General features: G+C 38.0%; 125 protein-coding genes, 2 pseudogenes and 2 other annotated features. Of the genes and pseudogenes, 103 read left to right on the top strand and 24 right to left on the bottom strand.

Features of this window, described 5'->3' with window-relative positions:
* Positions 1-98: 98 nt before the first annotated feature.
* Positions 99-1,304 (top strand): MFS transporter, encoded by a 1,206-nt coding sequence (locus JNUCC52_RS14140; RefSeq protein ID WP_337982222.1) that lies wholly within the window; start codon positions 99-101, stop codon positions 1,302-1,304.
* Between the two features lie 83 nt (positions 1,305-1,387).
* Here the strand turns inward: JNUCC52_RS14140 and JNUCC52_RS14145 are convergent, their stop codons facing one another.
* The 8 genes from JNUCC52_RS14145 to JNUCC52_RS14180 form a co-directional block, all read right to left on the bottom strand.
* Positions 1,388-1,660, bottom strand: coding sequence for a hypothetical protein (locus tag JNUCC52_RS14145; protein ID WP_337980191.1), 273 nt, complete (start codon positions 1,658-1,660; stop codon positions 1,388-1,390).
* Positions 1,657-2,325: a hypothetical protein gene (locus JNUCC52_RS14150; protein ID WP_337980192.1), complete on the bottom strand. Its 669-nt coding sequence runs from the start codon at positions 2,323-2,325 to the stop codon at positions 1,657-1,659. The genes JNUCC52_RS14145 and JNUCC52_RS14150 overlap by 4 nt, the downstream gene beginning before the upstream one ends.
* Positions 2,326-2,583: 258 nt before the next feature.
* Entirely contained in the window at positions 2,584-2,997 is a 414-nt protein-coding gene (locus JNUCC52_RS14155) for a MarR family winged helix-turn-helix transcriptional regulator (protein ID WP_228134207.1), read from the bottom strand.
* A gap of 74 nt (positions 2,998-3,071) precedes the next feature.
* Complete coding sequence (locus tag JNUCC52_RS14160; protein ID WP_337980193.1) at positions 3,072-4,556, bottom strand: serine hydrolase domain-containing protein; 1,485 nt, start codon at positions 4,554-4,556, stop codon at positions 3,072-3,074.
* 70 nt (positions 4,557-4,626) lie between these two features.
* Positions 4,627-5,274 (bottom strand): hypothetical protein, encoded by a 648-nt coding sequence (locus tag JNUCC52_RS14165; RefSeq protein ID WP_337980194.1) that lies wholly within the window; start codon positions 5,272-5,274, stop codon positions 4,627-4,629.
* Position 5,275: 1 nt separating this feature from the next.
* Positions 5,276-5,683, bottom strand: a complete 408-nt coding sequence (locus tag JNUCC52_RS14170) for a permease prefix domain 1-containing protein (RefSeq protein ID WP_173479205.1) — start codon at positions 5,681-5,683, stop codon at positions 5,276-5,278.
* Entirely contained in the window at positions 5,680-6,009 is a 330-nt protein-coding gene (locus JNUCC52_RS14175; protein WP_173479206.1) for a PadR family transcriptional regulator, read from the bottom strand. The genes JNUCC52_RS14170 and JNUCC52_RS14175 overlap by 4 nt, the downstream gene beginning before the upstream one ends.
* 178 nt (positions 6,010-6,187) lie before the next feature.
* Positions 6,188-7,378, bottom strand: a complete 1,191-nt coding sequence (locus JNUCC52_RS14180) for a M14 family metallopeptidase (RefSeq protein WP_337980195.1) — start codon at positions 7,376-7,378, stop codon at positions 6,188-6,190.
* Between the two features lie 286 nt (positions 7,379-7,664).
* Here JNUCC52_RS14180 and JNUCC52_RS14185 point away from each other — a divergent pair, with 286 nt between their 5' ends.
* Positions 7,665-10,415 (top strand): ATP-binding protein, encoded by a 2,751-nt coding sequence (locus JNUCC52_RS14185; RefSeq protein ID WP_337980196.1) that lies wholly within the window; start codon positions 7,665-7,667, stop codon positions 10,413-10,415.
* 6 nt (positions 10,416-10,421) lie between these two features.
* Positions 10,422-11,279, top strand: coding sequence for a CheR family methyltransferase (locus tag JNUCC52_RS14190; RefSeq protein WP_173479209.1), 858 nt, complete (start codon positions 10,422-10,424; stop codon positions 11,277-11,279).
* A gap of 98 nt (positions 11,280-11,377) precedes the next feature.
* Here the strand turns inward: JNUCC52_RS14190 and JNUCC52_RS14195 are convergent, their stop codons facing one another.
* From JNUCC52_RS14195 to psiE, 3 genes are all read right to left on the bottom strand, one after another.
* A complete protein-coding gene (locus tag JNUCC52_RS14195; protein ID WP_173479210.1) occupies positions 11,378-12,523 on the bottom strand; it encodes a SpoIIE family protein phosphatase in 1,146 nt (381 codons plus the stop codon).
* Positions 12,524-12,778: 255 nt separating this feature from the next.
* Positions 12,779-13,816 (bottom strand): hypothetical protein, encoded by a 1,038-nt coding sequence (locus tag JNUCC52_RS14200; protein ID WP_337980197.1) that lies wholly within the window; start codon positions 13,814-13,816, stop codon positions 12,779-12,781.
* A 572-nt stretch (positions 13,817-14,388) separates the two neighbouring features.
* On the bottom strand, positions 14,389-14,838 hold the full coding sequence (gene psiE, locus JNUCC52_RS14205; RefSeq protein ID WP_173479211.1) for a phosphate-starvation-inducible protein PsiE: 450 nt from the start codon (positions 14,836-14,838) through the stop codon (positions 14,389-14,391).
* A gap of 263 nt (positions 14,839-15,101) precedes the next feature.
* Between psiE and JNUCC52_RS14210 the strand changes: the two genes are divergently transcribed.
* Positions 15,102-15,326 (top strand): phosphate-starvation-inducible protein PsiE, encoded by a 225-nt coding sequence (locus JNUCC52_RS14210; RefSeq protein ID WP_173479212.1) that lies wholly within the window; start codon positions 15,102-15,104, stop codon positions 15,324-15,326.
* Between the two features lie 174 nt (positions 15,327-15,500).
* Here the strand turns inward: JNUCC52_RS14210 and guaC are convergent, their stop codons facing one another.
* A complete protein-coding gene (guaC, locus tag JNUCC52_RS14215) occupies positions 15,501-16,484 on the bottom strand; it encodes a GMP reductase (protein WP_337980198.1) in 984 nt (327 codons plus the stop codon).
* 291 nt (positions 16,485-16,775) lie between these two features.
* Between guaC and JNUCC52_RS14220 the strand changes: the two genes are divergently transcribed.
* Positions 16,776-17,201, top strand: coding sequence for a VOC family protein (locus JNUCC52_RS14220; RefSeq protein ID WP_139860512.1), 426 nt, complete (start codon positions 16,776-16,778; stop codon positions 17,199-17,201).
* A gap of 50 nt (positions 17,202-17,251) precedes the next feature.
* Here the strand turns inward: JNUCC52_RS14220 and JNUCC52_RS14225 are convergent, their stop codons facing one another.
* A complete protein-coding gene (locus JNUCC52_RS14225; RefSeq protein ID WP_139860514.1) occupies positions 17,252-19,201 on the bottom strand; it encodes a methyl-accepting chemotaxis protein in 1,950 nt (649 codons plus the stop codon).
* A 227-nt stretch (positions 19,202-19,428) separates the two neighbouring features.
* On the opposite strand from JNUCC52_RS14225, the gene JNUCC52_RS14230 reads away from it, so the two are divergent.
* The gene (locus JNUCC52_RS14230) at positions 19,429-19,803 is read left to right on the top strand and encodes a VOC family protein (RefSeq protein WP_173479214.1); all 375 of its coding nucleotides are present in this window, start codon (positions 19,429-19,431) and stop codon (positions 19,801-19,803) included.
* A 159-nt stretch (positions 19,804-19,962) separates the two neighbouring features.
* Here JNUCC52_RS14230 and JNUCC52_RS14235 read toward each other — a convergent pair whose 3' ends face one another.
* Entirely contained in the window at positions 19,963-20,709 is a 747-nt protein-coding gene (locus tag JNUCC52_RS14235) for a YybI family spore inner coat protein (RefSeq protein WP_173479215.1), read from the bottom strand.
* Between the two features lie 278 nt (positions 20,710-20,987).
* On the opposite strand from JNUCC52_RS14235, the gene JNUCC52_RS14240 reads away from it, so the two are divergent.
* The 8 genes from JNUCC52_RS14240 to JNUCC52_RS14275 all read left to right on the top strand — a co-directional run bounded on the left by JNUCC52_RS14240 (position 20,988) and on the right by JNUCC52_RS14275 (position 29,467).
* Entirely contained in the window at positions 20,988-22,154 is a 1,167-nt protein-coding gene (locus JNUCC52_RS14240; protein WP_173479216.1) for an acyl-CoA dehydrogenase family protein, read from the top strand.
* Positions 22,155-22,186: 32 nt separating this feature from the next.
* Positions 22,187-23,056 carry a transporter substrate-binding domain-containing protein gene (locus JNUCC52_RS14245; RefSeq protein WP_173479217.1) on the top strand — a complete coding sequence of 290 codons (870 nt, stop codon included), beginning with the start codon at positions 22,187-22,189 and terminating at the stop codon, positions 23,054-23,056.
* Between the two features lie 86 nt (positions 23,057-23,142).
* Positions 23,143-23,880 (top strand): amino acid ABC transporter permease, encoded by a 738-nt coding sequence (locus JNUCC52_RS14250; protein WP_228134205.1) that lies wholly within the window; start codon positions 23,143-23,145, stop codon positions 23,878-23,880.
* Positions 23,881-23,892: 12 nt separating this feature from the next.
* Positions 23,893-24,594: an amino acid ABC transporter permease gene (locus JNUCC52_RS14255; protein WP_139859594.1), complete on the top strand. Its 702-nt coding sequence runs from the start codon at positions 23,893-23,895 to the stop codon at positions 24,592-24,594.
* 12 nt (positions 24,595-24,606) lie between these two features.
* Positions 24,607-25,362, top strand: coding sequence for an amino acid ABC transporter ATP-binding protein (locus JNUCC52_RS14260; protein WP_337980199.1), 756 nt, complete (start codon positions 24,607-24,609; stop codon positions 25,360-25,362).
* A gap of 197 nt (positions 25,363-25,559) precedes the next feature.
* A complete protein-coding gene (locus JNUCC52_RS14265) occupies positions 25,560-26,384 on the top strand; it encodes a DUF4184 family protein (RefSeq protein WP_228134204.1) in 825 nt (274 codons plus the stop codon).
* A gap of 475 nt (positions 26,385-26,859) precedes the next feature.
* Positions 26,860-28,272 carry a YfcC family protein gene (locus JNUCC52_RS14270; protein ID WP_337980200.1) on the top strand — a complete coding sequence of 471 codons (1,413 nt, stop codon included), beginning with the start codon at positions 26,860-26,862 and terminating at the stop codon, positions 28,270-28,272.
* Positions 28,273-28,300: 28 nt separating this feature from the next.
* Positions 28,301-29,467 (top strand): M20 metallopeptidase family protein, encoded by a 1,167-nt coding sequence (locus JNUCC52_RS14275; protein WP_337980201.1) that lies wholly within the window; start codon positions 28,301-28,303, stop codon positions 29,465-29,467.
* Between the two features lie 251 nt (positions 29,468-29,718).
* Here JNUCC52_RS14275 and JNUCC52_RS14280 read toward each other — a convergent pair whose 3' ends face one another.
* The gene (locus JNUCC52_RS14280) at positions 29,719-30,909 is read right to left on the bottom strand and encodes a coenzyme F420-0:L-glutamate ligase (protein ID WP_173479219.1); all 1,191 of its coding nucleotides are present in this window, start codon (positions 30,907-30,909) and stop codon (positions 29,719-29,721) included.
* 134 nt (positions 30,910-31,043) lie between these two features.
* Between JNUCC52_RS14280 and JNUCC52_RS14285 the strand changes: the two genes are divergently transcribed.
* Entirely contained in the window at positions 31,044-31,964 is a 921-nt protein-coding gene (locus JNUCC52_RS14285; protein ID WP_337980202.1) for a LysR family transcriptional regulator, read from the top strand.
* Positions 31,965-31,999: 35 nt separating this feature from the next.
* Here JNUCC52_RS14285 and JNUCC52_RS14290 read toward each other — a convergent pair whose 3' ends face one another.
* Complete coding sequence (locus tag JNUCC52_RS14290) at positions 32,000-32,887, bottom strand: LysR substrate-binding domain-containing protein (protein ID WP_139860283.1); 888 nt, start codon at positions 32,885-32,887, stop codon at positions 32,000-32,002.
* 115 nt (positions 32,888-33,002) lie between these two features.
* Between JNUCC52_RS14290 and JNUCC52_RS14295 the strand changes: the two genes are divergently transcribed.
* The gene (locus JNUCC52_RS14295; RefSeq protein ID WP_337980203.1) at positions 33,003-34,019 is read left to right on the top strand and encodes a YeiH family protein; all 1,017 of its coding nucleotides are present in this window, start codon (positions 33,003-33,005) and stop codon (positions 34,017-34,019) included.
* A 161-nt stretch (positions 34,020-34,180) separates the two neighbouring features.
* Here the strand turns inward: JNUCC52_RS14295 and JNUCC52_RS14300 are convergent, their stop codons facing one another.
* Positions 34,181-34,516, bottom strand: coding sequence for a heme oxygenase (locus JNUCC52_RS14300; protein ID WP_173479220.1), 336 nt, complete (start codon positions 34,514-34,516; stop codon positions 34,181-34,183).
* A 304-nt stretch (positions 34,517-34,820) separates the two neighbouring features.
* Between JNUCC52_RS14300 and JNUCC52_RS14305 the strand changes: the two genes are divergently transcribed.
* From JNUCC52_RS14305 to JNUCC52_RS14335, 7 genes are all read left to right on the top strand, one after another.
* Positions 34,821-35,507 (top strand): response regulator transcription factor, encoded by a 687-nt coding sequence (locus tag JNUCC52_RS14305; protein WP_173479221.1) that lies wholly within the window; start codon positions 34,821-34,823, stop codon positions 35,505-35,507.
* Positions 35,491-36,918 carry a sensor histidine kinase gene (locus JNUCC52_RS14310; protein WP_337980204.1) on the top strand — a complete coding sequence of 476 codons (1,428 nt, stop codon included), beginning with the start codon at positions 35,491-35,493 and terminating at the stop codon, positions 36,916-36,918. Before JNUCC52_RS14305 ends, JNUCC52_RS14310 begins: the two co-directional genes overlap by 17 nt.
* Positions 36,919-37,104: 186 nt before the next feature.
* Positions 37,105-37,968 carry a peptidyl-prolyl cis-trans isomerase gene (locus tag JNUCC52_RS14315; RefSeq protein ID WP_173479223.1) on the top strand — a complete coding sequence of 288 codons (864 nt, stop codon included), beginning with the start codon at positions 37,105-37,107 and terminating at the stop codon, positions 37,966-37,968.
* A gap of 18 nt (positions 37,969-37,986) precedes the next feature.
* On the top strand, positions 37,987-38,688 hold the full coding sequence (locus JNUCC52_RS14320; RefSeq protein ID WP_337980205.1) for a polyphosphate polymerase domain-containing protein: 702 nt from the start codon (positions 37,987-37,989) through the stop codon (positions 38,686-38,688).
* Between the two features lie 16 nt (positions 38,689-38,704).
* Positions 38,705-39,388 carry a DUF4956 domain-containing protein gene (locus JNUCC52_RS14325; RefSeq protein ID WP_173479225.1) on the top strand — a complete coding sequence of 228 codons (684 nt, stop codon included), beginning with the start codon at positions 38,705-38,707 and terminating at the stop codon, positions 39,386-39,388.
* Positions 39,389-39,436: 48 nt separating this feature from the next.
* Entirely contained in the window at positions 39,437-41,380 is a 1,944-nt protein-coding gene (locus JNUCC52_RS14330; RefSeq protein WP_337980206.1) for a CotH kinase family protein, read from the top strand.
* 214 nt (positions 41,381-41,594) lie between these two features.
* Positions 41,595-42,197 carry a class I SAM-dependent methyltransferase gene (locus tag JNUCC52_RS14335; protein WP_173479227.1) on the top strand — a complete coding sequence of 201 codons (603 nt, stop codon included), beginning with the start codon at positions 41,595-41,597 and terminating at the stop codon, positions 42,195-42,197.
* Between the two features lie 180 nt (positions 42,198-42,377).
* Here the strand turns inward: JNUCC52_RS14335 and JNUCC52_RS14340 are convergent, their stop codons facing one another.
* Positions 42,378-43,805, bottom strand: a complete 1,428-nt coding sequence (locus JNUCC52_RS14340) for a cryptochrome/photolyase family protein (protein WP_337980207.1) — start codon at positions 43,803-43,805, stop codon at positions 42,378-42,380.
* A gap of 50 nt (positions 43,806-43,855) precedes the next feature.
* Between JNUCC52_RS14340 and JNUCC52_RS14345 the strand changes: the two genes are divergently transcribed.
* From JNUCC52_RS14345 to JNUCC52_RS14375, 7 genes are all read left to right on the top strand, one after another.
* Positions 43,856-44,299, top strand: a complete 444-nt coding sequence (locus JNUCC52_RS14345) for a hypothetical protein (protein WP_337980208.1) — start codon at positions 43,856-43,858, stop codon at positions 44,297-44,299.
* A 295-nt stretch (positions 44,300-44,594) separates the two neighbouring features.
* Positions 44,595-45,815, top strand: a complete 1,221-nt coding sequence (locus JNUCC52_RS14350; RefSeq protein ID WP_173479230.1) for an ABC transporter substrate-binding protein — start codon at positions 44,595-44,597, stop codon at positions 45,813-45,815.
* A 214-nt stretch (positions 45,816-46,029) separates the two neighbouring features.
* Entirely contained in the window at positions 46,030-46,905 is an 876-nt protein-coding gene (locus tag JNUCC52_RS14355) for a branched-chain amino acid ABC transporter permease (protein WP_173479231.1), read from the top strand.
* 13 nt (positions 46,906-46,918) lie between these two features.
* On the top strand, positions 46,919-47,854 hold the full coding sequence (locus JNUCC52_RS14360; RefSeq protein WP_337982223.1) for a branched-chain amino acid ABC transporter permease: 936 nt from the start codon (positions 46,919-46,921) through the stop codon (positions 47,852-47,854).
* Entirely contained in the window at positions 47,854-48,633 is a 780-nt protein-coding gene (locus JNUCC52_RS14365) for an ABC transporter ATP-binding protein (protein WP_139859967.1), read from the top strand. The genes JNUCC52_RS14360 and JNUCC52_RS14365 overlap by 1 nt, the downstream gene beginning before the upstream one ends.
* Positions 48,633-49,340 (top strand): ABC transporter ATP-binding protein, encoded by a 708-nt coding sequence (locus tag JNUCC52_RS14370; protein ID WP_139859965.1) that lies wholly within the window; start codon positions 48,633-48,635, stop codon positions 49,338-49,340. Before JNUCC52_RS14365 ends, JNUCC52_RS14370 begins: the two co-directional genes overlap by 1 nt.
* A 122-nt stretch (positions 49,341-49,462) precedes the next feature.
* Positions 49,463-49,960 carry a cupin domain-containing protein gene (locus tag JNUCC52_RS14375; RefSeq protein WP_337980209.1) on the top strand — a complete coding sequence of 166 codons (498 nt, stop codon included), beginning with the start codon at positions 49,463-49,465 and terminating at the stop codon, positions 49,958-49,960.
* 290 nt (positions 49,961-50,250) lie between these two features.
* On the opposite strand, the gene JNUCC52_RS14380 is transcribed toward JNUCC52_RS14375, so the two are convergent.
* Together JNUCC52_RS14380 and rluF are read right to left on the bottom strand one after the other, a co-directional pair.
* Entirely contained in the window at positions 50,251-50,970 is a 720-nt protein-coding gene (locus tag JNUCC52_RS14380; RefSeq protein ID WP_173479232.1) for a DUF6904 family protein, read from the bottom strand.
* A 22-nt stretch (positions 50,971-50,992) separates the two neighbouring features.
* Positions 50,993-51,694: a 23S rRNA pseudouridine(2604) synthase RluF gene (gene rluF, locus JNUCC52_RS14385; RefSeq protein ID WP_337980210.1), complete on the bottom strand. Its 702-nt coding sequence runs from the start codon at positions 51,692-51,694 to the stop codon at positions 50,993-50,995.
* Positions 51,695-51,936: 242 nt separating this feature from the next.
* Between rluF and adh the strand changes: the two genes are divergently transcribed.
* The 6 genes from adh (at position 51,937) to JNUCC52_RS14415 (ending at position 57,016) form a co-directional block, all read left to right on the top strand.
* Positions 51,937-53,457, top strand: coding sequence for an aldehyde dehydrogenase (gene adh / locus JNUCC52_RS14390; RefSeq protein ID WP_337980211.1), 1,521 nt, complete (start codon positions 51,937-51,939; stop codon positions 53,455-53,457).
* Positions 53,458-53,478: 21 nt separating this feature from the next.
* Positions 53,479-53,841, top strand: a complete 363-nt coding sequence (locus tag JNUCC52_RS14395) for a DUF779 domain-containing protein (RefSeq protein WP_173479235.1) — start codon at positions 53,479-53,481, stop codon at positions 53,839-53,841.
* A gap of 440 nt (positions 53,842-54,281) precedes the next feature.
* Positions 54,282-54,626, top strand: a complete 345-nt coding sequence (locus tag JNUCC52_RS14400; protein ID WP_173479236.1) for a DUF3969 family protein — start codon at positions 54,282-54,284, stop codon at positions 54,624-54,626.
* Between the two features lie 120 nt (positions 54,627-54,746).
* Positions 54,747-54,938, top strand: a complete 192-nt coding sequence (locus tag JNUCC52_RS14405) for a DUF4003 domain-containing protein (RefSeq protein WP_228134203.1) — start codon at positions 54,747-54,749, stop codon at positions 54,936-54,938.
* Between the two features lie 101 nt (positions 54,939-55,039).
* Positions 55,040-56,467, top strand: coding sequence for an aldehyde dehydrogenase family protein (locus tag JNUCC52_RS14410; RefSeq protein WP_173479237.1), 1,428 nt, complete (start codon positions 55,040-55,042; stop codon positions 56,465-56,467).
* Between the two features lie 69 nt (positions 56,468-56,536).
* Positions 56,537-57,016 (top strand): acyl-CoA thioesterase, encoded by a 480-nt coding sequence (locus JNUCC52_RS14415; protein ID WP_173479238.1) that lies wholly within the window; start codon positions 56,537-56,539, stop codon positions 57,014-57,016.
* A gap of 55 nt (positions 57,017-57,071) precedes the next feature.
* On the opposite strand, the gene JNUCC52_RS23200 is transcribed toward JNUCC52_RS14415, so the two are convergent.
* Together JNUCC52_RS23200 and JNUCC52_RS23205 are read right to left on the bottom strand one after the other, a co-directional pair.
* The gene (locus JNUCC52_RS23200; RefSeq protein WP_443136924.1) at positions 57,072-57,812 is read right to left on the bottom strand and encodes a methyl-accepting chemotaxis protein; all 741 of its coding nucleotides are present in this window, start codon (positions 57,810-57,812) and stop codon (positions 57,072-57,074) included.
* 72 nt (positions 57,813-57,884) lie between these two features.
* Positions 57,885-58,382 (bottom strand): annotated as a pseudogene (locus tag JNUCC52_RS23205) (protoglobin family protein); the annotation flags it as partial.
* 334 nt (positions 58,383-58,716) lie between these two features.
* Between JNUCC52_RS23205 and JNUCC52_RS14425 the strand changes: the two are divergent.
* Positions 58,717-58,926 (top strand): hypothetical protein, encoded by a 210-nt coding sequence (locus JNUCC52_RS14425; protein ID WP_139860492.1) that lies wholly within the window; start codon positions 58,717-58,719, stop codon positions 58,924-58,926.
* 181 nt (positions 58,927-59,107) lie between these two features.
* Here JNUCC52_RS14425 and corA read toward each other — a convergent pair whose 3' ends face one another.
* On the bottom strand, positions 59,108-60,070 hold the full coding sequence (gene corA, locus JNUCC52_RS14430) for a magnesium/cobalt transporter CorA (protein ID WP_139860491.1): 963 nt from the start codon (positions 60,068-60,070) through the stop codon (positions 59,108-59,110).
* Between the two features lie 115 nt (positions 60,071-60,185).
* Positions 60,186-60,863, bottom strand: a complete 678-nt coding sequence (locus tag JNUCC52_RS14435) for a class I SAM-dependent methyltransferase (RefSeq protein WP_337980212.1) — start codon at positions 60,861-60,863, stop codon at positions 60,186-60,188.
* 124 nt (positions 60,864-60,987) lie between these two features.
* Here JNUCC52_RS14435 and JNUCC52_RS14440 point away from each other — a divergent pair, with 124 nt between their 5' ends.
* The 66 genes and pseudogenes from JNUCC52_RS14440 to rplQ all read left to right on the top strand — a co-directional run bounded on the left by JNUCC52_RS14440 (position 60,988) and on the right by rplQ (position 115,094).
* Entirely contained in the window at positions 60,988-61,293 is a 306-nt protein-coding gene (locus JNUCC52_RS14440; RefSeq protein ID WP_139860488.1) for a DUF4870 domain-containing protein, read from the top strand.
* A 301-nt stretch (positions 61,294-61,594) separates the two neighbouring features.
* The gene (locus JNUCC52_RS14445; protein ID WP_337980213.1) at positions 61,595-62,065 is read left to right on the top strand and encodes a CtsR family transcriptional regulator; all 471 of its coding nucleotides are present in this window, start codon (positions 61,595-61,597) and stop codon (positions 62,063-62,065) included.
* Positions 62,066-62,078: 13 nt separating this feature from the next.
* Complete coding sequence (locus JNUCC52_RS14450) at positions 62,079-62,621, top strand: UvrB/UvrC motif-containing protein (protein WP_173479274.1); 543 nt, start codon at positions 62,079-62,081, stop codon at positions 62,619-62,621.
* Positions 62,618-63,727, top strand: coding sequence for a protein-arginine kinase McsB (mcsB, locus tag JNUCC52_RS14455; RefSeq protein ID WP_173479241.1), 1,110 nt, complete (start codon positions 62,618-62,620; stop codon positions 63,725-63,727). The genes JNUCC52_RS14450 and mcsB overlap by 4 nt, the downstream gene beginning before the upstream one ends.
* Entirely contained in the window at positions 63,717-66,161 is a 2,445-nt protein-coding gene (locus JNUCC52_RS14460) for an ATP-dependent Clp protease ATP-binding subunit (protein WP_173479242.1), read from the top strand. Before mcsB ends, JNUCC52_RS14460 begins: the two co-directional genes overlap by 11 nt.
* Positions 66,162-66,252: 91 nt before the next feature.
* Positions 66,253-67,629, top strand: coding sequence for a DNA repair protein RadA (gene radA, locus JNUCC52_RS14465; protein WP_173479243.1), 1,377 nt, complete (start codon positions 66,253-66,255; stop codon positions 67,627-67,629).
* A gap of 347 nt (positions 67,630-67,976) precedes the next feature.
* Complete coding sequence (locus JNUCC52_RS14470) at positions 67,977-69,062, top strand: PIN/TRAM domain-containing protein (protein WP_337980214.1); 1,086 nt, start codon at positions 67,977-67,979, stop codon at positions 69,060-69,062.
* Positions 69,063-69,074: 12 nt separating this feature from the next.
* Complete coding sequence (gene ispD, locus JNUCC52_RS14475) at positions 69,075-69,767, top strand: 2-C-methyl-D-erythritol 4-phosphate cytidylyltransferase (RefSeq protein WP_337980215.1); 693 nt, start codon at positions 69,075-69,077, stop codon at positions 69,765-69,767.
* Between the two features lie 221 nt (positions 69,768-69,988).
* Positions 69,989-70,465: a 2-C-methyl-D-erythritol 2,4-cyclodiphosphate synthase gene (gene ispF / locus JNUCC52_RS14480; RefSeq protein WP_024364393.1), complete on the top strand. Its 477-nt coding sequence runs from the start codon at positions 69,989-69,991 to the stop codon at positions 70,463-70,465.
* Positions 70,466-70,589: 124 nt separating this feature from the next.
* Positions 70,590-72,050 (top strand): glutamate--tRNA ligase, encoded by a 1,461-nt coding sequence (gene gltX / locus JNUCC52_RS14485; RefSeq protein WP_217270327.1) that lies wholly within the window; start codon positions 70,590-70,592, stop codon positions 72,048-72,050.
* Between the two features lie 49 nt (positions 72,051-72,099).
* Positions 72,100-72,317, top strand: a binding site (T-box leader).
* A 189-nt stretch (positions 72,318-72,506) separates the two neighbouring features.
* Complete coding sequence (gene epsC / locus JNUCC52_RS14490) at positions 72,507-73,157, top strand: serine O-acetyltransferase EpsC (RefSeq protein WP_139859448.1); 651 nt, start codon at positions 72,507-72,509, stop codon at positions 73,155-73,157.
* Positions 73,154-74,554 (top strand): cysteine--tRNA ligase, encoded by a 1,401-nt coding sequence (gene cysS / locus JNUCC52_RS14495; RefSeq protein ID WP_173479246.1) that lies wholly within the window; start codon positions 73,154-73,156, stop codon positions 74,552-74,554. Before epsC ends, cysS begins: the two co-directional genes overlap by 4 nt.
* Positions 74,555-74,559: 5 nt before the next feature.
* Complete coding sequence (locus tag JNUCC52_RS14500) at positions 74,560-74,979, top strand: Mini-ribonuclease 3 (protein WP_139859444.1); 420 nt, start codon at positions 74,560-74,562, stop codon at positions 74,977-74,979.
* Positions 74,979-75,731 (top strand): 23S rRNA (guanosine(2251)-2'-O)-methyltransferase RlmB, encoded by a 753-nt coding sequence (gene rlmB / locus JNUCC52_RS14505; protein ID WP_139859443.1) that lies wholly within the window; start codon positions 74,979-74,981, stop codon positions 75,729-75,731. The genes JNUCC52_RS14500 and rlmB overlap by 1 nt, the downstream gene beginning before the upstream one ends.
* 2 nt (positions 75,732-75,733) lie before the next feature.
* Positions 75,734-76,246 (top strand): NYN domain-containing protein, encoded by a 513-nt coding sequence (locus JNUCC52_RS14510; protein ID WP_139859441.1) that lies wholly within the window; start codon positions 75,734-75,736, stop codon positions 76,244-76,246.
* A 68-nt stretch (positions 76,247-76,314) separates the two neighbouring features.
* On the top strand, positions 76,315-76,962 hold the full coding sequence (gene sigH / locus JNUCC52_RS14515; RefSeq protein ID WP_139859439.1) for an RNA polymerase sporulation sigma factor SigH: 648 nt from the start codon (positions 76,315-76,317) through the stop codon (positions 76,960-76,962).
* A 76-nt stretch (positions 76,963-77,038) separates the two neighbouring features.
* Positions 77,039-77,185: a 50S ribosomal protein L33 gene (rpmG, locus tag JNUCC52_RS14520; RefSeq protein ID WP_139859437.1), complete on the top strand. Its 147-nt coding sequence runs from the start codon at positions 77,039-77,041 to the stop codon at positions 77,183-77,185.
* Positions 77,186-77,233: 48 nt separating this feature from the next.
* A complete protein-coding gene (gene secE, locus JNUCC52_RS14525) occupies positions 77,234-77,419 on the top strand; it encodes a preprotein translocase subunit SecE (protein ID WP_004233589.1) in 186 nt (61 codons plus the stop codon).
* A gap of 313 nt (positions 77,420-77,732) precedes the next feature.
* Positions 77,733-78,266 carry a transcription termination/antitermination protein NusG gene (gene nusG / locus JNUCC52_RS14530; protein WP_139859436.1) on the top strand — a complete coding sequence of 178 codons (534 nt, stop codon included), beginning with the start codon at positions 77,733-77,735 and terminating at the stop codon, positions 78,264-78,266.
* A gap of 231 nt (positions 78,267-78,497) precedes the next feature.
* On the top strand, positions 78,498-78,923 hold the full coding sequence (rplK, locus tag JNUCC52_RS14535) for a 50S ribosomal protein L11 (RefSeq protein WP_004233593.1): 426 nt from the start codon (positions 78,498-78,500) through the stop codon (positions 78,921-78,923).
* 116 nt (positions 78,924-79,039) lie between these two features.
* The gene (rplA, locus tag JNUCC52_RS14540; protein WP_173479248.1) at positions 79,040-79,738 is read left to right on the top strand and encodes a 50S ribosomal protein L1; all 699 of its coding nucleotides are present in this window, start codon (positions 79,040-79,042) and stop codon (positions 79,736-79,738) included.
* A 54-nt stretch (positions 79,739-79,792) separates the two neighbouring features.
* Positions 79,793-79,939, top strand: a sequence feature (ribosomal protein L10 leader region).
* A 32-nt stretch (positions 79,940-79,971) separates the two neighbouring features.
* On the top strand, positions 79,972-80,472 hold the full coding sequence (rplJ, locus tag JNUCC52_RS14545; RefSeq protein WP_173479249.1) for a 50S ribosomal protein L10: 501 nt from the start codon (positions 79,972-79,974) through the stop codon (positions 80,470-80,472).
* A gap of 73 nt (positions 80,473-80,545) precedes the next feature.
* On the top strand, positions 80,546-80,905 hold the full coding sequence (gene rplL, locus JNUCC52_RS14550) for a 50S ribosomal protein L7/L12 (RefSeq protein WP_010860618.1): 360 nt from the start codon (positions 80,546-80,548) through the stop codon (positions 80,903-80,905).
* A gap of 74 nt (positions 80,906-80,979) precedes the next feature.
* Positions 80,980-81,582 carry a class I SAM-dependent methyltransferase gene (locus JNUCC52_RS14555; protein ID WP_173479250.1) on the top strand — a complete coding sequence of 201 codons (603 nt, stop codon included), beginning with the start codon at positions 80,980-80,982 and terminating at the stop codon, positions 81,580-81,582.
* Between the two features lie 241 nt (positions 81,583-81,823).
* Positions 81,824-85,399: a DNA-directed RNA polymerase subunit beta gene (gene rpoB / locus JNUCC52_RS14560; protein WP_228134202.1), complete on the top strand. Its 3,576-nt coding sequence runs from the start codon at positions 81,824-81,826 to the stop codon at positions 85,397-85,399.
* Between the two features lie 205 nt (positions 85,400-85,604).
* Positions 85,605-89,291, top strand: a complete 3,687-nt coding sequence (gene rpoC / locus JNUCC52_RS14565) for a DNA-directed RNA polymerase subunit beta' (protein WP_173479252.1) — start codon at positions 85,605-85,607, stop codon at positions 89,289-89,291.
* Positions 89,292-89,429: 138 nt separating this feature from the next.
* Positions 89,430-89,678 (top strand): ribosomal L7Ae/L30e/S12e/Gadd45 family protein, encoded by a 249-nt coding sequence (locus JNUCC52_RS14570; protein WP_024364379.1) that lies wholly within the window; start codon positions 89,430-89,432, stop codon positions 89,676-89,678.
* Between the two features lie 98 nt (positions 89,679-89,776).
* Complete coding sequence (gene rpsL / locus JNUCC52_RS14575; protein ID WP_010860613.1) at positions 89,777-90,196, top strand: 30S ribosomal protein S12; 420 nt, start codon at positions 89,777-89,779, stop codon at positions 90,194-90,196.
* A 149-nt stretch (positions 90,197-90,345) separates the two neighbouring features.
* Positions 90,346-90,816 (top strand): 30S ribosomal protein S7, encoded by a 471-nt coding sequence (rpsG, locus tag JNUCC52_RS14580; RefSeq protein ID WP_024364378.1) that lies wholly within the window; start codon positions 90,346-90,348, stop codon positions 90,814-90,816.
* A gap of 42 nt (positions 90,817-90,858) precedes the next feature.
* Positions 90,859-92,937, top strand: a complete 2,079-nt coding sequence (gene fusA / locus JNUCC52_RS14585; protein WP_139860379.1) for an elongation factor G — start codon at positions 90,859-90,861, stop codon at positions 92,935-92,937.
* Between the two features lie 136 nt (positions 92,938-93,073).
* Positions 93,074-94,261 carry an elongation factor Tu gene (gene tuf, locus JNUCC52_RS14590; RefSeq protein ID WP_173479253.1) on the top strand — a complete coding sequence of 396 codons (1,188 nt, stop codon included), beginning with the start codon at positions 93,074-93,076 and terminating at the stop codon, positions 94,259-94,261.
* Between the two features lie 101 nt (positions 94,262-94,362).
* Positions 94,363-95,046, top strand: coding sequence for a response regulator transcription factor (locus tag JNUCC52_RS14595; protein ID WP_173479276.1), 684 nt, complete (start codon positions 94,363-94,365; stop codon positions 95,044-95,046).
* Positions 95,047-96,069, top strand: a complete 1,023-nt coding sequence (locus tag JNUCC52_RS14600) for a sensor histidine kinase (protein ID WP_337980216.1) — start codon at positions 95,047-95,049, stop codon at positions 96,067-96,069. It begins immediately after the preceding gene.
* Positions 96,070-96,165: 96 nt separating this feature from the next.
* Positions 96,166-96,927 carry an ABC transporter ATP-binding protein gene (locus tag JNUCC52_RS14605; RefSeq protein WP_173479254.1) on the top strand — a complete coding sequence of 254 codons (762 nt, stop codon included), beginning with the start codon at positions 96,166-96,168 and terminating at the stop codon, positions 96,925-96,927.
* A complete protein-coding gene (locus JNUCC52_RS14610; RefSeq protein WP_337980217.1) occupies positions 96,917-98,896 on the top strand; it encodes an FtsX-like permease family protein in 1,980 nt (659 codons plus the stop codon). The genes JNUCC52_RS14605 and JNUCC52_RS14610 overlap by 11 nt, the downstream gene beginning before the upstream one ends.
* 199 nt (positions 98,897-99,095) lie before the next feature.
* Positions 99,096-100,412: a Na+/H+ antiporter family protein gene (locus tag JNUCC52_RS14615; RefSeq protein WP_139859735.1), complete on the top strand. Its 1,317-nt coding sequence runs from the start codon at positions 99,096-99,098 to the stop codon at positions 100,410-100,412.
* Between the two features lie 367 nt (positions 100,413-100,779).
* Positions 100,780-101,088 carry a 30S ribosomal protein S10 gene (rpsJ, locus tag JNUCC52_RS14620; protein ID WP_004233624.1) on the top strand — a complete coding sequence of 103 codons (309 nt, stop codon included), beginning with the start codon at positions 100,780-100,782 and terminating at the stop codon, positions 101,086-101,088.
* Positions 101,089-101,134: 46 nt separating this feature from the next.
* Positions 101,135-101,764, top strand: a complete 630-nt coding sequence (gene rplC / locus JNUCC52_RS14625) for a 50S ribosomal protein L3 (protein ID WP_139859733.1) — start codon at positions 101,135-101,137, stop codon at positions 101,762-101,764.
* 26 nt (positions 101,765-101,790) lie between these two features.
* Positions 101,791-102,414, top strand: a complete 624-nt coding sequence (gene rplD / locus JNUCC52_RS14630) for a 50S ribosomal protein L4 (protein ID WP_139859731.1) — start codon at positions 101,791-101,793, stop codon at positions 102,412-102,414.
* Positions 102,414-102,698: a 50S ribosomal protein L23 gene (rplW, locus tag JNUCC52_RS14635; protein WP_036205532.1), complete on the top strand. Its 285-nt coding sequence runs from the start codon at positions 102,414-102,416 to the stop codon at positions 102,696-102,698. Before rplD ends, rplW begins: the two co-directional genes overlap by 1 nt.
* 47 nt (positions 102,699-102,745) lie before the next feature.
* Positions 102,746-103,576: a 50S ribosomal protein L2 gene (gene rplB, locus JNUCC52_RS14640; protein WP_173479256.1), complete on the top strand. Its 831-nt coding sequence runs from the start codon at positions 102,746-102,748 to the stop codon at positions 103,574-103,576.
* A 60-nt stretch (positions 103,577-103,636) separates the two neighbouring features.
* A complete protein-coding gene (gene rpsS / locus JNUCC52_RS14645; RefSeq protein WP_004233637.1) occupies positions 103,637-103,915 on the top strand; it encodes a 30S ribosomal protein S19 in 279 nt (92 codons plus the stop codon).
* Positions 103,916-103,937: 22 nt separating this feature from the next.
* A complete protein-coding gene (rplV, locus tag JNUCC52_RS14650) occupies positions 103,938-104,282 on the top strand; it encodes a 50S ribosomal protein L22 (protein WP_004233639.1) in 345 nt (114 codons plus the stop codon).
* Positions 104,283-104,285: 3 nt separating this feature from the next.
* Positions 104,286-104,939, top strand: coding sequence for a 30S ribosomal protein S3 (gene rpsC, locus JNUCC52_RS14655; protein ID WP_069514333.1), 654 nt, complete (start codon positions 104,286-104,288; stop codon positions 104,937-104,939).
* Position 104,940: 1 nt separating this feature from the next.
* Positions 104,941-105,375 carry a 50S ribosomal protein L16 gene (gene rplP / locus JNUCC52_RS14660; RefSeq protein ID WP_010860599.1) on the top strand — a complete coding sequence of 145 codons (435 nt, stop codon included), beginning with the start codon at positions 104,941-104,943 and terminating at the stop codon, positions 105,373-105,375.
* Positions 105,365-105,565 carry a 50S ribosomal protein L29 gene (gene rpmC, locus JNUCC52_RS14665; protein WP_004233646.1) on the top strand — a complete coding sequence of 67 codons (201 nt, stop codon included), beginning with the start codon at positions 105,365-105,367 and terminating at the stop codon, positions 105,563-105,565. The genes rplP and rpmC overlap by 11 nt, the downstream gene beginning before the upstream one ends.
* Before the next feature lie 18 nt (positions 105,566-105,583).
* Complete coding sequence (rpsQ, locus tag JNUCC52_RS14670; RefSeq protein ID WP_008181723.1) at positions 105,584-105,847, top strand: 30S ribosomal protein S17; 264 nt, start codon at positions 105,584-105,586, stop codon at positions 105,845-105,847.
* 43 nt (positions 105,848-105,890) lie between these two features.
* Positions 105,891-106,259: a 50S ribosomal protein L14 gene (rplN, locus tag JNUCC52_RS14675; protein ID WP_004233650.1), complete on the top strand. Its 369-nt coding sequence runs from the start codon at positions 105,891-105,893 to the stop codon at positions 106,257-106,259.
* Between the two features lie 35 nt (positions 106,260-106,294).
* On the top strand, positions 106,295-106,603 hold the full coding sequence (gene rplX / locus JNUCC52_RS14680) for a 50S ribosomal protein L24 (protein WP_004233652.1): 309 nt from the start codon (positions 106,295-106,297) through the stop codon (positions 106,601-106,603).
* Positions 106,604-106,632: 29 nt separating this feature from the next.
* On the top strand, positions 106,633-107,172 hold the full coding sequence (rplE, locus tag JNUCC52_RS14685) for a 50S ribosomal protein L5 (RefSeq protein ID WP_024364365.1): 540 nt from the start codon (positions 106,633-106,635) through the stop codon (positions 107,170-107,172).
* A gap of 21 nt (positions 107,173-107,193) precedes the next feature.
* A complete protein-coding gene (locus JNUCC52_RS14690) occupies positions 107,194-107,379 on the top strand; it encodes a type Z 30S ribosomal protein S14 (protein WP_004233656.1) in 186 nt (61 codons plus the stop codon).
* A gap of 29 nt (positions 107,380-107,408) precedes the next feature.
* Entirely contained in the window at positions 107,409-107,807 is a 399-nt protein-coding gene (gene rpsH / locus JNUCC52_RS14695) for a 30S ribosomal protein S8 (RefSeq protein WP_008181717.1), read from the top strand.
* Positions 107,808-107,837: 30 nt separating this feature from the next.
* Positions 107,838-108,377, top strand: coding sequence for a 50S ribosomal protein L6 (gene rplF, locus JNUCC52_RS14700; protein ID WP_079562361.1), 540 nt, complete (start codon positions 107,838-107,840; stop codon positions 108,375-108,377).
* A 32-nt stretch (positions 108,378-108,409) separates the two neighbouring features.
* Complete coding sequence (gene rplR / locus JNUCC52_RS14705; RefSeq protein WP_173479257.1) at positions 108,410-108,769, top strand: 50S ribosomal protein L18; 360 nt, start codon at positions 108,410-108,412, stop codon at positions 108,767-108,769.
* A 21-nt stretch (positions 108,770-108,790) separates the two neighbouring features.
* A complete protein-coding gene (rpsE, locus tag JNUCC52_RS14710) occupies positions 108,791-109,294 on the top strand; it encodes a 30S ribosomal protein S5 (RefSeq protein ID WP_024364362.1) in 504 nt (167 codons plus the stop codon).
* Between the two features lie 13 nt (positions 109,295-109,307).
* The gene (rpmD, locus tag JNUCC52_RS14715) at positions 109,308-109,490 is read left to right on the top strand and encodes a 50S ribosomal protein L30 (protein ID WP_024364361.1); all 183 of its coding nucleotides are present in this window, start codon (positions 109,308-109,310) and stop codon (positions 109,488-109,490) included.
* Between the two features lie 34 nt (positions 109,491-109,524).
* Positions 109,525-109,965 carry a 50S ribosomal protein L15 gene (gene rplO, locus JNUCC52_RS14720; RefSeq protein ID WP_173479258.1) on the top strand — a complete coding sequence of 147 codons (441 nt, stop codon included), beginning with the start codon at positions 109,525-109,527 and terminating at the stop codon, positions 109,963-109,965.
* The gene (gene secY, locus JNUCC52_RS14725; RefSeq protein WP_173479259.1) at positions 109,965-111,260 is read left to right on the top strand and encodes a preprotein translocase subunit SecY; all 1,296 of its coding nucleotides are present in this window, start codon (positions 109,965-109,967) and stop codon (positions 111,258-111,260) included. Before rplO ends, secY begins: the two co-directional genes overlap by 1 nt.
* A 69-nt stretch (positions 111,261-111,329) precedes the next feature.
* Positions 111,330-111,983, top strand: a complete 654-nt coding sequence (locus JNUCC52_RS14730; RefSeq protein ID WP_173479260.1) for an adenylate kinase — start codon at positions 111,330-111,332, stop codon at positions 111,981-111,983.
* Positions 111,984-112,232: 249 nt separating this feature from the next.
* Positions 112,233-112,310 (top strand): annotated as a pseudogene (locus JNUCC52_RS14735) (type I methionyl aminopeptidase); the annotation flags it as partial.
* 88 nt (positions 112,311-112,398) lie between these two features.
* Complete coding sequence (infA, locus tag JNUCC52_RS14740; protein WP_004233690.1) at positions 112,399-112,617, top strand: translation initiation factor IF-1; 219 nt, start codon at positions 112,399-112,401, stop codon at positions 112,615-112,617.
* A 37-nt stretch (positions 112,618-112,654) separates the two neighbouring features.
* A complete protein-coding gene (gene rpmJ, locus JNUCC52_RS14745; RefSeq protein WP_000868344.1) occupies positions 112,655-112,768 on the top strand; it encodes a 50S ribosomal protein L36 in 114 nt (37 codons plus the stop codon).
* 24 nt (positions 112,769-112,792) lie between these two features.
* Positions 112,793-113,158 carry a 30S ribosomal protein S13 gene (gene rpsM, locus JNUCC52_RS14750; RefSeq protein WP_024364357.1) on the top strand — a complete coding sequence of 122 codons (366 nt, stop codon included), beginning with the start codon at positions 112,793-112,795 and terminating at the stop codon, positions 113,156-113,158.
* A 25-nt stretch (positions 113,159-113,183) separates the two neighbouring features.
* On the top strand, positions 113,184-113,573 hold the full coding sequence (rpsK, locus tag JNUCC52_RS14755; RefSeq protein ID WP_004233731.1) for a 30S ribosomal protein S11: 390 nt from the start codon (positions 113,184-113,186) through the stop codon (positions 113,571-113,573).
* Positions 113,574-113,712: 139 nt separating this feature from the next.
* Positions 113,713-114,657, top strand: coding sequence for a DNA-directed RNA polymerase subunit alpha (locus tag JNUCC52_RS14760; protein ID WP_004233733.1), 945 nt, complete (start codon positions 113,713-113,715; stop codon positions 114,655-114,657).
* A 56-nt stretch (positions 114,658-114,713) separates the two neighbouring features.
* Entirely contained in the window at positions 114,714-115,094 is a 381-nt protein-coding gene (rplQ, locus tag JNUCC52_RS14765; protein ID WP_010860588.1) for a 50S ribosomal protein L17, read from the top strand.
* Positions 115,095-115,343 lie beyond the last annotated feature (249 nt).

Here is a 115,343-nt window from a genome sequence, read left to right on the forward strand (position 1 = left end):
AGAGAGTTTGCAAGGATGAGTAAAAAATTCGAATGGCTTTATTCCATAATATTTAGAAGTAAATGGTAAAATATTAAAAAGGAGGGATCGCGGTGGGGATGATTCGGAAATATGGAATGTTATTAGGGGGATTTGGCTTTTCTTATCTTGGAAATTGGATTTATCTCGTTGCATTAAATTTAATGGTTTGGCATTTAACATATTCTGCAACAGCAGTTGCAGGTATCTTTATTGTTGGCCCGATTGCACGCATATTGACCAATTTTGTGGCAGGCTCAATCATTGATCGGTCGAATAAGAGAAATATTATGATAGCAATGGATATTATACGTGGGATCATCGTTTTCCTTATGCCATTTATGACGTCTATTTGGCTTATTTATAGCTTGTTATTTTTAGCGAATATTGCAAGTAGTTTTTTCGGGCCAAGTAGTACATATTATATTGCAAAATACGTAAGCGATGAGGATAAGCAACGTTTTAATGCATTGTTAGGCACATTAAATTCTGGTTCTTTTATGTTAGGTCCTGCAATCGCAGGTGTCCTTATTGCTGTTTTTAATATAAGTATCGCTATATGGATTAACAGTGTGACCTTTTTTGTTTGTGCGTGGGTTATTGCACGTTTGCCGAATATAGAAGAGGAAGTAAAAGAGAAGCGTGTAGTGCTAACACTCAACGTGATTATAGCTGATTTTAAAGTAGTTTGGGCTTTTATATTGCAGCAACGGAATTTCCTGAAATTTTTTATGTCCTATCAAATTGCGCTAATGGTTGCTTTTGCATTAGATTCTCAGGAAATGACTTTTATAAAGAAAGTTTTATCTGCTTCGGATAGTCTTTACGGTGTATTAGTGAGTATTGCGGGGGTTGGTGCTATTGTTGGTGGCTTATTGGCGATGGTTTTAGTACATAAATTTTCGATCGCTACCTATGTAGGGGTAGGACTTACTTGCACGATGTTATCCTATACGGGCTTCTATGCTTCAAGCAATATTTGGGTTGCTACGTGTTGCTTTATCACGTTAGGCATTTTTATGGCATTCAGCAATACTGGGTACGATACGGTCTATCAAAAAAATATCCCGCCCAATTTAATGGGGCGATTCGGCAGTTCTGTTAGCCTTGTTCAAAGTGTTATACAAATTGTGCTGACCTTTAGTTTAGGTATATTAGCAGACTGGTTTTCTTTACAGCTAGTTGCAGTTATTTTTGGTGTAGTCGGACTTGTATTTGCACTCTTTATGTCTTTCCATATAGTAACAAATAAGCAAGCATTGCAAATCAGGGGAAATAAAAATTAGGAATTAGTTATAAAGGAAAAAAAGTGATAGAAGAGGTTCGAACAATAGGGTGTTAAATTTGAACCTCTTTATCATTTATAGCTCTAGATTTTTAGCATTGAGAAACAAAATGTTATGGAACGTTTTACATAAAGCGAACAATAAAACAGTAAGACCGACACAGCAAGTGCTAAAGGGATACTGAAAATGACTGGGACCTCAACGCCAGGCCAAATACTCATATTTATTTGATCCACACCTACAGTCCGTAAAATGCCAGCAAGTATTGCTATTAAAGCACTGACAACTAGCCCTACGTAGAGCACAGCGAGAACCAAAAGTGCTAACGAGCAAAAAAATCCACGTATTATTATCATCGTTGCTCCCTCCGAATAACCTGCTGCACTTTCGCATTAGGGGAAATAGAATAACTTTTTGTGTAATAAAGCGTTTGTATTGTACAATGACTGCCCACTACAACAACATCTCCTTCCACGACCTCCGCATTTGTATAGGTAAGACGCAAATGTTTTCCTGTTATCGAGTGACAATGAAGTTTTTTTCTAAGGATTGAAATTGAAAAGGTATCCTTCTCTATCGTTAGTTCATCTGCAATTAAGCGGTCAATCTCGCTTGCTCCTGATAACTTTAAATGAAAATGTGCTGCATGTATTTCTTGTGCTTTAATAAAGCCAATTGCTTGAAACTGTTGCACTTGTAGCTGTTGCTCAATTGTTAGTTTTCCTGAGCTATTAATAGTCGAAAATTGACCATTACGTATTTTTAAATTCCCTGCATTTGTGACCTCAGCAATTTCACAATAATCCTTCATCACACAAGAGCCTGTATTTTTTAAAACATGCGCAATTACACTCGAATGGAATGAGCTGTGCCCATGGGTAGAGATTGTTTTTAATCGAATTTCTTGATGAAAAGAAACAGCTCCGCGAATCTTTAAATGTTGACAAGTAGGTGCTAAATCATTAATAGTGCCGCTCGTAATCGTCATACTATGTTGCTTTTGTATAGGTTCCTTAGACATAGTAATCACCTCTTTGGTTTAATTAATATATATTTTAATTATTAAAACATATATTAATTAAAATATATGTCGCTTTAATTTGTCAAGAACAAAAAATGTTTATGGTGAATGAAGGAAAAAAGGATTTTCATTTTTTTAACTTCTATGGGAATGTGGACATAGGTTCAAGAAAGGGGATTTTAGAAATGAAAAAGACTGTAGACAAGATTCGAAGCTTTTCGAATTTGTTTACAGTCTGTAGTTAATTTGCTTGAAATCTTAAAAAATCTTTTGCATTAATTGATTCACTTCAATTAACACTTTTGCTATATCGGCTAATTTTTCTTGTGGGAATTTCAAAAATATATCATGGACTTTTGTTTCTCCATCAGTTGTTAATACCATGTTTACGACACGTCTATCCTCATTTTCTCGAACTCGTTGTAATAAATTTAATTTTTCTAGTTTATCGCACATAGACGTAACAGCACCAGGAGTTACGCTAAAGAAATCTGCAATTTCCGTTGCTTTCATACCACCGTTAATTTTTAGCTGAAGGAGTAGGATTAGCTGATTTTGCGATAATGATTCACCTTCTGATAGCAGATTAACAAACATCATCGACTTTTGTTGTATTTCAAGCATTTCTCGCATTATCACTTCTACATTTTGCATTGGATTATTTTTTAACAATTGATCACAGCCTATTAAAATATTTACTAATTAAATTATATAGTAAGTATATGAAGTATGTTAAGTGAATAACATCAAGGCAACGCATTTACATCTGCGTTAGGTTTCTTTAACAGTAGTTTTCCGAATAAGATGACACCCACCATTAAAAGAAGTATAGGTATTATAAATAATAAATGTCCTATTCCAGGCGCAAATAATGTTACCGTAGATAGTGGACCAAATAATTGGGGGAATCCAATTAAGATAAATAAAGGAATTAGAAAGTTAAATACAATGAGAGAGAACCAATTAACAACTGTTCGGAAAATTGATGTTTTATGATTGTTATGTTTAAAAATTATATAAATAGAATGTGTAATTAATACAATGATAAGTACAAAAATTAAATCAAAAATTATATATTTCATAAAAGGGTTACTTTTGGTGTTAGAAGGTTGTTCATGATGGACAAGTTTGTTAAGGCCACTAACTATGGCATCATATTCATTTAAATTAAAATAATCCATAGCATTGATTTGAAGACTAATACCGTAATCCCCATCTAACAACACTTTTGAATAAGTGTTTTCTGTCCATCCATTGTGGGAGATGGCATCATTCGTTACTTCCCAGCCCATAGCATAATAGGTATCATGCGCAACGAGTGAGGAAGGTTGATGCAGAGCATTCATGGCATTTGCTGATAAAATATTTTTTCCATTAAAGTGACCTTCATTCAATTGTGCCACCATGTAATTAGCCATATCTTCTGCGCTAGAAATAATGTAACCAGAAGGAACGGTGCCGTCATGGATTAATTGCTCTGTTGGTACCTTAATGCCGAATACGGTTTGATAGCCGTGTGCGATCGTATTGTTAATATCATCTTTTGGATCAGCATAGCTATTGTTCATTTCGAGCGGCTTGAAAATAAATTCATTCATATACTCTTTATAGGGTGTATTTGTTACTTGCTCTATGACTGCACCTAAAATGCTGTAATTTAAATTCGAATATTCGTAGTGTTCGCCTACAGGTGATGTCACATTGATATTTTCTAAGCTTTGTACATGTTCTTTTAATGTTTTATCTCCGTGCGATATCGCTACTTGACCATCATATGTAGAAAGACCGCTCGTTTGGTTTAGTAAGTGTTGAATCGTTATTTTGTTAGATTGCTCTTTATTTGCAAGTTGAAATCCTGGTAGCACGATGTATACTAAATCGTCTAAATGAATTTTCCCTTGCTCTACAAGCTGCATAATGGCAAGTGCTGTAAATGACTTACTTACTGATCCTATAACAATAGGTGTTTGCGGTGTCATTTGTGTGCCATCTGGGCTAGAGACGCCATATCCTTGCAAATATGCAACTTGGTCTTTCTTAACGATAGCAAGCGAAGCACCTGGGATGTTCAATCTCTCGATTTCTTTTGCCATAAATGCATCGATAGCAGAAATATCAAGAGCTTTATCTGTAACATCCTCACTGTTTGCAAAAACAACGTCGTTACAGGTTGTGAATAGCATCAACAAGGTCATGGCGAAAATTTTTAGAATGGCTAACTGTTTATACATAACGTACATTCCCTTTAATCGTATTTTGTTAAATAGGGACAGGCTACTACGAGAGTGGTTGCATAATGCCTTACATTGTAGAGCTTTTATAAAGCCTTCTTTTATAAACATAAAAATACATACTTAGTGGCCACCACAGAACTAGGAAGATTGGATAGATAGCCCAAATGACGCCTGGTGAGGAAACGATGTTGACGATAATAAAAAAGATACTGATGTGTATGCTAGCGTAAACTGAGAATGCAACAAATGACTTTTTCTTAGCGTGATATAGAGATAAAGGCCACCATATAATTAAAAAGGCAGGGTAGATTGCCCAAGGATATTGAGGGGACATAATGAAATTAGTTATTGAATAATAAATGATTGTGCTTGCACAGCCAATAAGTGCAATGTTCATAGATTTAGCTTTTTCCTCTAAAAACATAAGAATAGGCCACCATATGATCGGGTAAATGGCGTATATGAACCATAAATGCTGCGGTGTATATAAAAGATTTTCAATAATAAGGAAGGCAATGACCATGGCACTGCAAATGACAGCATACTGTTTATATAGTTTTTTTGACATGAAATATAGAGTGATAGGCCATAGTAATAACAATAAGCAAGGGTAAATAAACCATATTGTGTTAGGCGTTGTTGAATAATTGACAATTCCTAAAAACAGCATAGTCATCAAGCTACCGACAACTGAAAAGCTAATGTAATGCTTCATTTTACTCACTCCATTTCTTACGGGACCATACGAAATACATTGAAAGCGGCCACCATAATATTGCGAAAATCGGATAGATTGCCCAGATTGTATTTGGTGTGTAATATAGATTGATAAAAATAAAGAACGCTGATATTAAGCCACTTCCCCATAAGGAAAATTCTAAGTTTAACTTCGCCATACTTTTCTTTGCTGGTGCTTTAACGCCTAATTCCTTTTTTAAATCGTCAATATCTCCAAATTCAACGATTGCTTTATTAATGGCATCCTCTTCATCTTTTCCTTGCTCCATTAAATAAAATACTTTTTCCTCTAGATTTTCGATGATTTCTTGTTTTACCATTTCGGTTTCATTATTGCGTGGCATGTCTTTAAATAGCTCATCAATATGATGTTTGATTTTTTTCATTCTAAGCCCTCCATAAATAAGTCAATAATTTCCTTCACTTCCGTCCACTCTTTAACAAGCTCGCTTAAATAAGCTTTGCCTAATGTGGTAATGCGATAATATTTCCGTTTGCCTCCATGAGAGACATCGCCGTAATAGGCTTCAATTACTTCTTTTTTTTCTAAACGTTGAAACACTGCGTATAAAGTTGCTTCTTTAATTTGAAAACGATTATTTGTACGGACGCTTATTTCTTGGGAAATTTCATACCCATAACGATCCTTCTCTAAAATTAGCCGTAAAATAATGGAGTCCAAATGTCCACGAATAATGTCACTTCGAACCATAAGTCACCTACTTAACTTTTATTGCTCTATCTGATGGAGTAATATTAGCAAATATTACTCTGTCTGTCAAAGTAATATTTGTTTGCTTTTTAGAAAAATTTTTACAAAATACAAAAGCCGAAAATGAAGGACAAGTATCCCGCATGATCGGCTTTTGATGTTTAGAAGTATTTGATTGTCACAAATACAGGCCAGCTAGGAAAATCCCTAAAGCTTCCTCGTAAATCTCATCTAACTGACTGATTGGGAGCGGGTTCGTGCCGCTACCTAGTTCCACGGTAAACCCAGGTCTGCGCCAATCCTGTATGAACCAATCTTTATAGCCAGCGTAGCTATTGGCTGATTTAACAGGCTCATAGCCACTTACACGACTAAATTCCTCCACCATCGTTTGTGATTCAGGTGGTTCGAGATTTTCAAAACCCCAATAGATGACTTTACCTTGTGTATGGAAAGCTAAAACCCAAGCAAAATTGCTTTTCCTCGTTAAATCGGCCATGGCGATAGCTTCAGGCTGGGTTAACGGTGCTTCTCCTCCATAGTCTCGTGGTCCAGGTGATTGAGGATTACGGGCACTTTCTAGCTCCCATTTTGCAGGGAATTGGTCGTTTAAATCGACACCATTAATATTCGCCTTCCATCCAGAAAAATCTGTACTGTCATTGTTCCAAGTAATAAGTTTATTTTTAATTGCTTCATTATCTGGTGGGCCATTGAGAACTAAATTAACTCCATCGGGATTAACCATCGGTACGATAGAAAGTGTTGTTTGCTCGTAAAGGGGCCATGTGGAGAGCCCTCGAATGGTCGTTTGATTTGTTAGTGAGAGTAGATAATCGTTTAGGAATGTCATAATAATCGGTGTAGTAATCCATTCATTGGCATGAAATGAACCGTTGTAATGTATGCGCTTTGAGCCTTTACCAATAAGAATCTCGGGTATTGGACGCTCTAAAACGGAGTTGCCAATGGAGGCATTTTGAAGAAATGGGTAGGCAGCTAGTAGCTTTTCAATATCATTTATCATAATGTTGTAGTCGTAGTTTTGTTTACCGTTAACGAGCCGCCAAGTAAGCCTTTGAGGGACTTGGATTGTTTGGCCAATTTGCAGTCGATTTGGATGAACATCAGGATTTGCAAGCAAAATGGCATCGAGCTGCAGATTTTGACTTTGGGCAATTTGCCACAAAGAGTCTCCTTGTTTAATTGTATAGCCAGTTGTAACAAAACCAGGAATTCGAACGCGTTGTCCAACTTGAAGTCGTTGTGGGTTGATGTTTTGGTTGGAGTCTATAATTAGTTGAAGTGGTATCTTGTATAACTCGCTGAAATACCACAGTGAATCACCAGGCCTTACAAATATGTCCACAGTTATTCTCCCCTTATATTAAAATCGTGCGCTATAAGAGTATATGAAATATATAAAAATAAATAAGTGACAGGCACGGAAACAATTATGAAAATAAACGCACTGCGCGCGTAGGGAAATTTCGATTAATTAGATTAGCTGAAACTTCCTCTCTGTGGGGTTTTATGTATGGTTGTTCTAGGGAAAACAACTAGAGTTGGACTAAGTAAATTTAATCTGTTAATTTCAATTCCACCATTATACTGTTAATATAACAATATGACAGTAAAAAAAGTAGGGGGATTAAATGTATAAAAAGATAAAAATCGGTATACGTACCAAGATTATCCTCGGTTATGTAGTTATTATTCTTTGTTTACTTGCATCTGTGATTATATTAAATAATCAAATTACTTCCCTACAACAGGAAAGAAATCACATTATTAAATATGATTCACAAGTACAAACACTTACTAATCGTATTGAAAAATATATTTTAGATATGGAATCGAGCCAACGAGGCTATATGATTACCGGTGATTCGAGCTACTTAGAACCTTACAATAATGCCGAGGAAAATTGGAAGCTTGATTTTAATGAACTATATCAGCTATTAGAAGATAGGGGGAACCAACAGGAGAAGTTAGATGCTATTAAAGTAACGATTGAGCATTGGATTGCAACTTCTGGGGAACCGACAATAAGACTGAAAAAAGAAAATAATACGGAAGCATTAAATGAATTTTTCAAAGTAGACGTTGGTCGTAAAGATATGGAAACGATGCGCAATCAGTTTGATTCTTTCCGTTTAGACGAGAATACGTTAACACAAAGTAAGGCCAAGCAGCTGGATAAGAAAAATAGTAATTTAACATCTGGCTTGTTCGGCATACTAGTACTTGTATCTCTTATCTCAATCGTCATTGCTAGTGGGATTTCACGGTCAATTGTTAAAACAATGAAGGAAGTCACACAAACAATTAAAGTAATGGCGGCTTCTAAGGGAGACTATAAAACTAGAATTTATGTGAAAACTAACGATGAAATCAGTGATCTTGCAGACGCTACAAATGAGTTGCTGGATACATTTGAACGAAGAGAATGGTTGCAAGCCAATCTTGCTGAAATTGTGACTAAATATCAAGGTATTTCAGCTATTACGAAATTGGCGGAAACTTTCCTTTCCGAAATGTCGCACAAGACAGGGTCTTCATTTGGAGCATTTTATGTTAGGGAAATGCATAATGGCGATGTCCATTTTGTAAAGAAAGCAGCCTTTGCAGATGCTGGAGATAATGTTGGGATAGAGAAATTTAAAATTGGACAAGGTTTAATTGGCCAATGTGCACAGGAAAAACGAGTTTTCATAAACAGTGATATTTCTCAGGATTATCGTTTAATAGGCACAGGCTTAGGAGAAGCGCCACCGAAGAGCATTTTTGTCTTCCCGATTATATTCGAGGATGAAGTGATAGCTGTCGTAGAATTAGCGACAATGACTAGCTACACAGCGCTACAGAAAGAATTAGTAAATCAAGTAATTGAAACATTTGGTCTAACGGTTAATAGCATTTTAGGCCGCATGGAAATTGTACGTTTACTAAATGAATCGAGAGCTATGACAGAGGAGTTACAAGTTCAATCTGAAGAGCTACAAACGCAATCGGAAGAATTACAAATGCAAACAGAAGAACTAACAATGATTAATGAACAGCTAGAGGAAAGAACAAAAGATGCTGAAATTAAAACACAAGAGTTAGAAAAAGCTAAAAAAGAATTAGAAGATAGTTCTGAGCAACTTGTATTACATTCTAATTATAAATCTCAATTTTTAGCTAATATGTCTCACGAATTACGAACACCATTGAATAGCATTTTAATATTATCTGAAATGTTATCTGAGAATGGTAATAATAATTTAACAGAAGAAGAAATGGAATTTGCGAGAGTTATTCATTCATCTGGTGAGGATTTACTCGTATTAATTAATGATATTTTAGATATATCAAAAGTCGAGGCTGGGAAAATTGAAATTATTTTCGACGAAGTGAACATGAGTGAAATGCCGACACAAATAGAGCAAATCTTTGCTCCAGTAGCAAAGAAAAAAAATCTAGATTTGCAAATATCGAAGGCAGCAAATGTTTCTGACATTTTCTATACAGATGAAAAGAGATTCCAGCAAGTTGTAAAAAATTTATTATCAAATGCATTAAAATTTACAGAACAAGGCTATGTGCATGTAGATATCAAGCAACTTGACCTTGAACAGTTATCAACGAATATGCAAGATGTAAGCTCGGAATGGCTTGAAATTACAGTAACTGACACAGGAATAGGTATTCCAAAGGACAAACATCAGTTAATCTTTGAATCATTCCAGCAAGCAGATGGTGCTACTGTAAGAAAATATGGTGGAACAGGGCTAGGTTTATCCATTTGTAGAGAGTTTGCAAAATTACTAGGTGGTTGGGTTTCATTACAAAGTGAAGAAGGAAAGGGCAGTAGCTTCTCGCTTACTATTCCAAGTTTACCGAATGGCTTAAATAATACGCCGACGATTGATTCTGCTATTGTCGAAGTAGTGGCTACTCTAGAAGCTCCTGAAGTAGTAGAAGAGCTACAGGAGCAAGAGGGTGAAAACGATCTTGTCTCTACACAGGAAGTTGATGTGTTCCAAGGGAAAAATATATTAATTGTAGATGATGATTATCGAAATATTTATGCTTTGAAAGCAGCTCTTGAAAAGAGGGGCATGAATATTCTCGTTGCAAAAGATGGATTAGAATGTTTAGAGATTATGGAAACGAATAATAAAATAGATCTTATTCTCATGGATATCATGATGCCAAATATGGATGGATATGAAACGATGTCTATCATTCGAACAAAAATGAAGCTTACAGATTTACCTATTGTCGCTTTGACGGCGAAAGCAATGAAAACGGATCGTGATAAATCTTTAGAGGCGGGAGCTTCTGATTATATTAGTAAGCCATTAAATTTAGATCAATTAGAATCGGTATTACGCGTATGGCTAGTTTCTAAAGGGAGTTAGAACAGTATGGATAATCAATTCCAAAATTTTGAGCTAAAGCAGCAAATGAATAAGCATGCGAATATGGAAATTGAGTTACTACTCGAAGCAGTCTATCGTTTATCAGGTTTTGACTTTCGACAATATAATCAATCTTCTATTTCTCGTAGAATATACAATCGAATGAGGGTTAGTAATATTCCAACGATTTCTCGTGTACTGGAAAAGGTTATACACGAAGAAGATTTTTTGGAGCAGCTATTAAATGATTTTTCAATTAACGTTACGGAAATGTTTCGAAACCCTAGCTTCTTTAAAGCTTTCCGTAAAGAAGTTGTTCCTTATTTAAAGCAGTACCCAGAAATCCGAATATGGCATGCGGGATGTGCAACAGGTGAGGAAGTCTATTCAATGGCGATTTTACTTCAGGAAGAGGGACTAATAGATAGAGCGGTGATTTACGCAACAGATATGAATGAGCATGTGCTTGAGAAGGCAAAGAGGGGCGCATTCTCCATTAAGAAAATGCAAGCATATACAACAAATTATATGCTTGCAGGCGGGAGCCATGCTTTTTCAGAATACTATAAGACGGATTATCAATATGCCTATTTCCATCCTGAACTATTAAAAAACATTATTTTTGCACAACACAATTTAGTGACGGATCAATCATTTAATGAATTCCATGTAATTATATGTCGCAATGTATTAATTTACTTTTCTCCTGTATTACAAAGCCAAGTACATCATTTGTTTTACGAGAGCCTAAGTCCAAATGGCTTTTTATGCTTAGGAGATAAGGAGACGCTTCGCTGTGAAGCCATTATTTCGAACTATAAAGAGACTGTAGCCATTGAGAAAATTTATCAAAAGTTAGATTAATAAGTGAAAATAAAAAATCCGCTATACTTTCTACTTTGACATTGCTTTAATGCATGTCATTGGCAGAAGTGTATGCGGATTTTTGTATTTGTCGCTATCTAATTTAACGCCTGTGCTTGAATCATTAATACACACATATCGTCTGGTTGGTTTGTTTGTTTTTCTTTCGGAAGCAGGTTATCAATAAGACATTGCGTATAATTCCATTTACTGGATGTTAGCGTTTGCAAATGTTTTTCAGACTCTATTTCGCAAGGACCCATCGCCTCTAAAACACCATCAGTATATAAAACAATTTGTACATCTTTTTGATATTGGATAAATTGCTTTTCTACCTTAATTTCCTCAAAGAAACCGACAGCACAGCTTCCTTGATTTAAAGGAACTAATGTTTTTTCATCAACAAGAGCGTAGCCAGAAGGATGACCCGCATTTACGTATTCAATCATTTTTTGTTCAGTGTCAATCACTATGTAAATAGCTGTGAAGTAATGAATATTTTCTTCCTTAGCATTCTGTAACAGTGTCATATAACGGTTTAGTTCCTTTATAACCAGCTCAGGCTCCACGAGCTGTTTAACAGCTTCTCGTAGGACGGATGAAATAAACATACAAACAAGTGCAGCTGATATACCGTGACCCATCATATCAAGCAAAATGATGGCGTAGCGGTGATCATTAATTTTATACCAATAATACATATCGCCTGCTAAATTAGAGGATGGTAGATAGGAAACCTCTATTTGAATGTTATCTTCATGTAAAGGTGCACTTAACAAACTGCGTTGTACATGTGTAGCTAAATCTAATTCATATTTGATTTTTGCTTCTTGTTTTGTATGCCAATCTAATTCAGCCTTCAATCGTAGGGCAACGCGAATTCTTGCAAGAAGTTCCGTCTTATTGATGGGTTTTGTAATATAATCGACCCCTCCGATATCGAGTGCTTCAGCCAGCTTGGTTTTATCTTCTAATGCTGTAACGAAAATAATTTGAATGTCTTTTAATTTTTCATTTTGTTTAATTCGTTTACAAGCTTCAATACCATCCACTTCAGGCATCATAATATCTAAAAGTATTAACTCTACTGAACTACCTGCTGGATTTTTAGCATCTAATTGAAGATAGTCAAAAAGTTCATAAGCTGATGAAAGAGAAACACAGTTTTCATAGCCTGCATTCTTTAAAATTTTTTCAATTACGAATAGATTGACTTGATTGTCATCTACAAGAAGAATTGTCATAGTTTATTTCCCCTTATTCTGCTTGAACGTTGATGAAGTGCAGATTATAAATTGTATTAAAAATACTCTTAATATCATTATTATACAAAACATTAGATAATAACGGTATTTTAATGAAATTAAGGTATATATTACTAGGTATTAAGTTTGCGTTATTATGTTATAGAGGGGACTATGTTTTTCATAGGTGAAAGTCGTCAATGGAAGAGAAATAATAACAACTAAACTTATACCCTATTTCATCGATTCTCTAACCTATTTTTTAAAAAAAGTTTCATTTTTATTTGATTTAGCCCTCTTAAAACCACTATAAATATCAAAAGCACTTGCTAGAATGGTAATAACAATACAAACGAACAGTATACGGTCTAATGTTACCATAATCTTTGTAGATGTGGTTTCCATAATAGCTGCCATATATGGTATAGCTGCACTATGAATAAGGTCAGGCTGGTTTGCCATGACTATAAAAACAATGGTGCCGAAACATTGAAGAAGTGCACTTGTGACGGCAATTGGCATGGTCCATTGCCGAATCTTCCATCTATATAGAGTTAAGGCAAAACTTAATACAATCCAACATAAAATAATGGGTTTAAAGGACAAAAGGGTATCTTGATTAAAAATGGGCATGACAAATTTTAAGCCAATTCTGTCATCAGATGAGTAAATTCCGATAAGACGAGAAGCGTTAAAATATATGAAAGAAAAAAAGGCTATACCTAAAAAGCTAAATATAATATCACTTAGGGGTATGTTATTGCTTTTGGAGCTTACGATAACTTTGTTTAAATCTTCAGGTGTCCATTCTTTGCTCCCTGTAATAAATGGAATTTGAATATTAGTGGCACTATAGCGCTCGGCTATAATAAATGTAATCGTAACCCAAAAAAGTACGTGTAACACTACGCCAATAACGCTGACAATTGTTGTAGTAAATGCTTTGATAATTGTAGTCAAAAATATTCCTTGTTCTGGAAATGAAAAAACACTACTTACAAGGTGAACAATTAATGTAATAAGGATTGCCCAGGGAATAATCAATTTCATTGTCTGAATGTAAGTATTGTATAATTCAGGGCCAATTAAATATTTTGGGCCATGTTGATAGTTCACAGCAAGTTTTGCAGGGTCTCCAAGCTTCATTAGCACTTCTTTAACTTCTAATTCTGAATAATGATCTGGTAACATATCCTCAATTGTCGATTTTAGCTCAAGCTCAATCGCATTTCGCTTATTTTTCGCAATCCTTCTCGTCACTTCATAAATATAGGCATCAATCAGATTCAGCATTTTCATCCTCCTCAAGTAATGTATATAGCTCTTACAACATCGTTAGAAGTTAAATAAAGACAGAGCTATACATACTGTTACATAATCTTTTGGGGCAAACTTCGATACTGTGCTTGTTTTACAGCGTAATGTATAGAGAGTGATAATTTGTCGTTAAAGAATGCATGCAGCTTGAGAGGCAAGCGCATTATTTATGGTACTTTCCTTTTATCATACAGTATTAAAAGTCCTGTGGTAATATATGTTATTAATAGATGCGTAAAATAATGTAAAAGCAAAGGGACTAAACCAAAATTATTTTGGAAAACAGGAGGGGGTAAATGCGAATGGTAACGAAATTACTTCAGGAAGATGACATTTTAAAGGATGTAAATATGTGATGGGCACCTATCCAGGGCGAGAGAAAGCGTCCCAGAACGATTAATATCAGCAATGAGCTGCTATTGACTACTATGGTCTACGGGATCATTAGGTGGTGTAGGCAAGTTGCCGTTGACTTATTACATAGCCGTTGCACAACCGTATTTTGTCGCTGATAATTGACAGCCTTTTAATAATAGGAGAGGAACTTTCTACTCCTTTTTAAAAAGAATCGATGATCGAACAGGTCTTTCTAATGGAGTAATATTGATAATGAAATAGCTAATAATTAAAATTAAAATAATAAGCGAATAGATTAAAGTATTAATAGGATGATCATGCTCCACAATAATCAATCGAATCATGGCAGTTATGCCAATATAAATAAAGTATCTTAAAGGGAAATGATAGTCCTCTTTAAAGTACTTAATAATCATCGTAATAAATTCAAAATACAAGAAGAAAATTAAAATATTTGCGAGGAAAAGTTTATAATCACCAGTACCATCTGCTAATAAGATGTGTAGAAATTCAATTAGTTCTTTCATAAGCAGGAAGGCTAATATAAGAGCTAATAATACAAGGCATACGTTAAGAAATAATTGTAAAGTTTTTGGCACAGCTTTCACAAGTTGCATATACGTATAATGCTTTTGGTTCATGCTATTCCTCCATTTTCTTATTTAAAAATAATATTTATTTTATAGAATATGAAAAAAACATTATAAAGAGAATGGTGACTGTCAGAATAATTGTTACTATTTCGTGTATTTTGTTCATACTATAAAATATAACATGACAACGTAAACATGGAATGTGTAAACTGTAAATTACTGTATAGTATTGTAAAAGAAAGTTTTTAAAAAAATTAGGCGGTATGCTAAAATAGATGTGCATGAATATAAAATAAAAGGGGTTTTTTTAAATGGCAAATGCAGCAAAAAATGATGCGAAAATTACACCAGAGCGTTTAGAAGAAGCGTTAGATGTTCGTGACCGTCTTATTATTGAATTATTAGTAAAAGTACTTGACGAGAAATTAGTCATTGAGCGTCCTGTATTACGTGAGCGCTTAGGTAACCTTGTTGACCTTTCTAAGTATGATGCAGAGTTAAAAGAAACTTTGCATGCAGTAATCAACAAGCTGTAAAAATTATTTCTGACTGTAGACAAATTCAAAGCAATTTGAGTTTGCCTATAGTCTTTTTTTATCCTAATGGTGAACCACCGTTCCTCTATAAAAAAAACAAAATACCTCGAAAGTAGAGCTTCCGAGATATTTTGTCTATTTAAGTGTTTTTGCAAAACAGATGTTTAAAAAATCTTAATATACTTTATCGCCGTTAAAAATTGAATTCTTGACGATGACATAATCTACATTTCGAATAGCTTCTAGCTTAGTACCACCTGCATAAGAAATAGAAGATTGAAGGTCTTGTTGCATTTCAGTTAACGTATCTTGTAGGCTACCTTTATGTTCTACAAACATTTTTTTACCTTCAACATTTTTCTTCTCACCTTTTTGGAATTCAGAAGCAGAGCCAAAGTATTCTTTTACTAATTTACCATCGATTTCGATTGTTTCACCTGGTGATTCTTCGTGACCTGCAAATAAAGAGCCAATCATAACCATTGAAGCACCGAAACGAACAGATTTAGCAATATCACCATTTGTGCGGATACCACCGTCAGCAATAATCGGTTTAGTTGCCGCTTTTGCACACCAGCGTAATGCTGCTAGCTGCCAGCCACCAGTACCGAAGCCTGTTTTGATTTTTGTAATACAAACTTTACCTGGTCCAATACCGACTTTAGTAGCGTCAGCACCAGCGTTTTCAAGTTCACGCACAGCTTCAGGTGTACCAACATTACCAGCAATAACAAAGCTGTTTGGTAAATGTTTTTTAATATGCTGAATCATACGAATGACAGCGTTTGAATGACCATGTGCAATATCAATTGTAATAAATTCAGGAACTAAACCAGCAGTTGCTAACTCTTCTACAAATGCATATTCCTCTTCTTTTACACCAACACTGATCGAAGCGATTAAACCACGATTTTGCATATCCTTAATGAATTGAATACGTGTTTCTGGATTAAAGCGGTGCATGATATAGAAGTAACCGTTTTCAGCTAGTTTAGCTGCAATATTTTCATCAATAATAGTCTGCATATTTGCAGGAACTACAGGTAATTTAAATTTATGTCCACCTAAAGTAACAGATGTATCACATTGTGATCTACTTTCTACAATACATTTTGCGGGAATTAGTTGAATATCCTCATAGTCAAATACGTTATCCATTATATACACTCCTAAAATACGAATATTTTTAAATGTTTAATTTAAATTGTTCGCCATTTGGTAATTTACATGATTTTTAAGTAAAAGTCAAAGATTTTATCAAAATAAATAAAAAATATGTAGGAGGAGACAAGAAAGTGTCAAAAACATAGAAAATCGCAAACATTTTAATAAGTATAATATGTAATTGAAAAAGTAAAACTATACAGGATTTCACATGATAGGACTAGCTTATCGTTCGTAATCTAAGTACAATAGAATTGTTTCAGAAAATTCAAAGGAGTGGTGGAATTGGCGGTAGAGGTGTATTTAATTTTTAATGGCAATTGTCGTGAGGCTGTATCATTTTATGAAAATGTGTTTAATACGGACAAGGCTGAAATTATGACATTTGGCGATTCACCAAGTGATCCAAGTTATCCATTACCAGAAGAAGCAAAAAATCTCGTTATGCATACGCGATTATCCATTTTAGGAAGCACGGTAATGTTTTCTGATACATTCCCAGGTTCACCATTTACAATAGGCAACAACGTCACATTAGCTGTTGTGTCTGATGATGAAGCTCAATTACGACAAGCATTTGAGGGCCTTAAAGAAGGTGGCAAAGTAACGATGGAACTACAAGAAACATTTTGGAGTAAATGTTATGGGTCTCTAACTGATAAATATGGAATTGAATGGCAGATTAGCCATGAAGAAAAAGCTAAATCATGATATAAAAAGCACGATGAACAGAGGGTAACCTTTGATCATCGTGCTATTTTTTAATATTTAAAACGGTTTACATAGCTTTGCAATTCGTCTGCCATATCGAGTAAAGCTTTTGCAGCTGCAGTCATTTCCTGCATTGAGGATAATGTTTGCTCAGTTGAGGCGGCAACTTCCTCTGAAGCCGCAGCATTAAGTTTAGCATGGTCGGTTAACTCAATAGCCGTTGCTGAAACTTCCTCCACTACGGCAGAAATTTCTTGCGTGGAAGCTGAGATACCCTCCATTTTTGGTGCAATATTACGTAAACTGTCAGTAATGCTAGCGAATTTTTTGCTTGTGTCTTCGGATAACTGTAACCCTTCTTGTACATCTGAAGATGCTTTAACCATCGTTTCCACAGATTTAGCAGTATCTTGCTGAATACCAGTAATAAGCGAAGAAATTTGCTCTGCTGATTGATGTGATTGCTCTGCTAATTTTCTTACTTCATCGGCCACTACAGCAAAGCCTTTACCCTGTTCACCTGCTCTAGCAGCTTCAATAGCAGCATTAAGAGCTAGTAAATTCGTTTGGTCAGAAATAGCACTTATAATTTCTAAAATGGAACCAATCTCTTTCGAACGATCGTAAAGTGACTTAATCATTCTGTCTGATTGTGCAACCGATTCATTAATGGAATTCATTTGGTTGACAGTGCGTTCAACAGATTGACCACCTTCTTCTGCCTGTACAATAGCGGTGCTAGACAGATCTGTCACTTGCATAGCGCTATCGGCCACTTCCACAATGCCTTGTGCAATTTCCTCAATAGAAATAGCATTTTGGTCACTACCTGTTGTCTGGCTTTCTGCACTAATTGCTACTTGTTGCATTGCCTGTGCAACTTGCTCTGAAGAAGCAATATTTTGCTCTGCATGCGCAGATAATCCGTGTGCAGATGCTTGCACATGTTGGACGCTTCGATCAACATTGCGAATAAGCTTTTTCAAATTAACTTTCATTGAAACGAAAGCCTCTCCAAGCTGTCCAATTTCATCCTTAGAATGTATTTCGATAAATTCTGTTAAATCGCCTTCGCTAATTTTAATCGCGCTATGCTTTAGTCGATTAATCGGATTCACAATGGATTTAATCATCAGAAGCATAAACACAACGCCGACAATAATTGAAATAACAATAATGATTAAGTTGATATTAAAGGTTGAAGCGGCAGCTTTTGTTGCTTCAGCTGAAAACATTGTACCAACAAGCTTCCAACCTGTTAGTTCATTGGTAATAAATTGTAGCTGACGATCCTTTTCAACAATTGTGCCACTATCTTGCTCATAAATTTTTGAAATATAGCTTTCGTTAGCTTGTGAACCACTTTCTTTATCATGTTGAGAAATATATGTTTTGTTGTTATCTAAAAGTGAGGCAAAGCCTGTTTTCCCGATGTGAATATCATTAGTAATATCACTAAGTGTCGATATATTGAGATCTAATCCAATAACACCGGAGCCATCTGGTAAAGCTTGTGTAATCGTAATAACCATAGCACCTGATGCTTGAGAAATATAAGGTGGTGTAATGGCGATTTGCCCCTTATTACTTAATGCTTGGGTATACCAAGGTCTTGTACGTGGGTCAAAGTCACTTTGATATTGTTGTGCAGGCTCATCTATAATGTTTCCTTCACTCGTGCCGAGGTAGACAAGCTCGACCTCAGGGTGCATATTTACGTATTCTTGTAATAGCGATTTAAGCTCTGGAACTTTACTTTCTTGTAAAAAAGATTGGTTAATTTTCTTAGTGAAATATTGGATGTCTTCAATCTTTGGTTTAATCGTACCTGTAATATTCGTATCAAGCATTCGAATACTTTCGGTTGCACTTGCTTGCTGTTCCTTAGAAATTTGCTTCTCCGCACTTTGGTATGAAATGATACCAATGATTAATGTAGGGATGAGAAGTATTGCTAAGAATGAAAAAATGAGCTTTTTTCGTAAACTTAGTTTTGTCACGTTTGTTATCCTCACTATAATATTATTGTTCTATACATTTCCCAAGAAGGTAAATAATAGATGACTAGCTCATTTTAACAAAAAAAAAACAAAAGTTAAGTCTTTATCAGTATTTATTTTATTAAGATAATTAAGAAAATCTCAAAAATTCATTAAAAATCATGGCTACTAAAGACATATAAATTATCATTTGATGTATACTATTGTTCAAAAGGGAGGGTTTTGTCATGATTCAACAAATTGGACAAGTAATGCTATATGTAAATGATCAAGATGCAGCGGTAGCGTTTTGGACTGAGAAAATTGGCTTTGTAGTAGTAGCGGACAATAAGGAGGGAGAAATGCGCTGGATTGAAATTGCTCCAAAAAAAGGCGTACAAACGACCTTCGTTCTACACAACAAAGAAATGATTGCTAAAATGGAACCCGAATTAAATTTAGGAACACCTTCTATAATGTTTTACGCCGACAATATAACGGAGATGTATCAAGATTTCCAAACGAAAGGCATTAAAGTGGGGGACTTAGTTATGATGCCAATGGGGAGAGTCTTTAACTTCGCCGATAACGAAAATAATTACTTCGCTTTAGTTGAAAAATAATATTTAGAGCAATTAAAATGTTCTATAAAAATAAAAATCCGCTTTGCTTTCTGTTGAACATAGCGTAAGACTGCCTTTGTTTTTCTCAAAAGGCTTTTGTTTTATGCTTTGTTCGCAGAAATGTATGCGGACTTTTTAGTTTATAGCGCTATTCACTTTTTATGCTAAATCTTCGCCAAATATGGAAACCGTTTGACGATCAACTACAAATTCTTGACCGTTCCATTTTAAGATGTTTTCAACATAGCCTAATCCATCTGCATGATATCTGCCTGCAATTTCCTGATAGGCTAATAGTTGATATGTTCCATCACGAGCATAATCAACAGGGTATAAACCACTAATAGGATCAACCCAGCCTTCAATCGGTTGCTTTAACGTGCCATCTTTATTATAAATTTCCGCTAAATAATCAGGTCCTTTATAACTTAAATCAAGAATATATCGTTTTTTAGGATTTGTGCTACTGACAGATGCTTTATAGTTATTTAAATAATTGACGGAGTAAGTTAGCTTATTATTAAATGACTCGGTATCAAATATTGAAAGTAATGTTCCGTTTCTCGAGGAAAAAATTTCGCCATTAATTATCCCACCACTGCCACCAGTATCAGAAATAACAAGAATATCTTCTATATGATCCCCTGTAAGATCGCCTAGAAAAATCGTAGGGTTATATCCAACGTTTTGTTTCAGCGCAATTTGTTGGAATTGTCTTGTTTGTCCGTAAAAAACAACAAGTGTCACATTACGCCATAACGGACTGTCTGTCGTCTTAGTACCCATTAAAAAAACCGTATCAAAAAAGCCATCACCATTTATATCTCCAAATTTCGTTTGAATAATTTGAGGAGCTATATGTGTAATGTTTACAGTACTTGGAGACGGATTAATATTTCTGGTCATTTATACACCTCTTTCTTAGTGTTAGCATATGTTTTAAATACAGCTTGGTGCATAAAATAAAGGGCTGAAATAAGGAGAAAGCAAAACCCTATAATTCTTACAAAAAAACTTGCAATTAACCATTGACAATTAAAGATGTTGAACGTATCATAATGTCAATGAATCAGAAAATTCAGTACTAAAGTGGTCTCACTACAAATGTAGGTGGAGATTTTTTTTCAACATTAATCCTTAGTAAATATATATGTTTTATATAATTTAGGAAGAAGGAGATTTTCTTGAAAGAGTTATTTATTAAAACTGAGCGCCAGCATTACTGGTTGGAGCAGCTTGCAACAATTGCGGAGCCAATTAAATCTGAGGCTGTAGCAGTCGATGAGCAATCGCGCTTTCCATTTGAGGCACATAAGCTACTATTACAGATCGGCTATCCAAAACTAACATTACCGAAAGAATATGGCGGAGAGGGATTATCTGTTTACGATATGATACTCGTTCAAGAAACGCTAGCTAGCTACGACGAAAACGCCTCTCTTTCACTAGGATGGACACTTGGCGTTGTTGGTGAAATATATGACAAGAAACTATGGACAGACGATATTCTCCAAGCGTTTGCCTTGGAAGTACAAAAAGGTGCCATCATAAATCGAGCGGTCAGTGAATTAGCAACTGGTAGTCCGACACGAGGTGGTCGCCCTGGTACTACAGCTGTATCTACAGATAATGGCTGGTTATTAAATGGCCGTAAAATATTTACGACTGCTTCACCTGTACTCGATTATTTTTTAACTTCTGCTTGGATTGAAGAAAAGGGACAAATCGGCTTCTTCCTTATTCATAAAGATGTAACGGGGCTATCCATTGTAGAAAACTGGGAAATGTCTGCAATGCGTGGCACAAGCAGTCATGATTTAGTGTTAGAGAATGTCGTTGTCCCTAAAAACTATTTAGTAGAATTGCCGAATCATCCAAGTGGCGGCAAAATTAATGGCTGGATTTTACATATTCCAGCAACTTATTTAGGGATTGCACAGGCCGCTCGTGACTATGCGTTACATTTTGCTAATCATCATCAACCAAATAGCTTAAATGCCCCAATTAGTACATTACCTAATGTACAGCAGCTATTAGGTGATATTGAATTAAAGCTTCATCAGGCACGCTTTGTACTTTATGGAGTAGCAGAGGCTTATGATGATCCAGCTAGACGCGCTACTTTAACGAATGAGATGGCGGTTGCAAAGCACACGGTGACAAATCTCGCGATTGATATTGTAGATAAAGCGATGCGTGTCGTCGGAGCTAAAAGTTTGCAGCTTACGAATCCACTACAGCGCTATTATCGCAATGTGCGTGCAGGGTTACATAACCCACCAATGGATGATATGACAATTATAAAACTAGCAACAGCTGCTATTGAGCAGCAGAAACTAAAGGAACAATAATAAAATTACTTGAGATTAAGGGGAAATGACATATGTTCAAACAAAAGAAAAAATTATTTCAATTTGCCGCAGTCGGGTTAGCTTCTCTTGCTATTTTAGCAGGTTGCAGTTCTGGCGAAGCATCTAAAAATGAAACAGAAGATGGGGTTAAAGTTCGTACTGTAAAAGTAGCTTACGATCAAGCTTCTAAGCCAATTAGCTATATTGACGATAAAGGCAATCCAACTGGATATGATGTGGAAGTAATGAAGCTAGTAGATGAATTATTACCTGAATACAAGTTTGAATACGTAGGAACTACAAGTGATGATTTACTAATTGGTGTAGAGCAAGGGAAATACCAAGTAGGTGTAAAAAATGCATTCTTTACACAGGAGCGAACTGAAAAGTTTATTTTCCCAAAAGAGTTTTTAGGGTTAAGTAGTGCAGGTTTGGTGCTACGTAAAGAAGATGAAGGTATAAAAACATTGTCAGATTTTGCAACGAAGGGCTATTCACTAGCGCCAATCGCTGCTAACAATGCACAGTATACAATTATTGATGAGTACAACAAAGCCAATCCAACTAACGAAGTTAAATTACAAGCTGGTGATGCATTCACTGTTGATGTTGTGCAATGGGTAAATGAAGGTCGCGTTGATGGTGGCGTCATGATTGAAGGGCCATTTAAACAGCAAGTATTAGCCGATGATGGGGCTTATCATAACTTAAAAGATGAAGTTGTTTACAACGAATTTGCAGTGATTAAAACATGGCCACTGTTCAATAAAAAAGAGCAAGAATTTGCAGATGCTTACGATAAAGCGGTTGCCCAAATTAAGGAGCAAAAGAAAACAAGTGAATTAAGTAAAGAATTTTATGGCCGTGATTTATTTGAAGTGTTAGAAAACGTTAATCGATAACTTTTTTAAAGGCTGCCTGAGTCAACATACTCAGCAGTCTTTCTTAATAAACGGAGAATGAAGGTGTTGTTTCATAGCAGCCTTTAGTGAAGACATTTTATAAAGTTGGTGAGGAAATGGAGAAGTATTTTGATGCATCGTACATTTGGAACGCTATTCCCTTATTATTGCCGTTTTTAAAAATCACCTTTTTAGTTGCTGGTTCTTCTATTGTATTAGGTACATTTTTCGGCTTAATATTAGCTGCTGCAAAGTTAAGTTCAAAGAAAGTGTTACAAAAAATAGCGAATTTGTATACAACGATTATGCGTTGTACGCCGTCTATCGTTCTATTATTTCTTGTATATTACGGCGTACCTGCATTAGCGGAAAATATCGGTTTAAATCTTCATTCGATAGAAACAGCGTTCTTTGTAGTCGTAACATTCACATTGCAGTTTGCTGCAATTATGTCAGAAGTCATTAGATCAGCATATTTGGCAATTAACAAGGGGCAGTATGAAGCGGCTGTCAGCGTAGGGTTAACACCATTCCAAGCATATCGCCGTATTATTTTCCCACAAGCACTTGTTATTGCATTGCCGAACTTTGGGAATGGGATGATTGCGTTATTACAAGAGGGCGCATTAGCTTACACAATCGGGTTAATCGATATTGTCGGGAAAGCGAATTTAATTATAGCGAGTAATATCAATGCGCATGCACTAGAAATATATATTGCACTTGCGATTGTCTATTGGGTACTATCGATTGTTATTGAAAAATTCTTTGCTATGTTGGAAAAGTTTTTTGGCAAGGGAAAAAGAACGTTAGAAACGACGTAAGGAGGCGTAATCATGAACTATCAATTTTTAGTTGAAACCTTTTTTGTGGCATTATCTGGTGTACCGATCGCACTCCTTGTAACAGTCGTTGCGTTGCTCGTTGCCCTACCACTGGGATTTTTATTAGCGCTAACACGCATTAACAAAATTCCAATCATTCATCATCTAGCAAAAATTTATGTATCCTTTGTTCGAGGTACTCCGATTATTATTCAGATTTTCATTATTTATAGTAGCATTCCACTCTTACTAAAAATGATTTTTGAAAAATATCATATTACTTACGATATTTATAAAATCAATCCGATTTGGTATGCGTTCATTGTCTTTGCTTTTAGTACAACAGCAATTTTAATAGAGGTATTCCGCTCGGCGTTAAGTACTATTGAAAAGGGCCAGTTGGAGGCAGCGCATGCGGTCGGTTTAACGACATTTCAAGCCTATCGGCGAATTATTATTCCACAAGCTCTAGTAGTAGCAATGCCGAATATTTGTACAGCCACAGTGAATTTAATAAAAGCGACGTCATTGGGCTATGCCATGTCATTGCCCGAAATAACACTGAAGGCTAAAGTTGCTGCCAATGTTGGCTACAATTATGTGGAAGCATATCTTGATATTTTCATAGTGTATTTAATTTTATGTAGTACGGTTGAATACTTATTTAAGCGGTATGAGAAACATTTGAGCAAATACAAAATGGCAAATGCCTAAGGGGTGATATTCATGTTACAAATCAAAAATATTCATAAATCATTTGGCAACAATGAAATTTTAAAAGGTGTAGACTTATCGATTGATAAAGGGGATGTAGTCGTAATTTTGGGTCCGAGTGGCTCAGGTAAAACGACATTACTGCGGTGCATTAACTTTTTGGAAAAGGCCGATCAAGGGCATGCGACATTTGGAAATATTGATGTGGATTTTCAAAATGTAAAGAAGAAGGATGTTCATGCTATTCGACAACGTGTCGCTTTTGTATTCCAAAATTACAACCTTTTTACGAATAAAACAGCTTTAGAAAATGTTACAGAAGGGCTTGTTATTGGTCGGAAAATAGCAAAGGCAGAGGCCATTGAAATCGGCAAAAAAGCGCTCGATAAAGTGGGGTTATCGGAAAAATATGATGCTTATCCAAGTCAGTTATCAGGTGGTCAACAGCAGCGTGTTGGTATAGCCCGTGCAGTTGCCTTGAATCCAGATATTATTTTGTTTGATGAACCGACATCTGCGCTTGATCCAGAGTTAGTAGGAGAAGTCTTGGCCGTTATGAAAAACATTGCAAAAGAGGGCACGACAATGCTTGTTGTAACGCATGAGATGGGCTTTGCAAAGGATGTAGCAAACCGCGTTATTTTTATGGACGGCGGTGTTGTTGTGGAAGAGGGAAGCCCACATGATATATTCGTTAGTCCGAAAGAGGAGCGCACGAAAAAGTTTTTAAAGCGTGTAACACCAGAGGACTATACGTTTTATATTTAAGGTTCTGTACTAGGGAGTCTAGTTAAACGTCTTATAGTGGCAGAGATGTGGCTCCCATCGTTGTATATCTCTTTTCGACCGATTATTGAGTTTTTTGATTGTCAATGCTCAATATAGAATTTATACTTTTACTTGAAAAAAGGGGTTCAATCATAGTATGCCTATACTATATTGTCTTCACCTATTGTAGGCATAACATGGAGTTGAACTTCACAGTTTATCGAAAAAATTTAGAGAACTTACAGCAAAAGATAAATTTACAAAAGGGGTTTAAAACAATGCCACTCACTTTTGCACATCCTGCTGCCGTCTTGCTGTTCTCCAGAAAAAGCAAATACATTAATTTCTCTGCAATGGTTTTCGGTAGCATGTCTCCAGACTTTGAATATTTTTTAAGAGGTCAACCTCAGGGTGAAATAGGGCATACTTTTATAGGTTTTATTACTTTAAATCTACCATTAGTAGCTTTAATCTACTTTATATATCATTTCTTTATTCACCAAACCTTAGTTAGTCATTTGCCTATTTTACTTCAAGATACTTATACCAAAAAAGTAGATTCTAATATAATGGTGAATTTAGTAGTCTTTATTTATTCTGCACTGTTTGGCATGTTTACTCATGTAGTGTGGGATTCCTTTACTCATATAAATGGGTATATGGTGCTTAATTTCCCTGCAGTTTTTACCAAAATCTATAGGATTTATGATTTTGAAATACCTTTGTATAAGTTATTACAACATGGTAGTACTTTAATTGGAATAATTTTTATAATTGGTTATTTGTATTTTAGAGCTTTATCGCAAAGGCATGAAAATACCAATGTTTGTATTAAGCGTAAACTCATATATTGGTCAACATTATTTCTAGTGACATCAGTATTAGTTATTGTTTGGTATGTTATAGACTATGTTTCAATTTTAAATTACGGAATATTTGTTGTCAGAATAATAGATTCTTTTTTTATAAGTTTATTACTAATATCAAGCTACTTAAAATATAGCCCATTGCAATTAGATTGAATGGGAGCTTGGCTGTCTTTCTGTGATAAATGAGAGACTTAAGACTTTATCACATAGTTGGTTCTTCTAAAGAGGCTGTTCCGAAAATGGAACAGTCTTTTTTAGATGATAGAAAGTTACTGAAAATAAAGTAATGTCGTGTATTCAAAAAAGGGAAATATTAGTACTCAGACAATTTTCTCAATGCGTAGAATTACGGTTTTCTAAAATAAAACACATATAATTTACAATGCTTTAATTAGTTAAAGTAGTAAATTTGTGCTGTATTGTGAATAAAACATTCACGCCTTATTAAACAGAATTATCAAAAAATATTGACATTTAAGTTTTATTTTTTTATATTTTTACTAATATATTTCCGTTTATCGGAATATATTTCCGTACAATGGAAAAGGGGGTGGAGTAGTTTCTTGTTAATGTAGCAAGTTTCTACTTTTGAAAGAATTTCATATTACGAATGTAAAGGGGAGAGAAAATGGCAAATCTACAGGAAGATAATAATTTAGAAGAGCCTAAAATTAAAGGAATCAATGCATTTGTTTTAATGTTTATCATTATTTTAGTAATGAGTGCTCTTACGTATATTATTCCAGCAGGTCAGTACGACCGTGTGGAGAGTAATGGTCGAATGGTAGTGGATCCAGAATCATTTCACTATATTGATTCAAGTCCAGTTGGCTTTCTTCAAATATTTAATAGTGTCCATTTAGGGTTGCTAGAAGGTGCCTCCATTATTTTATTTGTATTTTTATTTGGTGGAGCACTTGGTATCATGCAAAAAACGGGAGCTATTGATTCATTTATTAAAGTAATGGCTTCGAAGTTTGGCAAGAAGGAATATGTACTGATTCCTATACTGATTTTAATCTTTGGTAGTTTAGGAACTTTAATCGGTTCAGCAGAGGATACGCTCGTATACATTGCGATTATTATTCCGCTAACGATGGCTCTTGGAATGGACGCCATAACAGGATTTGCAATCGTGATGCTAGGGACGTTAGCCACTGGCTTTACATCGGGGATTACGAATCCATTTAACATCGGAGTTGCCCAAACAATAGCTGAATTGCCAATGTATTCGGGTATGTCCTATAGAATTATTGTATTTTTTGTTTTTTATCTTTTAACAGTAATTTATATTATACGACATGCAAAAAAAGTGAAAAAAGATCCGTCTAAAGGAATTTACGGGAAATTTAAGCCAGAAGAAAGTGTTGAAATATCTTTAGACTTTAAAATGAGTGGACGCCACTTATTAGCATTGCTTGTGTTATTAGCGAATTTTGTCGCATTAATCGTTGGTGTTATTAAATTCCAATGGTATATCAGTGAAATTGGTGGCGTGTTCCTACTAAGCAGTATCATTATGTCAGTTATTTGTAAAATGAGTCCGAATCAAATGGCTGAAGGCTTTATTTCTGGAGCTAGAGATATGGTAGAGGGTGCACTTATCATAGGATTTGCTCAAACTATTTTAGTAATTACTACGGCTGGTGGCTTAATTGATACGATTTTACATTTTGTAGCGAACGCAGTAAGTGTATTACCTGCTTCTATTAATGCGGTTGGCATGTTCTTATTACAGCTTTGCTTAAACTTCTTAGTCCCATCAGGAAGTGGACAAGCTGCTTTAACAATGCCAATTATGACACCGTTAGCAGATTTAATTGGGGTATCAAGACAGACAGCAGTATTGGCTTTCCAATTTGGAGATGGCATTTCAAACATGGTCATTCCTACGAGTGGTGTATTATTAGCAGGTCTAGCAATTGCGGGTATTCCATTCTCTAAATGGTTTAAATGGGTATTCCCATACTTCGCAATTCAAACTACTTTAGCAATAATATTACTAATAATCGCACATGCTATGAATTATGGACCGTTTTAACTTAGTAGTTTGATAGGAGGATTTGAAAATGATAGAAACAACAGATTTAAAACAACAAGTCATTGCCTGGAGACAGCATTTACATATGCATCCAGAGTTATCACATCAAGAATATGAAACAGCAAGCTATATTTATAATCAATTAATAACATTCCCACATTTAGAAGTGAATCGCTTAACGGAAACGAGTGTTTGTGCAATTTTAAAAGGCACAAAGACAGATGGTAATGGTCATACTATTTTATTGCGTGCTGACATCGATGCTTTGCCTATTGAGGAAGAGACTGATTTGCCGTTTAAATCAAAAAATCCAGGTGTTATGCATGCATGTGGGCATGATGCACATCCATCTATGTTAATGGGAGCTGCAAAAGCATTAGCCGAGCGCGGAACAGATTTTAATGGTGAAATTCGCTTTGTTTTCCAACATGCAGAGGAAGTAACACCAGGGGGAGCTGCTCAACTTGTTTCCTTAGGGATTACGGAAAACGTAGATTATGCATTTGCATTACATGTTAGCCCTGATTATAAAGTAGGTCAGTTTGCCATGAAGGATGGGAAGTTTACAGCAGCCGCAGATGATTTTGAGATTAAGATTTATGGACGTGGTAGCCATGCATCAATGCCTGAAGTAGCTATTGATCCGTTATTAATTGGTTCGGAAATTGTCGTTGCACTACAAACAATCGTGTCGCGTAAAGTACCAAGCATCCATGCACCTGTCTTAACGGTAGCACAATTCCATTGTGGCACAGCATTAAATATTATCGCTGATACTGCTGAGCTAGGCGGTACAATACGTTCTCTAGATGCGACAGTACGTGTCGATGCGCGTCGTCATTTAGAAAAGATTGTAAATGGTATAGCATCCATGCACGGAGCGACAGTAGAGATTAAGTGGGAGCTTGGCTGTCCTTCTGTAACAAACGATAAGGAGCTAACGGCTTTGTCACGTCGCATAGCGGGTGATATTGTTGGAGCGGATGTACAAGAATTACCTGCACCCATGTTTGGTACAGAAGATTTTGCAGACTTTTCAGAGGCTGTCCCTTCTTCTATGCAGTTCATAGGGGTGCATAACGATGATTTTGGTGAAGCCTATCCATTGCATCATCCTCGCTTTAAAATTGATGAAGAAGCCCTTATTTACGGTGTACGCTATTTTGAAAATATCGCACGGACATTATGTCCATAAAAAATACCCGCCATTATTGGCGGGTATTTTATTGAGTCGATGTAAGGTAATAGGAGTTGATTGGAGTGGAGGTCGGCGACTCCTGCGGGAACAGCACAATATGTAAGACGCAACACACCCCGCGTTAGCCAGCGTTGCGGCTTACAGCGTGCCCGAGAAAAGCGTCCAACCGTAACGGAAATCAACGCCAGTAGTCATCTGCAAACGAAAACACCCGCCTATACAGGCAGGTGTTTATCTATTTAAGCGTATTATTTTGTATAGTTATCAAAATAACCTTGAATATAAATCATTGGTGTTCCTTTGTCGCCTGAGCCTGAAGTTAAGTCAGAAAGAGAACCGATTAAGTCTGTTAATTTACGAGGTGTTGTACCTTGAGCGGCCATTTGACCAGTTAAATCCTCGTCTTTATTTTGAATATATTCAGAGATAGCTGCTTTTAATTCTTCACCACGAAGATCAGCAAAATCGTTATCTGCTAAATATTTTAATTTCACTTCATTCGGTGTACCATCTAAGCCAGCAGTAAAGGCGGGTGATACGACTGGGTCAGCAAGCTCCCAAATTTTACCCACTGGATCTTTGAATGCGCCATCGCCATAAACCATTACTTCTACTGTTTTCCCAGTAGCTTCTTTGATTTTTGCTTGGATACCATCAACGATTGGTTGGCAAGTATGTGGGAATAGTTTTACACTTTCTTCTGTTGCTTTGTTTGAACCAAGTAAGCCGTATTCAGCATTAAAGCCTGAGCCATTTACAGAAACAGCTAAAATGTTATCTAATGAGAATACTTTTTCAGCACCATTTGCTGTTAAAATACGTTTTGTACGGAAGCGAGTGTGAATATCACATGCTAGTACACTTTTTGTATAGTCTAAAATTGTTTTTGGGTTGTTTGAGAAGATGACTTCACATGCAGCACCTTCAGCTTCGATTAGTTCTTTGTAGTATTCAATATAATCGACACCTGTAAATGTATGTTTTTTATAGCCGAAATGCTCACGGAATTGAGCTTCAGTTAAAGTATCTGTCCAAGGGTTAATGCCTTTCACATCTAGTTCATCGATATCAACTAAGTGGTTACCAACTTCATCAGATGGGTAGCTTAACATTAAAACAACTTTTTTAACGCCTTTTGCAATACCGCGTAGGCAGTTTGCAAAACGGTTACGGCTTAAAATTGGGAAGATAACACCAACAGTATCGTCGCCAAATTTAGCAGCTACATCCGCTGCAATGTCATCGATTGATGCATAGTTACCTTGTGCACGAGCAACAACTGACTCTGTTACTGTTACAATATCACGATCTTCAATTGAATAGCCTTCCACTTTAGCAGCATTTAACACTGTATCTACTACGATTTGTTCAATATTATCGCCTTCGTTAATAATAGGACCACGAAGACCTCTTACAACTGTACCAACTACACGTTCCAAAATAATCTCTCCTCATAAAAAGCTATATGTTAAGTTAAATAATATGAATAAAAATCAATATGATTTTACTATACGCTGAGTTAATGATATAAGTAAAATTAATAGTTCGTATAATAGCTATAAGGAGTACTTATATGATAGGGAAATTAGATTTATATCGTGTTTTTAGTGTTGTGGCTAAAAATAGTAGCTTCTCTAAAGCGGCTAAAGATTTATTTATGACGCAGCCAGCAGTTAGCCAAGCAATGATGCAATTAGAAAAGGAGCTTGGAACGAGACTCTTCAATCGTACACCAAAAGGAGTAACATTAACGACAGAGGGAAAGTTGCTGTACGAATATACAAACTCGGCATTAGGTCTTTTAGATGCAGGAGAGGAAAAACTTCTAGAATTTAAAAACTTAACGACAGGACAATTAAAAATAGGTGTAGGTGATACGATTTCACGCTTCTTTTTAATGCCATATCTTGAGGCATTTCATACGATGTATCCGAATATTAAGCTACAGATGTTAAATGGCACGACATCGGAAATATGTAACTTTATTAAATCTGGTGAAGTCGATGTAGGGCTTTGTAATTTTCCAATAGAAGATGTGAGCCTACAATTAACAGTATGCACGGAAATACAGGATATTTTCGTATGTGGAGAGAAATATAAAACACTGCAATCAAAGAGCTTACGTTTTGAGGATTTACTTAAGTTTCCGCTAATTTTTCTAGAGAAAAAATCAAACTCAAGAAACTATGTAGAAAATTATTTAATGACGAAAGGAATTCAAATTGCACCTGAATTTGAACTCGGCTCCCATGATTTAGTGCTAGAATTTGCACGTAGTAATTTAGGAATTGCTTGTGTAACAAAAGAGTTTTCTCAGGATTATTTACAGCGAGGGCTACTATATGAGCTACCATTAACAGAAAGCATCCCAAACCGTAGCATTGGTATGTGCTATTTAAAAAGCGTTCCATTGTCCCGAGCTGCTACAAAATTTATAGAGATTATCGAGCGTAAACAGGCTCGGAAACCGATAAACCCAAGAACATTAAAATAAGCTTAGCGACTAGAATATAGCCAGCTAAGCTTTTTTTATGCCTCATGTTTCTTCGTAATAAATTCAATAAGTGCTTCCACATTTCGTTTGTTTTTCATCGTCGGCGAATGAAGGTAAGAAAAAGTCCGCATAAAACGTTGCTCTGTTAGTGGCAAAATGGCAATATCACCATTCCGAATGTCACGCTCAATGACACTGCCCGATAGTAAAGACAGCCCAAGTCCTTCGATAACACTTTCTTTTACGCCTTGATTGCTACTAATGGTTAGAAGTGAATGTACTTGCAGGCCGTTCGTTCGAAATAGATGGTCTAAATAATTGCGTGTCCCTGAGCCAGCTTCACGAGCAACCCATTTTTGTCGTTGTAATTGTGAAATAGTAATGGACGGTTGCTCAACAAGGGGGTGGTTGCTTGCACTGACAATAAATAATTCATCTTGCATAAATGGCTGAATGATGAGCTCGTGGTCATGTGCTTGACCTTCTATAAGTCCAATATCTACTTGTAATAGCTTAGTAAATTGAATAATTTCTTCGGTATTGCCAATAATAACTTGTAACTCTAATTGAGGAAATTGTTGTTGAAGCTTTGACAATATAGATGGCAAAATATTTTCACCAATTGTAAAGCTTGCCCCAATAATGAGCGTTCCTTGAATGGAATGATGATAGGCTAAAATATCTTCCTGTGCAGCCTCTGCAATGGCTATAATTTGCTTTGCGCGTTTATACAAGATTTCACCAGTTGGTGTAATTTGCACAGACTTAGGTGAGCGAATAAATAAGGTCGTGTGAAACTCTTGTTCAAGGTTTTTAATATGCAGACTTACACTAGGTTGGGAAATATGTAAAATTTCTGACGCTTTTGTGAAATTATTTACTTCAACTAATGTAACGAAAGTTTTTAATGCATCGTATTGCATCTTATGCCCTCCTTACTATTAAAAAAATTAATGATAGCAATTATATATATGTATTTTACTAATGATTACCTTTTTTATAAAGTAATATTCATAAAGAATGAAAGAAGTGGACAGCATGGATCAACAACGAGGGATTAAGAAATTCTTAACGCCACCCTTTGTGAAGGGGATTATTTTGACGTTGGGGCTTGCCTTAGTGGCTAAGTATATTTCGACATTTCCTTTCTTCTCGATACTAGGGCAGCTTGTGATAGCAATTATTCTAGGGATGGCTTGGAGAGCAGCGTTTAGTGTACCAGATGCGTGGCAAACGGGTATATCATTTTCTAGTAAAAAACTATTGCGTTTCGGTATTATCTTGCTTGGTATGCGTTTAAACTTGGCTGATATTTATCATGCAGGGGCAGGCGTATTTCTTATTGCATTTATCAATTTAGTATTTGCACTTTTTGTCGTTTACGGCTTAACGAAGGTATTTAATGTAGATAAAAAGCTCGGCATTTTAACAGCCTGCGGAACAGCTATTTGTGGAGCTGCGGCTGTAGTGGCGATTGCACCTCAAATTAAAGCGAATGAAAAGGAAACAGCAGTAGGTGCAGCAATCGTAGCGTTGCTTGGTACAGTATTTACACTTGTTTATACACTGTTGTATTCGATTTTCGGTTTAACACCGACGCAATATGGTATTTTTGCTGGTGGGACATTACATGAAATAGCGCACGTCATAGCAGCTGCGGCTGCAGGCGGTGATGAGGCTGTTGATATGGCGGTCATTGTAAAATTAACTCGCGTTGCATTACTTGTACCAGTAGCAATTGTAATCGGTATTATGTATCAAAGAAGGGATAAAGAACAAGGAGGGAAAGCATTTTCGCTATCTATCATTCCTTGGTTTATTCTAGGGTTTTTAGTCATGAGCGGTATTAATTCATTAGGGATTGTACCACCTGCAGTTGCGCAAACACTTGTAAGCTGTGCCTATATTTTAATTGCTATGGCGATGGCAGGGTTAGGATTAAATGTAGAAATTAAAACCTTTAAGCAATTAGGTATTAAAGCATTTATCGCAGGATTAATCGGTTCTGTTTGTTTATCAGTTGTTGGCTACATTTTAGTAATCGTGTTTCAATAATTGTGTGCGTGACTGGCACTTGAATTTGTATTACCTGGGGAATATTCAAAATTGTTTGAGTGACTGTCACTCAGAATATAAAAAAACCATGCATATTTCTAGAAATATGCATGGTTTTTTAGATAGAATCAGAAGATATTTAAGAGGTTTACAATTCGTTATTAGCTTTGTGCTTCAATAGAAGAAGCAAGCTCAGCAATAACAATTTTACTGCCGATAATTGGGCTATTCTCAGGTTTTGCACCTTCAGAGCCGGGCTCAGGACGGTGATGTGCCGCTGCAAAAGCATCACTATTACGCCAAGCTTGGAAATGTTCCTTCGACTCCCAGTACATATTGACGCTCATTTCGTCATATGTAGGATCGTCTGTCGAAATTAATACCTCTACTTTATGAAAGCCCTCAAACTGTTGTAGAGGACCTGGCTTCGTAAAGTTCGGTGCCATTTTTGCAGCAAAGCCAGGCTTTACTTGAATACGATTTGTAACAATAATCATACTTTTACCCCCTAATCATTTTATTATAGATAGATTAAACTACAATTGAATGAATTATCAATGATTATCATTCGCAATCAATGATAAGTGTCCTAAGAAGCCATTGTCAACAGAATTGCAGAAATTCAATTGAAGAAAAATATCTTTTCTCTATAAGTACATTGGATAGAGAGATTATATGAAGTATTGTACAAGTCGGATTTTAAAATGACATATTGCATTCTTTTGTGGAGCTTGCTGACATTTAGCTGACATAAACAGATGCTATAATAAAAAATCAACAAGCCGCGGCGGGGTGAAAATGATGACCAAAATATTAGTAGTAGAAGATGAATTCGCAATTAGCCAAGTATTGAAGGCCTATTTGCAAAAGGTTGGTTATGAAGTTGTCCAATGCTTTACTGGTGGTCGGGCACTCGAATTGTTTACGGAACATCAGCCTGATTTAGTACTATTGGATATTATGTTACCAGAAAAAAACGGCTGGACAATTTTACGAGAAATTCGCAATGTGAGCGCTTGTCCAGTGATTATGCTAACTGCATTAGGGGATGTAAATTATCGTTTAGAAGGTTTCGATCAAGGTGCAGACGATTATATACCTAAACCATTTATTGCGGATGAAGTTGTCGCGCGAGTAAAGGCTGTATTAAGGCGAGCTGAAAGTAAAAATGAGACAACGTTAAAGAAGCGATTCGGGCAGTTGGAAATTGATATGCAGGCACATCAAGTGCACCTCAATGGGCAAGAAATTGTGTTAACACCACGAGATTTATCGGTGCTTTTATTTTTAGCAGAACATCCAAACCAAACATTCACTCGAGACCAGCTTATCGAACATGTATGGGGGTGGGAATATGAGGGCAGTGATCGAGCCGTCGATTTAGCGGTGAAGCGATTACGTAAAGCACTTATAGACTGGGATGAAACAGAAGGAGAGATTAAAACATTACGGGGATTGGGGTATCAGTTAAGTGTTCAAAAAAAATAAGCGAATTTCCTTACTTAACTATTGGACGAGCCGTTATTTACTTACGCTCTTTATAGGGCTAGCTATTATTTCTTTAATTTCTGCTAGCTGGATACGTCATACAGCTTTTGAGAATCGACTTGATTTAATGAACTTTTTAGCAGAAGAAACGGTATATCGTTTGACGGATACAACAGGTTCCAATAATGCGCCTACAGACGGTATTCCAGGTTTTATCGGTAATCGCGAACGCTTTAGTATGAGAGAAATTGATCCGATTTTATATGTCGTTGATGTAAAAGGTAATGTTCTGACAAGTAATCGACCAATGCCACCAGGAAGCGCTAATAATGTGGCTAACTTTTTAGATGGTGAAGAGGGTACGAAGAAGATACTAGTCGAAACAGATGGCAAAAAGACGGTTCAATATGTCGTGAAAAAGAAAATTGAAAAGGACAATAGTGTAGTCGGATGGGTGCTAGTGCTAGAGAAAAAGGATAATTTGACGAAAGTGCAACAAGAATATGGTCAACTGGCCTTACTAATTGGAGCACTTGCTGTCCTAGGCTGGGGAGCAATCTACTTTTTATCGAAGCGTTTAGTACGTCCAATTAAGCAAGTAGCTGAAGCGGCTAAACAAGTTCAAGAAGGCAATTATACATTTGATTTACCTCAATATAATAAAGAAGAAGAAATTTTCGAGCTTGTTACATCCTTTAAGGAAATGGCCAATAAGCTTGAACAATTAGAGAGAACGCGAACTGAGTTGCTTGCAGGTGTGACACATGAGCTAAAAACGCCTGTAACATCTATTAGTGGACTTTTGCAGGCTGTAAGAGATGATGTTGTAACTGGTAAAGATGCTGAAGAATTTATTCAAATGGCCCTGCTAGAAACGACGAAAATGAAAACGATGGTTGGAGATTTACTAGCTTTTAATAGTTTTGCAGTAGATGCTATTCCTGTTAAGCTCGTCACAGTGAACGTCAATCATTTGGTACGCGATGCTGTAGCACAGTGGGAAGTGATGGAGGATGAACAAAACGTTAAAATACAGGTCAATTATCTTCTGGATTCAGTGCAAGTCCAGGCAGATGTTGTACGAATGCAGCAAATATTCACCAACCTTTTAACAAATGCAAAGCAAGCAATGCAGGAAGGATTAGTGACCATTACATTAAAGCAAAAACTTGATAGTGTCATAATTGCTGTTAAAGATACGGGGAACGGAATATCTCAGGAGGATCAGGCATTTATTTTCGAACGATTTTATAGAGGAGAAAATAAAAAATACACTGTTCGAGGACTGGGCTTAGGCTTACCATTAAGTAAAATGATGGCGCAATCGATTGGTGGAGATTTACGTTTAGTTGAAAGTAATCCATCAGGAACATGCTTTGAAATAACCTTATTAAAGGCTACTACGCTGTAACAGCGTGGTGGCTTTTTTTGTTGTGCTGTATATAAAAAGATATGAATTTGTGAAGATAGTCTAAAGATTCACTAATAGAAATGTAAAAATTTTTGAAGGAATTGTAAAGCTGACATCTGACTGACACATAAGCACTTTATAGTAAGCAATGTAAACGAGAAAATAAACGAAAGGATGTTATAGAGAATGACTATAAATTCAAGGTTTATCAAAATATTTGCTGTGCCCGTTGCATTAGCAATGCTATTAACTGGATGTGGAGAGAGTAGCGATTATGTGGCAACGGTGGACGGTGAGAAGATTCTCCAGACAGAGTTAGATGAGGCATTGCGCAGTCAATATGGCACAGACATGTTAAACACACTCATAGACAATAAAATTATCGAGCTTGAGGCGAAAAAAGAGGATATTACCGTATCGGATGACGCCATTCAAGCGGAATATGATGAGCTTGTAGAATCTTATGGTGGAGAGGATTCCTTACAAGAGACACTCGATGCAAATGGTCTGACAAAGGAAAGTGTTAAGGATAATATTCGCATGTATCTGATGACGAAAGATGTTATTGCGGCAAGCATTGACATTACAGATGAGGAATTAAAGCAATATTTTGAAGAAAATAAGGATGACTACGGTCAACCAGAACAAGTTGCAGCTAGTCATATTTTCCTTGAAGATGAAGCAACTGCAAAAGAGGTTGAAGCGAAAATAACAGCTGGCGAGGATTTTGCAGAGCTAGCGAAAGCCTATTCAGTTGATACAGATACGAGTGAAGATGGCGGCGATTTAGGCTATATTAGCCGCGGTCAGATGGATGAGCAGTTCGAAGAGGCTGCATTCGCTCTTGAAAAAGGGGCCGTTAGTGGCGTAGTACAGTCAGCAGAAGGCTATCACATTATTAAAGTGACAGGTAAAGTGCCAGCAGAAGAAGCTGTATTTGAAGATGTTAAAGATGAAATTTATGAAACAGTATTGGAAACACGTATCAATGAAGAATATACGACTTGGTTAGCTGAAAAACAAGAGCAATACAAAATTGAAAAGAAATAGTAGGAAGGAGAAAATATCATGCCTAAACTGACGTCATTTAATCCAAATGGTCGCAAGGAAATTAAACAGGCAATCTCATATCCAGACTACGCACTTTTAAAAAGCAAAATCCAGCATTTGATGAAGCTGGATCACAATGCGGGTCCTGATGGAAAATATTTAATTCGAAGCACATACTTCGATAATTTTGCTAACAAAGTTTTGAATGAAAAAAAAGAAGGGTTTATTAATCGTGATAAATACCGAGTACGAATTTATGGAAAATCCGCTGCTTTGGTGAATTTAGAGCGTAAAAGTAAGCGTAATAATTTAACGTTCAAAACGAAGTGTGTCACTACACAGACAGAGTACGAAAAAATGCGTAGTGGTGAAATTGCATGGATGGAAAATGATGATCGCGTGTTAATACGGGAATTATTTCACGAGATGAAATATCACCAAATTAAGCCGACGACCGTTGTCGATTATGAGCGAGAGGCGTACATTTATCCCTTTGGCAATGTACGTGTAACATTCGACAGTAAAGTGCAGTCAAGCCTTCGCAATACAGATATGTTCAGTAAAAACCTACCTATGGTAGATGTACTGGAACCGAACCTTGTCATTTTAGAAGTGAAATATGATGAGTACTTGCCAGATATTATTAAATATTTACTACAATCAGTGGATACACGTGCTGAAGCATATTCAAAATACCAGCTTAGCCGTATGCATGTATAAAAAGGAGAAATGAAAAATGGATAATATGAATTTTAGTGATATTTTTAAATCGAATTTTCTAGAGAAAACAACATCATTTTCATTAACAGATTCAATTATTGGACTAGTTGTTGCTTTCTTTGTTGGGCTATTTATTTACGCAGTATATAAGAAAACCTTTAATGGTGTGATTTATTCGCATTCCTTTAATATTTCGTTGCTCATTATGACGATGGCAACATCACTCGTTATTATGGGTATTAGTTCTAACGTCTTGTTGTCTCTTGGTATGGTAGGTGCATTATCAATTGTTCGTTTCCGTACACCTATTAAGGATCCAATGGATTTAGTGTATATTTTCTGGGCAATCGTGTCAGGTATTCTTTGTGGAGCAGGATTCATTCCACTTGTAATTATTGGCGCAATATTGATTGGTCTCGTGCTACTAGTATTAGTGAATAAAATTACGATTGAAAATCCTTACTTATTAATTGTGAAATTTGAAGAAGATTTAGCTTGTGAAGAAGTGGAGCGAATCATTGCTGCACAGTCTAAAAAGTATGCGTTAAAATCAAAATCCATCATTCAAAATGATGAAATCGAAACAACATATGAAATTCGCGTGAAGCAAAACGACGCAAAGTTTATGGACAATTTAACAAAAGTACCTGGTGTAAAATCAGCAATTATGCTTAGCTACGATGGTAACTTCACAGCGTAATGAAAGTGAATGATAGTTTTCTAACTACGAGCAAGAGAGGTGCAGTCAATGATTAAAAATCGAATTGTCTATACTAGTATGGCGATTCTCCTCCTACTCTTTGGCGTGATGGTTGCTGTACTTCCAAACTTAGGCATTGAAACGAAAAATACGGAATATTCCTATGAGACGCTTGTGTTCAATAAAAGCAAAGTAACAACTGTTGATATTGAAATACCTCAAGAGGACTGGGAGGACATGCTGGAAAACGCTGCTGATGAGGAGCTAAAGCAAGCCAATATAACGATAAACGGCAAGACAATAGAAAATGTAGCGATTCGTACAAAAGGAAATTTAACGCTACGTTCAGTTGTTAATAGCGACTCCGATCGTTATAGCTTGAAAGTCGATTTTGACTATTATGATGATACGCAAAGCTTATATGGCTTAAAAAAATTAAATTTAAACAATAACTACAGTGATTCAACTTTAATGCGCGAATATATTTCGTATGAGCTGATGGAAAAAATGGGCTTACCGACACCAGCCCACTCTTATATGTATGTAACGGTGAACGGAGAAGAACGTGGCCTATATTTAGGAGTAGAAGCGGTCGATGAAACATTTTTAGCGAATAACTACGGATCCAATGACGGATTTTTATTCAAACCTGATGGTGTAGGTAGTGATTTAAAGTATATTAGTGATGATATTGCTGACTATACAGGAATTGGTTTGAAAACAAATGAAGACAATATTGAGGACTCGAAGTTAACTGACATGCTTGATGCCATAAATAATGGCGGAGACATCGAACAATATATTGATGTCGATGAAATGCTACGCTACTTTGCTGTTAATACAGCACTAGTAAATCTAGATAGTTACCAAGGAAATATGAAGCATAACTACTATTTATATGAGAATAATGGCGTGTTTTCTATAATACCGTGGGATTATAATATGTCATTCGGCGGCTTTAATGTTGGCGGCGGTGGAATGGGCGGCGGCAATCCAAATCAAATGCGAGGGAATACTAATAAGGAATTACCTGAAGGCGAGACGGATGAAAATGCAGACATACCAGCAGTAACGCAATCACAAGTAGGTCAAGCAAATGGAGAGCAAGCACAAGGTGGTCAGCTAAATGGAGAGCAGCCACAAGGTGGTCAGCCAAACGGTGAACAACCACAAGAAGGTCAGTTAAATGGCGAGCAGGCACAAGAAGGACAACCAAACGCCAATCGCGATAAAGGTGGCTTCAATATGCTAAATGGAATGTCTGGCGATTTAATGGCAGATAGTGCAATTAACTTTAGCGTAAGTACACCAGTATCTGGGACAACTCTAGAAGAGCGCCCATTATTAAATGCCTTATTGTCCAATGAAACGTATCGCGCTAAGTATGAAGGGTATTTAGAGCAACTAGCGACAAACTATTTAACAGAAGATTATATTCAATCAATTACAAACAATTTAGCGATGCTCTTAACAAGCTATCAGGAAGCAGATCCAACGAAATTTACTACAACAGAGCAGTTTTTAGAAGGTGTATCAGGGGATAATAGTCTACCTGAATTTGCTAAACAACGTTCTGCATCCATCTTAAAGCAACTGTCAGGTGAGTTAGTTGTAGAAACAAGTGCGACTGCTCAAGGTAATATGGCTATGCCAAATGGCGACACAAACAATGAGGCAAATGGAAATCAAATGCAAATGCCTGACGACTTTGATCCGAGCCAATTACCAGAAGACTTTGATCCAAGCCAATTACCAGCAGACTTCGACCCCTCACAAATGCCTGAGGGTGGCATGGGCAATGAGCAAGGTGGAAAAGCTAATGGTGGTCCAATGCAACGTCCAGATGGAATGGGTTTCCCTAACCAAGGAAATGGACAGGCAACTCAAGAAACAGGAATTGATAAAAGCACAGTGCTAACAGCAACCGCAACGTTTTCATTTTTAGTGGCTGCACTCCTCTTCGTTTTCAGATTTAACCGCAGAGGACGCTAAAAACACACTATTCATCGAAACGTTTTAATATGGTCGGAGTGTCAAAAATGGCATCAAGAGGCTCACTCTTGATGCCATTTTAGTGCCAGGCACTCAAACAATTTAATCAACAGCGGGCGAAAGAAAAAAGACTGAAGCCAATCTTTTGCATATGGTGTTTGCTTATATTCATGCTAAAATAAAGCATTCTTTTTTTCGAGGAGTATCTAAATAAATGAATGAACAACAGTTTGATAAACTTTTGCACATTAATACGATTGGGGAACAATATGGCTTTCCTAAACTAGCTCATTACCATCGATATGAGCCAACCCCCTATGCTGGATTAGAGCAATTATTTACACAATATGATTTGCCAGAAAATCCAGTGTTTATTGATATGGGTTGTGGAAAAGGAAGGGTCCCTATTTATATTCATCATAAATTCCACACTCCAGCAATCGGAATAGAAATGGACGCAGGTTTTTACGCGGAAGCAGAGCATAATAAGGAGAGCTATTGCCGAAAAAATGGCTCGCAAAATGCCATTTCTTTTGTTCATACTATTGCGGAAAACTACAAGATACAGCCATGTGATAATGTTTTTTTCTTTTTTAATCCGTTCTCCATTAATATATTTCGAACTGTCATTCATCATATATGGGAGTCTTTTGAGCAAAATATGCGTGATATTCATATTATTTTATATTACCCACCATATGATTATTTGCAGTTTTTACATCACGGTACACCTTTTGAATTAATACATGAGGTACATCTAGAAAATGAAACAAATATAAATGAACGTCTTTGCGTGTTTGCCTTAAAAAAGGCTTAACTTTTCTTTCGCAGTATGACTGGCGGACGCCAAAAAAACAATTGTTGTAATCGGGTTATTCTGCCACAAGCGTCGCGTCTTTTCCTCCGCTCAACAAAAAAACAACATACAGGCAGCAAAGGATGCTCCTAGTATGCTGTTACTTAATTTTAATTCGAAGCTTAGGGCCGCATGATGCCACTAAGCTTTTTTTATGGCGTTGTATCGCTCTAATGCACGGGCTCGTGCTGTTTTATGGTCAACGATGGGCAATGGATAGGTATCGCCTAATATGATATTAGCCTGCTCTAAAATAGCAGTGGGTGCTGTTTGCGGTGCATGTATATATTTTGAAGGTAGGTTTGCTAATTCTGGTACCCATTTTTTTATATATATACCATCTATATCGAATTTCTCTCCTTGTAAGGAAGGATTGAAAATACGGAAATAAGGAGCGGAATCGATACCCGTGCCGCTTACCCACTGCCAACCCATTGCATTATTAGCTGCATTAAAGTCAAGTAGTGTATGTTCAAACCAGTCATAGCCTTCTTGCCATGGTTGTAGTAAATGTTTTACTAGAAATGAGGCAACGACCATTCTTACTCGGTTATGCATATAGCCAGTCTCCCAAAGCTCACGCATACCTGCATCCACTAAAGGGTACCCTGTTTGGCCTTTTTTCCATGCATGAAGATAAAGAGAATTAGGTTCCCATTCAAAATGCTGAAAATTACTACGTAATGAGAGGGTAGTAAATGAAGGATAGGACAGTAGCTGATAAATTGAAAACTCTCGCCATATAAGTTGTCTTAAAAAACTTTCGATTTGTTGAGCGAACGCAGGGTCAGCCTCAACTTCTATTAACTCCTGACAAGAGGCCCACAGAAAACGAATACTAATATTACCTAGTGCAATAAATGGGGACATTTTAGAAATGGTTTCCTTGGTTAAATCATCTCGCTTGTCCTTGTAGTCATATAAGCCACCCTTTATGAAAAGCTCCCATTGGTCCAATGCACCATCCATTCCAGGGCGCCAATAATTGCGAAACTTGCTATACCAGTTTCCATTCAGCAGCTGCAATTGATCTAATGTTAAAGATGATACATTGATAGGAAAAGCGCGCATATTAGCAGGACGTCCAAGTGGCTTTCGAGCTTGCTCCTGTAAACAGCGTTTATAAAATGATGTGAAGATGGCATATGGTTTGTTTTGTTGATTTCGAATGGAAGTGACATCAAATAATGTATCACCATAAAATGCTTTTACTTCAATATCGTTTGCTTGTAATATATTGGCTAAACGCTCATCTTCAGCACGCTCAGTTTGACTAAAGCGCTCATTAAAATATACAGCGTTAGCTTGCGTATCTAATGCCAATTGAAGTACTTGTGAAATGACATCTCCCTTTCGTAAAATGAGCGGGACGTCATAATTACTAAATGTAGATTGAAGATTTTGAAGCGAATAGTACGTCCAATAATCTTGAGCCGAGTTTTGCTCATGCGTTTGGTCATGTTGAATATAAAGAGGTAAGATGGTCCCTGTATTGGCTGCATGCCATAGAGCTGGGTGATCATCTACCCGTAAATCATTGCGAAATAGCACAATTGTTTTTTTTATCATTTGGATTCATCCTTTTATGGATTTATTAAGATGGAAGGAAGGAGGAGCACATGAAAGTACTCATCAATTCTCAAGTAATAATAGCGTCCTTTGTTGCAGGGTGTATATTGGGGGCTTTCTTCAAAGTTGTTGAAAATCTAACAGGCAGCCGTGTATATACATTACTATTAAATGTCGATTATATACCGATTTTAAATAACTTTCGATTTCCTGAAGTAATAGAATTCTTTTTTCATCTCATTATATCGTGGATAATAACAGCCGTATTATGCGCGATTCGTAATAAGTATAAATGGAATCATGCATTGTTGATTAGAAATAGTATTTTGTTACAAATTTTCATAGGTTGTATATTATTCCCTACAACAATTTTCTCAAAACGGACACCGATTATAAGTGATCCTTATGCTTTCGGTTGGTGGCTTATTGGTCATGTTATATACGGAACATTGGTAGGTATCCTTTTACAAAGAAAAATATATAAATTGAAATAGTAAGCAATTTTCGCAAAAAGGATGTTAGTTGTATAGTTACAAAAAAATTTTTCTTAATAGCTTTCTATTAATTTAGTCCTAATTAATAGATAATTCAAAAATAACTAATTATACTGAAAAATCACTCTAGACTAAATATAAAGAATGTTTTACAATGTAAAAGGCTTAATTGAATATTATCTTGCTTCAAATAGATAGTTATAAATAATTATTTTTGCTATTGAGCATTAGCGAAAGATTGTTTATAATTATCAGAAATATCTAACATTTGAGAATTTTCAGGGGGAATTTAATTATGAGAGAATACAATAAGCTTAAAAAGTTCGGTTCGCTTCTAGTAGCTTCTTCACTTCTTGCAGGTGTACTTGCAGGTTGCGGTGCTGGAGACGGTGATACAAATTCAGGAGGCTCTTCATCAGGTGGTGGCTCAAAAGATGGAGATACAATTAAAATCGGTGCCAACTTGGAGCTTTCAGGTAACGTAGCTTCATACGGTTCATCAATCGGCTTAGGTGCAGAATTAGCGGTAAAAGAAATTAATGATGCAGGCGGTATTGATGGCAAGAAGATTGAACTTATTAAAGTAGATAACAAATCAGAAAACTCAGAGGCAACTGCGGCAGCTATTAAACTAGCAACGCAAGATAAAGTAGTAGCGATGCTAGCTCCTGCAACATCTGGTAATACCGTTGCAACTGTTCAAATCGCAAACGATAATAAAATTCCGATTGTTACTGGTTCAGGTACAGCTCCAAATATTACAGTAAATGACGATGGCAGCATTAATGAATATGCTTTCCGTACTTGTTTCATTGACCCATTCCAAGGGATTGTGGCTGCAAACTTTGCATCAGGTGAACTAGGTGCGAAAAACGTAGCCATCTTTGGAGATAATGCTTCTGATTATGCAAAAGGTTTAGCAAAATCATTTAAAGATACAATCACTAAAAGCGGTGGGAAAGTTGTAAAAGAGGAAGCTTATGTAGCGAAAGATACAGACTTCCGTACACAATTAACGAATATTAAATCAGCAAATCCAGACTTTATCTTTATTCCTGGATACTATGAAGAAGTTGGTCTGATTGTAAAACAGGCGCGTGAAATGGGTATTACAGTTCCACTTATGGGAGCAGACGGTTGGGATTCTCCAACTTTAATTGATTTAGCTGGAGCAGATGCACTGAATAATACGTTTATTACAAACCACTACTCTGCAGAAGACCCAGATCAAAAAATTCAAGACTTTGTAAAATCATTTAAAGCAGCGAATGGCGATAAAGCACCAGATGCATTTAACGCACTTGGCTATGATTCAATTTACTACATTGCAGATGCTATTAAACGTGCAGGCTCTACTGACGGTGAAGCAATTAAAAATGCATTAGCTGAAACAAAAGATCTTTCTTTAGTAACAGGTACTTTCTCAGTTGACGAAAACCATAACCCAATTAAAACAGCAACGGTTCTTGAATTTAAAGACGGTAAACAAGTGTTCAACTCTAAAGTAAATCCTTAATTTTTTTCTAAAAGGCAAGGGGGAGGCGGGCAACCCGCCTTCTCTTTTATTTTTTAACAGACAACTAGACTAATAAAAAAAAGCATAGATTCTAGCATAAGGAATCGGAAATAACTTTTTATGAGGGACACGAGTTTTTCTGCATTCAATTCAGCTATGTAGAAATAGGTCCCGTTTTTGCATTCCTCAAAAAATAACAAAGGAGTGAACGCTCATGGAATGGATACAACAGCTTGTGAATGGTGTTTCACTAGGTAGTATCTACGCGTTAATAGCGTTAGGGTATACGATGGTATACGGTATTATTAAGCTTATTAACTTTGCCCACGGTGATGTTTTCATGATAGGGGCATTTATCGGCTTTTACGCAATTGCTAAGTGGGAGCTGGGCTTTTTACCAGCATTATTATTAGCAATGGCAATTTGTGCAATCTTCGGTGTGTTAATTGAACGTATTGCATATAAGCGATTACGAAATGCTACGCGTATCGCAGCGTTAATTACAGCAATTGGTGTGTCGCTATTAATTGAATATACGACAATCTTCTTCAGAGGCGCGCAGCCAGCAGCATACCCTGAAGTGATTAAAAATCGAACATTCGATGTATTCGGTGTTCAAATTAGCAGTACGTCTATTTTAATTTTATCTGTCGCTATCGTACTGATGATTTTATTACAGTTCATCGTACATAAAACGAAAATTGGGAAAGCGATGCGTGCGGTTTCCCATGATGCGGATGCAGCGCGCCTAATGGGCATTAACGTCGATAATACAATTTCAGCAACATTTGCAATTGGTTCTGCCTTAGCTGGTGCTGCGGGTGTTATCTTCGGTGTGTATTATACAAAAATTGACCCGTTAATGGGTGTTATTCCAGGGGTTAAAGCGTTCATCGCTGCCGTTCTTGGTGGTATTGGTATTATTCCAGGTGCAATGGTTGGCGGTATGTTACTAGGTGTCGTGGAATCAATGGTAAGTGCACTCGGCTTCTCTTTATGGCGCGATGCAGCGGCATTTGTCATTTTGATTTTAATCTTGATTTTCAGACCATCGGGTATCTTCGGTAAAAACGCCCGCGAGAAAGTGTAGGTGAGCGGTAATGATGAAGAAGTCTAAAGTTTTCTGGGGCTACGCCGTATTAGCGCTAGTCATCTATGTAGTTGTTCAGGCTCTTATTACAACGGAAGTCATTGACTTATATTATAAAAATATGTTAATCACAATGTGTATTAACATAATGCTAGCTGTCAGCTTGCACATCGTTATCGGGGTTACTGGCCAATTCTCTATTGGGCATGCTGGTTTCCTTGCAGTTGGTGCTTATATTTCAGCTATTATTACAACAAAACTAATGCTTCCATTCCCGTTAGCCATTTTGTTAGGAGCACTTGCAGCAGCGGTAGCTGGTTTAATTGTAGGTATTCCAACACTACGATTAAAAGGGGATTATTTAGCCATTGCAACGCTTGGTTTTGCAGAAATAATTCGTATTGTGTTTTTAAATACGGATTATGTTGGTGGAGCAGCGGGGATGCAGGTTAAATATTTATCGAACTGGACATACGCTTTCATTGGTGTTGTTTTAACGATTTTAGTGATATCTAACTTTACTAATTCTCGTCATGGACGTGCTTGTATTTCCATTCGAGAAGATGAAATTGCTGCGGATGCCATGGGGATTAATACAACTTACTATAAAGTTGTAGCATTCGCGATTGGATCTTTCTTTGCTGGTCTTGCAGGGGCCATTTTTGCACATAACTTCTACATTATTCAGCCAACAACATTCGGTTTCTTAAAATCATTTGATATTTTAATATACGTTGTTCTTGGCGGCTTAGGTAGTCTTTCAGGTTCTGTTATCGCTGCGATATTCTTAACGTTAATATCAACATACCTAGCGAATTTCCCAGAAACACGAATGATTATTTACAGCTTAGTATTAATTATTGTTATGCTATATCGTCCAACTGGTTTAATGGGCACAAAAGAAATTACAGACTTCTTTAAGTTTGGTAAAAAGGGAGGTACAAAATAATGACTGGAAACCTTCTGATCAAAGTAGAAAATATGGGCATTCAATTCGGTGGTTTAAAGGCGGTACAGGGCGTTAATATGTACCTAAATCAAGGTGAATTAGTAGGCCTCATTGGACCAAATGGTGCTGGTAAAACAACAAGCTTTAACATGTTAACAGGGGTATATACACCAACTGAAGGTACGATTACCTTTGACGGCCTAAAGATCAATGGTCTTGCACCATATCAAGTAACACAAAAAGGTATAAGCCGTACGTTCCAAAATATCCGTCTATTTAAGGAATTATCTGTTTTGGACAATGTAAAAGTAGCGAACCATTCACTAGCTAAACATTCAATGTGGTCATCTATTTTTCGTTTACCGAGTCACTTTAAAGGTGAAGAAGCAATGGAAAAGCAATCCACGGAATTTTTAAAAATATTTGGCTTAGATATTTATAAGGATGAACTAGCAAAAAACTTACCTTATGGGATGCAGCGCCGTCTAGAAATTGCGCGTGCATTAGCTGCAAATCCAAAGCTATTATTACTAGATGAGCCAGCAGCAGGGATGAACCCGCAAGAGACACATGACTTAATGGAGTTAATAGCGTTTATTCGTAAAGAGTTTGGTTTAACGATTTTGCTTATTGAGCATGATATGAGCTTAGTAATGGGAATTTGTGAACGTATTTACGTACTGGATCACGGGCAATTAATCGCTGATGGGACACCAGAGGAAATTCGCAACAATCCAAAGGTAATTGAAGCTTACCTTGGTGAGGAGGTTATCAGCTAATGCTAAAAGTACAAAACATTGATGTATTCTACGGAAATATTCAAGCATTAAAGGGCGTCTCTTTAGAAGTAAACGAGGGAGAGATTGTAACATTAATTGGTGCAAATGGTGCTGGTAAAAGTACATTATTAAAAACCTTGTCAGGCTTACAAAAACCTAAAGGGGGCATTATCGAATATGAAGGCTTCTCGATTGCAGGTAAGGCTGCACAAACAATCGTAAAATCAGGTATTTCACATGTTCCTGAAGGTCGCCGTGTATTCGCTAATATGTCAGTAGAGGAAAATCTAGAGCTTGGGGCATATCTTCGTAACGATAAGGCGGGGATAAAGAAAGATATGGACCATGTCTTTGAGCTATTCCCTCGTCTACTGGAGCGCCGTAAGCAACAGTCTGGGACATTATCTGGTGGTGAGCAGCAAATGCTTGCAATGGGTCGTGCATTAATGGCAAAACCAAAGCTATTACTAATGGATGAGCCATCGATGGGGCTTGCGCCGCTTATGGTAAAAAATATTTTCAATATAATTGAAAAGGTCAATAAAGAAGGTACAACGGTATTGCTAGTAGAGCAAAATGCTAATATGGCATTATCGGTAGCTGACCGCGCTTATGTACTTGAAACAGGGCGTATTGTGTTATCAGGTACTGCGAAAGAATTGCAAGAAAGTGAACAAGTGAAAGCTGCTTATTTAGGCGGCTTGTAATAGGAGGGGGTGTCTCGATATTAATTCGAGATGCCTTTTTTGTTGAACACCGTAGTAATGATAGATAGAAGTAGCGTTTGACCTTTACTTTTTGGTAAGGTGGAAAAAAGGAGTGAAGTTTGATGCATTATTCTGCGCAATATTTTATTGATAAATTAGGGTTAGATCAACATCCCGAGGGAGGATACTATATTTCTTCGTTTCGATCAACAGAGGAGATAGCTGTAAGAAATGTAACAAGACCAATTTATACAAGCATTTATTTTTTATTACAATCTCAGGATATTTCACATTTACACCGTTTAAAATCAGATGAACTTTGGTATTATCACGCTGGTAGCCCATTAACTGTTCATATGATTTACCCTGATGGTACATATGAGGCGAAAAAGTTAGGGTTAAATTTAGAAGCAGGTGAGGTTCCTCAAGTGGCAGTGCCAAAAGATACGATTTTTGGATCTTCCGTTGATGATGCAAATACATTTAGTTTAGTAGGCTGTATGGTAGCACCAGGGTTTGATTTTGAGGACTTTGAGCTATTTACACAAGGTGAACTGTTAGCTGATTATCCGCAACATGAGACAGTTATTCGTAAAATGGCATACGAAAAGATTGACTAACAATAGCAGTTACTTTATGTGAAAAATACTTAGCTATGCTAGCTGTTGTGATAAATAAAAGTTAGAAAGAACACTAGTTGATGGTAGCGAAGGCGGTGACTCCTGCGGGAACGCACGCAGCGTAAGACGCAACAGTCCGCGCGCAAGCGAGGGTTGCGGCTTACGGTGTGCCCGCGGAAAGCAACCGCCGTAGCGGACATCAACGGCATAGCAAAAAAGAGTTAGCGTGACTGCAGTCATGCTAACTCTTTTTCTCCTAGCATTTTTTTGAAATGAAGAAACATTAGCACCTACCACCAAATTTCTTCAGGGTAGTTTGCGTTGATTGGGATTTCGTGTAGTGCTTTTTTGGTCGTACTGGCGACTTCGATTAGCTGAGATTTTAGTACGGTGTATTCTTCATCCTCAAGCATTAAGCGAAGAGCAAAGGAGGCTAATTGCGCTTTACGTGCTTGTGTATTCAATTGTATGTATTCTAAATTTAGAACATCTACATACTGCGTGGCGTAACGGAATGTCAATGGACTTTTTGTATGAAGCATCCTTAAAAAAACTAAGTATTGATCATCGCTCAGCTCTTGCTCTAGGCAATCAGCAACCGCTGCTTGGAAATTACGAATAGTGGCGACATAACTATTCCAAGCAGAGGAATCGATTAGCTCCTGATGTAGACGAATAAAATCATTTAAGGCAATAGCTGTGAAAAGAATTTCAGGCCAGAGAACTTCCGCAGCGAAATAGACATTTTTGTTTGGAAAAATAATTTCATGTCGAGTAAGGATATTTTTGTTAAGCCCATTGCTCACAAATTCAAGTTGTTGCTCCCCCTGCAAGGCTTGACGAAGATTGTGACAAAAACCGAGGATGCGAAGACGTGCACCTTGGTAATCATAATATTTGTTTTCATCTCCAGTTACTTTATAAATAGCATGTATGAGCGTATCTAAATCCCAAAAATCACCGCTTATTCGTACACCTGTAAGCTGTTCAGTACTTTGAATGGAAAGCATCTCCCTATCCCCTCCAAATGCATTATTTTGCTGTGTAATTAAGTAGTTGGAATAATTCTGTCCGCTCTCTATCAGTTAAATCGCGCCATTGCCCAACCTTTAAATTTCCAAGTTTAATGTTCATAATTCGTACTCGTTGTAATCGTTTAACTGAATAGTCTAATGCTGAACACATACGACGAATTTGACGATTTAAGCCTTGTTCCAAAATAATTTTAAAAACTTTATCTGAAATTTTTTCAACTTGGCAAGGCAATGTTGTTGTATCTAAAATATCTACTCCTGCGCTCATTTTTTTTATGAATTGATCAGTGATCGGCTTATCCACTTGTACGATATATTCTTTTTCATGATGGTTTTCTGCACGTAAAATTTTATTAACAATATCGCCATCATTTGTTAGTAATAATAATCCCTCTGATTCCTTATCGAGTCGCCCGATATGGAAAATGCGTAGAGGGTGATTAACAAAATCAACGACATTTCCTTTGATATGGCGCTCTGTCGTACTTGTAATACCAACTGGTTTGTTTAAGGCGATATAAACGAGTTGTTCTTCTTTCTTTACCTCTTTTCCATCCACACAAACAATATCACCAGTCTCTACTTGGCTGCCAACAGTAGCAGGTAGACCATTAATCGTTATTTTACCTTCTTCAACCCATTTATCAGCACCTCGACGAGATACGATGCCTGTTTCACTTAAGTATTTGTTAATTCTCATATTGTTCTCCTATACATTTTATATTAGCTTAAGTATACCCTATCGATGTAATTACCGTGAATTCTATAAACTTTTCTACTAAAAATAAATATTATAAAAATTTATTTTAAAAAGTTGAAATAAACATTAATTTCTGACAATATATTGGGTAAGAGAGTCTCTATGAAAATATCGTTATTTCGATATTAAAATACGATTTTTCTAGAAAGTTCTCATTATTTTGTGTAAAGGGGAGAAGTAAAATGGTTTATGCATTTCCAAACACTGAAGGATCGGTAGTTCAATTCAAAGAGAGATATGATAATTACATTGGTGGAGAATGGACACCCCCAGTGAAAGGTCAATACTTCGATAATGTTACTCCTGTTACTGGACAAGTTTTTACACAAGCAGCACGTTCCTCTGCTGAGGATATTGAACTTGCACTTGATGCGGCACATGCAGCAAAAGATGCATGGGGACAAACATCCGCTACAGAGCGTGCTAACATTTTACTTAAAATTGCGGACCGTATTGAACAAAACTTAGAAAAGTTAGCCGTTGCCGAAACATGGGATAATGGTAAGGCGGTTCGTGAAACATTAAATGCAGATATCCCTCTAGCGATTGATCATTTCCGTTATTTTGCAGGTGCTTTACGTGCACAAGAAGGTGCGTTAAGTCAAATTGATAATGATACAGTTGCTTATCATTTCCATGAGCCAATTGGGGTAGTAGGTCAAATTATACCTTGGAACTTCCCAATATTAATGGCTGTTTGGAAACTAGCTCCTGCTCTTGCAGCTGGTAACTGTGTTGTATTAAAACCAGCAGAGCAAACGCCAGTTTCTATTATGGTGTTAGTGGAGCTAATTGGTGATTTATTGCCACCAGGCGTACTAAATGTTGTAAATGGTTTCGGTTTAGAAGCAGGGAAACCGCTTGCATCAAACCCGCGTATTGGTAAAATTGCCTTTACGGGTGAAACGACAACAGGTCGCTTAATTATGCAATATGCGTCACAAAACCTTATTCCAGTTACATTAGAATTGGGCGGAAAGTCACCAAATATTTTCTTCGAAGATATTATGGATGAAGATGATGCCTTTTTAGATAAAGCAGTAGAAGGCTTTGTACTATTTGCGCTTAACCAAGGCGAAGTATGTACGTGTCCTTCACGAGCATTAATTCAAGAATCTATTTACGATAAGTTTATGGAGCGTGTGTTACAACGTGTCGAAGCGATTCAAGTTGGAAATCCACTTGATCCGAATACGATGATGGGGGCACAGGCTTCAAGTGAGCAGATGGAAAAAATTCTGTCTTATTTAGATATTGGTAAGCAGGAAGGCGCTGAATGTCTAATTGGGGGCGAGAAAAATAATGTAGGTGAAGGCTTTGAAAATGGCTACTACATTAAACCAACTGTCTTTAAAGGGCATAATAAAATGCGTATATTCCAAGAAGAAATTTTTGGACCAGTTGTGGCAGTTACAACATTTAAAACAAAAGAAGAAGCATTAGAAATTGCGAATGATACATTATATGGACTAGGCTCTGGTATTTGGACGCGTGATATGAATACAGCATATCGCTTCGGTCGTGGTATTCAGGCAGGACGTGTTTGGACAAACTGCTACCATGCATACCCTGCACATGCAGCGTTTGGTGGCTACAAAATGTCAGGTATAGGCCGTGAAACGCACAAAATGATGTTATCGCATTACCAACAAACGAAAAACTTATTGGTGAGCTATAACGAAAATAAACTTGGTTTCTTCTAATCAGTGAGGAGGTGCTAGAGCGTGGTTGAACGTGTTTTAGCAACGGAAGAAGCGCTGGCACTAATTGAATTGTTAAAGGAAAAGCACGGACCAGTTATGTTTCATCAATCAGGCGGATGTTGCGATGGCTCGTCTCCCATGTGTTATCCTGATGGAGACTTAATATTAGGTGATCAGGATGTATGCTTAGGTAAGATTGGAGATACACCATTTTATATGCACAAAAACCAGTATGATTATTGGAAACATACGCAAATTATTTTAGACGTAGTGGATGGTAGAGGCGGTATGTTCTCGCTTGAAGGCGTTGAGGGTAAACGATTTTTAACAAGGTCTAGAGCTTTTTCTACAGAGGAACTAAAAGAGTTAGGCTTAATTAAATAGTTTAATGACAGCGGCAAAAGCTTTTTTGTCGCTGTTTTTTTATGCTAATTTTTTTGGAAAAGTAGTTGTAGGTTTACGTTATTTGGGGAGTTTCGCAATAATAAATAATGCTGTAATCGTTCTTGTAGGGTCTGGGTTAATAGTAATTTTCTGATTGTCCGTTCAATCATAATATAGCCCCCGTTCATCTTTGTTTATATTAATTAAACCATATAATACCTATTTACAAACATTAAATTATGTTTACTTTTTATGTTAATTATTACAAAACGATTGAATCTTTTCGACAGAATGTTACGTAAATAGTGAAAAAGAGTGTGTTGAACATGGATGTTGTTATAATTGAAAACCAATTTACACAAACTGTGGAGGCTGTATCGAAAATTGCAGGCTGGTTAGTAGATTGAGTTAAGCAAGGTAGGAGTGTAAAATAATTAAATATGAATAAATTATTATTGAATACTACAAATACCGAAGAATTAGAAAAACTACTACTCATAAATGTAATAGGTTTAATTGAGGCGTTAAAAAAAGATTTATTAACAATCGAAGAAACTGAAAAAGTTTTATTTAACCCTTATACTATGGATTTATTACAGTCTAAAGGAATTTCAAAAGAAATATTAGAAATTATTCATTTAGGCACTGAATTAGAAGATATAGTGAGTCTAATGTCTGAAAAATTATTTGAAAGTTTAAGCGAAATTGAATATGAAAGTATTGCTCAATTAGAACAAAGAAAAGCATATAAATTTCGAAATAAAGTTATTGAATCAATAAATTGATTCATTTGATTTTAAGTAGTAGTTGAAAGAGGACAATTGGTACTTCTCTAGAGCAGCTCGTTTTAACATGCTAAACGAGCTGCCTTTTCTATATTGTGTTATACAAAGATTAATTTTTAAATGAATAAAGCTCAGCTTCAGCAAATTGTTGATTTGTATCAAGAATTAAAGGGAATGAAATTGTTGAAGTGGCATCGCGAATTCGTATTATTTATGGCCGTGCAAATTGCTATCTATGATATGGCAAAAGTTCAACAATCTCTATCAATGGCCATTATGACTTCTATTGAATTACTAATACAAGCACAATAGGCTGTGATGATATCCACAGTTACAGCGGCCGCAATAGCGTCAAATTCGAGCACTTCATGATAAACTAAAGAGGAACAGATTATTTGGAGGTGTATTTGAAGATGAACGAAACAAAGCTTTGGATAAATGGACAGTGGCAAGATGCTAAGGAATCTTATGAATTAACGTCACCTTATAACGGTGAGGTGATTGCAAAGATAGCCAAGGCATCTGTTTCAGATGTTAAGCAAGCCATAGAAGGTGCCCAAGATGCATTTCTTTCATTTAAAAAAACAACCGCCTACGAACGTGCCGAAATTTTATATAAAGTAGTCGACATTATGCGACGTCGAAAAGACGAATTGGCGGAAATCTTAGCGCAAGAAGCGGGTAAACCTATATCAGCAGGTTTACCAGAAATTGAACGTACGATAGCGACTTATCAGTTTGCAGCAGAAGGTGCTAAGCAGGTGAAAGGTGAAACGGTACCGATGGATGCCGCACCAGGAGCTGGTGATCGAATTGGCTGGACAAAGCGTGAGCCATTAGGCGTTATTTCTGCTATTACTCCGTTTAATTTCCCTTTTAATTTAGTCGCACATAAATTAGGACCTGCCTTTGCGGTAGGGAATACAGTGGTGTTAAAGCCCGCAACACAAACACCACTTAGTGCCATTGTAATGGCGGAAATATTTAAGGAAGCTGGACTACCAGATGGTGCATTACAAATCGTTACAGGTAGTGGTGGCGAACTAAGCGATACACTCGTAACGCATCCATATGTGAAAAAGGTTACCTTTACTGGAAGTGGTAAAGTGGGATTAGGTATTAAAGAAAAAGTAGGATTACGAAAAGTAACATTAGAGCTAGGCTCAAATGCAGCAGTTATTGTAGAGCCATCGACACCAATTGATAAAATTATTGCGCGTTGTGTTAGCGGCGCTTTTAGCTTTGCTGGACAAGTATGTATTTCTTTACAACGCATTTATGTACATTCCTCGATTATAGATGTATTTACAAAGGAATTTGTAGCGCAAACTGAAAAGCTTGTTGTCGGTGATCCACTTGATAAAAACACAGATGTTAGCGCGATGATCAACCCAAATGAGGTTAGCCGAATTCGTGAATGGATTGAAGAAGCAAAAGCTCAAGGTGCAGTTGTTGCTACAGGTGGAACATTTACAGAACGTACATTAACACCGACAGTTATGACAAACGTAACTGCTGATATGAAAGTTGTTTGTCAGGAAACATTCGCGCCAATCGTCTCAATTGTTTCATATGAAACATTAGACGACGCAATTCGACTAGTGAATGAGTCGGAACTTGGCTTAAATGCAGGGATTTTTACGAATGTACTACCTGATGCCCTGTACGCAGCTGATGAATTGCAAGCAGGTGCTGTTATAATAAATGATATTCCGACATTCCGAGTAGATAACATGCCTTATGGCGGCATAAAAATGAGTGGCTATGGTCGAGAAGGTATTAAATGGGCGATTGAAGAAATGACCGATATGAAGTTTATTACGATGAAAAAAACCTTCTAAATTTGCATCAATTCTTTTTCTACGATACGATGACGAAAGAATAATACATGAAGGGAAGTTACAAGAACTATGACAACCAATGCTGTACCAATGAGCCAATCGCGTACACTTCAGACGCGTCTCGTGTTACCACCAGATACTAATAATCATAATTCCATTTTTGGTGGAAGAGTGTTAGCTTATATTGATGAAATTGCTGCAATTACAGCGATGAAGCATGCAAAAGGGCATGTTGTAACAGCTTCCATTGATTCTGTTGATTTTTTATCGGCAGCACATGTAGGTGATATTCTTGAAATTGAAAGTATTGTTTCATCCACAGGGCATTCATCTATGGAAGTCTATGTCCGCGTTATTTCTCGTAATATTGAAACAGGTGAGGAAAAGTTAACAACTGAATCATTTGTAACGATGGTTGCAGTAGATGATCATGGCAAACCAAAGGCTATTCCTGCAATTTACCCTGAAACGGATGCTGAAAAGCGCCTGTTTGAAACAGGTCCTGCTCGACGAGAGCATCGCAAACAAAAACGTGCTTTGGCACATTAATTAAATAACAAAAAGGAAATTGACACGATGCAGTCAATTTCCTTTTTTTAGTTTGTTATATATTTAATTCATTTACAACATTTATTAATGAGTCTGATGAAGAGGAAACGAGTGTGGCCCCTTGTGATAGCTCTGTAATTAAAGTAGAAATTGCTGAAATATCTCTTGCCGTGTTTACATATTGCTGTTGAATACCTGATACAGCATCCGCGATATCATTAAATGATTCAGACAAACTTGTTTGTGTATCAACGCTATGTTGGATTTTCTGGTCAACATTAACGACAGAACTTGCCATTGTTGAAATATTACTTTCTGTTTCTTTAATAAGGTGTGACACATTTTGCACAGCATTTTTTGTTTCTTCTGCAAGCTTACGGACTTCCTCGGCTACGACAGCAAAGCCTTTACCATGTTCACCAGCACGAGCAGCTTCAATTGAAGCATTAAGTGCTAATAAATTTGTTTGGTCAGCGATGCCTGTGACAAGCCCGACAATTTCAGAAATTTTTTGTGAAGATGTACGCAACTGGTTCATCGTCACTTCAAGGCCGTTGACACTTTGCAAAATATCGTGGATTAATTCATTTTGCTCTTTTAACTGATGCTGACCACGTTTAGATTTATCCTGTGTATCTGCAACGAAGTTTAATCCTTGTTTAGTTGCTACAGCGATATCATCTGTTTGAGAGGAGATGACTAAAAGGGAAGCGGCTGTTTCCTCGCTTATCGCATTTAACTCCTCGGCAGTACTTTGAATTGTAGTAACAAGTGCATGCTTTGTTTGATCTGCCACACTACGTATACGGTCTTCTTCCTTCTCGTATGCTTCAATAACGAGCTGTTGTTCGAAGTTAATGATTTTACAGAAGGCATTGATGGCACGTATAGCGTCATGCTTTGAAATATCTAAATCATTTGCAAAGCTTGTAAAAGTCGAAGTTAGTGATTGGAATGAAGCGATATACCATTTTGATTGGAGTCCTATTCGAACATGTGTCTCAGCGATTGCTTTTCTTTCTTTAATGTAGTCGTCATTGATGTGACTCTCGAAAATATCGCTTAAATGCTTATGTAAAGTCACCTTTAAACGATCAATTTGGGATGTTCTATTAATAATATCTAGTAAGTTTTGACTTAAGCTAATCGCTGCATAAAATTGATCGACCATTTCAGGAATAACATTTTTTACTAAAGGTTGTAATTGTTTAATGATTGCTAAATCTTCAGTTGTTAAGTCTAATAACTGTAATTGTTTTTGTAATTTAGGATAGTTTGAAACATCTAATTGTACATGTTGTTTAAATTCCTCAGGTGTAAGTGTAATTGAATAACCATAATTGTTCTTCTTTGTAAACCAACTCATTGTGTCTGCTCCATTCTTTATAAATCCATAATAATGATAGTAATTGAAGACTCTTTGTGTATTTATTGTTAGGTTTGTAAATTTGGTGAATATATGGTATTAAATCTATTCTACTATTTTTTGTACTATATTTGGTTAAAAATTTCCGATATTTCTATATTTTTTTATTATTTTTTTACTTGGGAAGCTGACATTAGTCGGATTACCTATGACACGCTAATTTTTCATGGCATTAGGGCAATTTGAATTTCAAGTAGGAAACCTGTAAAATACGAACTGTTTAGTTTTACAAAAAAATGCATGTGAGATAAAAATAGTATTGAGGAGGTATTACATGGAGAAAAAGCGTTTTAAGTTTGTAATTCCTGTGATGGTAATTGTAGCAATTGGCTCTGTTTATATGTTAACTAAATATTATGCAGATGTACCAGATCTAAACCAACTATTAATAACGATTTGTGCAACAATAGTATCGGGTGTGCTCGCATACTTCTTATTCCCGCAACAAGGTGAAAATAAAGTGGATGATCGAGGTCCATATTAATTCATCATCGAGACATGTAAGTAAATCCTTAATTTTTTATATGTTAAAAATCCGCGTTTGCCTTCTGAGGGCAAAGCATGAGTCAGGCTATTTGCCTAAGCATTTCGCTGACCTTCGTGCCTTATTTCTCCTTAGAAGTTTGCGCGGATTTTTTTGAAAGCTAGTAGGGTAGCTTAGCAGTTTATGGTTTAAATAGTTTGAACCAGCCTTTGTGTTTAAATAATGCTAACATAAATAGTCCAAGTAATAGCATAATACCAAGTACAATAAAGTAGCTGTAGCGCCCATGAAGTTCGGGCATATTATCGAAATTCATGCCGTAAACACCCGCAATAAACGTTAATGGGATAAAAATGGTGGAGACGATTGTCAACATCATCATAATGCCGTTCATACGGCTAGAGGTCATAGCCATATAACTATCGCGCATATCTGCTGTAAGCTCTCGATTAGATTCGACCATTTCTGTAAGCTTTGCTAAATGATCGTGGATATCACCGAAATAAGCTCTTTCCGACTTTTTCAGTGCAAAGCGATATGAGCTAAGTATTCGATACAATAAGTCACGCATTGGTAAAATAGTGCGCCGTAGATGGAGCAAATCACTACGGAATTCAAACACAATTTGCATTGCATTTACATTATTTTGATAAGTTAGTTCATCTTCAAGCGCATTTAAATGATCCTCGATTTTATATACAAGCGGGAAATAACTATCGACTATTTTATCGATTGTTTGATACGTCAGGAAAACGGCGCCTCGTTCCCAATACTTCGGCTGATCTTCTAAAAGCTTCTGAACCTTTTCAATCTCGGTTGTTTCGTTTTTGTGGAAAGTAACAATGAAATGGTCAGAAAGAAAAATATTTAATTCCTCAGCAATTAACGTTTCTTCATTTAATTTGTGAATAACGAAGAAATGATAGTCATCGTAAAAATCGAGTTTTGGTCGCTGTAGACGCATTAAGCAGTCTTCAATTGCAAGTGGATGAAAATGAAAAAATGTATCGAGCAAAAGTTCTTCTTCTGCAGTAGGGCAATTAAAATCTACCCAATACCACTCATAATCGTTTTGCTTAAGGTCTTCAAGTGGAAAGTCCTTAATTAATTGTTGATCTTTCGTCATAGCCATCGTGCGAATCACGGCAATCACCTCATATCTGTTTATCTCGTTTTAAGTACGTAAGAGGAGACATATCACCGTAAGATCATTACCTCATTTACTTATCGTACATTACTATATATTATAGGGATTCAAGTTACTCTTTATAGCATATCCAACCGCCGAATAGTGTTGTAGCAAAAAACCTCGAAGGCTGTGAAAAACCTGCCTGTTGTAAGAGCGTAACAATCGCCTCCTCACGAATAAATGAAAGTGAGCGAATAGATTGCTCCATAGTCGCTATTTCCGTGCTTGAAAGTTTTGTGTGCTGTTGCCAATATGCGCGCCATAGGTCAAATTGGAGCTCTGTTTCAGCGGAGTTAAGTTGTCCGTATTTAGAAACAAGAACAAATGGTGCACCAGAGTTTAAACGTTGTGCAATTTCTTTTAAGGTAGCAAGTTTCTCCTCGTAGGATTCAATAAAGTGGAGTACTAATATACAGCTCGCCGCATCAAAGTGCATTGCTGGAACCGATGCAGTTAGTATTGTGCCTTGTAGTAGAGAAATATCATTTGGTAATGATTGCAGACGGTTTTCTGCAATTTTCAACATTGCTTCAGACGGATCTATACCGACAAATGACCAATCGGGTCTATGCTCGGCTAACTGTATAATTTCATTACCACTACCTGAGCCTACAACTAAAAAACTTGCTTGCTCTTGCAGTGTGGATTGATAAAAAGCTTTCGTTAAACGTAGCATGGCATCGTAACTTGGTAATGTCCTTCTTATACCCTTTTCATATTCGTTCGCAAGCGTGTTATTAAATTCCATCTAGTATCACATACCTTTCAAAAAAGTTTTAAAAATTTAAGCAGCTTTTGAAACTATTTTGCGTATAGTTCCGTAAATAGAAGTATTAATCATAATGACACACCATAAAGGAAGGTTGATATATATGGAAACAAAATGGTCTAAGGTAATCATACATGCCAGTGCGTTTTTTGCGCCATTTTTAGTGCCGATTTTATTTTTCCTAATTAGTTCTGATGAAGAAGTGAAAAGTTTTTCGGTGCAAGCGCTATTGTTCCAAATCGTGATGGGCATATTGATTGTAATTGCTGGTATCCTATCATTTGTATTAATCGGTTTACCGTTCTTACTAATATTCATCGCTATGGTATACATCGTACCTATTATCGGAATCGTGAAGGCCTTTTCAGATGAACCTTGGCGTTATCCAATCGTTGGTCGCTGGGTATAATTTTTAACGACGCAAGTATATGCTATGAGCATATGCTTGCGTTTTTTCTTTAAGCAAAAAGGGTACATTATAGACAAGAACGAGTTATATTTTTAGCGGACAAGCATTTTCTTAGTAGTCCATGCGCTTTTTTACACACAACTAAAAGCACGTCATGATGAAGGCAATATGTCATATCCATGCGCTTTACACAAATCTTTGTGCGAAATAATTGCAATTATTTTCAAGCGTTTTGTATAATATACTCAAAGATAGTCAAAGATAGTCAAAGTCAGTGAGGTAAGCGAGGTGTATTCTTAAAGTGCGTAATATTTCAGACATCATAGAAGGCTACTTAAAGCAAGTACTTGAATTAGGTGGAGAAGGGCATATTGAAATCAAACGTAGTGAAATTGCTGATAAATTTCAATGTGTGCCCTCACAAATAAATTATGTAATCAATACAAGATTTACAGCCGAGCGGGGTTACCTCGTTGAAAGTAAACGGGGTGGCGGTGGATACATTCGTATTTTACGTGTCCGTGCAAACTCACAAATTGATCTAATAGATGATGTGCTCTTGCAAATTGAAGGAGGAGCCTCGCAAACGGTTGCAGAAGGTTTAGTATATCGTTTAATTGACGAGCAGGTAATTTCAAAGCGAGAAGCGAAATTAATGTTAGCAGCGGTTGATCGTTCGACTTTAGATTTACAACTACCTTTACGGGATAGCATTCGTGCGAAAATTTTGCGAGCGATGTTAACAACCATTAAATATGAAAAGCAAAAATAAAGAGGTGATGGAAATGATTTGCGAACATTGCAAGCAGCGCAATGCAACAGTAACTGTGACACAAGTACAAAATGGGCAGAAGATGGAACACCATTATTGCGATGTCTGTGCCTCACAGTTCCATCCGTTCCATGCAGAGTTTAAACAAGAGCCTGTATCGATTCAACAATTATTATCCAACTGGTTTGGCTCACCTACATGGCAAAAAGTCGGTGAAAAACAGCAAGCGCCACCTCAGCAACAAACATGTCCACAATGTGGATTTACGTATAAGCGATTTTTGAAAGAGGGTAAATTCGGTTGCCCTAGTTGTTATGACACATTTAGCGAGCATTTGCCAAAGCTGTTTAATCGGATTCAAGCTGGACCGCAGCATATCGGTAAAATGCCTGGTGCTCAAAACAATGTTTTTGTCATTAAAAAACAGATTGAAGATATTCGGAAACGCATGAAGGATGCGGTGGACGAGGAACAATTTGAGGAAGCTGCGAAGCTTCGTGACAAGGCAAAAGATCTTGAGCAGCAGCTACAATTCGAAGGTGGTGATGTGTCATGATGATTGAATCGTTTTTAGAGCGTGCTACACCTGCATGGATGGATATGGAGGATGACTATTCAGATATTGTCATTAGTACACGCATCCGCCTTGCTAGAAACTTAGATGGATTTCGTTTTCCTTTAGTGTTCTCGGAAAACGAGGCTTTACAGGTAGAGCAGGCTGTCACCCACGCAATACAGGACAGTTCCAAGCTTCAAGAAAGATATTCTTACTTTTCTATAAAAGATTTAACAACGTTACAACGACAAATTTTAGTTGAAAAGCATTTAATTAGTCCGCAGCTAGCAAAAAAAGAGCAAGTCGGCGCAATGTTGTTATCTGAGGATGAATCTATTTGTATTATGGTGAACGAAGAAGACCATTTACGCATTCAATGTATGACGGCAAGTTTTCAACTTCAGAAGGCATATGAGCAAGCAAATAAGATTGATCGAGCCCTAGAAGGAGCCTTGCCGTATGCGTTTCGTGATACTTTTGGATATTTAACAAGTTGTCCTACAAATATCGGCACGGGATTACGTGCTTCTGTAATGATGCACCTTCCTGCGCTTACATTGACAGGTCAGATGAACCAAATCATCAATGCCATGACTCGTTTAGGGATGACCGTTAGGGGTATATACGGTGAAGGTAGTGAGAATCTTGGAAATATTTATCAAGTGTCAAATCAGATTACATTAGGAAAAACAGAAGAAGACATTTTAGCAGACATCCAAAGTGTTGCAGAAAAAATTATTCAAAAAGAACGACAAGCAAGAAGTAAGCTAATGGAAAAAGCGGAACTTGCATTAGAAGATCGTGTATACAGAGCTTTAGGAACACTAACGCATGCTCGAATTTTAACAAGTGAAGAAGCTGCTACTTGCATATCAAATGTGCGTTTAGGGGTCGATTTGCAGATGATTGATAATATTAAAGCAACCTCTTTAAACGAGTGTGTTGTCAGCATGCAGCCAGGATTTCTACAGCACTATGCAGGAGAGGTTTTACCGCCTGCTGAGCGAGACAGAGCAAGAGCAAAAATGCTGCGAGAGGCATTATTTCTAGAAGTTAAGAGTAAGCCTATTATAGGGGGAAAAGGAGAGGATTCATATGATGTTTAATCGTTTTACACAACGCGCACAAAAAGTATTACAGCTTGCACAGGAAGAGGCAATTCGTTGGAAGCACGAATCAATAGGAACAGAGCATATTCTTTTAGGGCTTATTCGTGAAGGCGGTGGTATAGCTGCGAAAGCATTAGAAGCCATCGATATTAGCCCTCAAATGATTGAAGCAGGTATTGAAGAGCTAGTCGGTAAAGGAACTGAGGATGTTGGACCAATTGTTCACTACACGCCTCGTGCGAAAAAAGTTATTGAATTATCGGTTGATGAGTCGCGTAAATTAGGTCATTCCTATATTGGCACAGAACATTTACTATTAGCGCTTATTCGTGAAGGCGAAGGGGTAGCTGCTCGTGTATTAAACAATGCTGGTGTGGGCTTAAACAAAGCTCGTCAGCAAGTATTATTGTTGTTAGGTAATAATGACAATGCACAATCTGGACAACAGGCTACACAGGCTGCAAATACGCCTACATTAGATAGCTTAGCGCGTGATTTAACACAGATTGCTCGTGAAGGTTCACTAGACCCTGTTATTGGTCGAAGTAAAGAAATTACACGTGTGATTGAAGTGCTATCACGTCGTACGAAAAACAACCCTGTGCTTATTGGTGAACCAGGAGTAGGTAAAACGGCGATAGCAGAAGGCTTAGCGCAACAAATTATTAACAACGAGGTACCAGAAATTCTCCGCGACAAACGTGTTATGACGCTTGATATGGGGACAGTTGTTGCAGGTACTAAATATCGTGGTGAATTTGAGGATCGTTTGAAAAAGGTAATGGATGAAATTCGCCAAGCAGGCAATGTCATTTTATTCATTGATGAATTACACACGCTTATCGGTGCAGGTGGGGCAGAAGGTGCCATTGACGCTTCTAACATTTTAAAACCATCTTTAGCACGCGGTGAATTGCAATGTATTGGTGCGACAACATTAGATGAGTACCGCAAATACATTGAAAAAGATGCAGCTTTAGAGCGTCGTTTCCAGCCTATTCAAGTTGATGAGCCAACGGTTGAAGAAGCTATTCAAATTATTCACGGCTTACGTGATCGCTATGAGGCGCATCACCGTGTGAAAATTACAGATGAAGCAATCGAGGCAGCGGCAAAAATGGGTGATCGTTATATTTCAGACCGCTTCCTGCCTGATAAAGCAATCGACTTAATTGATGAAGCTGGTTCAAAAGTCCGCTTACGTTCATTCGCAGTGCCACCAAATTTAAAAGCATTGGAAGATAAACTTGAAAATGTGCGCTCTGAGAAAAATGCGGCTGTATCTGGTCAAGAATTTGAAAAGGCTGCGTCTTTAAGAGATACAGAGCAAAAGCTAAAAGACGAAATCGAAACAACGCGTAAAACATGGAAAGAAGAACAAGGTAAAGCCGAATCAAAAGTAACGGTAGACGATGTGGCAGCTGTCGTGTCGATGTGGACGGGAATTCCTGTTGCAAAAATTGCACATGAAGAATCATCTAAACTATTACAACTTGAGGAAGAATTACACAAACGAGTTGTTGGGCAAGGTGAGGCTGTTGAGGCAATCTCTCGTGCCATTAGACGCGCAAGAGCAGGTTTAAAAGATCCGAAGCGTCCAATTGGTTCATTTATTTTCCTTGGTCCTACAGGGGTCGGAAAAACAGAGCTTGCAAGAGCTCTTGCAGAAGTAATGTTTGGTGATGAAGATGCGATGATTCGCGTTGATATGTCCGAATATATGGAGAAACATTCGACTTCACGTTTAGTTGGTTCACCTCCAGGTTATGTAGGGTTTGATGATGGTGGTCAGCTGACAGAAAAAGTACGACGCAAACCATATTCTGTTGTGCTACTTGATGAAATTGAAAAAGCTCACCCAGATGTTTTCAATATTTTACTTCAAGTACTTGAAGATGGTCGTTTAACGGATTCTAAAGGACGTGTCGTTGATTTCCGCAATACGGTTGTCATTATGACTTCCAACGTCGGCGCAGACGCGTTAAAGTATCAGAAAAATCTTGGTTTCAGCTTAGGAAGCTCAGAGTCGAAGCACAAAGATATGAAGGGTACAATGCTAGAAGAACTGAAAAAAGCATTCCGTCCAGAATTTTTAAACCGTATCGACGAAATGATCGTGTTCCACTCACTAGAGAAAGAACACTTAAAAGAAATCGTATCAATGATGGCTAAGTCCTTAACAAAACGTCTACAGGAGCAGGATATTACGTTAGAGTTAACCGATGCTGCACTTAATAAAATTGCGGAGGAAGGCTATGATCCTCAATATGGTGCACGTCCATTACGTCGTGCATTGCAAAAACAAGTGGAAGACCGTCTATCGGAAGAACTGCTTAAAGGCAATGTAGAAAAAGGAAACCAAGTTGTAATCGATTATGCGAATGATGAATTCGTTGTTCAGAAAAAAGAGGGCGTTTCAATTTCTAAATAAGCAGGTCGTTACAAAGACAGCGAGGCCTATAGTGCCAAGCTGTCTTTTTTTATGTAAAATGAATATAAGAACAAATATTCGAGGTGGTACTATGGCGAAGAAAAAAACTAAATTTGTCTGTACGGGTTGTGGTTATGAATCTGCAAAATGGATGGGCCGTTGTCCAGGATGTGGAGAATGGAATAAGATGGTTGAAGAAGTGGAGGTCGTTGCAAAAGGTCCCCGTGGAGCATTCCAACATTCGGCGACAGTAACACAGAAGGCTATACCTATTATACAAGTGGAAGCAGCTGAGGAGTCTCGGGTAGCTACAGAAATGGGCGAGCTCAATCGGGTTTTAGGTGGAGGCATCGTGCCAGGTTCCCTTGTATTAATCGGTGGTGATCCTGGGATTGGGAAATCAACGCTTTTATTACAAGTATCAGCGTTGCTATCAAATAAAGGTCACCGTGTGCTGTATATCTCTGGTGAAGAATCTATTCGACAAACGAAATTGCGTGCAGAGCGTTTAGGAGTAATTTCACAAGAGCTTTATATTTATTCGGAGACGAATTTAGAGCTATTAAACCAAACAATAGAGGATGTACAGCCGAAGTTTGTTATCGTGGACTCCATACAAACAGTTTTCCATCCTGAGGTGACGAGTGCACCTGGTAGTGTCTCGCAAGTACGTGAATGTACAGCAGAGCTTATGCGAATTGCCAAAACGAAAGGCATTGCTATTTTCTTAGTAGGGCATGTAACGAAGGAAGGGCAAATTGCAGGGCCGCGTATATTAGAGCATATGGTGGATACAGTGCTGTATTTCGAAGGAGAGCGCCATCACAACCACCGTATTTTGCGGAGTCAGAAAAACCGCTTCGGTTCAACAAATGAAATTGCTATTTTTGAAATGCTTCAAGGTGGATTAAAGGAAGTATTGAATCCATCCGAGTTGTTTTTACAGGAGCGCTCACAAGGTGCGGCAGGCTCAACAATTGTGGCATCGATGGAGGGAACACGACCAATTTTAGTAGAAATTCAATCGCTTGTGACGCCGACGAGCTTCAATTATCCAAAACGTATGGCTACAGGCGTAGACCAAAACCGCGTGCAATTGCTGATGGCGGTGCTTGAAAAGCGGATGGGCCTCATGCTACAAGCACAGGATGCATATATTAAAGTTGCTGGCGGTGTGAAGCTAGATGAGCCTGCAATTGATCTAGCGGTGTTGACGAGTATTGTTTCTAGTTTTAAAGATCAGGCAGTGCGTGCTACAGACTGCTTTATTGGGGAAGTAGGTTTAACAGGAGAGGTTCGTCGTGTAACACGTATTGAACAGCGTGTAATTGAAGCAGCAAAACTAGGCTTTAAACGAGCGTTTATTCCAGCCTCTAATATTGGTGGCTGGGACTTCCCACAAGGCATCGAGATTGTTGGTGTAGAGACGATTAAGGATGCATTAAATGCCTGCTTTAGAGAACTATAAATAAAATAATAGTTTTCCAAAAAGAACACCAACATTTTTTAGCAGTGTAAAATTAGCGTCTAAGTGCCTGTGCGTGGAGGCTTTATTCTATAGTGGAACATTCTAAATGATGTAATTCAATAAATTAGTGCATGTTGGGATACCCTAGCATGCACTTTTCCTCCCCTATGACAGTAGTCATAAAATTTCATAAAATTGGCTAACAATTATTGTGGAAATAATGCATCTCTCTAGGCTTTAATAACGTCCTATAAAATGCAGTTAAAATAATAATGTTTTGATGGGCTCAAAAAAGATTTTCTACTGAAAAATATGTATAATCGATTATAAGAATTGGAGGTGACAGTATGAAAAAATTTATTCAAATTGCTTTTTTACTGATTGGAGGAGCTTTAGGCCTTGTTTTCTTACCGCCATTATACGAATTGCTTCATTTATCATCTAATCCTTGGCTTGATAATCCTTATGTATCAGTTGCTTTAGGGGCGCTTTTACTATTTACATTATCATTTGCATTTTCCGACTATTTCGTTCGGCTTATTAGCTGGATGGAAGAGGTACTATTTAAAGTACCTGTTGGAGATTTATTATTTGGTACGCTTGGGCTAATTATAGGACTTATCGTTGCCTATTTCCTAGGCTTTGCGATTGATAGTGTTCAGTTACCTGTTATTACAGAAGTAATACCAATTATCCTTTCGTTTGTGCTTGGATATTTGGGCTTCCGTGTAGGCTTTAAGAAGCGAGATGAGCTATTACAGTTATTTACATTGCGTGGACATAATGCGAAGAAAAAAGCAGCTGAAGGTATTGAAGTTCCAGAAATTCGTGGTAGTTATAAATTGCTAGATACGAGTGTTATTATAGACGGGCGTATAGCGGATATTTCAGAAACGGGCTTTATCGAAGGTGTCCTAGTGGTGCCGCAGTTTGTGCTAACGGAGCTTCAGCATATTGCAGATTCCTCAGATACATTAAAACGTACAAGAGGTCGCCGTGGTTTGGATATATTAAAAAAACTGCAAGATGAACGTATGACAAAAGTAGAGATTACCGAAGAAGATTTTGAAGATGTGCAGGAAGTCGATTTAAAACTTGTGCGTCTTGCAAAGAAAATGGGTAATGATACGCAAATTGTTACGAATGATTTCAACTTGAACAAAGTATGTGAGCTACACCAAGTGCAAGTGTTGAACATCAATGATTTGGCAAATGCGGTAAAACCAGTGGTGATTCCTGGTGAGGATATGCAGGTTGTCGTTATTAAAGATGGGAAAGAGCATAACCAAGGTGTCGCTTATTTGGATGATGGCACGATGATAGTTGTAGAAGGTGGCCGCAGTTATATAGGACAGGCGATTACAGTAACGGTAACGAGCGTGCTACAAACATCAGCAGGTCGTATGATTTTTGCCAAGCCAAAGGATGATTAGGAAGTGGGAAATGTGCAGTATGAAGTAGTACTTCCAGCAGCAGGTAGCGGGAAGCGAATGGGAGCAGGACAAAATAAATTATTTTTAGAGCTTTTAGGGAAACCAATTTTAATACACACATTGGAAGTATTTGAACAAGATGAAAACTGTACAGGAATTTGGCTTGCAGTGAAGCCAGAGGAGCGAGCATTTATTCGAGAAATGCTTGCGAGCTACGGCATCTCTAAAGTCAAGGGCTTGCCTGATGGTGGAGCAGAGCGTCAACATTCGGTTCATTCCTGCATGAAGGAAATGGAGCAAGTGGATATTGTTTTAGTGCATGATGCAGCACGTCCATTTATTACGCATGCTATTATTGCAAACCTTGTGCAAAGTGCTCATGATTTTGGTGCTGCTATTGCTGGTGTTCGTGCGAAGGATACGATGAAAAAAGTCCGTGACGGTATCATTGAAGAAACAGTGGATCGTGAAAGCCTGTGGATGATACAAACACCGCAAGCCTTCCGATTTGATTTGATTGTAGAGGCCGAAGATGTTGCCGAGAAAGTTGGCTTTTTAGGCACAGATGAGGCAATGCTAGTTGAACGTCTTGGTCATGCCGTTCATATCGTAGAGAGTACTTACGAGAATGTGAAGATGACAACTAAAGAAGATTTACTATTTGGTGAAGCAATTTTGCGTCGCCGAGTGGCGGAAACTTATTAAAAAAACTTTGAAATCTCATCAGTTGATTGTAGCTGATGGGATTTTTTTTAATAATCTTGACCAAACTATTAAAAACATTAAGTTTGTTGCGTATGTTAAGAGTATTGATCATGAGGTAGAGAGCTCAATTTCCTAGGAAATATGGTAAACTGTCTATAAATATAAAACATAAAGGCAGGTGAATGCTGTTACAATTATTTCAGTTGTAACGGCAGTATTGTATGTTTCGAGTAGGACAAGGTTTTGACGTACATGCTTTTGAAGAAGGGCGTCCACTAATTATTGGTGGTATTACAATTCCTCATGAAAAAGGTTTAGTAGGGCATTCGGATGCAGATGTATTATTACACACAGTAACTGACGCAGCACTTGGGGCAATAGGTGAAGGTGATATTGGGCGTCATTTTCCAGATACAGATCCTGAATGGAAAGATGCTGACTCAGCAAAGTTGCTAGAGTATATTTGGAAAATCGTTGAAGACAAAGGCTATGTGCTAGGCAATGTGGATTGCACGATTATGGCACAACGTCCAAAAATGGCACCATATATTGAACAGATGAGAAATCGTATTGCAACGCTATTAAACGCAGATGCATCACAAGTAAATGTCAAAGCTACAACTACTGAAAGATTGGGCTTTACTGGTCGAGAAGAAGGCATTGCATCGATGGCAACGATTTTATTGATAAAAAAATAAAAAATGGCGCGTGTTCAATTCCTATAGCACGCGCTACTTTTATTTCCTATACTACAGTGGTAAAATGAACAAAGTTAAAAAAGGTCGGAATTATTTTCAGACGAACATTAGGAGGCATTTAATTATGACGAAAGAAGTTCGCGTTCGTTACGCGCCATCACCAACAGGATTTTTACATATCGGTGGTGCACGTACAGCGTTATTCAACTATTTATATGCAAAACATCATAACGGTAAATTCATCGTGCGTATTGAAGATACGGATATTGAGCGTAATGTAGAAGGTGGAGAAGCGTCTCAGTTAGATAACTTAAAATGGTTAGGTATCGAATATGATGAATCAATCGATATCGGTGGTCCATATGCACCTTATCGTCAAATGGAACGCCTAGATATTTATAAAGAGCATGCTGAAAAGTTATTACAAGAAGGTAAAGCTTATAAATGTTTCTGTTCATCAGAAAAATTAGAAGCATCTCGTGAAGAACAAAAAGCTCGTGGCGTTGCAGCACCAACTTATGATGGTACTTGCCGTCATTTATCTGCGGAAGAAGTAGCGGCTAAAGAAGCGGCTGGTGAACAATATACGATTCGTATGCGTGTTCCTGAAAACGTAACATATGATTTTGACGATTTAGTGCGTGGACAAGTATCGTTCGAGTCAAAAGATGTGGGCGATTGGGTACTTGTGAAAGCAAATGGTATTCCAACATACAATTATGCGGTAGTATTAGATGATCATTTTATGGAAATCTCACACGTATTCCGTGGAGAAGAGCATTTATCAAATACACCAAAACAAATGATGATTTTTGATGCGTTTGGCTGGGAATATCCTCGCTTTGGACATATGACATTAATCATTAACGAAAACCGCAAAAAATTATCAAAACGTGATGAGTCAATTATTCAATTCGTAACACAATATAAAGACCTTGGTTATTTACCAGAAGCTATGTTCAATTTCTTCGCTTTACTAGGCTGGTCTCCTGAAGGGGAAGAAGAGATTTTCTCAAAAGAAGAATTTATTAAACTCTTTGATGAGAAACGTTTATCAAAATCGCCATCTATGTTTGATAAGCAAAAACTTACTTGGATGAATAATCAATACATCAAAAAATTATCTTTAGAAGAAGTAGTGGCTTTATCTTTACCACACTTACAAAAAGCTGGCTTATTACCAGAAGAGTTAACAGCAGAAGAGCATGCTTGGGCAACGGATTTAATCGCACTTTACCATGAGCAAATGAGCTTTGGTGCTGAAATTGTAGAGCTTTCTCGCCTATTCTTTAACGATCATATTGAATATGATGAGGAAGCAAAAGCAGTTTTAGCTGGTGAGCAAGTGCCAGAGGTAATGGCTGCATTTAAAGCACAACTTGAAAATTTAGAAGAATTTACACCTGAAGCTGTTAAAGCGGCTATCAAAGCTGTACAGAAAGAAACAGGTCATAAAGGTAAAAATTTATTTATGCCAATCCGTGTAGTGGCGACAGGTGAAACACATGGTCCAGAGCTTCCAAATGCTATTTGTTTAATCGGTAAAGAGAAAACAATTGACCGTGTAGAAAAATTCGCGAAATAATAGAAATTAATTGACAATCTGTTTCTTCGATGTAAAATGAATGTACATTGAGAAAGCGTTGATAAGGAGAAGTACGTGGCGCATGCTCTAAAGAGAGGACCATCACCGGCTGAAAGTGGTCTGAGCCAAGGCAAAACCGAAATGCACCTTTGAGCATAGAGCTGAACATAAGTAGGCTTTATCGAATCGTTCCCGTTATAGGACGTCCAAAGTGGAAGGCTTGTGCCTTCAATCAGAGTGGAACCGCGCAAATTCAGCGTCTCTGTCATTCCTTTTTAGGAATGATAGGGGCGCTTTTTATTATTTTTTTATGATTTTCAAGTGTTAGATGGAAAAGGGAAATCATTACTAATAACAAATAGGTTTAAAAGAAATTTTTGCTTGGGGTTATTGTAAGGTTTGAAATAACGTAGTTGAGTCGCAAACACACATTGAATCAAAAAGGGGGAGTTTTTGATGTTTAAAAGAATAAAGGAAGATGTAGAGACAATTTTTGAAAATGATCCAGCAGCGCGCAGTGTACTTGAAGTTGTGTTAACATATTCAGGTCTGCATGCTACATGGGCACATCGTGTTGCACACTGGTTTTTTAAAAGACGTTTTTATTTTATCGCACGTGTGATTTCACAAGTAAGTCGCTTCTTTACAGGAATTGAAATACACCCTGGTGCTAAAATTGGTCGTCGATTCTTTATTGACCACGGCATGGGCGTTGTTATAGGGGAAACGTGTGAGATAGGTGATAATGTAACACTTTATCAAGGTGTAACGCTTGGTGGTACAGGGAAAGAAAAAGGCAAACGCCATCCGACATTAGAAGATAATGTGTTAGTTGCCACTGGTGCAAAAGTATTAGGTTCTATTACAATTGGTGAGAATAGTAAAATTGGTGCGGGTTCAGTCGTCTTAAAAGAAGTACCACCAAATTCTACTGTAGTCGGTATCCCTGGTAAAGTAGTAATGAGAGATGGGGTTCGTTTGGAGAAAAAACTAGACCATCAAAATATTCCTGACCCAGTAGAGGAACGTTGTCAAGGTTTCGAAAAGCAAATAGCAGCATTGCAAAAAGAAATCGGACGCTTACAAAAGGAGAGAGAAACACAATGAGTATTCAAATTTTTAACTCATTAACAAGACAAAAAGAAACTTTCGTACCGCTAGAAGAAGGAAAAGTGAAAATGTATGTTTGCGGTCCGACTGTTTATAACTATATTCATATTGGGAATTCACGTCCTGTCATTGTGTACGATACGGTACGACGATATTTTCAATATAAAGGCTACGATGTGAAATTTGTATCAAATTTCACAGATGTGGACGATAAAATTATTAAAGCAGCAAATGAACTTGGTGAAGAAGTGCATGAGCTTACAGACCGTTTTATTGCTGCTTATTTTGAGGATGTTACTGCATTAGGATGCAAAAAGGCAGATGTACACCCTCGTGTCACAGATCATATGGATGACATTATTGAATTTATTAAAGTGTTAATCGAAAAAGGATATGCGTATGAATCTGCAGGTGATGTTTATTACCGAACTCGGAAATTTAATGGCTACGGTAAGCTTTCACATCAATCGGTGGACGATTTAAAAATCGGCGCACGTATCGAAGCAGGCGAGAAAAAAGACGATGCATTAGATTTTGCTTTATGGAAAGCGGCAAAACCAGGTGAGATATATTGGGAAAGTCCTTGGGGCAACGGACGTCCAGGCTGGCATATTGAATGCTCTGTTATGGCACGTGAGCATTTAGGTGATACAATTGATATACATGCAGGTGGTCAAGATTTAACATTCCCGCACCATGAAAATGAAATTGCACAATCTGAAGCGCATAACGATACAACATTTGCGCGCTACTGGATGCATAATGGATATATTAATATTGATAATGAAAAAATGTCTAAATCCCTTGGTAATTTTGTACTTGTAAACGATATTCGTAAACAAATCGATCCGCAAATTTTACGTTTCTTTATGTTATCTGTACATTATCGTCACCCAATTAACTTTGCTAAAGATTTGGTAGATGCTGCTGCTACTGGTTTAGAGCGCATTCGTACTTCCTACAATAACGTTAAGTACCGCCTGTCTGCTACTGCTAGTCTAGGTGATCACTCGGATGAATGGCTCCAACAAATCGCTACACAAAAAGCGCAATTTGAAGAAGCGATGGATGATGATTTCAATACAGCAAATGCTATTTCAGTATTATTTGAATTAGCTCGTATTGCTAATATTTATTTGAATGAAACAAATACTGATGAAAAAGTTTTAGTCACTTTTGTTGAAACTTTTGAGGTATTAGGTGACGTCTTAGGTATTGAATTTGCAAAAGAAGTTGAACTGCTAGACGAAGAGATTGAAGCACTTTTGCAAGAACGCGTTGAAGCACGTAAAAACCGTGACTTTGCTCGTTCAGATGAAATCCGCGACCATTTACAGGCGCAAGGTATCATTTTAGAGGATACACGCCAAGGGACAAGATGGAAACGAGGGTAAGTAACTTGGATAAACTCCGAAATGAAGATGTTAAGCAATTAAATGCATTAGCGCTCGCATATATGGGAGATGCGGTTTTAGAACAAAAGGTCCGCGAGTATTTACTACGTAGTGGCCGTGTAAAGCCGAATACACTCCATAGAGAAGCAACACATTATGTCTCAGCAAAGGCACAGTCTACGATTGTACATCGAATGATGGATGAAAACTATTTAACAGAGCAGGAATTGGCGGTGTTCCGACGTGGACGCAATGCCAAGTCCGGTTCTGTTCCGAAAAATACCGATGTCCAAACATACCGAAATAGCTCTGGCTTTGAGGCGGTACTTGGAAGCTTGTACTTACTAGGTGAACTAGAACGCGTTTATGACATCATTGCATACGCTATTCAAATAATCGAGGAATTAAAAGGAGTGTCAAAATAATGGCAGAACAAAATGGTGAAATTATTGCCGGTAAAAACCCAGTGTTAGAAGCACTTCGTTCAGGCCGCGATATGAATAAAGTATGGATTGCAGAAGGTGTTAAAAAATCAGGGGTCAATGAACTGCTTGATTTGGCGCGAGAACGTGGCATCATTGTTCAATTCGTACCGAAGAAAAAGGTCGATCAATTATCAGATGCTAATCATCAAGGAATTGTTGCTTCTGTTGCAGCGTATAGCTATGCGGAAATAGATGATTTATTTGCAGCGGCACAAAAAAAACAAGAAGATCCGTTTTTCTTAATATTAGATGAGTTAGAAGACCCGCATAATTTAGGCTCTATTATGCGTACAGCAGATGCAATTGGTGTACATGGTATTATTATTCCAAAGCGTCGCTCAGTAAGTTTAACAGCGGTTGTGGCGAAGGCTTCTACAGGAGCGATTGAGCATGTACCTGTCGTGCGTGTTAATAACCTGGCCCAAACAGTTGATGAATTAAAAGAGCGTGGCGTATGGATTGCTGGTACAGATGCAAAAGGTTCTGCGGATTATCGAAAAATGGATGCAACCTTACCACTTGCCATTATTATTGGTAGTGAGGGTAAAGGAATGGGGCGCCTGTTAAAAGAGAAATGTGACTTTTTATATCATCTACCTATGGTCGGGCATGTCACATCATTAAATGCTTCTGTAGCTGCCGCACTTTTAATGTACGAAGTGTATCGTAAACGTCAAGAAGCGAATGAGTAACGATGAAAAACATTTTGCTTGTTGACGGCTATAATATGATTGGAGCTTGGAAAGAGCTACGTCCATTACGTGACACAAATTTTGAAGATGCACGTAAGCGATTAATTGAGCTTATGGCTGAATACAAAGCGGCGATAGGGTGGCGCGTAATTGTAGTTTTTGACGCCCATCTTGTGCCTGGTGTGGAACAATCTTATATAGAGAATGGTGTCGAAATCATTTATACAAGGAAAAATGAAACAGCAGATGAACGCATTGAAAAGATGACACATGAACTTAAGGCAAGACATGTACAAATTCATGTTGCGACTTCCGATATGGCAGAGCAAAGTGTTATTTTTGGTAATGGTGCACTACGCAAATCGGCAAGAGAGCTTGAAATTGATATGAGCATTATTCAGCATAAAATTTCTCATGATGTAAAACGAAAGCAAGATAGCAAGCCACCTTCGCGCATTGAACTGAAGCCGGATGTGGCACTTGCATTCGAAAAGTGGCGTCGAGGATTAAAATGATTGATTGACGCATATTTTCCAATTCCGTTATACTGTTCCTAATTATCTGTTGCAGCTGAGGTGATACCATGTTTAAAAATAGTATTGTACAAGTGACACAAGATTTTGAACGATTCAATGATGAAGAGCTTATTGAAATGGTGCATCAAGGTAATACAGATGCGTTAGATTTTTTAATTACAAAATACCGTTTGCTAGTAAGAGCAAAGGCAAGGTCCTATTTTTTAATTGGGGCTGATAAAGAAGATATTGTGCAAGAAGGTATGATTGGCTTGTATAAGGCAGTCCGCGACTTTAAAGGGGACAAGCTGGCTTCTTTCCGAGCTTTTGCAGAGTTATGTATTACAAGACAAATTATTACAGCTATTAAAACCGCAACAAGGCAAAAACATATTCCGCTAAATTCCTATGTTTCTTTAGATAAGCCTATTTTTGATGAAGAATCAGATCGCACATTGATGGATGTGTTAACGGGCGCTATTATGGATGATCCAGAAGAGTTAATGATTCATAGAGAAGAGTTTGGTTATTTAGAAGAGAAAATGAGCGAAATTTTGAGTGAATTGGAGCTACAAGTATTAGCTCTATACTTAGATGGACAATCTTATCATGAAATTTCTGCAAAATTGAATCGGCATGTGAAGTCAATTGATAATGCTTTGCAACGAGTTAAGCGGAAATTAGAGCGTCATTTAGTGCTCGAGGAAATGTTATAGAGCGCATGTACCCTTGTTGACATTGACAATTTTAGGTGTTAGTCTTTAAAAGACAAAGTGCCGAAAAGGTGATTTCATGACAAAGAAAGTCGTGCTAAATTGCGAAAAATGCGGATCGAGAAATTACACATTTCCTGCTAAGGGAGATACTACTGTACGTCTCGAATTAAAGAAATTTTGCTCGCATTGCAATGAACATACAGTGCATAAACAAACGTTATAAAATATTTTGTAAATAGACAGATATGATTGATTCGGAGGTTAGGCTAGAATGGGCAAGATTAAAAGTTTTTTCAGCGACGTAATGTCGGAAATGCGAAAAACTAGCTGGCCAAAAAGTAAAGAACTGACGAAATATACAGTCGTTGTAATTTCAACTGTAGTAATTATGGCTTTATTTTTTGTGTTAGTAGACTTAGGTATTTCATCATTATTCCGCTGGTACTTAGATTTATAATTTAGAAAAGAGCATGTTAATACTTTTGAAAATAGCCCGTCCATTACAATAACGGGTTTTTTCGTTTGTTTTATGAAGTGAAGAGCAGTAAAATGTTCTCATTATGATAAGTGTGACTACCAGTATAAGTATGTTGGTAGCGATAGATGACTATGCTAATTAGGTATATATCATCGAGCTTTCGCTTGCTATGGCGAAAGCTATGTTTTTCTATTGGGAAGTTTGTGAAAAAGAATAAAGGATGCACTTTGCATATCGCGATCATTTTCACTTTTATTTGTAAGGGAGGGACGGACGAATAGTCCTAGCAGTTATGGAGAAAAATTGGTATGTTGTTCATACGTATTCGGGGTATGAAAACCGTGTAAAAGCAAACCTAGAAAAACGTGTTGAAACAATGGGGATGCAAGATAAAATCTTCCGTGTGATCGTGCCTGAGCACGAGGAAACAGAAATGAAGGACGGCAAAAAGAAGACAATGATGCGTAAGGTCTTCCCTGGTTATGTTCTAGTAGAGCTAATTATGACAGATGATTCTTGGTATGTTGTCCGCAATACACCAGGCGTAACTGGCTTTATCGGCTCATCAGGTGGTGGGGCAAAACCAACACCTTTATTACCAGAAGAAGCAGATCGTCTATTAGAGCAAATGGGTATGACTGATAAAATTGTTGAAATCGATATTACTATTGGTGAAGCAGTTGAAGTATTAGAAGGACCGTTTGCACACTTCCAAGGACGTGTTGAAGAAATCGACGCTGAAAAAGGAAAACTGAAAGTATCTGTAGATATGTTTGGTCGCGAAACGATTATGGAACTGGATTTTGAGCAAATTCAAAAATTATAGTTTTACTTTCTAGTTAACATATTACGTATGATTAAGCGTATATCGCAGATTTTGTTAATTACTACTTGCTTAAAAAAATTAAAAGTGGTATCATTTCAAAGGTCAGACTGTCATACTTCGGATGACGTCTGTAATGATAATTTTAATGTTATCGGCACTTAGCTGACAGACAGATATTGAGTGGGAGGGGCAACCCAATTACCACATCACGGACTTAAGGAGGTGTGTCTCGTGGCTAAAAAAGTTATTAAAGTTGTTAAACTTCAAATCCCTGCTGGTAAAGCAAACCCAGCTCCACCGGTTGGTCCTGCATTAGGTCAAGCAGGTGTGAACATCATGGGATTCTGTAAAGAATTCAATGCGCGTACTGCTGATCAAGCTGGTCTTATTATTCCAGTTGAAATTTCAGTATTTGAGGACCGTTCATTTACTTTCATTACGAAAACTCCACCTGCAGCAGTTTTACTTAAAGTAGCAGCTGGTATCCAATCTGGATCTGGTGAACCAAACCGTAAAAAAGTTGCAACGGTTAAACGTGATAAAGTTCGCGAAATCGCTGAAACTAAAATGCCAGACCTTAACGCTGCTTCAGTTGAAGCTGCTATGTTAATGGTTGAAGGTACTGCACGAAGCATGGGTATTGTTATCGAAGACTAATCCCAGTTACTTGATGTTTTTGTTTTTGGAAGGTTGCGGAGTTTCTTTGTGAACGCGCAACCTTTATTCGTGGGAGGTAAAATCCGCTATAACCACAATCAAGGAGGAAATATATAATGGCTAAAAAAGGTAAAAAACTGCAAGATGCAGCGAAATTAATCGACCGTAACAACGTATACGGCGCACAAGAAGCAATCGAACTTGCTCAAAAAACTAGCTCAGTAAACTTCGACGCTACTGTAGAAGTTGCTTTTCGTTTAGGAATCGATACTCGTAAAAATGACCAACAAATCCGTGGAGCAGTAGTACTTCCAAACGGTACTGGTAAAACTCAACGCGTATTAGTTTTCGCTAAAGGTGAAAAACTTAAAGAAGCAGAAGCTGCTGGCGCTGATTATGTAGGCGATGCAGAATACATCCAAAAAATCCAACAAGGTTGGTTTGACTTCGATGTAATCGTAGCAACTCCTGATATGATGGGTGAAGTTGGTAAACTTGGTCGCGTATTAGGACCTAAAGGTTTAATGCCAAACCCTAAAACAGGTACAGTTACTTTCGACGTAACAAAAGCAATCGAAGAAATCAAAGCTGGTAAAGTAGAATACCGCGCTGACAAAGCTGGTATTATCCACGCTCCTATCGGTAAAGTTTCTTTCTCTACAGAAAAATTAGTAGAAAACTTCTTAACTGTATTTGACGTTGTTCAAAAAGCAAAACCTGCTGCAGCTAAAGGTACTTACATGAAATCTGTAAATGTTACAACTACAATGGGTCCAGCTATCAAAATTGATGCTGCTAACGTAGTAGTAAAATAATTTATTATAAATCGGTTGACAGCTATCCGTATCTTTGGTAAGATGGATGCTGTTGTGAATCATCCATTTGTACCGTAGACAGTAGGAGTGACTTGTCACTTAATGATCCTACCGAGGACATCGGAATTCGGATTCTTATTTTAAAGATGATGACTTTCAGCCTCTGTGTCTATATGACCCAGAGGCTTTACTTTTGTCGGTATAAATGACCCATTCTAATAGGAGGTGTCATCATGAGCAAAGCAATCGAAAACAAACAATCACAAGTGCAAGAAATCACTGAAAAATTCCAAGGCGCTGCTTCTGTAGTAGTTGTGGATTACCGTGGTCTTAATGTTGCACAAGTGACTGAACTTCGTAAACAACTTCGTGAAGCTGGTGTTGAGTTCAAAGTTTACAAAAACACTTTAACTCGTCGTGCTGCTGAAGCTGCTGGCGTTGAAGGAATCAATGAAGTATTAACTGGTCCTAACGCAATCGCGTTCTCATCTGAAGATGTTGTAGCCCCTGCTAAAATCATCAACGAGTTCGCTAAGAAAAACGAAGCTTTAGAAATTAAAGCGGGTATCATTGAAGGTACAATCTCTTCTGTTGAAGATGTTAAAGCACTTGCAGAACTTCCATCACGCGAAGGTCTTCTTTCAATGCTTTTATCTGTACTTCAAGCTCCAGTGCGCAACTTCGCACTTGCAACAAAAGCTGTTGCAGAACAAAAAGAAGAACAAGGCGCGTAATTCCTTACGTCGCATAACTTCTGCGGCTTGACCGCAAAAAACTAAAACCATATCCAATTAGGAGGAAATTATAATGAACAAAGAGCAAATCTTAGAAGCTATCAAAGCTATGACAGTTCTTGAATTAAACGATTTAGTAAAAGCTATCGAAGAAGAATTCGGTGTAACAGCTGCTGCTCCAGTAGCAGTAGTTGCTGGCGGTGCTGCTGCAGCTGAAGAAAAAACAGAATTCGACGTAGTATTAGCATCTGCTGGTGCTGAAAAAATCAAAGTAATCAAAGTGGTTCGCGAAATCACTGGTTTAGGTCTTAAAGAAGCTAAAGAAGTTGTAGATAACGCTCCTAAAGCTCTTAAAGAAGGCGTTTCTAAAGATGAAGCTGAACAAATCAAAGCTAAACTTGAAGAAGTTGGCGCATCTGTAGAAGTTAAGTAATCTCGTATTACTTTTATACAAAAGGAAGCTCGTCATTGTGGCGAGCTTTTTCTTCATTCTGAGGAGGCGTGAAAATGTCAGATCACTATTATACAAGTAAGCCTCAAACTGAAAGTAAACCTCGTCACTGGACGTTCAAGTTACTTGGGCATACGTTTTCCTTTGAAACGGATGCAGGTGTATTTAGTAAAAGCGAAGTAGATTTTGGATCCCGTGTATTAATAGATGCGTTTCAAATGCCAGATGTAGATGGTGCGATTTTTGATGTAGGCTGTGGCTATGGACCAATTGGATTATCAATTGCCAAGACGAATCCTGAGCGCACTGTTTTAATGATGGATATTAATGAACGAGCGGTTGCGCTTTCTCAAAAAAATGCGCAAGTAAACGGTGTTCAAAATGTACGAATATTTGTCAGTGACGGACTATCGAATGTAGATGATGAGGCGAAGGCTGCAGCTATTTTAACCAATCCTCCAATTCGGGCAGGAAAGGACACGGTTTTCCGCTTTTACGATGGTGCTTATAACAAGTTAGTGACTTCTGGAGAGCTATGGGTAGTAATTCAGAAGAAGCAAGGTGCGCCATCAACGGTTAGCTATTTAGAAGAAAAATTTTCTGAAGTCGATGTTGTGGAGAAGAAAAAAGGATACTGGATAGTGCGTGCAAAAAAATAAATGAAATATGTATAAAATATTGACTTGACAAAACGGCTATGATAATATGATACAATGCAAAAATATTATTTTGAGGTCGTGTGCCCTTTTGGTATATGAATGATTTTATATGGGTATACTTGCCAAGATAAGTTTAGTTAACCGAAAATGAGATCTTTTGAAGACTCGTTTTCTTTTTGTCTTTCGAAATCATACACTATTTGGATGATTTTGCAAAGACCTAATATCGCTTTATTGAGGGGTGAATGAGTTGACAGGTCAACTAGTTCAGTACGGACAACACCGCCAGCGTAGAAGCTTTGCGCGTATTAAAGAGGTGCTTGAGCTTCCAAATCTGATTGAGATTCAAACGGCGTCTTACGAGTGGTTCCTTGAAGAAGGTTTACGTGAAATGTTCCGTGACATTTCGCCGATCGAGGACTTTACAGGTAATCTTTCATTAGAATTCATCGATTATTCTTTAGGTGATCCTAAATATGATGTCGATGAGTGTAAAGAGCGAGATGTTACTTACGCAGCTCCATTACGCGTGAAAGTACGTCTTTACAACAAAGAAACAGACGAAGTGAAAGAACAAGATGTATTCATGGGTGACTTCCCATTAATGACAGAAACAGGTACGTTCATTATTAACGGTGCTGAACGTGTTATCGTTTCACAATTAGTTCGATCACCAAGTGTGTATTTCCATGATAAAACTGATAAAAACGGTAAAAAAGGCTTCGGTGCAACTGTAATTCCAAACCGTGGTGCTTGGTTAGAATATGAAACTGACGCGAAGGATGTAGTGTATGTACGTATTGATCGTACTCGTAAGCTACCAGTAACAGTGTTACTTCGTGCATTAGGTTTCGGTTCAGATCAAGAGATTATCGATATTATCGGTGATAACGAGTATTTACGTAATACGCTAGAAAAGGATAACTCTGAAAGTACTGAAAAAGCACTTTTAGAAATCTACGAGCGTTTACGCCCAGGTGAACCACCAACAGTAGAAAGTGCGAAAAGTTTATTATATTCTCGTTTCTTTGATGCTAAGCGCTATGATTTAGCGAACGTTGGTCGTTACAAAATGAACAAAAAGCTTCACATTAAAAATCGTTTATTCAACCAAACGATTGCTGAAACGCTTGTTGATCCAGAAACAGGCGAAATTTTAGTAGAGAAGGGCACTGTGCTTGATCGTCGTACTTTAGATAAGATTTTACCTTACCTAGAGGATTCTTCTAAAGGCATTGGCTACCGCACTTTATCACAAGTTGGCGGAGTACTTGAAGATGACGTTACAATCCAATCTATTAAAATTTATGCTCCTAAAGATGAAGCGCAAAAAGAAATCAATGTTATTGGCAATGCCTACATTGACGAAGAAGTGAAGAATATTACACCTGCTGATGTATTATCTTCAGTAAGTTATTTCTTCAACCTACTTTACCAAGTAGGAGCAACAGATGATATTGACCATTTAGGTAACCGTCGTCTTCGCTCTGTTGGTGAGTTATTACAAAACCAATTCCGTATCGGTTTATCTCGTATGGAACGTGTTGTACGTGAGCGTATGTCTATCAATGATACAGCCGCTATCGTACCGCAACAATTAATCAATATTCGTCCAGTAATTGCATCTATTAAAGAATTCTTTGGTAGCTCTCAATTATCTCAATTCATGGACCAAACAAACCCACTAGCAGAATTAACGCATAAACGTCGTCTATCTGCATTAGGGCCTGGTGGTTTAACGCGTGAGCGTGCTGGTTTCGAAGTACGTGACGTTCACTATTCTCACTATGGTCGTATGTGTCCAATCGAAACACCTGAGGGTCCGAACATTGGTTTAATCAACTCGCTGTCTTCATTCGCGAAAGTAAATAAATTTGGTTTCATTGAAACGCCATATCGTCGTATTGATCACGAAACTGGCCAAGTAACAGATCAAATTGATTACTTAACAGCTGACGAAGAAGATAACTACTATGTAGCGCAAGCGAACTCGCCATTAAATCCAGACGGTACATTTACTAACGAAGAAGTTGTAGGTCGTTTCCGTGGGGATAACACAGTTTTCAATAAGGCTCAAATGGACTATATGGACGTATCTCCTAAACAAGTAGTTTCTGCAGCGACTGCATGTATTCCGTTCTTAGAAAACGATGACTCTAACCGTGCGCTTATGGGTGCCAACATGCAACGTCAAGCGGTTCCTCTTTTAAATCCAGAAGCTCCGTTTGTTGGTACTGGTATGGAACACGTAGATGCGCGTGACTCTGGTGCGGCTGTAGTAGCGAAATACGATGGTATTGTGGAGCATGTTGAAGCTCGTTCAATCCATGTGCGTCGCATTGAAACAGTTGATGGTAAAGAAGTTAAAGGCGATTTAACAAAATATAAATTACAAAAATTCATTCGTTCAAACCAAGGTACTTCATACAACCAACGCCCACTTGTAAAAGTTGGCGAGCGTGTGAAACCTCGCGATATTTTAGCAGACGGTCCATCTATGGAAAACGGTGAACTTGCTTTAGGTCGTAACGTACTTGTTGCTTTCATGACTTGGAACGGGTTCAACTATGAGGATGCTGTTATTATGAGTGAGCGCCTTGTAAAAGACGATGTATATACTTCAGTTCATATTGAAGAATACGAGTCAGAATCTCGTGATACAAAATTAGGGCCTGAAGAAATTACACGCGACATTCCAAACGTTGGGGAAGATGCACTTCGTAACTTAGACGAACGTGGTATTATCCGTATCGGTGCGGAAGTACGCGATGGTGATATTCTTGTAGGTAAAGTAACGCCTAAAGGGGTTACAGAATTAACAGCTGAAGAGCGCTTATTACATGCAATCTTTGGTGAAAAGGCACGTGAAGTTCGTGATACTTCATTACGCGTACCACATGGTGCGGGCGGTATCATCCTTGACGTTAAAGTATTTAACCGTGAAGACGGCGATGAGTTACCACCAGGTGTTAACCAATTAGTTCGTGCTTACATTGTTCAAAAACGTAAAATCCGCGTTGGGGACAAAATGGCCGGACGACATGGTAACAAAGGGGTTATCTCTCGTATCTTACCGGAAGAGGATATGCCATTTATGCCAGATGGTACTCCTGTCGATATCATGTTAAACCCATTAGGTGTACCTTCTCGTATGAATATCGGACAAGTTTTAGAGTTACACTTAGGTATGGCTTCTCGTTACTTAGGTGTTCATATGGCAACACCAGTATTTGATGGTGCCAACGAAGAAGATGTTTGGGAAACAATGGAAGAAGCAGGGATGAACCGTGATGGTAAAACAATCCTGTATGATGGACGTTCAGGTGAACCTTTCGATAACCGTGTATCTGTTGGGATCATGTACATGATCAAACTTGCGCACATGGTTGACGATAAACTTCACGCACGTTCAACAGGTCCTTACTCACTTGTTACACAACAACCACTTGGTGGTAAAGCGCAGTTCGGTGGACAACGCTTTGGTGAGATGGAAGTATGGGCACTTGAAGCATACGGTGCAGCATACACACTTCAAGAAATTTTAACTGTTAAATCCGATGACGTTGTTGGTCGTGTGAAAACATACGAGGCTATCGTTAAAGGTGAAAGCGTACCAGAGCCTGGCGTTCCAGAATCATTCAAAGTATTGATTAAAGAACTACAATCTCTTGGTATGGATGTTAAAATGTTAACAATCAATGATGAAGAAGTAGAGCTTCGCGATTTAGACGAAGAAGAAGATCTTCAACCTGCGGACGCACTTAATATTGCGCCACAACCAGAAACAGAAGAAGAGCCAGTAGAGTCTTTTGAATAATGGATAAGGTTAAGTTCACATTCGTGTGAAGGGTCAAACTTATTTTTCAAATTAGTCGGGCAGGATTTAACGCCCTGCTCGACTTTTCTTTATGAATGAAATCAATCTATTTTTAATCTTTTGTCAAAAGGTATTTTTGCAAACGATTGTCGAGCTGCGTAAAAGAGTCTTTATAAAGACCTATAACTAGAGGGAGGTAGGCTCCTTGATAGACGTTAATGAATTTGAATATATGAAAATTGGTTTAGCATCCCCTGACAAGATTCGTTCTTGGTCATATGGTGAAGTAAAAAAACCAGAAACAATTAACTATCGTACATTAAAACCAGAAAAAGATGGTTTATTCTGTGAACGTATTTTCGGTCCTACGAAAGACTGGGAATGTCACTGTGGTAAATACAAACGTGTTCGCTATAAAGGCGTAGTTTGTGACCGTTGTGGCGTTGAAGTAACACGTGCAAAAGTTCGTCGTGAACGTATGGGTCACATCGAATTAGCTGCACCAGTTTCTCATATTTGGTACTTCAAAGGTATTCCAAGCCGTATGGGTCTTATTTTAGATATGTCTCCACGTGCTTTAGAAGAAGTAATTTACTTCGCATCTTACGTTGTAATTGAACCAGGTGCTACTAACTTAGAGAGCAAGCAATTACTTTCTGAAAAAGAGTACCGTGCATACCGTGAAAAATTCGGTGCAACTTTCGAAGCAGCAATGGGTGCAGAAGCAATCAAAAGGCTTCTTGGTAAAATCGATCTTGAAGATGAAACTCATTCTTTAAAAGAGGAGTTAAAATCAGCACAAGGTCAACGCCGTACACGTGCGATTAAACGTCTTGAAGTAGTAGAATCATTCCGTAACTCAGGTAACTCTCCAGAGTGGATGATTTTGGATGTACTACCTGTTATTCCACCGGAGCTTCGTCCAATGGTTCAATTAGATGGTGGTCGTTTTGCAACATCTGACTTAAATGATTTATATCGTCGTGTAATCAACCGTAACAACCGTTTAAAACGTTTATTAGATCTTGGAGCACCAAGCATTATCGTTCAAAACGAAAAACGTATGTTACAAGAAGCTGTTGATGCATTAATCGATAACGGTCGTCGTGGTCGTCCAGTAACTGGCCCAGGTAACCGTCCGTTAAAATCTCTTTCACATATGTTAAAAGGGAAACAAGGTCGTTTCCGTCAAAACTTACTTGGTAAACGTGTAGACTATTCTGGTCGTTCTGTTATCGTAGTAGGTCCTAACTTAAAAATGTACCAATGTGGTCTACCAAAGGAAATGGCGATTGAGCTATTTAAACCTTTCGTAATGAAAGAATTAGTAGAACGTGGTCTTGCGCATAATATTAAATCTGCTAAACGTAAAATCGAACGTTTAAACAACGACGTATGGGACGTTTTAGAAGATGTAATCCGTGAGCATCCAGTATTACTAAACCGTGCACCAACGCTTCACCGTCTTGGTATCCAAGCGTTTGAACCAACACTTGTTGAAGGCCGTGCAATCCGTCTTCACCCATTAGTATGTACAGCTTACAACGCTGACTTCGATGGTGACCAAATGGCGGTTCACGTACCATTATCAGCTGAAGCACAAGCTGAAGCTCGTCTTTTAATGCTTGCTGCACAAAACATCCTAAACCCGAAAGATGGTAAACCTGTTGTAACACCATCTCAAGATATGGTATTAGGTAACTATTATTTAACACTTGAGCGCGAAGATGCTCGTGGTGAAGGTTCAATTTTCTATGGACCAAACGAAGTTTTAATCGCATATGATACAGGTCATGTTCACTTGCATACACGTATCGCGATCAAAGCAAGTTCACTGAACAACCCAACGTTTACAGAAGAACAAAATAACATGTTCTTACTAACAACTGTGGGTAAAGTAATCTTTAACGAAATCTTGCCTGAATCATTCCCGTTCATTAACGAACCTACTGATTTCAACTTAGAGCAAGTAACACCAGAAAAATACTTCGCTAATTTAACAATTGACGAAGAAACTTTAGCAGAGCTTGAAGCAGATGCTGCATACAGCCAATTAGATGAAAAAGGTAAAGTAGAGGCACAACGTTCAGCAGTACTACGCAAACATTTTGCATCAGTACCTGTTGTAAACCCATTCCGCAAGAAATTCTTAGGAAATATCATTGCAGAAGTGTTTAAACGTTTCCACATTACTGAAACATCTAAAATGCTTGACCGCATGAAAAACTTAGGTTTCAAATACTCAACTCGCGCTGGTATCACTGTTGGTGTATCTGACATCGTGGTATTACCAGACAAAGGTGAAATCCTAGCTGAAGCACAAGAGAAAGTAGATAAAGTTCAAGCGCAATTCCGTCGTGGTTTCATTACAGAAGAAGAGCGTTATGACCGTGTTATCTCTAGCTGGAGTGCAGCGAAAGATGAAATTCAATCAAAACTGATGAAGTCACTTGAGAAAACGAACCCTATCTTCATGATGTCTGACTCAGGTGCCCGTGGTAACGCATCTAACTTTACACAGTTAGCTGGTATGCGTGGTCTGATGGCCAACCCGGCTGGTCGTATTATCGAACTTCCAATCAAATCTTCATTCCGTGAAGGTTTAACAGTATTGGAATACTTCATCTCAACACATGGTGCTCGTAAAGGTCTTGCCGATACAGCCCTAAAAACTGCCGATTCAGGTTACTTAACACGTCGTCTTGTTGACGTTGCACAAGATGTAATCGTTCGTGAAGATGATTGTGGAACTGACCGCGGCTTAACTATCGGAGCGTTAATGGAAGGTACAGAACTAATCGAAGCGTTAGACGAACGTATTGTTGGTCGTCATACGAAGAAAACGATTTTCCATCCAGAAACAGGCGATGTAATTTTAGAAAAAGACGGTTTAATCGACCAAGATGTCGCGCGTGTTATTACAGAAGCAGGTATCGAGGAAGTAACAATCCGTTCAGCATTCACATGTAATACAAAACATGGTGTATGTAAAAAATGTTACGGCATGAACTTAGCAACTGGTGAAAAAGTTGAAGTTGGGGAAGCTGTTGGTATTATTGCTGCTCAATCAATCGGTGAACCAGGTACTCAGTTAACAATGCGTACATTCCATACAGGTGGGGTAGCTGGAGACGATATTACTCAAGGTCTTCCACGTATCCAAGAGATTTTCGAAGCACGTAATCCAAAAGGTCAATCTGTCATTTCTGAGATTGCTGGTACGGTTTCAGATATTACTGAAATTCGTGAAGGTCTAAAAGAAATTACAGTTCAAGGTGACGTAGAAACTCGTAAATACCAAGCACCATATAATGCACGTCTGAAAGTTATCGAAGGTGACTCAATCGAACGTGGTCAAGTATTAACAGAAGGTTCTATCGATCCAAAACAATTATTAAAAGTAAAAGACGTTTCAACAGTTCAAGAATATTTACTAAAAGAAGTACAAAAAGTATACCGTATGCAAGGGGTAGAAATTGGAGACAAACATATCGAAGTAATGGTACGTCAAATGCTTCGTAAAGTTCGTGTAATCGAAGCTGGTGATACAGAATTATTACCTGGTTCATTATTAGATATTCACCAATTCTCAGAGGCAAATGTAGATGCTGTTATGAACGGCAAAAACCCTGCAACTTGTCGCCCAGTAATTCTAGGTATTACTAAAGCTTCACTAGAAACTGAATCATTCTTATCTGCTGCATCATTCCAAGAAACAACTCGTGTGTTAACAGATGCTGCAATTAAAGGTAAACGTGATGAACTTCTAGGATTAAAAGAGAACGTAATTATTGGTAAACTTGTTCCAGCAGGTACTGGTATGCAACGTTATCGTCAAATCCGCATTGAAAAAGATGAGCTTGACGCAGAAGATTTAGTTTCTGCTGAATAACTTAAACAAAAGCTCCGAAGAGATGGTAAAAGCGCCCTCTCTTCGGACTTTTTAAAGATATTAGTTGACAGTAGAAATTGATAATGATAATATATTGAAGGTTGATAGTTAACTGTCTGTACTTCGGAGGATATGAAAATGTCTTATGATAAAGTAAGGGCTAGTCAAACAATCATTGGTACAAAGCAAGCAGTAAAAGCAATGCAAGCTGGTTTAGTGAAAGAGCTTTTTGTGGCACTTGATGCAGACAATTGGGTAACCGATTCGGCCATATCTTTCGCGAGAGAAATCGGTATACCAGTTATTCTTGTCGAGTCTAAAAAGGAACTGGGCAAAGCCTGTGGAATCCATGTTGGAGCTGCAGTAGTTGCGATTGCTGTAGATTAGTTTTTGTGTATAAAACACAAAGACTTTGTTTTTACCCAAAAAATGAACCACCTGGATGTGTGGTATTAACAAGGAATAAATGAAGGGAGGAAATACCGATGCCTACAATTAACCAATTAGTACGTAAGCCTCGTCAATCTAAAATCACGAAATCAAAATCACCAGCGTTAAACAAAGGATATAACTCATTTAAAAAATCTTTAACTGATGTTAAATCTCCACAAAAACGTGGTGTTTGTACTCGTGTAGGTACAATGACACCTCGTAAACCAAACTCAGCGTTACGTAAATACGCTCGTGTACGTTTAACTAACCAAATTGAGGTTACAGCTTATATCCCAGGTGAAGGCCACAACTTACAAGAGCACAGTGTTGTTCTTATCCGTGGCGGACGCGTAAAAGACTTAGCGGGTGTTCGTTACCATATCGTACGTGGTGCTCTTGATACAGCTGGTGTAAACGGTCGTTTACAATCACGTTCTAAATACGGAACAAAACGCCCTAAAGAAAAAAAATAATTTAACACGTTAAGTGTTAACTAATGTTGAGTCTTACGTTGATATCACCAAAACTGAAATCATGCTAGCTGATTTCGCAATAAGTGATAACTTCGTATAAGGCCAACGTATAAAAATAAATCGATAATTATTCGAAAGGAGGAAAACACATGCCTCGTAAAGGTCCTGTTTCCAAACGTGACGTGTTACCAGATCCAATTTATAATTCAAAACTAGTAACTCGTTTAATCAATAAAATGATGGTTGATGGTAAAAGAGGTACTTCTCAAAAGATTTTATACGGTGCGTTCGAACTAGTTAAAGAACGTTCAGGTGAAAATCCAATCGAAGTATTCGAAGCTGCTCTAAACAACGTAATGCCAGTTCTTGAAGTACGTGCTCGCCGTGTTGGTGGTTCTAACTACCAAGTACCAGTTGAAGTTCGTCCAGAACGTCGTACTACTTTAGGTCTTCGTTACCTAGTTAACTATTCTCGTCTTCGTGGTGAAAAAACTATGGAAGAGCGTTTAGCTAACGAAATTCTAGATGCTTCTAACAACACTGGTGCATCAGTTAAGAAACGTGAAGATATGCACAAAATGGCAGAAGCGAACAAAGCATTCGCTCACTACCGTTGGTAATCTAAACATAGCATAAGCCCAATATGGAAGGAGAAATACCTAATGAAACGCGAATTCTCTCTAGAGAATACTCGTAATATTGGGATCATGGCTCACATTGATGCTGGTAAAACAACAACAACTGAGCGTATCCTTTATTACACAGGTAAGATTCACAAAATCGGTGAAACTCATGAAGGCGCTTCTCAAATGGACTGGATGGAGCAAGAGCAAGAACGTGGTATTACTATCACTTCTGCTGCGACAACAGCTCAATGGGCAGGCCACCGTGTAAACATCATCGATACTCCTGGACACGTAGACTTCACTGTAGAAGTAGAGCGTTCTTTACGCGTACTTGACGGTGCTGTAACAGTTCTAGATGCTCAATCTGGTGTTGAGCCACAAACTGAAACTGTATGGCGTCAAGCTACAACATACGGTGTTCCACGTATCGTATTCATTAACAAAATGGATAAAACAGGTGCAGACTTCTTGTATTCAGTAGGTACTCTACATGACCGTTTACAAGCAAACGCTCACCCAATCCAATTACCTATCGGAGCTGAAGATCAGTTCTCTGCTATCATTGACTTAGTTGAAATGAAAGCAACTTTCTACGGCGACGAAAAAGGTACTGCAGTAACTGAAGGTGAAATTCCTGAAGAACACCGCGAAATGGCTGAAGAATACCGTGAAAAATTAATCGACGCTGTTGCAAGTGTTGATGAAGAAATCATGGAAAAATATTTAGAAGGCGAAGAAATCACTGTAGCTGAGCTTAAAGCGGCTATCCGTCGTGCTACAATTGCAGTAGAATTCTACCCAGTAATCTGTGGTACAGCATTCAAACACAAAGGCGTACGCCCAATGTTAAATGCAGTTATCGATTACTTACCATCTCCAGTTGATGTACCAGCAATCAAAGGTACTTCAGTTGATGGTGACGAAGAGTTAGAACGTAAATCTTCTGATGAAGAGCCATTCTCAGCTCTTGCATTCAAAGTTATGACTGACCCATTCGTAGGTAAATTAACTTTCTTCCGTGTGTACTCTGGAACATTAGATGCAGGTTCATACGTACAAAACTCTTCTAAAGGTAAACGTGAACGTGTAGGTCGTATCCTACAAATGCACGCTAACTCTCGTGAAGAGATTTCTAAAGTATTCGCAGGGGATATTGCTGCTGCAGTAGGTCTTAAAGATACTACTACTGGTGATACACTTTGTGACGAGAAAAACCTAGTTATTCTTGAATCAATGGAGTTCCCAGAACCAGTAATTTCTCTTTCTGTAGAACCAAAATCAAAAGCTGACCAAGATAAAATGGGTCAAGCTTTACAAAAACTTCAAGAAGAGGATCCAACTTTCCGTGCTCACACTGACACAGAAACTGGACAAACAATCATCTCAGGTATGGGTGAACTTCACCTTGATATCTTAGTTGACCGTATGCGCCGTGAATTTAAAGTAGAAGCTAACGTTGGTGCTCCAATGGTATCTTACCGTGAAACATTCCGTAGCTCTGCAAAAGTTCAAGGTAAATTCACTCGCCAATCTGGTGGTCGTGGACAATATGGTGACGTAACGATTGAGTTCTCTCCAAATGAAGAAGGTAAAGGCTTTGAATTCGAAAACGCTATCGTTGGTGGTGTTGTACCTCGTGAATACATCCCTGCAGTTGAAGCAGGTCTTCGTGACTCTCTTGACCGCGGTGTAGTAGCTGGTTACCCACTAATCGACATTAAAGCGAAATTAGTATTCGGTTCTTACCATGACGTTGACTCGAATGAGATGGCGTTCAAAATCGCAGCTTCTATGGCTCTTAAAGAAGCAGCTAAACAATGTGATGCTGTAATTTTAGAACCAATGATGAAAGTAGAAGTTGTAATTCCTGAAGAGTACCTTGGTGATATCATGGGTAACATTACTTCTCGTCGCGGACGCGTTGAGGGTATGGATGCTCGCGGTAACTCACAAGTTGTTCGTGCAATGGTTCCACTTTCGGAAATGTTTGGTTACGCAACAACTCTTCGTTCAGCAACTCAAGGTCGCGGTGTATTCTCAATGACATTTGATCATTATGAAGAAGTACCAAAATCAATTGCTGCTGACATCATCAAAAAAAATAAAGGTGAATAATTGAATTTTCATCTTGCATAAAGTATAACTAATTTGTAAGCTATGATTGCAGGATAGAGGATGGGCCCGTTCTCTATCAGCATTCATTCTATAAATTTTTAAAATAAAACATACAATTTCGAGGAGGCAATCTCTAATGGCTAAAGAAAAATTTGACCGTTCAAAAACGCATGCTAACATTGGTACAATCGGACACGTTGACCATGGTAAAACAACTTTAACTGCTGCAATCGCTACAGTTCTTTCTAAAAAAATGGGTGGTACAGCTAAATCTTACGCTGATATCGATAACGCACCAGAAGAAAAAGAACGTGGTATCACAATCAACACTTCTCACGTAGAATATGAAACAGAAACTCGTCACTATGCACACGTTGACTGCCCAGGACACGCTGACTATGTTAAAAACATGATCACTGGTGCTGCACAAATGGACGGCGGTATCTTAGTAGTATCTGCTGCTGATGGCCCAATGCCACAAACTCGTGAACACATCCTTTTATCTCGTCAAGTAGGTGTTCCATACTTAGTAGTATTCATGAACAAATGTGATATGGTTGATGACGAAGAATTATTAGAATTAGTAGAAATGGAAATCCGTGACCTACTATCTGAATATGACTTCCCAGGCGACGATATTCCTGTAATCAAAGGTTCTGCTCTTAAAGCTCTTGAAGGCGAAGCAGAATGGGAAGAAAAAATCGTTGAATTAATGGACGCTGTAGATTCTTACATCCCAACTCCAGAACGTCAAACTGACAAACCATTCATGATGCCAGTAGAGGACGTATTCTCTATCACTGGTCGTGGTACAGTTGCAACTGGCCGTGTTGAACGTGGTCAAGTTAAAGTTGGTGACGTAGTTGAAATCGTAGGTATCGCTGAAGAAGCTAAATCTACAACTGTAACTGGCGTTGAAATGTTCCGTAAATTATTAGACTACGCTGAAGCTGGTGACAACATCGGTGCTTTACTTCGTGGTGTAGCTCGTGAAGATATCCAACGTGGTCAAGTATTAGCTAAACCAGGCTCAATCACTCCACACACAAACTTCAAAGCTGAAGTTTACGTTTTATCTAAAGAAGAGGGTGGCCGTCATACTCCATTCTTCTCTAACTACCGTCCTCAGTTCTACTTCCGTACAACTGACGTAACAGGTATCTGTAACTTACCAGAAGGCGTTGAAATGGTAATGCCTGGTGATAACATCGAAATGACAGTAGAACTTATCGCTCCAATCGCTCTTGAAGAAGGTACTAAATTCTCTATCCGTGAGGGTGGCCGTACTGTAGGCGCTGGCGTAGTAGCTACTATCCAAAAATAATTTTTAGCATATGCTAATTTTAAAACCAATCTGTAGGGACGCTTACAGATTGGTTTTTTATGTTAAAATAAAAATGCGAAAGGAGTGACTGCAATATGGAAATGAAGGTTTTATTGATAGAAGATGATCCATCAATTTTTGCGATGATACAAGAGCGTTTTACGCAATGGTCTTTACAAGTAGTAGGACCGAATGATTTTCAAAAGGTGATGGATGATTTTATAGAAGAGAAGCCTCAACTTGTATTAATTGATATACAGCTACCAGCATATGACGGCTTTCATTGGTGTCGTGAAATAAGACATATTTCGAAAGTACCCATTCTCTTTCTATCCTCCCGAGATCATCCGATGGATATGGTGATGGCTATGCAAATGGGTGCAGATGATTTTATTCAAAAGCCTTTCCATATGGAAGTGTTAATTGCAAAAGTACAAGCCATTTTACGTCGTACTTATGACTATGTTGAAGAAGCAATGGATGTTACTCGTTTTAATGGGGCTGTTCTTGATTATGCACGGGGTGAAATTATGTTTAAGGGCGAGCTCGTTTCCTTAACTAAAAATGAATTATTTATTTTACGAATTTTATTGGAAAAGGCCAATCAAATTGTATCGAGAGAAGACTTAATGAGGAAGTTATGGGACGATGAGCGTTTTGTCAATGACAATACATTATCGGTAAATGTTAATCGTTTACGTACAAAGCTAGAGGATATAGGTTTACAGGAAGTCATTGTGACAAAAAAGGGGCTTGGTTATATAGCCGTAACGCAGGGGTCATAAATGAAAATGCTATTATTGTTTTTAAGAGAACGGCTTGCCTGGATTGGGTTTTTCGTTTTTCTTATCATTATACTTAACATATTATTTTCTTTAGATGTAGGGTTAGTTGGTGTCTCTATTTGGTACGTCAATATTATCATGCTCGTTACTTTTTCATTATTTTTAATATGGCGTTATATAAGAGAAGTTGGCCAGTTGAAAGATTTCCTGGGAAATGTGGATAGTCGACTTGATGACCCGCATACTAAAAGTTTAGCTTTATCACCGTTTCAAAAAACGTATTATAAAAAAATTGAAGATGTCTTTGATGACAAGGATACTGAATTAAATAATGCAAAGGTGCAGCTACAGGAGTATGCCGATGAGCTTCTTGCTTGGGTACATGAGGTGAAGGCGCCACTAACAACGATTAATTTAATGTTAGACCATATTGAAGATTTAACTTTGCGTAGAAAATTAGAGAAGGAGTGGCTCAGGCTCCATCTATTGGTTGATCAGCAATTACATCAAACACGCCTGGCTTCTATAGAAAATGATAATTATTTAACAGAAATCGAGCTACGAACAGTTGTTTTTAAAGAAATCCGAGCAATGCAGGCTTGGTGTTTAGAGAAAGATATAGGTTTTGATATAGGAGAATTAACTGAAAACGTCATGACAGATAGTAAATGGATTGCATTCATTGTTAGACAACTCCTATCCAACGCCATAAAATACAGCCCTGTAAAATCCGAGATTTTTATTTTTACAGAAATTGATTCGTCGGGGGCAACATTGCTACATATTAAGGATGCAGGCATGGGTATTCGTGCAGAGGACCTACCTCGAATTTTTCAGAAATCCTATACAGGTACGGCTGGAAGAGAATCTGCACAATCAACGGGGATGGGCTTGTATTTAGCACAAAATATCGCGCAAAAAATCGGCGTCCGTATTAGCGTACAATCAGTTGTAGGGGAAGGCTCAGTATTTACGTTACGATTTCCATTACAAAATGAATATGTCAAACTAACAGGTAGATGACGAAATTGTCACCTACCTTTTTATATTGTCATGTAAAACGAACGAAAAGAATAAGCAGACGGGGTACACTTGGAGTATAGAAAGGGGAGTTAACCTGTGGCAGTTTTAATTGGACGTAAAGTAAAAAAAGTATATGGTAAAAAGTCAACGGCGCAAGAAGTGCTGAAAGGTATAGATTTAGAAGTAAATGAAGGTGAATTTGTTGGTATTATGGGTCCCTCGGGCTCAGGCAAGACGACACTATTAAATGTTTTATGTTCGATTGACTTTGCAACGGAAGGTGTCATTGAAATAAATGGCCAAAGTTTAAGAGGAATGAAGGAAAAGGCGTTAGCTAATTTCCGTCGTGAACAGCTCGGTTTCATATTCCAAGACTATAATTTATTGGACACATTAACAGTTAAAGAAAATATTTTATTACCATTAGCTATTGGTAAGCTACCAAAAGCTGTTGCAGAAAGCCGCGTAAAGGAGCTAACTTATCTACTCGGTATTGCAGATATTTTAAATAAATATCCGAATGAAATATCAGGAGGTCAGAAGCAAAGAACGTCGGCTGCTCGTGCGTTAATTACAAATCCGTCGATGGTATTTGCAGATGAGCCTACTGGTGCACTCGATTCAAAATCAGCAACAGCATTGCTGAAAAACTTACAAAGCATTAATGAAACGAAAAAGGCGACGATTATGATGGTTACGCATGATGCGGTAGCTGCAAGTTTCTGTACACGTGTTTTGTTTTTAAAAGATGGACTTATTTACAGTGAGTTGTATAAAGGTGATAAGACAAGACAGGCGTTTTTCCAAGAAATCATGCATACGCAAAGTGTGCTAGGCGGTGACGGTTATGAGTCTTAGTAAGCTTGTGTTCCGAAGCATGAAGAAAAATATGAAGCATTATTATTTATACTTTTTCGCACTTATTTTCAGTGTGACGCTCTATTTTTCCTTTGTGACATTACAGCACAATGGCGAAGTGTTCAATACAGTCCAGAAGAGTGGTACTGCATCAGCAGGATTTAAAGCTGCAACGTATATTTTGTACTTTATTATTTTATTTTTCGTTTTGTATGCTAACCATTTATTTATGAAGCGTCGCAGTAAAGAAATCGGGCTTTATCAGCTAATTGGAATGACGAAAGGTCTGATTGTGCGATTATTGGCGTTAGAAAGTATTTTATTATTTGTTGGAGCTGTCGTTGTAGGTATGCTAGTAGGTTTCTTTAGCTCTCGCCTAATCGCAATGATTTTATTGCGTTTACTTGAAAAAGAATCACTTGTGACGATGACCTTTAGTACACAGGCATTACAGCAATCGATTATCGTTTTCGCTATTTTACTAGTAGTTGTCTTGATTCAAATGACGTGGATGATCCACCGTGTATCGCTACTATCATTATTTAGCGCTGCTAAACAAGCCGATGAGCGTGTGAAACGATTCAATCCATTACAAATGATTATCGGATTTTTAGGGTTAGTGTTTATTGCATATGGCTACTATGCATCAACAAAGCTATTTGATATTAATAATGCAGGCAATTTATTTGTAAATATGATTATAATTTTAGCTACTACAATTGGTGGAACGTTCTTAGTTTTTCGTTTCTCCGTAGCGTTTATATTAAATACCATTCGTTTAAAGAAAAATGGACACTTGTCTGTCCACGATGTATTAGCGTTAACACCAATTATGCATCGCATGAAAAGTAATGCTAAATCATTGACACTCATTACTGTTTTAACAGGTGTATCTCTTGGGATTACAACACTAGCATATATTTCGTATTATTCTTCAGAAGCTTCTGCTTATAGCCAAGTACCTGGAGATTATATTTTGCATGAAAATCAAGGCCAGGCATTTTTAAATAAGCTAGAGGACAATCATATCGCTTATGATAAGATTGAATATCGTTTACAAGGCGTTACAGCATCAATCGCCCAATTAATGGCGGATGAACAACAAGATAGCCCTTTTTATAATATGGAAGGAACGATTTATACAATTCCCCTTTCTGATTATCAAAAAAAATCACCGAATGCTTCAATTTCGGGTAATGACGTGATTTTAACTAATTACGGTGGCTATATGGCCGAGATGTTTCCTTTAGAAAAGGACCGTGATTTAGTAGTGTCTGCAGGTGACCTTAAAGAAACAGTGCATGTCAAAGCTATTCACGAGGAAAGTATTATTGGTGGGACAATAACGGCTGGAGGCGGAGGACCCATTTTTGTAGTATCTGACGCATTGTTTGATAAGTTGTCTACTCAGGCTAAGCTTTTCCCTTGGCATAAACAAACTTCTATTATGCTGCAGTCAAAGACTGACCTTGATCTAGCTGAAAGATTGTATAAAGAATCGGGCGCCAATGTTATTTCTATTGTAGATACTGATGGCAATTCTCAAAGCTATATAATTGATTCCTTTGAGGCTGAGCGTAAGGGAAATATCGAGTCACTTGGCTTAACAATTTTTACAACAGCATTTTTAGGTTTAGCATTTTTAATGACAACTGGTAGCATCCTATACTTTAAACAAATGTCTGAAGCAGAAGAGGAACGGGGAGCTTATACCATTTTACGAAAAATTGGCTTTTCTGAACGTGATATTATGAAGGGAATCTTTATGAAACAAGCATTTAATTTTGGTGTTCCATTATTAATCGGGCTACTTCATAGTTACTTCGCGGTGAAATCAGGATGGTTTTTATTTGGTACAGAGTTAACAACACCCTTATGGATTGCGATGAGCTGTTATATAGCGTTATATGCAATATTTGCGGTACTGTCAGTTGGTTATTATAAAAAAGTAATTAGAGAGTCTCTGTAGACATTTAAATAGGTAGAAACTCCAAAAAACAGTGTGGTCTGATAAAGATCATGCTGTTTTTTTGCTCATGGAACGAGAAAGGAGAGATTTCATACTTTTCGGCCTTTTTGTTATGAAGAAAGAACTGCTTGACTTTCGTTTGTCTGAATATTAAAGTTTAACATATTAACAATCTAGTGTGTGAAAGTGAAGTGTCTTTATGAATGCGGTAATTGTGGCAGTAGCTGTTATGTTAATATTGAGTTTGCTTAGAATCAATGTAGTTCTTTCACTTGTGTTAGGAGCCTTTGCAGGAGGCTTAGCAAGCGGCATGGGTATTCAAGCAACAGTCGAGTCATTTACAGAAGGATTAGGTGCAGGTGCCACGATCGCGCTAAGCTATGGATTACTTGGTGGTTTTGCGATAGCCATCTCGAAAACGGGAATACCTGAGTTGATGATTTCAGGTATATTAAATATGTTAAATAAAAATGGCTCTAGTAATAGGAAGGGCTTAGTAAAAGTACTCATTTTTCTTCTTATTTTTATGATGGCGATTTTCTCTCAAAATTTAATCCCAATTCATATAGCGTTTATTCCATTACTAATACCACCTATTTTAAAGGTTTTAAATATGCTGGAAGTAGATCGAAGAATTATCGCAACATTAATTGCGGTTGGTTTGATTGGTACTTATAGCTTCGTACCAGCTGGCTTCGGAGCGATTTTTCAAGAGATTGTGTCAACGCAAGTTACGAATGCTGGCATGGTGGCAAAGGCAAGTGATGTTCCAGCAGCAATGGCCATACCTATCTTAGGCATGTTGGTTGGATTAGCTATAGCGTTCTTTGTTTATCGTAAACCACGGAAATATCAGAATAATGATGTGGAAACAACAACTTTAAATGTGAAGGTAAGCAAATCGGTTATTATTTCAACTGTGATCGCGTTAATTGTTTCTTTATATGCACAAATCAGTACGGATTCTATGATTGTCGGCGCTTTTGCAGGAATAATGATTATGTATTTCACAGGCGCCCTTAAATGGAAAGAGGCAGATGAGATATTATCTGAGGGAATGAAAATGATGGCGTTCATTGGCTTTGTAATGATTGCAGCAAATGGGTTTGCATCAGTTATCAATGCAACAGGTGATGTAGAGAGCTTAATTACAAGCTCACTAGCACTTCTTCAAGGCAATAAAAGCCTAGCGGTATTCCTAATGCTAGTAATCGGGTTAATAGTAACAATGGGAATCGGCTCTTCATTTGCTACTGTGCCGATTATTGCGACCTTATTTGTTCCTTTAGCTCAAGGGTTAGGGATGAGCCCTTTAGCGATTCTGTGTTTAATAGGTACAGCAGGCGCATTAGGCGACGCAGGATCACCTGCATCAGATTCAACGTTAGGTCCAACAGCTGGCTTAAATGTTGATGGACAGCATAATCATATTTGGGATACATGTGTACCGACGTTTATCTTTATAAACATACCACTTGTTATATTTGGTTGGATTGCTTGTGTATTCTTTCTATAATGCTTGAAAGCAGTTTCTAAACTTTAGAGACTGCTTTTTATCCTTTATAGATATACACTCATTATTAGAAATGTCCGAAAACGTTGATGGTATTAGGTTATCTGTTGCAAAATCATTAGAAATTATATATACTAGTAAACGGCTTAAATAAGCGAGAAATATTAGTAGTAAAGAAAATCTACAACATTTAAAAGAATTTAGCGAAAAGACTTGCTTATTCTTTTTTTATTGTATATAATGTTGAATGTTGGTCTTTGACTGCGATGAAACGAGAGGTTGCCGACACACCCGGCCGCTTTGCCATGGCGGTGCGTTGGAGAATTTTCGTGGAGAATGTCTAGAAAATAGGCGAGAAGGAGGGAAAATAATGGCAAAACAAAAGATTCGTATTCGTTTAAAAGCGTATGATCACCGTATTTTAGATCAGTCTGCAGAGAAAATTGTGGAGACTGCAAAACGTTCAGGTGCAAGTGTATCAGGTCCGATTCCACTTCCAACTGAGAAGTCTGTGTACACAATTCTACGTGCTGTTCACAAGTACAAAGACTCTCGTGAACAATTCGAGATGCGTACGCATAAACGTCTGATCGATATCGTTAACCCAACACCACAAACTGTTGATGCGTTAATGAAACTTGATTTACCATCTGGCGTTGATATTGAAATCAAACTTTAATGGTAAAAACAATATAACTTTTTAAAACTTACAGGAGGTGTGACAAATGGCTAAAGGAATCTTAGGTAGAAAAATTGGTATGACACAAGTTTTCGCTGAAAACGGCGATTTAATCCCGGTAACAGTTATCGAAGCTACTCCAAACGTAGTTCTTCAAAAGAAAACTGTTGAAACAGACGGCTACGAAGCGATTCAAGTTGGTTTCGAAGATAAGCGCGTTAAGCTTTCTAACAAACCAGAACAAGGTCACGTAGCAAAAGCGAATACTGCTCCTAAGCGCTTCATTCGTGAATTCCGCAACGTGAACGTTGAAGAATACGAAGTTGGTCAAGAAGTCAAAGTAGAAATTTTCGCAGAAGGCGATGTAATTGATGTAACAGGAGTTACTAAAGGTAAAGGTTTCCAAGGTGTTATTAAACGCCACGGTCAATCTCGTGGTCCTATGGCCCACGGTTCTCGTTATCACCGTCGTCCTGGTTCAATGGGTCCAGTTGCTCCGAACCGCGTATTTAAACAAAAGAAATTACCTGGTCAAATGGGTGGCACAGTAGTTACAATCCAAAACTTAGAAATCGTTAAAGTTGATGCGGACCGTAACCTACTACTTGTTAAAGGTAATGTTCCTGGTTCTAAAAAAGCTCTAGTTACAGTTAAAACTGCAATTAAAGCTAACTAATCACTTCAAGAAAGGAGGAAACAGGAATGACAAAAGTATCTGTACTTAGTCAAACAGGTGCTTCAGTTGGTGAAATCGAGTTAAACGAAGCGATCTTCGGAATCGAGCCAAATGAAGCAGTATTATTCGACGCAGTAGTTGCACAACGCGCTTCTCTACGTCAAGGTAATCATAAGGTTAAAAACCGTTCTGAAGTTGCTGGTGGTGGTCGTAAGCCATGGCGTCAAAAAGGAACTGGTCGTGCTCGTCAAGGTTCTATCCGTTCTCCACAATGGCGCGGCGGTGGTATCGTATTCGGTCCAACTCCACGTAGCTATTCTTATAAATTACCTAAAAAAGTTCGTCGTTTAGCTCTTAAATCTGCTTTATCAGCTAAAGTAGTAGAACAAAACTTCTTAGTTCTTGATGCTCTTACACTAGCAGCACCAAAAACAAAAGAATTCACAAAAATCCTTAAAGATCTTTCTTTAGAGAAAAAATCTTTATTCGTAACTGCTGACCTTGATGAAAACGTAGCTTTATCAGCTCGTAACATCCCTGGTGTAACAGTTTTAACTGCAAACGGAATCAACGTTCTTGATCTATTAGGTCACGAAAAAGTTGTATTCACTAAGTCTGCAGTAGAAAAAGTTGAGGAGGTGCTTGGATAATGGAAGCACGTGATATTTTAAAACGTCCGGTCATTACTGAGCGTTCTTCAGAACTTATGGCAGAGAAAAAGTATACTTTCGAAGTAGACACTCGCGCTAACAAAACTCAAGTAAAAGACGCTGTAGAAGAAATCTTTGGCGTAAACGTTGAGAAAGTAAACGTTCTTAACTACAAAGGTAAATTCAAACGCGTTGGCCGTTACGGTGGTTATACTAACAAACGTCGTAAAGCGATTGTTAAACTAACTGCGGACAGCAAAGACATCGAATTATTCGAAATGTAATCCTTTATGGATTTATGATTTGAACAATCAAGAAGGAGGGAAACACAATGGCGATTAAAAAGTATAAACCTACCTCTAATGGTCGTCGTAATATGACGTCTTTAGACTTTGCGGAAATTACAACAAACAAGCCTGAGAAATCATTGCTTGAACCAACTAAACGCAAAGCTGGTCGTAACAACCAAGGTAAAATCACTGTTCGTCATCATGGTGGTGGTCATAAGAAGCAATATCGTGTCATCGATTTCAAGCGTATTAAAGATGGCATTCCAGCGAAAGTTGCTACTATCGAATATGATCCAAACCGTTCTGCGAATATCGCATTAATCAATTACGCTGATGGAGCAAAAGCTTACATCTTAGCACCAAAAGGTCTAGAGGTTGGTCAAACAATTGTATCTGGTCCAGATGCTGATATTAAAGTAGGTAACACATTACCATTAGCAAACATTCCAATGGGTACAACAATCCATAACATCGAGTTAAAACCTGGTAAAGGTGGACAATTAGTACGTTCTGCTGGTACTTCTGCGCAAGTACTTGGTCGTGAAGACAAATACGTAATCGTTCGTCTACAATCTGGTGAAGTACGTTTAGTTCTTGCTACTTGCCGCGCTACAATCGGTCAAGTTGGTAACGAACAACACGAACTTGTACACATCGGTAAAGCAGGTCGTAGCCGTTGGTTAGGTAAACGCCCAACAGTTCGTGGTTCTGTAATGAACCCTAACGATCACCCACACGGTGGTGGTGAAGGACGTTCTCCAATCGGACGTAAATCACCAATGACTCCTTGGGGTAAACCAGCACTTGGTTACAAAACTCGTAACAAGAAAAACAAATCGGATAAATTCATCATCCGTAGTCGTAAAAAATAAAGTGGTTAAACTACGGTTCTATGTGAGAGCCGTGGTGGAATCACAGAGGGAGGTTCCTACATGGGTCGCAGTTTGAAAAAAGGACCTTTTGTTGACGACCACTTAATGAAAAAAGTGGAAGCACAAGAGGCTTCTGAGAAGAAACAAGTTATCAAAACTTGGTCTCGCCGTTCTACAATCTTCCCGAACTTCATCGGATTAACAATTGCTGTATATGATGGACGTAAACATGTTCCTGTATACGTAACAGAAGATATGGTAGGCCACAAACTTGGTGAATTCGCACCGACTCGTACTTATAAAGGTCACGGTGCAGACGACAAGAAAACAAGACGCTAATTTTGAGAGGAGGTAATTCCTAATGACACAAGCTAAAGCTATCGCTCGCACAGTACGTATCGCTCCTCGTAAAGTTCGTCTAGTTGTAGACTTAATCCGAGGTAAGCAAGTAGGTGAGGCAGTTGCAATTTTACGTCATACTCCAAAAGCGGCGTCTCCAGTCGTTGAGAAAGTATTAAAATCTGCAGTTGCTAATGCTGAGCACAACTACGATCTAGACATCAACTCTTTAGTTGTTTCTGAAGTATTCGTTGATGAAGGTCCAACATTAAAACGTTTCCGTCCACGTGCACAAGGACGTGCAAGCGCAATTAACAAACGCACAAGCCACATCACTTTAGTGGTATCTGAGAAGAAGGAGGGTTAATCCGTGGGTCAAAAAGTACATCCAATAGGACTGCGCGTTGGTATTATTCGTGACTGGGAGTCAAAATGGTACGCTGAAAAAGACTATGCAACTCTACTTCACGAAGACATCAAAGTGCGTAAATATATTGAAACGGCTCTTAAAGACGCTTCTGTTTCTAAAGTTGAAATCGAACGTGCTGCAAACCGTGTAAACATTACAATTCACACTGCTAAACCAGGGATGGTAATCGGTAAAGGTGGTACGGAAGTTGAAAACCTTCGTAAATACCTTGGCGAACTAACTGGTAAACGTGTACACATCAACATTATCGAAATTAAACGTGCTGATCTTGACGCTCGTCTAGTAGCTGAAAACATCGCTCGTCAATTAGAAAACCGTGTTTCATTCCGTCGTGCGCAAAAGCAAGCAATCCAACGCACAATGCGTGCTGGTGCAAAAGGAATTAAAACACAAGTATCTGGTCGTTTAGGTGGCGCTGATATCGCGCGTGCTGAACATTATAGTGAAGGAACTGTTCCACTTCATACTCTACGTGCTGACATTGATTATGCACACGCAGAAGCTGACACTACTTACGGTAAATTAGGCGTTAAAGTATGGATCTACCGTGGTGAAGTTCTTCCTACGAAGAAATCTGTGGAAGGAGGCAAATAATATGTTATTGCCTAAACGCGTAAAATACCGTCGTGAACACCGTGGCAACATGCGTGGCGAAGCGAAAGGCGGCAAAGAAGTATCTTTCGGCGAATGGGGCTTACAAGCTCAAACTGCTAGCTGGATTACTAACCGTCAAATCGAATCTGCACGTATCGCGATGACTCGTTACATGAAACGTGGCGGTAAAGTTTGGATTAAAATCTTCCCGCACAAACCTTACACGAAAAAACCTCTAGAAGTCCGCATGGGTTCTGGTAAAGGTTCTCCTGAAGGTTGGGTAGCAGTTGTTAAACCAGGAAAAGTTATGTTCGAAATCGCTGGTGTATCTGAAGAGATTGCACGTGAAGCACTTCGTTTAGCATCACATAAGCTTCCTGTAAAATGTAAGATCGTAAAACGTCAAGAAACTGGTGGTGAATCTAATGAAAGCTAATGAAATCCGTGACCTTGCCACTTCTGAAATTGAATTAAAAGTGAAATCACTGAAAGAAGAGCTTTTCAACCTTCGCTTCCAATTGGCGACTGGTCAATTAGAAAACACAGCTCGTATTCGTGAAGTGCGTAAAGCAATCGCGCGTATGAAAACTGTTATTCGTGAAAGAGAAATCAGTGCAAATAACTGATAAAGGAGGTTTTCAAGTATGACTGAGCGTAATCAACGCAAAGTTTACACGGGCCGCGTTGTTTCAGATAAAATGGACAAAACTGTTACTGTTTTAGTTGAAACTCACAAAAAGCACAAGCTTTATGGTAAACGTGTAAAGTACTCTAAAAAGTTTAAAGCTCATGATGAGCAAAACCAAGCGAAAATCGGTGATATCGTACGTATCATGGAAACTCGCCCGCTATCAGCTACTAAACGTTTCCGTCTAGTTGAAGTTGTAGAAAAAGCGGTTATTATTTAATAACTATTTCGGAACAACCAATTTCCGAAGGGAGGTAACCTAAGTGATCCAACAAGAAAGTCGTATGAAAGTTGCTGACAACTCAGGTGCACGTGAAGTTCTTACAATTAAAGTGCTTGGTGGCTCTGGCCGTAAAACTGCTAACATCGGTGATATCGTTGTTTGTACAGTTAAGAAAGCAACACCAGGTGGCGTTGTCAAGAAGGGTGACGTTGTTAAAGCTGTTATCGTTCGTACTAAATCAGGCGTTCGCCGTAAAGACGGTACTTACATCAAATTTGATGAAAATGCTTGTGTAATTATTCGTGATGATAAATCACCACGCGGAACTCGTATTTTCGGACCTGTTGCACGTGAATTACGTGACAGCAACTTCATGAAAATCGTTTCTCTAGCTCCAGAAGTTCTTTAATTTCATGACAGTGCCAATCAAGGAGGTGCGACAGCATGCATGTAAAAAAAGGTGACAAGGTTAAGGTTATCACTGGTAAGGACAAAGGCAAAGAAGGAGTAATCCTAGCTGCTTTCCCTAAACAAGATCGCGTTCTTGTTGAAGGTGTAAACATCGTGAAAAAACACGTTAAACCTAACCAATTGAATCCACAAGGTGGGATTGTAAGCCAAGAGGCTGCAATTCACGTTTCGAACGTAATGCTAATCGATCCTAAATCTGGCGAGCCGACTCGTGTAGGTTATAAAATCGAAAACGGTAAAAAAGTTCGTGTTGCAAAAAAATCAGGTGCAGTAATCGACTAATTAGTAAATAAAAGAAGGGAGGTACACACATGAGCCGCCTAAAAGAAAAATATTTAAATGAAGTTTCACCTGCTCTAATGAGCAAATTTGGATATAAATCAGTTATGCAACTTCCTAAAGTTGATAAAATCGTTATCAACATGGGTGTTGGCGATGCAGTTCAAAACTCTAAAGCACTAGATGCTGCTGTAGAAGAATTGACAATTATCACTGGTCAAAAACCAGTAGTAACTAAAGCTAAAAAATCGATCGCAGGTTTCCGTCTACGTGAAGGTATGCCTATCGGTGCTAAAGTTACATTACGCGGTGAGCGTATGTATGAATTCTTGGATAAATTAATCGCAATCGCATTACCTCGTGTACGTGACTTCCGTGGTGTTTCTAAAAAAGCATTCGATGGTCGCGGTAACTACACTCTAGGTGTTAAAGAGCAATTAATTTTCCCAGAAATCGATTACGATAAAGTTTCAAAAGTACGCGGTATGGACATCGTGATCGTAACGACAGCGAATTCTGACGAAGAAGCTCGCGAGTTATTGACACAATTCGGTATGCCGTTCCAAAAGTAATTAAACAAGGAGGGCGAAAACGTGGCTAAAAAATCTATGATCGTTAAACAACAACGTAAGCAAAAGTTTAAAGTGCAAGAATATACACGTTGTGAACGCTGTGGTCGTCCACACTCAGTATATCGCAAATTCAAACTTTGCCGTATTTGTTTCCGAGAACTTGCATATAAGGGACAAATTCCTGGCGTGAAAAAAGCCAGCTGGTAATCCCCTAATTTGGGAAGGAGGTAAATGTAATGACAATGACTGATCCGATTGCAGATATGCTTACTCGCATTCGTAATGCGAACATGGTTCGTCACGAGAAGTTAGAAGTACCAGCTTCCAACGTGAAAAAAGAAATCGCTGAAATTTTAAAGCGTGAAGGTTTCGTACGTGACGTAGAATACGTGGAAGACAACAAACAAGGTATCATCCGTATCTTCTTAAAATACGGTAAAGATAACGAACGCGTTATCACGGGCCTAAAACGTATTTCTAAACCTGGTCTACGTGTATATGCTAAAACAAATGAAGTTCCTAAAGTACTGAACGGTCTTGGTATCGCTTTAGTGTCAACTTCACAAGGTTTATTAACAGATAAAGAAGCTCGCGCTAAACAAGTTGGCGGCGAAGTTCTAGCATACGTTTGGTAATTAGCAATAAATGAATGGAGGTGCAACTAAATGTCTCGTGTAGGTAAAAAAATTATCGAGGTACCTGCTAACGTAACTGTTACTGTCGCTGCTGACAACACTGTTACTGTTAAAGGTCCTAAAGGCGAACTTGTTCGTTCTTTCCACCAAGATATGAAAATTGAGCAAGAAGGTAATGTGATCTCTGTATCTCGTCCTTCTGATTCAAAAGAACACCGCACAAACCACGGTACTACTCGTGCGCTTTTAGCGAACATGATTACTGGAGTTTCTGCAGGTTTCGAAAAATCATTAGAACTTATCGGTGTCGGTTACCGTGCGCAATTACAAGGTAAAAAGCTTGTACTTAACGTAGGTTACTCTCACCCAGTTGAGTTCACACCAGAAGATGGTCTTGAAGTAGAAGTTCCTTCTAATACAAAAATCATCGTTAAAGGTATCAGCAAAGAACGCGTTGGCGCTCTTGCATCTAATATCCGTGACGTTCGTCCACCAGAGCCGTATAAAGGTAAAGGTATCCGTTACGAAGGCGAATACGTTCGTCGTAAAGAAGGTAAAACAGGTAAATAATGCTGCTTAAGCATTAGAAAGGAGTGACCCTTGTGATTACGAAACAGGATAAAAATCAAGTTCGTAAAAAACGTCATGCGCGAGTACGTTCTAAAATTACGGGTACTGCTGAGCGTCCACGCTTAAACGTATTCCGTTCTAACAAGAACATCTACGCTCAACTTATCGATGACGTAGCAGGCGTAACAATTGTTAGCGCATCTTCTCAAGAAAATGGTTTTGAAGGTGCTGGTAACAACGTTGAAGCTGCATCAAAAATCGGTGAAACAATCGCGAAACGCGCTACGGAAAAAAATATTACTGCTATAGTATTTGACCGTGGTGGTTACTTATATCATGGACGTGTTAAAGCTTTAGCTGAAGCTGCACGTGAGAACGGTTTAGAATTTTAATAAGAAGGAGGGACACATTTCATGAGTCGAATTGACGCAAACAAACTTGGAGAACTTGAAGAACGCGTAGTTACTATTAACCGTGTTGCTAAAGTTGTTAAAGGTGGACGTCGCTTCCGCTTCACAGCATTAGTTGTAGTTGGCGATAGAAACGGACATGTTGGTTTCGGTACTGGTAAAGCTCAAGAGGTGCCAGACGCTATCCGTAAAGCTGTTGAAGATGCGAAGAAAAACTTAATCGAAGTGCCACGTGTTGGTGGAACAACTCCACACTTAGTGCTTGGTCGCTTCGGTGCAGGAGAAATCCTAATCAAACCTGCTGCTCCTGGTACAGGAGTTATCGCTGGTGGTCCAGTACGTGCCGTACTAGAACTTGCTGGTATTACTGATATTCTTTCAAAATCACTTGGATCTAACACACCAATCAACATGGTGCGTGCTACTGTTCAAGGTTTAACTGAATTAAAACGCGTAGAGGACGTTGCAAAATTACGTGGCAAATCAGTGGAAGAAATATTAGGATAAGGGGGGAATAATAATGGCTAACAAATTAGAAATCACCCTTACAAAATCTGTGATCGGTTCTAAACCGGCACAACGTAAAACTATTGAAGCTCTTGGTTTACGTAAATTAAATCAAACTGTTGAGAAAGCTGATAATGCAGCTACTCGCGGTATGCTTGATAAAGTAGCTCACTTAGTTACTGTAAAAGAAAATTAATTTTTAATTAATGAACAAGGAGGTGCCACCCACTATGAAACTGCATGAGTTAAAACCAGCAGAAGGTTCTCGTAAGCAACGCAATCGCGTTGGTCGTGGTATCGGTTCTGGTAACGGTAAAACTGCGGGTAGAGGTCATAAAGGTCAAAACTCTCGATCTGGCGGCGGTGTACGCCCAGGCTTTGAGGGCGGACAAAACCCGTTATTCCGTCGTTTACCAAAACGTGGCTTTACGAACATTAACCGTAAAGAATACGCTATCGTTAACCTTGACACATTAAACCGTTTCGAAGACGGTGCAGAAGTAACAACTGCATTATTACTTGAAACTGGTCTTGTGAGCAATGAAAAAGCTGGAATTAAAGTTCTTGGTAATGGAACACTTAACAAAAAGCTTACTGTAAAAGCTCATAAATTCTCAGCTTCAGCGAAAGAAGCAATCGAGAATGCCGGCGGAACTACTGAGGTGATTTAATGTTTCAGACAATCTCTAACTTTATGCGTGTTCGAGATATAAGAAATAAAATCATTTTCACTCTTTTAATGTTAATCGTATTCCGTATTGGTACATTTATACCAGTACCGAACGTTGACGCAAATGTATTAAAGGCAACTGATGAGTTTAACCTCGTTGGTTTCCTCAATACTTTTGGCGGTGGTGCTTTGAAAAACTTCTCTATCTTCGCGATGGGAATTATGCCATACATCACAGCCTCAATTATTGTTCAGTTATTGCAAATGGACGTAGTACCGAAGTTTGCTGAGTGGGCAAAGCAAGGTGAAGTCGGAAGACGTAAACTTGCACAATTTACTCGTTACTTTACAATTATTCTTGCCTTTATCCAATCGTTCGCGATGTCATTTGGTTTCAATAAAATGTATGGTGGATCTTTGATTAAAGAAGAGGGAATTCTAACGTATGTTACAATTTCAATTGTATTGACAGCGGGTACAGCTTTCCTTGTATGGCTTGCTGAGCAAATTACTGCACATGGTGTTGGTAATGGTATTTCTGTTGTAATTTTCGCAGGTATCGTTGCAGCATTACCTACAGGAATAAACCAAATTTATGCACAACAAATTGAGGGTGCTGGTGATAAACTGTTTATTAACATTATCATTCTTGCATTACTTGCTTTGATTTTACTTGCAATTGTCGTGGGTGTTATTTACGTGCAACAAGCACTTCGTAAAATCCCAATTCAATATGCAAAACGAGTTACTGGACGCAACCAACAAACTGGTGGTCAACAAACGCACTTACCGTTAAAAGTAAATGCTGCAGGGGTTATTCCGGTAATCTTCTCAGTAGCGTTCCTTGTTACGCCTCGTACGTTAGCAGCGTTCTTTGGTCAAAATGATGTAACAACATTCATTGAAAACACGTTCGATTATCAGAAACCTGTTGGGATGTTGATTTATGTTGCATTGATCGTCGCGTTCACATATTTCTATGCATTCGTACAAGTGAATCCAGAAAATGTGGCAGACAACTTGAAAAAACAAGGTGCTTACATTCCAGGTATTCGCCCGGGTGAAAACACTCAAACGTATTTAACAAGCGTGTTATATCGTCTGACTTTTGTTGGCGCGATATTCTTAACTGTAATTGCTGTAATGCCGATTATATTCATCAACCTTATGAATCTACCTGCTTCAGTGCAAATCGGTGGTACTAGTATAATTATCGTAGTCGGCGTAGCGCTAGAAACGATGAAACAGCTAGAATCCCAACTTGTTAAACGTCACTACAAAGGCTTTATGAAATAATGTTGATTTTTAGGGAACGTTCCTCGTTTCCTAAAAATCAGCAAACCTTTTGTGGGAGGACTATTTCCGATGAATATCGTTTTAATGGGTCTGCCAGGTGCTGGTAAAGGTACACAGGCAGATAAAATTGTAGAGAAGTACGCAATTCCTCATATTTCTACAGGAGATATGTTCCGTGCCGCTATTAAAGAAGGTACAGAACTAGGCTTACAGGCTAAATCGTTTATGGATCAAGGTGCTTTAGTACCTGATGAAGTAACGATTGGTATTGTTCGTGAGCGACTTGCTAAACCTGATTGTGAAAAGGGCTTCTTATTAGATGGATTCCCACGTACTGTTCCACAAGCTGAAGCATTAGATAGCATTTTAGCTAATCTTGGTAAAGCTATTGAGCATACGATTAACATTCAAGTTGAGAAAGATGAGCTTATTGCTCGTTTATCAGGTCGTCGTATTTGTAAAACTTGCGGTACATCATATCATTTAATTTTCAATCCACCTGCTGTGGAAGGTAAATGTGATAAAGATGGCGGCGAACTTTACACACGTGCGGATGATAATCCTGAAACGGTTGCAAACCGTCTGGAAGTAAATATGAATCAAGCACAACCTTTGCTCAACTTCTATGAAGCAAAAGGTGTGTTAACAAATATTGATGGACAGCAAGATATTAATAAAGTGTTTGCTGATCTTGATGCTCTTTTACAGAGCAGCCGCAGCTGATACCCGGCTCCGGGCGCAGAATACTGCTTCCGCGGGAGGCATGCGGGAGCAACACCGAAACATAATTTTTTTGAGAGTTGCAAAAGCATATTGTGCCCGGTATATATTTCTTTTAAAAAGTGCAACATTACTTTTGGGAGAGTATAATGGGTTTCGTGGAAGCATCTGTGTAACGGGTATGAATATCTCATCAAAGACATTCCGGTATTCGTGTAAACATGGGAGATTCAGTGCCCAGACTGGTCCTGTATATTCCGTGGATTGTGTGAAGCGAAACCAGACGAGCGTCTTTCAAACATCTCTCATACAATCCAAACATATGTTGAAACGAGGTTGCTTCTATAGTTGCAGCAGATATCCGTTTGATGTAACGATGAGAACTTTAATTTGCATATAGAGAGGAGAGACAGAGTAGATGGCGAAAGATGATGTAATTGAAGTCGAAGGAACAGTTGTTGAGACTTTGCCAAACGCGATGTTTAAGGTAGAATTAGAAAATGGACATGTGATTTTAGCACACGTATCTGGTAAGATTCGTATGCACTTTATCCGTATTCTACCTGGAGATAAGGTTACTATCGAGTTATCTCCTTATGATTTAACTCGCGGTCGTATCACATACCGTTTTAAATAATCTTTTGCGCTCCGGACTATTAAGGAGGTTAGGTTAGATGAAAGTGAGACCATCTGTGAAACCGATCTGCGAAAAATGTAAAGTAATTCGCCGACGCGGTAAAGTAATGGTAATCTGTGAAAATCCTAAACACAAACAAAAACAAGGTTGATTCTAAAGGAGGTGCACAACGTACATGGCACGTATTGCTGGTGTTGACATTCCTCGCGACAAACGCGTGGTAATTTCATTAACTTACATTTACGGTATTGGTAAAACTACAGCTCAGAAAGTATTAGCTGGCGCAGGTATTTCAGAAGATACACGCGTACGCGACTTAACTGAAGATCAGTTAAACCTAATCCGTGAACAATTAGATTCTTACAAACTTGAAGGTGACTTACGTCGCGAAACTTCATTAAACATTAAACGTCTGATGGAAATCGGTTCATTCCGTGGTATCCGTCACCGTCGTGGTTTACCTGTTCGTGGTCAAAATACGAAGAACAATGCGCGTACGCGTAAAGGTCCTCGTAAAACAGTTGCGAACAAGAAAAAATAATACGTAAAGGAGGTTCCTTCTTAACATGGCTCGTAAACAACAAACTCGTAAACGTCGTGTGAAAAAGAATATCGAATCTGGTATTGCACACATCCGTTCTACATTTAACAATACAATTGTAACGATTACAGATATGCAAGGTAACGCTGTATCTTGGTCAAGTGCTGGTGCTCTTGGTTTCCGTGGTTCACGTAAATCTACACCATTCGCTGCACAAATGGCTGCAGAAACTGCTGCTAAAACATCCCTTGAACATGGTCTGAAAACGTTGGAAGTAACTGTTAAAGGTCCTGGTGCTGGTCGTGAAGCTGCAATTCGTGCACTTCAAGCTGCTGGTTTAGAAGTAACTGCTATTAAAGACGTTACTCCAGTTCCTCACAATGGTTGCCGTCCGCCAAAACGTCGTCGCGTGTAATGGGTGCGTCTCATATTGTATGAGAACATCATTTTTTGTACAGACTGTCTTGTGCAGATATTAAACGATACGTCAATGACGATCGAATCTATGATGGAAAGAACCTATACATTCGATGTTTTGAAGGAGGGTAAATGAAATGATCGAAATTGAAAAACCAAAGATTGAAACGGTGGAGATCAGCGAAGATTCCAAATATGGAAAGTTTGTTGTAGAACCGCTTGAACGCGGATATGGAAACACTTTGGGTAATTCTTTACGTCGTATCCTTCTGTCTTCATTACCAGGAGCTGCTGTCACTTCAATCCAAATTGATGGTGTACTTCACGAATTCTCTACTGTAGAAGGCGTTGTAGAAGATGTAGCTTCAATTATTTTGAACGTGAAAAAGCTTGCTCTTAAAATCTACTCTGACGAAGAAAAAGTTATTGAGATTGATGTAAAGGGCGATGGTACAGTTACGGCTGCTGACATTACACATGACAGTGACGTAGAAATTTTAAACCCAGATCTATATATTGCAACAATCGCTAAAAACGGTCATTTACGTATGCGTATGTACGCTCAACGCGGCCGTGGTTACACTCCTGCTGATCAAAACAAACGTGAGGATCTTCCTATCGGCGTGATCCCGATCGACTCTATTTACACTCCAGTATCACGCGTCAATTTCCAAGTGGAAAATACTCGTGTAGGTCAGTCTTCTGACTACGATAAACTTTCTCTTGATGTGTGGACAGATGGTAGCATCGGTCCGAAAGAGGCGATTTCGCTCGGAGCAAAAATTTTAACCGAGCATCTAAACATCTTCGTTGGCATGACAGATGAGGCACAAACTGCTGAAATCATGGTCGAAAAAGAAGAAGATCAAAAAGAAAAAGTTTTAGAGATGACTATCGAAGAACTTGATCTTTCTGTTCGTTCTTATAACTGCTTAAAACGCGCTGGTATTAATACAGTACTAGAACTTGCGAATAAGTCAGAAGACGACATGATGAAAGTTCGTAACCTTGGACGTAAGTCATTAGAAGAGGTAAAAGCGAAGTTAGAAGAGCTTGGTTTAGGGTTACGCAAAGAAGACTAAGCGATTTAAACAAAACTTATAAGATCAGATATTTTTTATAAAGGAGGGAAACATCCATGGGTTACAGAAAACTTGGTCGTACAAGTTCTCAACGTAAAGCGATGTTACGTGACTTAGCTACTGATTTAATCATCAACGAGCGTATCGAAACTACTGAGGCTCGCGCTAAAGAAGTACGTAAAGCTGTTGAAAAAATGATTACTTTAGGTAAACGCGGAGATTTACACGCACGCCGTCAAGCTGCTGCATTCATCCGTCGTGAACTAGTAACAACTACTGACGAAGAAGGTAACGAAACAACTTCATTTGCACTACAAAAGCTATTTGATGATGTTGCACCACGTTACGCAGAACGTCAAGGTGGTTACACTCGTATTCTTAAAGTAGGTCCTCGTCGTGGTGACGGTGCACCTGTTGTTGTGATTGAATTAGTTTAATCATAAGAGAAAACAAGTGGTGAAGAGGGTGGAACCACCACCCTCTTTCTTTATAAAACGATTTATACGACAAATAATTAAGCTGAGCGTTATGATGAGCGGACACTTATGTGTGGCGTCTCGTTTAGCTCTCCGCACCTCATTCAAAAGAAGCTAGGGCTTGAGCACCCGTGTTTCTTGTAAATGTAACGACTAGCGCATTTCTATCGAATGAGGTGCGCGCTTTTTTATTATTAACAGCGCCAATTG

The sequence above is a fragment of the Lysinibacillus sp. JNUCC-52 genome (assembly GCF_015999545.1).
GTDB lineage: Bacteria > Bacillota > Bacilli > Bacillales_A > Planococcaceae > Lysinibacillus.

Coding starts and splice junctions, on each gene's coding strand:
- JNUCC52_RS14245 (WP_173479217.1), top strand. CDS start 22,187: ATGTTCAAACAAAAGAAAAAATTATTTCAATTTGCCGCAGTCGGGTTA.
- JNUCC52_RS14345 (WP_337980208.1), top strand. CDS start 43,856: ATGAAAGTACTCATCAATTCTCAAGTAATAATAGCGTCCTTTGTTGCA.
- JNUCC52_RS14335 (WP_173479227.1), top strand. CDS start 41,595: ATGAATGAACAACAGTTTGATAAACTTTTGCACATTAATACGATTGGG.
- rpsJ (WP_004233624.1), top strand. CDS start 100,780: ATGGCAAAACAAAAGATTCGTATTCGTTTAAAAGCGTATGATCACCGT.
- fusA (WP_139860379.1), top strand. CDS start 90,859: ATGAAACGCGAATTCTCTCTAGAGAATACTCGTAATATTGGGATCATG.
- rplA (WP_173479248.1), top strand. CDS start 79,040: ATGGCTAAAAAAGGTAAAAAACTGCAAGATGCAGCGAAATTAATCGAC.
- JNUCC52_RS14295 (WP_337980203.1), top strand. CDS start 33,003: ATGGATCAACAACGAGGGATTAAGAAATTCTTAACGCCACCCTTTGTG.
- JNUCC52_RS14425 (WP_139860492.1), top strand. CDS start 58,717: ATGGAGAAAAAGCGTTTTAAGTTTGTAATTCCTGTGATGGTAATTGTA.
- JNUCC52_RS14170 (WP_173479205.1), bottom strand. CDS start 5,683: ATGAAAAAAATCAAACATCATATTGATGAGCTATTTAAAGACATGCCA.
- JNUCC52_RS14760 (WP_004233733.1), top strand. CDS start 113,713: ATGATCGAAATTGAAAAACCAAAGATTGAAACGGTGGAGATCAGCGAA.
- JNUCC52_RS14330 (WP_337980206.1), top strand. CDS start 39,437: ATGATTAAAAATCGAATTGTCTATACTAGTATGGCGATTCTCCTCCTA.
- JNUCC52_RS14305 (WP_173479221.1), top strand. CDS start 34,821: ATGACCAAAATATTAGTAGTAGAAGATGAATTCGCAATTAGCCAAGTA.
- sigH (WP_139859439.1), top strand. CDS start 76,315: ATGTTTAAAAATAGTATTGTACAAGTGACACAAGATTTTGAACGATTC.
- JNUCC52_RS14350 (WP_173479230.1), top strand. CDS start 44,595: ATGAGAGAATACAATAAGCTTAAAAAGTTCGGTTCGCTTCTAGTAGCT.
- JNUCC52_RS14275 (WP_337980201.1), top strand. CDS start 28,301: ATGATAGAAACAACAGATTTAAAACAACAAGTCATTGCCTGGAGACAG.
- rpsQ (WP_008181723.1), top strand. CDS start 105,584: ATGACTGAGCGTAATCAACGCAAAGTTTACACGGGCCGCGTTGTTTCA.
- rplO (WP_173479258.1), top strand. CDS start 109,525: ATGAAACTGCATGAGTTAAAACCAGCAGAAGGTTCTCGTAAGCAACGC.
- JNUCC52_RS14145 (WP_337980191.1), bottom strand. CDS start 1,660: ATGATAATAATACGTGGATTTTTTTGCTCGTTAGCACTTTTGGTTCTC.
- rpsG (WP_024364378.1), top strand. CDS start 90,346: ATGCCTCGTAAAGGTCCTGTTTCCAAACGTGACGTGTTACCAGATCCA.
- JNUCC52_RS14415 (WP_173479238.1), top strand. CDS start 56,537: ATGACAACCAATGCTGTACCAATGAGCCAATCGCGTACACTTCAGACG.
- JNUCC52_RS14315 (WP_173479223.1), top strand. CDS start 37,105: ATGACTATAAATTCAAGGTTTATCAAAATATTTGCTGTGCCCGTTGCA.
- JNUCC52_RS14355 (WP_173479231.1), top strand. CDS start 46,030: ATGGAATGGATACAACAGCTTGTGAATGGTGTTTCACTAGGTAGTATC.
- rpsS (WP_004233637.1), top strand. CDS start 103,637: ATGGGTCGCAGTTTGAAAAAAGGACCTTTTGTTGACGACCACTTAATG.
- rpsM (WP_024364357.1), top strand. CDS start 112,793: ATGGCACGTATTGCTGGTGTTGACATTCCTCGCGACAAACGCGTGGTA.
- mcsB (WP_173479241.1), top strand. CDS start 62,618: ATGATGATTGAATCGTTTTTAGAGCGTGCTACACCTGCATGGATGGAT.
- JNUCC52_RS14285 (WP_337980202.1), top strand. CDS start 31,044: ATGATAGGGAAATTAGATTTATATCGTGTTTTTAGTGTTGTGGCTAAA.
- JNUCC52_RS14300 (WP_173479220.1), bottom strand. CDS start 34,516: ATGATTATTGTTACAAATCGTATTCAAGTAAAGCCTGGCTTTGCTGCA.
- JNUCC52_RS14290 (WP_139860283.1), bottom strand. CDS start 32,887: ATGCAATACGATGCATTAAAAACTTTCGTTACATTAGTTGAAGTAAAT.
- JNUCC52_RS14165 (WP_337980194.1), bottom strand. CDS start 5,274: ATGAAGCATTACATTAGCTTTTCAGTTGTCGGTAGCTTGATGACTATG.
- secY (WP_173479259.1), top strand. CDS start 109,965: ATGTTTCAGACAATCTCTAACTTTATGCGTGTTCGAGATATAAGAAAT.
- psiE (WP_173479211.1), bottom strand. CDS start 14,838: ATGAACCAAAAGCATTATACGTATATGCAACTTGTGAAAGCTGTGCCA.
- rluF (WP_337980210.1), bottom strand. CDS start 51,694: ATGAGAATTAACAAATACTTAAGTGAAACAGGCATCGTATCTCGTCGA.
- JNUCC52_RS14435 (WP_337980212.1), bottom strand. CDS start 60,863: ATGGAATTTAATAACACGCTTGCGAACGAATATGAAAAGGGTATAAGA.
- JNUCC52_RS14235 (WP_173479215.1), bottom strand. CDS start 20,709: ATGACCAGAAATATTAATCCGTCTCCAAGTACTGTAAACATTACACAT.
- JNUCC52_RS14510 (WP_139859441.1), top strand. CDS start 75,734: ATGAAAAACATTTTGCTTGTTGACGGCTATAATATGATTGGAGCTTGG.
- rplD (WP_139859731.1), top strand. CDS start 101,791: ATGACAAAAGTATCTGTACTTAGTCAAACAGGTGCTTCAGTTGGTGAA.
- JNUCC52_RS14150 (WP_337980192.1), bottom strand. CDS start 2,325: ATGTCTAAGGAACCTATACAAAAGCAACATAGTATGACGATTACGAGC.
- ispF (WP_024364393.1), top strand. CDS start 69,989: ATGTTTCGAGTAGGACAAGGTTTTGACGTACATGCTTTTGAAGAAGGG.
- rlmB (WP_139859443.1), top strand. CDS start 74,979: ATGGCAGAACAAAATGGTGAAATTATTGCCGGTAAAAACCCAGTGTTA.
- JNUCC52_RS14360 (WP_337982223.1), top strand. CDS start 46,919: ATGAAGAAGTCTAAAGTTTTCTGGGGCTACGCCGTATTAGCGCTAGTC.
- rplE (WP_024364365.1), top strand. CDS start 106,633: ATGAGCCGCCTAAAAGAAAAATATTTAAATGAAGTTTCACCTGCTCTA.
- rplP (WP_010860599.1), top strand. CDS start 104,941: ATGTTATTGCCTAAACGCGTAAAATACCGTCGTGAACACCGTGGCAAC.
- JNUCC52_RS14400 (WP_173479236.1), top strand. CDS start 54,282: ATGAATAAATTATTATTGAATACTACAAATACCGAAGAATTAGAAAAA.
- rplQ (WP_010860588.1), top strand. CDS start 114,714: ATGGGTTACAGAAAACTTGGTCGTACAAGTTCTCAACGTAAAGCGATG.
- rpsL (WP_010860613.1), top strand. CDS start 89,777: ATGCCTACAATTAACCAATTAGTACGTAAGCCTCGTCAATCTAAAATC.
- JNUCC52_RS14320 (WP_337980205.1), top strand. CDS start 37,987: ATGCCTAAACTGACGTCATTTAATCCAAATGGTCGCAAGGAAATTAAA.
- rpmC (WP_004233646.1), top strand. CDS start 105,365: ATGAAAGCTAATGAAATCCGTGACCTTGCCACTTCTGAAATTGAATTA.
- JNUCC52_RS14230 (WP_173479214.1), top strand. CDS start 19,429: ATGATTCAACAAATTGGACAAGTAATGCTATATGTAAATGATCAAGAT.
- rpmG (WP_139859437.1), top strand. CDS start 77,039: ATGACAAAGAAAGTCGTGCTAAATTGCGAAAAATGCGGATCGAGAAAT.
- JNUCC52_RS14595 (WP_173479276.1), top strand. CDS start 94,363: ATGAAGGTTTTATTGATAGAAGATGATCCATCAATTTTTGCGATGATA.
- epsC (WP_139859448.1), top strand. CDS start 72,507: ATGTTTAAAAGAATAAAGGAAGATGTAGAGACAATTTTTGAAAATGAT.
- rplJ (WP_173479249.1), top strand. CDS start 79,972: ATGAGCAAAGCAATCGAAAACAAACAATCACAAGTGCAAGAAATCACT.
- JNUCC52_RS14200 (WP_337980197.1), bottom strand. CDS start 13,816: ATGCTGAATCTGATTGATGCCTATATTTATGAAGTGACGAGAAGGATT.
- JNUCC52_RS14610 (WP_337980217.1), top strand. CDS start 96,917: ATGAGTCTTAGTAAGCTTGTGTTCCGAAGCATGAAGAAAAATATGAAG.
- JNUCC52_RS14255 (WP_139859594.1), top strand. CDS start 23,893: ATGAACTATCAATTTTTAGTTGAAACCTTTTTTGTGGCATTATCTGGT.
- rpmJ (WP_000868344.1), top strand. CDS start 112,655: ATGAAAGTGAGACCATCTGTGAAACCGATCTGCGAAAAATGTAAAGTA.
- rpsK (WP_004233731.1), top strand. CDS start 113,184: ATGGCTCGTAAACAACAAACTCGTAAACGTCGTGTGAAAAAGAATATC.
- rplV (WP_004233639.1), top strand. CDS start 103,938: ATGACACAAGCTAAAGCTATCGCTCGCACAGTACGTATCGCTCCTCGT.
- JNUCC52_RS14365 (WP_139859967.1), top strand. CDS start 47,854: ATGACTGGAAACCTTCTGATCAAAGTAGAAAATATGGGCATTCAATTC.
- rplC (WP_139859733.1), top strand. CDS start 101,135: ATGGCTAAAGGAATCTTAGGTAGAAAAATTGGTATGACACAAGTTTTC.
- rplW (WP_036205532.1), top strand. CDS start 102,414: ATGGAAGCACGTGATATTTTAAAACGTCCGGTCATTACTGAGCGTTCT.
- JNUCC52_RS14730 (WP_173479260.1), top strand. CDS start 111,330: ATGAATATCGTTTTAATGGGTCTGCCAGGTGCTGGTAAAGGTACACAG.
- rplX (WP_004233652.1), top strand. CDS start 106,295: ATGCATGTAAAAAAAGGTGACAAGGTTAAGGTTATCACTGGTAAGGAC.
- JNUCC52_RS14375 (WP_337980209.1), top strand. CDS start 49,463: ATGCATTATTCTGCGCAATATTTTATTGATAAATTAGGGTTAGATCAA.
- guaC (WP_337980198.1), bottom strand. CDS start 16,484: ATGGATAACGTATTTGACTATGAGGATATTCAACTAATTCCCGCAAAA.
- rplF (WP_079562361.1), top strand. CDS start 107,838: ATGTCTCGTGTAGGTAAAAAAATTATCGAGGTACCTGCTAACGTAACT.
- JNUCC52_RS14460 (WP_173479242.1), top strand. CDS start 63,717: ATGATGTTTAATCGTTTTACACAACGCGCACAAAAAGTATTACAGCTT.
- nusG (WP_139859436.1), top strand. CDS start 77,733: ATGGAGAAAAATTGGTATGTTGTTCATACGTATTCGGGGTATGAAAAC.
- JNUCC52_RS14410 (WP_173479237.1), top strand. CDS start 55,040: ATGAACGAAACAAAGCTTTGGATAAATGGACAGTGGCAAGATGCTAAG.
- infA (WP_004233690.1), top strand. CDS start 112,399: ATGGCGAAAGATGATGTAATTGAAGTCGAAGGAACAGTTGTTGAGACT.
- JNUCC52_RS14260 (WP_337980199.1), top strand. CDS start 24,607: ATGTTACAAATCAAAAATATTCATAAATCATTTGGCAACAATGAAATT.
- JNUCC52_RS14270 (WP_337980200.1), top strand. CDS start 26,860: ATGGCAAATCTACAGGAAGATAATAATTTAGAAGAGCCTAAAATTAAA.
- JNUCC52_RS14265 (WP_228134204.1), top strand. CDS start 25,560: ATGGAGTTGAACTTCACAGTTTATCGAAAAAATTTAGAGAACTTACAG.
- cysS (WP_173479246.1), top strand. CDS start 73,154: ATGAGTATTCAAATTTTTAACTCATTAACAAGACAAAAAGAAACTTTC.
- gltX (WP_217270327.1), top strand. CDS start 70,590: ATGACGAAAGAAGTTCGCGTTCGTTACGCGCCATCACCAACAGGATTT.
- adh (WP_337980211.1), top strand. CDS start 51,937: ATGGTTTATGCATTTCCAAACACTGAAGGATCGGTAGTTCAATTCAAA.
- JNUCC52_RS14600 (WP_337980216.1), top strand. CDS start 95,047: ATGAAAATGCTATTATTGTTTTTAAGAGAACGGCTTGCCTGGATTGGG.
- JNUCC52_RS14470 (WP_337980214.1), top strand. CDS start 67,977: ATGAAAAAATTTATTCAAATTGCTTTTTTACTGATTGGAGGAGCTTTA.
- JNUCC52_RS14140 (WP_337982222.1), top strand. CDS start 99: ATGATTCGGAAATATGGAATGTTATTAGGGGGATTTGGCTTTTCTTAT.
- JNUCC52_RS14190 (WP_173479209.1), top strand. CDS start 10,422: ATGGATAATCAATTCCAAAATTTTGAGCTAAAGCAGCAAATGAATAAG.
- tuf (WP_173479253.1), top strand. CDS start 93,074: ATGGCTAAAGAAAAATTTGACCGTTCAAAAACGCATGCTAACATTGGT.
- JNUCC52_RS14340 (WP_337980207.1), bottom strand. CDS start 43,805: ATGATAAAAAAAACAATTGTGCTATTTCGCAATGATTTACGGGTAGAT.
- JNUCC52_RS14175 (WP_173479206.1), bottom strand. CDS start 6,009: ATGGTTCGAAGTGACATTATTCGTGGACATTTGGACTCCATTATTTTA.
- rpmD (WP_024364361.1), top strand. CDS start 109,308: ATGGCTAACAAATTAGAAATCACCCTTACAAAATCTGTGATCGGTTCT.
- JNUCC52_RS14570 (WP_024364379.1), top strand. CDS start 89,430: ATGTCTTATGATAAAGTAAGGGCTAGTCAAACAATCATTGGTACAAAG.
- JNUCC52_RS14380 (WP_173479232.1), bottom strand. CDS start 50,970: ATGCTTTCCATTCAAAGTACTGAACAGCTTACAGGTGTACGAATAAGC.
- JNUCC52_RS14615 (WP_139859735.1), top strand. CDS start 99,096: ATGAATGCGGTAATTGTGGCAGTAGCTGTTATGTTAATATTGAGTTTG.
- JNUCC52_RS14195 (WP_173479210.1), bottom strand. CDS start 12,523: ATGACAATTCTTCTTGTAGATGACAATCAAGTCAATCTATTCGTAATT.
- JNUCC52_RS14440 (WP_139860488.1), top strand. CDS start 60,988: ATGGAAACAAAATGGTCTAAGGTAATCATACATGCCAGTGCGTTTTTT.
- JNUCC52_RS14210 (WP_173479212.1), top strand. CDS start 15,102: ATGGCAAATGCAGCAAAAAATGATGCGAAAATTACACCAGAGCGTTTA.
- rplB (WP_173479256.1), top strand. CDS start 102,746: ATGGCGATTAAAAAGTATAAACCTACCTCTAATGGTCGTCGTAATATG.
- rpsH (WP_008181717.1), top strand. CDS start 107,409: ATGACAATGACTGATCCGATTGCAGATATGCTTACTCGCATTCGTAAT.
- rplL (WP_010860618.1), top strand. CDS start 80,546: ATGAACAAAGAGCAAATCTTAGAAGCTATCAAAGCTATGACAGTTCTT.
- JNUCC52_RS14185 (WP_337980196.1), top strand. CDS start 7,665: ATGTATAAAAAGATAAAAATCGGTATACGTACCAAGATTATCCTCGGT.
- JNUCC52_RS14405 (WP_228134203.1), top strand. CDS start 54,747: ATGAATAAAGCTCAGCTTCAGCAAATTGTTGATTTGTATCAAGAATTA.
- rpsE (WP_024364362.1), top strand. CDS start 108,791: ATGAGTCGAATTGACGCAAACAAACTTGGAGAACTTGAAGAACGCGTA.
- radA (WP_173479243.1), top strand. CDS start 66,253: ATGGCGAAGAAAAAAACTAAATTTGTCTGTACGGGTTGTGGTTATGAA.
- JNUCC52_RS14160 (WP_337980193.1), bottom strand. CDS start 4,556: ATGTATAAACAGTTAGCCATTCTAAAAATTTTCGCCATGACCTTGTTG.
- JNUCC52_RS14555 (WP_173479250.1), top strand. CDS start 80,980: ATGTCAGATCACTATTATACAAGTAAGCCTCAAACTGAAAGTAAACCT.
- JNUCC52_RS14450 (WP_173479274.1), top strand. CDS start 62,079: ATGATTTGCGAACATTGCAAGCAGCGCAATGCAACAGTAACTGTGACA.
- JNUCC52_RS14370 (WP_139859965.1), top strand. CDS start 48,633: ATGCTAAAAGTACAAAACATTGATGTATTCTACGGAAATATTCAAGCA.
- secE (WP_004233589.1), top strand. CDS start 77,234: ATGGGCAAGATTAAAAGTTTTTTCAGCGACGTAATGTCGGAAATGCGA.
- JNUCC52_RS14325 (WP_173479225.1), top strand. CDS start 38,705: ATGGATAATATGAATTTTAGTGATATTTTTAAATCGAATTTTCTAGAG.